The following is a 115,343-nucleotide window of genomic DNA, read 5'->3' as shown; positions in this document are numbered from 1 at the left end:
CGACGGTGTGCTGGCGCTGGGCGGCGGCGCGATCCTCGACCCGGACACGCGCGAGCTGCTCGCCGGAGTGCGCGTGGTCTACCTGTCGATGGACGTGGAGGAGGCCGTCAAGCGCACCGGGCTGAACGCGGCCCGCCCGCTGCTCGCGGTCAACCCGCGCAAGCAGTGGCGCGAGCTGATGGAGGCCCGTCGGCACCTGTACGAGGAGGTCGCCACGGCCGTGGTGGCCACCGACGGCCGTACGCCCGAGGAAGTCACGCAAGCCGTCCTGGACGCAGTGGAGTTGAAGCAGGCATGAGTGAGGCAGTCACCCGGATCCACATCGGCGGTACCGAGGGCACCGACCCCTACGACGTCCTGGTCGGACGTCAACTCCTGGGCGAACTGGCCGGTCTGATCGGCGAGAAGGCCAAGCGGGTCGCCGTGATCCACCCGGAGGCGCTCGCCGAGACCGGTGACGCGCTCCGCGCCGACCTGGCCGAGCAGGGCTTCGAGGCCGTCGCCATCCAGGTGCCCAACGCGGAGGAGGCCAAGACCGCCGAGGTCGCCGCCTACTGCTGGAAGGCGCTCGGCCAGTCCGGGTTCACCCGCTCCGACGTCATCGTGGGCGTCGGCGGCGGCGCCACCACGGACCTCGCGGGCTTCGTGGCCGCCACCTGGCTGCGCGGAGTGCGCTGGATCGCCATCCCGACCACCGTGCTCGCCATGGTCGACGCGGCCGTCGGCGGCAAGACCGGCATCAACACCGCCGAGGGCAAGAACCTCGTCGGTGCCTTCCACCCGCCCGCGGGCGTGCTGTGCGACCTGGCCGCGCTGGACTCCCTCCCGGTCAACGACTACGTGTCCGGCCTGGCCGAGGTCATCAAGGCCGGTTTCATCGCCGACCCGGTGATCCTGGACCTCGTCGAGTCCGACCCCGAGGCCGCCCGCACCCCGGCCGGCCCGCACACCGCCGAGCTGATCGAGCGCTCCATCCGGGTGAAGGCCGATGTCGTGTCGAGCGACCTGAAGGAATCGGGTCTGCGCGAGATCCTCAACTACGGCCACACGCTCGGACACGCCATCGAGAAGAACGAGCGGTACAAGTGGCGGCACGGCGCCGCGGTGTCGGTGGGCATGCACTTCGCCGCCGAACTCGGCCGTCTGGCGGGCCGGTTGGACGACGCGACGGCGGACCGTCACCGTACGGTCCTCGAATCCGTCGGCCTGCCCCTGCACTACCGCTACGACCAGTGGCCCAAGCTGCTGGAGACGATGAAGGTCGACAAGAAGTCGCGCGGCGACCTGCTGCGCTTCATCGTCCTCGACGGCCTCGCCAAGCCCACCGTCCTGGAGGGCCCGGACCCGGCCGTGCTGCTCGCCGCCTACGGCGAGGTGGGTCAGTAAGTCCCCCGAAGGGCGGTCCGTCCGATACGCCGTGCGCCGACGGGCACTTCGGGCCGTCCCCGGCCGTTCACCAAACGGCGGCCGGGGACGGTACCGTTCGGTAGGGAAGCGGGAACGGGCCCGCTGCCAGCGCCCATTGCCTTGTACGAGACGGAGTGGCACCGGATGCAGCACGCAGTGGGTTCGCCGCTGCCGCCGCCCCACCAGCCGGGGCACGGACCGGCCGCGGGCTGGCCGCCGGCCGCACAGCACCCCGGTGTGCACCACCCGGGCCCGCACCAGGGCTCGGCCCCCGTTCCCCCGCCGCCCCCGGCGCCGGGGCGTCCCGGAGCGCCGACGGCACCGCAGCCACCTGTTCCGCACGCGCCATCGGTGCAGGCCCCGCCGCCTCCACCGGACGCCACCGGCCACGTCCGGCTGCCGCCCGGCGGCCCGGTCGCCTTCCCGGCCGCACCGCCCGCCCACGCCGTGCCCGACCCGACCACCACCACCCTCGCGGTGCTGCTGATCGGACCCGCCGGCGCCGGCAAGACGAGCGTCGCCAAGCACTGGGCCGAGCACCGCCGGGTCCCCACCGCGCACATCAGCCTCGACGACGTCCGCGAATGGGTCCGCTCCGGCTTCGCCGACCCGCAGTCCGGGTGGAACGACAACTCCGAGGCGCAGTACCGCCTCGCCCGCCGGACCTGCGGCTTCGCCGCGCGCAACTTCCTCGCCAACGGCATCTCCTGCATCCTCGACGACGCCGTGTTCCCCGACCGCCCGGTCGTCGGCCTCGGTGGCTGGAAACGGCACGTGGGACCCGGCCTGCTCCCGGTCGTCCTGCTCCCCGGCCTGGATGTCGTCCTCGAGCGCAACGCCGAGCGCACCGGCAACCGCCGCCTCACCGACGAGGAGGTCGCCCGCATCCACGGCCGCATGGCCGGCTGGTACGGCTCCGGCCTCCCCATCATCGACAACTCCCAACTCGACGTCCCCACCACCGCCCACCTCCTGGACGAGGTCCTGGCCAGAGCCATAGCCAGCCCCCCGACCTGGTAAGAGAGCTGCGGTGGCTGCGGCAGCTCAGTGACAGAGCCGCGGGGAGTCGTGCGTCCCCCAGTGCTTGACGCCTGGGCGGTACCCCCGGGCGGCACGGGTGGGCGGTGGGGGCGCCCCCGCGCGAGCGCATTCGAGCGTGGGGGAGGCACCCCGGAAGCGAGGGCAGGCGCCCCCACCGCCAGCCGCACCGCCGGGAACCCTTCACGACGGGGGGCGTCTCGTCGATCATGCCGGTCACCGCGAGTCCGGCATGATCGACGAGACGCCCCCTAGGCCCACCGGCAAAGAATCCGCACCCACTGCCGGAGGCAAACCCACTCGGCCCCTCCCGAACGGCAATATCCGGCCACGACTCTTACGCTCGGTTCATGTCAGAGGTGTACGCGGCCCGCCGAACCCGGCTACGGGAGCGCTGCAACGCGGGCGGCAGCGCGGCGGCGCTGGTGACTCGACCCGCCAACGTGCGGTACCTCGCGGGCGCGGCCCCGCACGGTGCCGTCCTGCTCCTCGGAAAGCGCGAGGACCTCCTGGTGTGCCAGGACCCACCTGACGACCGGCCCCACGAAGGGCGTCCCGACGAGGCGCTGGGGGTGCAGGTCCTGCCCCAGCCCGGCGGCGACCCGGCCGTCGCCGCCGCCGACCTCGCCGAGTCCCAGGGCGCCGACTCGCTCGCCGTCGAGGAGCACCACCTCACCGTGGCCCGCCACCGGGCCCTCGCCTCGGTGGCCCCCCGGATCCGCCTCGCCGACCTGGGCAGCGCGGTGGAGCAGCTGAGAGTCGTCAAGGACGAGGAGGAGATCTCCTGTCTGAGAATCGGCGCCGAGATCGCCGACCAGGCCCTCGGTGAACTGCTGGAGTCCATCCTCGTGGGCCGCACGGAGCGGCATCTGGCGCTGGAGCTGGAGCGGCGGCTGGTCGACCACGGCGCCGACGGCCCCGCCTTCCCCACGTCCGTGGCCACCGGTCCGAACTCGGGCCGCCGCGGTCACCGCCCCACGGACCGCCGTGTCGAGGAGGGCGACTTCCTCTCGGTGTGCCTGGGCGCGGCCTACCGGGGCTACCGCTGCGAGATCGGCCGTACGTTCGTGATCGGCACCTCCCCGGCGGACTGGCAGATCCAGCTCTACGACCTGGTCTTCGCCGCTCAGCGGGCCGGCCGGGAGGCGCTGGCGCCCGGCGCCGCCTACCGGGACGTGGACCGGGCGGCACGTCAGGTCCTGGACTCCGCCGGGTACGCGGAGGGCCTGCAGCCGCTCACCGGGCACGGTGTCGGACTCGAAATCGACGAGGACCCGCAGTTGGCCCCCGCGGCCATGGGTAAACTGGACGCTTGCGTGCCGGTCACCGTCGAACCGGGGGTCCACCTTCCGGGCCGGGGCGGTGTCCGGATCGATGACACGCTCGTCGTACGCCCCGAGGCGGACGGCGGACCCGAGCTACTCACCATCACGACCAAGGAGCTGCTCGCGCTGTAGGTGCGTGCCCCGGGGTCGTCCACGTAAGTCCAGGAGATTGAAGCAACCGTGGCTTCCACGAACGACCTCAAGAACGGCATGGTGCTCAAGCTCGAAGGCGGCCAGCTGTGGTCCGTCGTCGAGTTCCAGCACGTCAAGCCCGGTAAGGGCCCGGCCTTCGTGCGCACCAAGCTCAAGAACGTGCTCTCCGGCAAGGTCGTCGACAAGACCTTCAACGCCGGCGTCAAGGTCGAGACGGCCACCGTCGACAAGCGCGACATGCAGTTCTCCTACATGGACGGCGAGTACTTCGTCTTCATGGACATGGAGACCTACGACCAGCTGCACATCGACCGCAAGGCCGTCGGTGACGCCGCCAACTTCCTGGTCGAGGGCTTCACCGCCACCGTCGCGCAGCACGAGGGCGAGGTGCTCTTCGTCGAGCTGCCGGCCGCCGTCGAGCTGACCATCGCCGAGACCGAGCCGGGCCTCCAGGGCGACCGCTCCACCGGCGGCACCAAGCCCGCCACGCTGGAGACCGGCCACCAGATCCAGGTCCCGCTCTTCATCACCACCGGTGAGAAGATCAAGGTCGACACGCGCTCGAGCGACTACCTTGGCCGGGTGACCAGCTAACCGTGGCTGCCCGCAACACGGCCCGCAAGCGTGCCTTCCAGATCCTCTTCGAGGGCGACCAGCGCGGCGCCGACGTCCTGACCGTCCTCGCGGACTGGATCCGGCACGCCCGCAGCGACACCCGGCAGCCGCCGGTGAGCGAGTACACGATGCAGCTCGTCGAGGGCTACGCCGGGCACGCGACCCGCATCGACGAGCTGATCGCGCAGTACGCGGTCGGCTGGACGCTGGACCGCATGCCGGTCGTCGACCGCAACATCCTGCGGCTCGGCGCCTACGAGCTGATCTGGGTCGACGAGACCCCGGACGCCGTCGTGCTGGACGAGATGGTGCAGCTGGCGAAGGAGTTCTCCACGGACGAGTCGCCCTCGTTCGTCAACGGCCTGCTCGGCCGGCTGAAGGACCTCAAGCCCTCGCTGCGCCGCGACGCGAGCAGCGAGGCGTAGCCGAGAACGCGCGCGACACACGCACACACGCCGGAGGGCCCGCAGCGACACCGCTGCGGGCCCTCCGGCGTGTGTGTGCCCCTCCAGTGCTCCTGGGCCCCTTCAGGCCCGCAGAACGGCGCCGGGGTGGCCGGAACGGTGTTGTTCCGGCCACCCCGGCGGCACGTTTCTGCAGAAGTCCCCGAGCCTGCCGAGACCGGCGGGGCTCAGCCCTCCTCGTGGGACGCGACCGCGCGGCGGGCGTCCGCGTCCAGCACACCCCAGCTGATCAGCTGTTCGGTGAGGACGGAGGGCGACTGGTCGTAGATGACGGCGAGTGTGCGCAGGTCGTCCTGGCGGATCGAGAGCACCTTGCCGTTGTAGTCACCGCGCTGCGACTGGATCGTGGCGGCGTACCGCTGGAGGGGGCCCGCCTTCTCGGCCGGCACCGTGGCCAGCCGCTCCAGGTCCAGGACCAGCTTCGGCGGGGGCTCGGCGGCACCTCCCGGGGTGGTGCCCGGCAGCAGCTCCTGCACGGGGACCCCGTAGAAATCCGCCAGCTCGGCGAGGCGCTGCACGGTCACGGCACGGTCGCCACGCTCGTACGAGCCGACCACGACCGCCTTCCAGCGTCCCTGGCTCTTCTCCTCGACACCGTGGAGGGAAAGGCCCTGCTGGGTGCGGATCGCCCGGAGCTTGGCCCCGAGCTGTTTGGCGTATTCGCTGGACATATGGCTCCCCGGACACTGTGTCGACGCGGCCGGCAGTGGTTCCGTCCGCGCGGCTGGTAACTCACTGTGAGGTTACGCAGCGTTACTCTGCCGCGTCAAGCCGAATGGTCCGCCCCGCCTCTTCCGTGGTAACGGCAACGGGTTACGTCGAAGGGGTGACAAACGGGTGACAAGAGGGACGGTGGGGTGCGACCGGAGCGGCCCGCGGCACCTGCTACCGTTGATGGCGCAAATCCGACGTCCTTTAAGGTCCGTCCCGTGAGGCGGAGAAGGAGGTCCGTTTCGTATGGACAAGCAGGACACGCACGCGAACCCGCAGGCGTCCGCCGCGCGGCCCGTGCTCGAAGGCCCCGACATCGCGCGGGTGCTGACCCGCATCGCCCACGAGATCGTCGAGCGCGCCAAGGGCGCCGACGACGTGGTGCTCCTCGGCATCCCCACCCGGGGCGTCTTCCTCGCCCAGCGGCTCGCCGCCAAGCTGGAGCAGATCACCGAGCGCAAGGTTCCCCGCGGCTCGCTCGACATCACCATGTACCGCGACGACCTGCGCATGCAGCCGCCGCGTGCGCTGGCCCGCACCGAGATCCCCGGTGACGGCATCGACGGCAAGCTGGTCGTCCTCGTCGACGACGTGCTCTTCTCCGGCCGCACCATCCGCGCCGCCCTCGACGCCCTGAACGACATCGGGCGCCCCCGCGCCGTGCAGCTCGCCGTCCTCGTCGACCGGGGCCACCGCGAACTGCCCATCCGTGCCGACTACGTCGGCAAGAACCTCCCCACGTCGCTGCGGGAGACGGTCAAGGTCCACCTCGCCGAGGAGGACGGCCGCGACACCGTGCTGCTCGGCGCCCAGCCGACCGCCCAGGGCCGTCAGCAGCACTAGCGCACGCGCGCGTACGGCCCGCCGTACGTCCCCGCGCGCAGGCTCGCCGCGCCCTCGCCTGCCCGGAATCTCCCTTTCCTGAACTGCCTTACGGAGCCTGACAGATGCAGCGTCATCTCATCTCGGCCGCCGACCTCACCCGCGACGACGCCGTCCTGATCCTCGACACCGCCGAGGAGATGGCCCGGGTCGCCGACCGGCCGATCAAGAAACTGCCCACCCTGCGCGGCCGCACCGTCGTCAACCTCTTCTTCGAGGACTCCACCCGCACCCGGATCTCCTTCGAGGCCGCCGAGAAGCGCCTGTCCGCGGACGTCATCAACTTCAGCGCCAAGGGATCGTCGGTGTCCAAGGGCGAGTCCCTGAAGGACACCGCCCAGACCCTGGAGGCCATGGGCGTCGACGCGGTGGTCATCCGGCACAGCGCCTCGGGGGCGCCGTACCGCCTGGCCACCTCCGGCTGGATCGACGCGGTCGTCATCAACGCCGGCGACGGCACCCACCAGCACCCCACCCAGGCGCTGCTCGACGCCTTCACCATGCGCCGCCGGCTGATCGGCCGGGACGCCGGCCTCGGCCAGGACCTGGACGGCAGGCGCATCACCGTCGTCGGCGACGTCCTGCACAGCCGGGTCGCCCGCTCCAACGTCGACCTGCTGCACACCCTCGGCGCCGAGGTCACCCTCGTCGCCCCGCCCACCCTGCTGCCGGTCGGCGTCGAGACCTGGCCCTGCGAGGTCTCCTACGACCTCGACGCCACCCTGCCCAAGTCGGACGCGGTGATGATGCTCCGCGTCCAGCGCGAGCGCATGAACGCCGCCTTCTTCCCGACCGAGCGCGAGTACTCCCGGCGCTACGGCCTCGACGCCGACCGCATGGCGAAGATGCCCGAGCACGCCATCGTGATGCACCCCGGACCCATGGTCCGCGGCATGGAGATCACCGCCGAGGTCGCCGACTCCGAGCGCTGCACCGTCGTCGAGCAGGTCGCCAACGGCGTGTCCATCCGGATGGCCGTCCTGTACCTGCTGCTCGGCGGCAACGAGCCCGCCGTCACCCACACCCGGACCACTGAGGAGAAGTAACCCGCATGAGCAAGATCCTGATCCGTGGTGCGAAGGTGCTCGGCGGCGAGCCGCAGGACGTGCTGATCGACGGCGAGACCATCGCCGAGGTGGGTACCGGCCTGAGCGCGGAGGGCGCTGAGGTCGTCGAGGCCGGCGGCAAGGTGCTCCTGCCGGGCCTGGTCGACCTCCACACCCATCTGCGCGAGCCGGGCCGCGAGGACTCCGAGACGGTCCTCACCGGCACCCGGGCCGCTGCCTCCGGCGGCTACACGGCCGTGTTCGCCATGGCCAACACCTTCCCCGTCGCCGACACCGCCGGCGTCGTCGAGCAGGTCTGGCGGCTCGGGCGGGAGCACGGCTACTGCGACGTGCAGCCCGTCGGCGCCGTCACCGTCGGCCTGGAGGGCAGGAAGCTCGCCGAACTCGGCGCCATGCACGAGTCGGCCGCCGGGGTCACCGTCTTCTCCGACGACGGCAAGTGCGTCGACGACGCCGTGATCATGCGCCGGGCGCTGGAGTACGTGAAGGCCTTCGGCGGCGTCGTCGCCCAGCACGCGCAGGAGCCGCGGCTGACCGAGGGCGCCCAGATGAACGAGGGCGTCGTCTCCGCCGAACTGGGCCTGGGCGGCTGGCCCGCCGTCGCCGAGGAGTCGATCATCGCCCGCGACGTCCTCCTCGCCGAGCACGTCGGCTCCCGCGTCCACATCTGCCACCTGTCGACCGCCGGCAGCGTGGAGATCGTGCGCTGGGCCAAGTCCCGCGGCATCGACGTCACCGCCGAGGTCACCCCGCACCACCTGCTCCTGACGGACGAGATGGTGCGCACCTACAACCCGGTCTACAAGGTCAACCCGCCGCTGCGCACCGAGCGCGACGTCATGGCCCTGCGCGAGGCGCTCGCCGACGGCACGATCGACATCGTCGCCACCGACCACGCCCCGCACCCGCACGAGGACAAGGACTGCGAGTGGGCCGCGGCCGCCATGGGCATGGTCGGCCTGGAGACCGCCCTGTCGGTGGTCCAGGAGACCATGGTCGACACCGGGCTGCTGGACTGGGCGGGCGTCGCCGACCGCATGTCCTTCACGCCGGCCCGGATCGGTCGGGCCGGCGGCCACGGCCGCCCCGTCTCGGCTGGTGAGCCCGCCAACCTCACCCTCGTCGACACGGCATACCGTGGGCAGGTGGACCCCGCGGGCTTCGCCTCGCGCAGCCGCAACACCCCCTACGAGGGACGTGAGCTGCCGGGCCGTGTCACCCACACGTGGCTCCGGGGCAAGGCCACGCTCGTCGACGGGAAGCTCACGTGACACCTGTAATCCTGCTGGCGGAGGCCCAGAAGTCGGCCGACGTCACCGACTGGCCGGCCCGCATCGGCTGGCTCGTCGGACTCCTGCTCTTCATCGCGCTCGTCTACTGGCTGATGCGCGAGGGCTGGAAGTGGCGCGGCACGCTGCAGAGCGACCTGCCCCCGCTGCCCGGCGTGCCCGAGGAGACCGGCGAGGCGAAACTGACGATGAGCGGCCGCTACCACGGCTCCACCACCGCCGGGCAGTGGCTGGACCGCATCGTGGCCCACGGCCTCGGCACGCGCAGCCGGGTCCAGCTCACCCTGACCGACGCGGGCCTGGACGTCGTACGCCCCGGGGCGGCCGACTTCTTCGTCCCCGCCGCCGCGCTGCGCGGCGCCCGGCTCGACAAGGGCATCGCCGGCAAGGTCCTCACCGAGGGCGGACTGCTGGTGGTGACCTGGGCGCACGGCGACAAGCTGATCGACTCCGGCTTCCGCTCCGACCACGCCGCCGAGCACACCGAGTGGGCCGACACCCTGAACCAGATGATCAACGACACGGAAGGCGCACGATGACGACCTCCACAAGGGGAAGCTCCTCACCGAGGAACAAGGCGCTTCCCGCCGTACTCGTCCTGGAGGACGGCCGCACCTTCCGCGGCCGCGCCTACGGGGCCGTGGGGGAGACCTTCGGTGAGGCCGTGTTCTCCACCGGCATGACCGGCTACCAGGAGACCCTCACCGACCCGTCGTACGACCGTCAGATCGTCGTCGCGACCGCCCCGCAGATCGGCAACACCGGCTGGAACGACGAGGACGACGAGTCGGCGCGGATCTGGGTCTCCGGCTACGTCGTGCGCGACCCCGCGCGCGTGCCGTCCAACTGGCGGGCCAAGCGCTCCCTGGACGACGAGCTGGAGCGGCAGGGTGTGGTCGGCATCTCCGGCATCGACACCCGCGCCCTCACCCGCCATCTGCGCGAGCGCGGCGCCATGCGCGCCGGCATCTTCTCCGGAGAGGCGATCGCCGCCGACTCCGAGCTCCTCGCGCGTGTGCAGGCCCAGCCGCACATGAAGGGCGCGAGCCTGTACGAGGAGGTCGCGACCCAGGAGGCGTACGTCGTCCCGGCGATCGGCGAGAAGCGCTTCACCGTCGCCGCCATCGACCTCGGCATCAAGGGCATGACCCCGAACCGCATGGCCGAGCGCGGCATCGAGGTGCACGTGCTGCCCGCGACCGCCACGGCCGACGAGGTCTACGCCGTCAACCCGGACGGAGTGTTCTTCTCCAACGGCCCCGGCGACCCGGCGACCGCCGACGGCCCGGTGGCGCTGATGAGCGCCGTCCTGGAGCGGAAGACGCCCCTGTTCGGCATCTGCTTCGGCAACCAGATCCTCGGCCGCGCGCTCGGCTTCGGCACCTACAAGCTGAAGTACGGCCACCGGGGCATCAACCAGCCGGTCCAGGACCGTACGACCGGCAAGGTCGAGGTCACCGCGCACAACCACGGCTTCGCCGTGGACGCGCCGCTCGACAAGGTCAGCGAGACCAAGTTCGGCCGCGCCGAGGTCTCGCACGTCTGCCTGAACGACGACGTCGTGGAGGGGCTGCAGCTGCTCGACCAGCCGGCCTTCTCCGTCCAGTACCACCCCGAAGCGGCAGCGGGCCCGCACGACGCCGCCTACCTGTTCGACCGCTTCGTCTCCCTGATGGAGGGCCAGCGTGCCTAAGCGCACCGATATCCAGTCCGTCCTGGTCATCGGCTCCGGCCCGATCGTCATCGGCCAGGCCGCCGAGTTCGACTACTCCGGCACCCAGGCGTGCCGCGTGCTCAAGGCCGAGGGCCTGCGCGTCGTCCTCGTCAACTCCAACCCGGCGACGATCATGACCGACCCGGAGATCGCCGACGCCACCTACGTCGAGCCGATCACCCCCGAGTTCGTCGAGAAGATCATCGCCAAGGAGCGCCCCGACGCGCTGCTGCCCACGCTGGGCGGCCAGACGGCCCTCAACACGGCCATCGCGCTGCACGAGAACGGCGTCCTGGACAAGTACGGCGTCGAACTGATCGGCGCCAACGTCGAGGCCATCCACAAGGGCGAGGACCGCGACCAGTTCAAGGAGGTCGTGGAGGCCGTCCGCCGGAAGATCGGCCACGGCGAGTCCGCCCGCTCGGTGATCTGCCACACCATGGACGAGGTCCTGGCCGGCGTCGACGAGCTCGGCGGCTACCCGGTCGTGGTCCGCCCGTCCTTCACCATGGGCGGCGCCGGCTCCGGCTTCGCCCACGACGAGGAGGAGCTGCGCCGCATCGCGGGCACCGGCCTCACGCTCTCCCCGACCACCGAGGTGCTCCTGGAGGAGTCCATCCTCGGCTGGAAGGAGTACGAGCTGGAGCTGATGCGCGACAAGCACGACAACGTCGTGGTCGTCTGCTCCATCGAGAACTTCGACCCGATGGGCGTGCACACCGGTGACTCGATCACCGTCGCCCCGGCGATGACGCTCACCGACCGCGAGTACCAGATCCTGCGCGACATCGGCATCGCCGTCATCCGCGAGGTCGGAGTCGACACCGGCGGCTGCAACATCCAGTTCGCGGTGAACCCCGAGGACGGTCGCGTGATCGTCATCGAGATGAACCCGCGTGTCTCCCGCTCCTCGGCCCTGGCCTCCAAGGCCACCGGCTTCCCGATCGCCAAGATCGCCGCCAAGCTCGCCGTCGGCTACACCCTCGACGAGATCCCCAACGACATCACCCAGGAGACCCCGGCCTCGTTCGAGCCGACCCTGGACTACGTCGTCGTCAAGGCCCCGCGGTTCGCCTTCGAGAAGTTCCCGCAGGCCGACTCCACGCTGACCACCACCATGAAGTCGGTCGGCGAAGCCATGGCCATCGGCCGCAACTTCACCGAGGCCTTCCAGAAGGCGCTGCGCTCCCTGGAGAAGAAGGGCAGCCAGTTCACGTTCGTCGGCGAGACGGGCGACAAGGACGCGCTGCTGCGCGAGGCCGTACGGCCCACCGACGGCCGGATCAACACGGTCATGCAGGCCATCCGCGCGGGCGCCACGCCCGAGGAGGTCTTCGAGGCCACGAAGATCGACCCGTGGTTCGTCGACCAGCTCTTCCTGATCAAGGAGATCGCCGACGAGCTGACCGAGGCCCCCGAGCTCACCCCCGACCTGCTGGCCGAGGCCAAGCGGCACGGCTTCTCCGACCAGCAGATCGCCGAGATCCGCGGCCTGCGCGAGGACGTCGTCCGCGAGGTGCGGCACGCCCTCGGCGTCCGCCCGGTCTACAAGACGGTCGACACCTGCGCCGCCGAGTTCGCCGCCCGGACGCCGTACTTCTACTCCTCCTACGACGAGGAGACCGAGGTCGCGGCCCGGACCAAGCCCGCGGTGATCATCCTGGGCTCCGGCCCCAACCGCATCGGCCAGGGGATCGAGTTCGACTACTCCTGCGTCCACGCCTCCTTCGCGCTCAGCGACGCCGGGTACGAGACCGTGATGGTCAACTGCAACCCGGAGACCGTCTCCACCGACTACGACACCTCCGACCGGCTGTACTTCGAGCCGCTCACCCTGGAGGACGTCCTGGAGATCGTCCACGCCGAGCGGCAGGCCGGTCCGGTCGCCGGTGTCGTCGTCCAGCTGGGCGGCCAGACCCCGCTGGGCCTCGCCCAGGCGCTGAAGGACAACGGCGTACCGATCGTCGGCACCTCCCCCGAGGCGATCCACGCCGCCGAGGACCGGGGCGCCTTCGGCCGGGTGCTCGCGGAGGCGGGCCTGCCCGCCCCCAAGCACGGCACCGCCACCACCTTCGCCCAGGCCAAGACGATCGCCGACGAGATCGGCTACCCGGTCCTCGTCCGGCCGTCGTACGTCCTCGGCGGGCGCGGCATGGAGATCGTCTACGACGAGGCGCGCCTTGAGGCGTACATCGCCGAGTCCACCGAGATCAGCCCCTCCCGGCCGGTCCTGGTCGACCGATTCCTAGACGACGCCATAGAGATCGACGTCGACGCCCTCTACGACGGCGAGGAGCTGTACCTCGGCGGCGTCATGGAGCACATCGAGGAGGCCGGCATCCACTCCGGCGACTCGGCGTGCGCCCTGCCGCCGATCACGCTGGGCGGCTTCGACATCAAGCGCCTGCGCGCCTCCACCGAGGCCATCGCGCGCGGTGTCGGGGTGCGCGGACTGATCAACATCCAGTTCGCGCTGGCCGGCGACATCCTCTACGTCCTGGAGGCCAACCCGCGCGCCTCCCGCACGGTCCCCTTCACCTCCAAGGCGACCGCGGTGCCGCTGGCCAAGGCCGCCGCCCGCATCTCGCTGGGCGCGACCGTCGCCGAGCTGCGCGCGGAGGGCCTGCTGCCGAAGAACGGCGACGGCGGCACGATGCCGCTGGACGCGCCGATCTCCGTCAAGGAGGCGGTCATGCCGTGGACGCGGTTCCGCGACATCCAGGGCCGCGGCGTCGACACCGTCCTCGGCCCGGAGATGCGCTCCACCGGCGAGGTCATGGGCATCGACTCCGTCTTCGGCACGGCGTACGCCAAGTCGCAGTCGGGCGCCTACGGGCCGCTGCCCACCAAGGGCCGCGCGTTCATCTCGGTCGCCAACCGGGACAAGCGCTCGATGATCTTCCCGGCCCGGGAGCTGGTCGCCCACGGCTTCGAACTGCTGGCCACCTCCGGCACCGCCGAGGTGCTCAAGCGCAACGGCATCAACGCCACCGTCGTGCGCAAGCAGTCCGAGGGCACCGGCCCGAACGGCGAGCGGACCATCGTCCAGCTCATCCACGACGGCGAGGTCGACCTCATCGTCAACACCCCGTACGGCACCGGCGGCCGCCTCGACGGCTACGACATCCGTACGGCGGCCGTGGCGCGGTCCGTGCCGTGCCTGACGACGGTCCAGGCGCTCGCCGCGGCGGTCCAGGGGATCGACGCGCTCAACCACGGCGACGTGGGCGTGCGCTCCTTGCAGGAACACGCCGAGTTCCTGACCGCGGCCCGCGACTAGCAGCCCCGAGGGGGACACCGGAAACGGTGTCCCCCTCTTCGTGAGGACACCAGGACACCATGTACAAGATCTTTTTCAATCTGGTCTTCCGGCGCATGGATCCCGAGCAGGCCCACCACCTGGCCTTCCGCTGGATCCGTCTCGCCGTCCGCATCCCCGTGCTGCGCACGTTCCTCGCGGCCGCCCTCGCCCCGCGCTTCAAGGAGCTGCGCACCGAGGCCCTGGGTCTGCGCATGCACGGCCCCTTCGGGCTCGCGGCCGGCTTCGACAAGAACGCCGTCGCGATCGACGGGATGTCGATGCTGGGCTTCGACCACGTCGAGATCGGCACCGTCACCGGCGAGCCGCAGCCCGGCAACCCGAAGAAGCGGCTGTTCCGGCTCGTCGCGGACCGCGCGCTCATCAACCGCATGGGCTTCAACAACGACGGCTCGCTGGCCGTCGCCGCGCGCCTGGCCTCGCGCGCACCCGTCTTCAGGACGGTCGTGGGCGTCAACATCGGCAAGACCAAGGTCGTCCCCGAGGAGGAGGCCGTCGGCGACTACGTGAAGTCGGCCGAGCACCTCGCCCCCTACGCCGACTACCTGGTCGTCAACGTCTCCTCGCCGAACACGCCCGGCCTGCGCAACCTCCAGGCCACCGAGGCGCTGCGCCCGCTGCTGAGCGCCGTGCGCGAGGCCGCCGACCGGGTCGTGCCGGGGCGCCGGGTGCCGCTGCTGGTGAAGATCGCTCCCGACCTCGCCGACGAGGACGTCGACGCCGTCGCCGACCTCGCCGTGGAACTCGGCCTGGACGGCATCATCGCCACGAACACCACCATCGCCCGCGAGGGACTCGGCCTGCGCTCGGACCCGGCCCTGGTCGGCGAGACCGGCGGGCTGTCCGGCGCCCCGCTCAAGGAGCGCTCCCTTCAGGTGCTGCGCCGCCTCTACGCGCGCGTGGGCGACCGCATCACCCTGGTCGGCGTGGGCGGCATCGAGAACGCCGAGGACGCCTGGCAGCGCATCCTGGCCGGCGCCACGCTGGTCCAGGGCTACAGCGCCTTCATCTACCAGGGACCCTTCTGGGGCCGCGCGATCCACAAGGGGCTCGCCGCGCGCCTGCGCACCAGCCCGTACGCCACCCTCGCCGACGCGGTCGGCGCCGATGTGAAGCAGGCCGACGTGACGGAGGCCGATGTGAGGAAGGCAGGGAAGACGGCATGAGCCCGATGGAACCCTTCGGCGCCCGGCTGCGCCACGCCATGGACGAGCGCGGCCCGCTGTGCGTCGGCATCGACCCGCACGCCTCCCTGCTCGCCGAGTGGGGCCTGAACGACGACGTGACCGGTCTGGAGCGGTTCAGCCGCACGGTCGTGGAGGCGGTGGCCGACCGGGTGGCCGTCCTGAAGCCGCAGAGCGCCTTCTTCGAGCGCTTCGGCTCCCGGGGCGTGGCCGTCCTGGAGAAGACGGTCCAGGAGGCGCGGGCGGCCGGGGCACTGGTCGTCATGGACGCCAAGCGCGGCGACATCGGCTCGACCATGGCCGCCTACGCCGAGTCCTTCCTGCACAAGGACGCGCCGCTGTTCTCGGACGCGCTGACCGTCTCGCCGTACCTCGGGTACGGCTCGCTCGGGCCGGCGGTCGAGCTGGCGCGGGAGAGCGGCGCGGGCCTGTTCGTGCTGGCGCTGACCTCCAACCCGGAGGGCGGCGAGGTGCAGCACGCCGTCCGGCCCGACGGCCGGAACGTGGGCGCGACGATGCTCGCCCACCTGGCGCGGGAGAACGCGGGGGAGAGCCCGATGGGCTCCTTCGGCGCGGTGGTGGGCGCCACGCTCGGCGACCTGTCGTCGTACGACCTGGACATCAACGGACCGCTGCTGGCGCCCGGGATCGGTGCCCAGGGGGCGACCCCGGCCGATCTCCCCGCCGTCTTCGGCCCCGCGGTGCGCACGGTGGTCCCGAACGTCAGCCGGGGTGTTCTTCGTCACGGTCCCGACGTCGTCGCGCTGCGTGACGCGGCGGAACGCTTCGCCGACGAGATCCGGGTCGCGGTGGCCGCCGGATGAGTCCTCGGGCGCGGTCCAAGGCCGCTTGAGGCTGGATACATTCTCAAATCCGAGGCAATATGTCCTAGATGTCCGTCCTCACTGAGGCTGACCAGGACTTTTCCGCTGTTCTCGCTGACTCTGGCGTCCTTGACCGCTAGTCTCCGTCGAGTGGGGCCACCTCCCACGCCCTCGAGGCAGTGGGGGAGAACGGGCAAGCGTGTTGCTCGTGGCTCCCCAGGTGTGGGGCGACTAGGTTCCTCACCGGTCCGTATCCGACAGTTCGACATCCGAGGTGACGTAGGCGTGGCTCTTCCGCCCCTTACCCCTGAACAGCGCGCAGCCGCGCTCGAAAAGGCCGCCGCGGCTCGCCGGGAGCGGGCCGAGGTCAAGAATCGACTCAAGCACTCCGGCGCCTCCCTGCACGAGGTCATCAAGCAGGGCCAGGAGAACGACGTCATCGGCAAGATGAAGGTGTCCGCCCTTCTTGAGTCCCTGCCGGGCGTGGGCAAGGTCCGCGCCAAGCAGATCATGGAGCGACTCGGCATCTCCGAGAGCCGTCGGGTCCGCGGCCTCGGCTCCAACCAGATCGCTTCCCTGGAGCGTGAGTTCGGCGGCACCGGCTCCTGAACCCCGCCCCGTGGGGAAGGGAGTCCCGGGCACTCCGGGATTGCTGGAATAATCGCTGCATGGCTGTAACACCCCGGGGGACGTCCCCCGTCCCCCCGGACGCACGTCCGCGGCTGACCGTGCTCTCCGGCCCCTCCGGGGTCGGCAAGAGCACGGTCGTCGCCCATATGCGCAAGGAACACCCCGAGGTATGGCTCTCGGTGTCGGCGACGACCCGCAAGCCCCGCCCCGGCGAGCAGCACGGAGTCCACTACTTCTTCGTCACCGACGACGAGATGGACAAGCTGATCGCCAACGGCGAGCTGCTGGAGTGGGCCGAGTTCGCCGGCAACCGCTACGGCACGCCGCGCGCCGCCGTGCTGGACCGCCTGGAGGCGGGCGAGCCGGTCCTGCTGGAGATCGACCTCCAGGGCGCCCGGCAGGTCCGTGAGTCCATGCCCGAGGCCCAGCTGGTGTTCCTCGCTCCGCCCTCCTGGGAGGAGCTGGTGCGCCGCCTCACCGGCCGGGGGACCGAGCCGCCCGAGGTGATCGAGCGCCGGCTGCGGGCGGCGAAGGTCGAGCTGGCGGCCGAGCCGGAGTTCGATACGACCCTGGTCAACACCTCCGTCGAGGACGTGGCGCGCGAGCTGCTAGCCTTGATGGACGTTGTGTGATCGTGACGGTCACCCTGGTGGTCGCACCGGGTGATCGCACACCACTGAATCTTTCCCATCCATCGGAAGGTAGAGCGTGTCCTCTTCCATCTCCGCGCCCGAGGGCATCATCAACCCGCCGATCGACGAGCTCCTCGAGGCCACCGACTCGAAGTACAGCCTCGTGATCTACGCGGCCAAGCGCGCCCGCCAGATCAACGCGTACTACTCGCAGCTCGGCGAGGGTCTTCTGGAGTACGTCGGTCCGCTCGTCGACACCCACGTCCACGAGAAGCCGCTCTCCATCGCCCTGCGCGAGATCAACGCGGGTCTGCTGACCTCCGAGGCCGTCGAGGGCCCGGGGCAGTAAGTGTTTTTCCCCACAGGCCCGGCAGCGCCGCTGCCGGGCCTGTGGTGTGCTCGGGGGTGCGGGCTTGTCCCGCGATGAGGCAGCGATGATGCAGCATGGACGCGTACGCCGATGAGCCGAGGCGTGCGTGTCGTGTGTGTGCCGAGTGCGGGAGGCCCGGTGAGCAAGCCCAAGGTCGTTCTGGGGGTCAGCGGCGGCATCGCCGCCTACAAGGCGTGCGAGCTGCTGCGCCGGCTGACGGAGTCCGGACACGACGTCCGTGTCGTCCCCACCGCCTCCGCGCTGCACTTCGTCGGTGCCGCCACCTGGTCCGCCCTGTCCGGCAACCCTGTCGCCACCGAGGTCTGGGACGACGTCCACGAGGTGCCGCACGTCCGCATCGGCCAGCACGCGGACCTCGTGGTGGTGGCCCCGGCCACGGCCGACATGCTCGCCAAGGCCGCTCACGGCCTCGCGGACGACCTGCTGACCAACACCCTGCTCACCGCCCGCTGCCCGGTGGTCTTCGCCCCGGCCATGCACACCGAGATGTGGGAGCACCCGGCCACGCAGGAGAACGTGGCGACGCTTCGCCGTCGCGGCGCCGTCGTCATCGAGCCGGCCGTCGGCCGGCTGACCGGCGTCGACACCGGCAAGGGCCGGCTCCCCGACCCGGTGGAGATCTTCGAGATCTGCCGTCGTGTCCTGGCCCGGGGCGTGACCGAGCCCGACCTGGCCGGCCGGCACGTCGTCATCAGCGCCGGCGGCACCCGGGAACCCCTGGACCCGGTCCGCTTCCTCGGCAACCGCTCCTCCGGCAAGCAGGGCTACGCCCTGGCCCGCACGGCGGCGGCCAGGGGCGCCCGGGTGACCCTCATCGCCGCCAACACCACCGGCCTGCCCGACCCGGCGGGCGTGGACGTCGTCCCGGTGGGGACGGCCGTGGAGCTGCGCGAGGCGGTGCTCAAGGCGACCAGGGACGCCGACGCGGTGGTCATGGCCGCCGCCGTCGCCGACTTCCGGCCCGCGACCTATGCGACCGGGAAGATCAAGAAGAAGGACGACCAGGAACCGGAGCCCGTCGCCCTGGTGCGCAATCCGGACGTCCTCGCGGAGATATCGGCCGACCGGGCGCGCCCCGGACAGGTGATCGTGGGCTTCGCCGCCGAGACCGACGACGTCCTCGCCAACGGCCGCAAGAAGCTGGCGCGCAAGGGGTGCGACCTCCTCGTGGTCAACGAGGTGGGGGAGCGCAAGACCTTCGGCGCGGAGGAGAACGAGGCCGTGGTGCTGGCCGCCGACGGCGGCGAGACCCCCGTGCCGCACGGGCCGAAGGAGGCCCTGGCCGACACCGTGTGGGACCTCGTGGCCGCCCGGCTGCGCTGAAACCCCACACCCGGCCGGTTCACCCGGACCCCGTACTCGGGCGGCGACACCCTGTTCAAGGTCGCCGGGCATTGGGCACAATGCCCGTGCCGCAGGTCACAGTGCTCCCGAGAGGCGAGACGGGTGGGCCGGTGGCCGAGCGCGACCGATAAACTGTTTTCCGGACGGCGCAGGGCGCAGCCCCCGTGCCGTCCACCAATGATCAGACAGCAGCCGCTGCAACCCCAGGGAGCGTTGTGTCCCGTCGCCTGTTCACCTCGGAGTCCGTGACCGAGGGTCACCCCGACAAGATCGCTGACCAGATCAGCGACACCATTCTCGACGCACTGCTGCGCGAGGACCCGACCTCCCGGGTCGCGGTGGAGACGTTGATCACCACCGGTCTGGTGCACGTGGCCGGTGAGGTCACGACCAAGGCCTACGCGGACATCGCGACCCTGGTCCGCAGCAAGATCCTGGAGATCGGCTACGACTCCTCGAAGAAGGGCTTCGACGGCGCCTCCTGCGGCGTGTCCGTGTCGATCGGCGCGCAGTCCCCGGACATCGCGCAGGGCGTCGACGCGGCGTACGAGACCCGGGTCGAGGGCGACGACGACGAGCTGGACCGGCAGGGCGCCGGCGACCAGGGCCTGATGTTCGGCTACGCCTCGGACGAGACGCCGACGCTGATGCCGCTGCCGATCTTCCTGGCCCACCGGCTGTCCAAGCGCCTGTCGGACGTGCGCAAGAACGGCACGATCCCCTACCTGCGCCCGGACGGCAAGACCCAGGTCACCATCGAGTACGACGGCGACAAGGCGGTCCGCCTGGACACGGTGGTCGTCTCGTCCCAGCACGCCTCGGACATCGACCTGGAGTCGCTGCTGGCCCCCGACATCCGCGAGTTCGTCGTCGAGCCCGAGCTGAAGGCGCTCCTGGACGACGGCATCAAGCTGGACACCGAGGGCTACCGCCTGCTGGTCAACCCCACCGGCCGGTTCGAGATCGGCGGCCCGATGGGTGACGCGGGCCTGACCGGCCGCAAGATCATCATCGACACCTACGGCGGCATGGCCCGCCACGGCGGCGGCGCGTTCTCCGGCAAGGACCCGTCCAAGGTCGACCGCTCCGCGGCGTACGCGATGCGCTGGGTGGCGAAGAACGTGGTGGCCGCGGGCCTGGCCTCCCGCTGCGAGGTCCAGGTCGCCTACGCGATCGGCAAGGCCGAGCCGGTCGGTCTGTTCGTCGAGACCTTCGGCACCCACAAGATCGACCCCGAGAAGATCGAGAAGGCCATCGACCAGGTCTTCGACCTGCGCCCGGCCGCGATCATCCGCGACCTCGACCTGCTCCGCCCGATCTACGCCCAGACCGCCGCCTACGGCCACTTCGGCCGCGAACTGCCGGACTTCACCTGGGAGCAGACCGACCGCGTGGACGCCCTGCGCCAGGCCGCGGGCCTGTAAGCAGCAGCGCTTCGGCCTGTGAGGCATTCTTTCGAGGCCCGGTTCCCAGTCGCGGGAGCCGGGCCTCGGCGCGTGCGTGTCGTGGCTCAGCCGGTACGGAATCGGCTGGCGGGCATGGCCGGGATCTTCCTGGACTGGGCCGTCGACGCCGCCCGGTGCGAAGGCCGCGGTTACTTCGTGGAGTGTGCCCCCGGAGGGCGCGCGGTGAAGCCGAATCCGTGCCGCAGCCGTCGAGGATCTCGGGCCGGCGTCGTTGTCAGTGCCGTTTGGTAAGAAGGCAAGCGTGAGCAGCGAGAACGGGCCGGGCGACGGTGGAGCCGAAGGGGCGCCGCCGGAGCAGCTCGCGCTCATTCGGGAGAGCGTGCGCAAGGCGAAGGAGCCCCGCGCCAAGCCCCGCACCTGGCGGGGAGCGGCGCTCGCCGAGCAGCTGCCCGTCGCGCGGGTGCTCGTCGACAAGGGTGTGCTCCACCTCGACCGGTACTTCGACTACGCCGTGCCCGCCGAGCTGGACGCCGATGCCCAGCCGGGCGTGCGGGTGCGGGTGCGGTTCGGTGCCGGACGGCACCGCGTGCGGGAGGGTCGGCGCGAGGGCGGCGGCCTCATCGACGGGTTCCTGATCGAGCGCCGGGCCGAGTCCGACTACTCCGGGCCCCTGGCCGCGCTCGCCCAGGTGGTGTCGCCCGAGCGCGTGCTGAGCGAGGAGCTCCTCGGGCTGGCCAGAGCCGTCGCCGATCGGTACGCCGGCAGCGTCGCCGACGTCCTGCAACTCGCCGTACCGCCGCGCAACGCCCGTGCCGAGCAGCAGCCGTCGCCTCCTCCGCTGCCCCCACCACCCGTCCCCGACGCCGGCCCCTGGGCCCGGTACGAGCACGGAGGCGCCTTCATCGCCGCACTGGCCTCCGGCGGCACCCCCAGGGCCGTCTGGAACACCCTGCCGGGGCCGCAGTGGAGCGAGGAACTGGCCCGCGCCGTCGCCGCGACGCTCGCCTCGGGGCGGGGCGCGCTCGTCGTCGTACCGGACGGACGGGCCGCCGCCCGGGTGGACGCCGCGCTGACCTCCCTCCTCGGCGAGGGACGGCACGCGCTGCTCACCGCCGACGCCGGCCCCGAGCAGCGGTACCGGCAGTGGCTCGCGGTCAGCAGGGGCTCCGTACGGGCCGTCGTCGGGACCCGCGCCGCCATGTTCGCGCCGGTGCGCGACCTCGGACTGGTCGCACTCTGGGACGACGGCGACGACAGCCTGAGCGAGCAGCACGCGCCCCAGCCCCACGCCCGGGAGGTGCTGCTGCTGCGCGCCGCGCTGGACAGGTGCGGCTTCCTGCTCGGCGGCTGGAGCTGCACCGTCGAGGCCGCCCAGCTCGTCGAGAGCGGCTGGGCGCGGCCCCTGGTCGCCGCGCGCGAACAGGTGCGGCGGGCGGCCCCGCTCGTGCGCACCGTGGGCGACGCGGACCTCGCGCGGGACGAGGCGGCCCGGGCCGCACGGCTGCCCACCCTCGCCTGGCAGGTCGCCCGTGAGGGCCTGAGGAACGGCCCGGTGCTGGTGCAGGTCCCCCGGCGGGGGTACGTCCCGCGGATGGCCTGCGCCCAGTGCCGCGCGCCCGCCCGCTGCCGGCACTGCGCCGGCCCCCTCCAGGGGCAGGACGCGGTCCTGCTCCGCTGCGGATGGTGCGGGCGCGAGGAGACCTCCTGGCACTGCCCGGAGTGCGGCTCGTTCCGGCTGCGGGCCCAGGTCGTCGGGGCCCGCCGGACCGCCGAGGAGCTCGGGCGGGCCTTCCCCGCCGTGCCGGTGCGCACCTCGGGACGCGAGCACGTGCTGGACACGGTCCCGCCGGCGCCCGCGCTGGTCGTGAGCACACCGGGCGCCGAGCCGGTCGCCGAGGGCGGGTACGCGGCGGCCCTGCTGCTGGACGGCTGGGCCATGCTGGGACGCCCCGATCTGCGCGCGGGCGAGGACGCGCTGCGCCGGTGGATCGGGGCCGCCGCGCTCGTGCGCCCGCAGGAGGCGGGCGGCACGGTGGTCGTGGTCGCCGAGCCGACGTTGCGGCCCGTGCAGGCCCTGGTGCGCTGGGATCCCGTCGGGCACGCGGTCCGGGAGCGCGCCGAGCGGGCCGAACTGGGGTTCCCCCCGGTCTCCCGGATGGCGGCCGTGTCGGGCCCGCCGGAGATGGTCGCGGACTTCCTCCGCGCGGTCGAACTGCCGCACGAGGCAGAGATCCTGGGCCCGGTGCCGCTTCCGGTCACCCCGCCCGGACGGCCCCGGCGGTCGGGCGCGCCACCGCCCGGCGAGCAGTGGGACCGGGCGCTGATCCGCGTCCCGCCCGGCAGCGGAGCGGCACTCGCCGCCGCCCTGAAGGCCGCACAGGCGGCGCGCACGGCCCGCGGGAGCGGTGAGCCGGTGTGGGTGCGGATCGACCCGCCGGACATCGGCTGAGGTGACGGATACCGGCTGAGCTGACGGATACCGGGTGAGGTGACGGGCAGCGGCTGAGGTGACGGATACCGGTGAGGTGACGGGCAGCGGGGGACAGGTCGTCACGGGTGGCCGGGGCGCGTCGCCCATGTGCGATGCCCTCCCGGGACCTCCCGGGAGGGCATCGGTGAGTGGTCGTCAGGCGAGTGCTGCCCGCCCGCCTCAGCCGTTGCGCGGTCCGGGGAACGCCGTGGGCCGCGCGTCCTCGCGCAGCGACGGGCTGCCCGCCGTCGGCTGGGTCGGCATGGAGCGGGCCGCGGGCACCGCCGGCATCGTGGTGAGACCGGTGCCGACGTCGACCGTGCGGGTGCCCGCGGGCTCCGCGCCCCGCTCGCTCTCCGCGGCCGCCTGCGCCGCGGCACGGCGCGCGCCGTAACGACGGTGGACCGCCTGCTTGGTGACGCCGAGCGCCGAACCCACGGCGTCCCACGAGAAGCCGAGTGAGCGGTCGAAGTCCACGGCGGCCGTGACCAGGGTCTCGACACTGTCCCGCAGCTCCTGCGCGAGGCGGACGGTCGGGGCGGGGGCGCGTCCGTAGACGACGAAGCCCGTGGAGGGACCGGAGCGGCGCGGACGGTAGACGTTGCCCAACTGGGCGGTGAGCGTGCGCAGCGCGTCCACCTGCCGACGGACCCGCTCGATGTCCCGCACCAGCAAGTGCAGGCTCGCCCGGGCCTGGGCGTCGTGGGTTGCGTGGTCGGCCATGAACAAGCCTCTCGAACCGGCGTTGAAAGGAATCGAGCCGCGCGAGCGCGGCCCCTGGTGGTCAACTCTGTCTTGACCAACGCGCTTTCGCTCCGCTGGTCACGGTGTGGGGGCGTAAGGGCATATGCGTACGCCCCCAGGGGCGGTCGCTGCGCCGCTCGTCCGCCGCGGCTGTCGGTGCATGGTCATAGACTGGTGCGCTGCCCGCCCAGCCCCGACCGAGAGGCCGCACCCGCCCATGAAGCTCGTCTTCGCCGGTACCCCCGAGGTCGCCGTTCCCGCCCTGGACGCTCTGCTCGCCTCCGGGCGGCACGAGGTCGCCGCCGTCGTCACACGCCCCGACGCACCGGCCGGACGCGGGCGCCGGCTGGTCGCGAGCCCGGTCGCCGAGCGGGCCGAGGAGGCCGGCATCGAGGTGCTCAAGCCGGAGCGGCCGCGTGACCCGGAGTTCCTGGAGCGGCTGACGCGGATCGCCCCGGACTGCTGCCCCGTCGTCGCCTACGGCGCCCTGCTGCCCCGGCCGGCGCTGGACATCCCCGCGCACGGCTGGGTCAACCTGCACTTCTCCCTGCTGCCCGCCTGGCGCGGTGCGGCGCCCGTGCAGCACAGCCTCATGGCGGGCGACGAGATCACCGGCGCCTCCACCTTCCTCATCGAGGAGGGCCTGGACTCCGGCCCGGTCTACGGCACCGTCACGGAGCGGATCCGGCCCACCGACACCAGCGGCGACCTGCTCACCCGGCTGGCGTTCGCCGGCTCCGGGCTGCTCGTCGCGACCATGGACGGCATCGAGGACGGGACCCTGAAGGCCGTACCGCAGCCGGCCGAGGGCGTCACCCTCGCGCCGAAGATCACCGTCGAGGACGCCAGGATCGACTGGAACGCCCCCGCCCTGCGCGTCGACCGGGTGGTGCGCGGCTGCACGCCGGCCCCGGGCGCCTGGACCACGTTCCGCGGCGAACGGCTCAAGCTGATCCAGGTCGCCCTCGCGCCGCAGCGGACCGACCTCGCCCCCGGCGCGCTCGCCGCCGGCAAGAACGACCTCCACGTCGGCACCGGCTCCCACGCCGTCGAGCTGCTGTGGGTGCAGGCCCAGGGAAAGAAGCCGATGCGAGCGGCGGACTGGGCACGCGGCGTGCGCATCACCGAGGGCGAGACCCTCGGGCACTGACGGCCGACAGCCTCGCCGACCGCGGCCCGGGCGGTCCCGTCGGCCGGCGCGTGGCGCCTCGGGCGCCGACCGGGCAGCCTCGTCGGCCATCGATCAGGCCCTCTTGTCGGTCGTCGAGTGGGCAGTTTCCTCGGACGCTGCCCGGGCCGGGGTCCTCGGCCGCCGCTCGAGCGGGCAGGCACATCGGCCGTCGACCAAGCATCTCGGCATCTCGTCGGCCGCCGAGCGGCCGGTTGCGTCGGACGCCGCCCGGGCGGGCTCCTCGGGCGCCGAGCGGACCGGCCTGTCGGCCGCCGAGCGGACCGGCCTGTCGGCCGCCGAGCGGGCCGCTTTCTCGGACGCCGTCCCGCGGACTCCTGGGCCCGCCACCTCGCGGACCGGGCACCGCCCCCGCGGACCCCTCGGCCACCGACCAGCGGTCGGCCGTGGGACGTAGCCTGGTCGGAGAGCACACCCGGGCCCGCGCACCCACGCCCAGCACGGCGCGCCCACGCCCGGCACATTCGTGCCCAGCACATTCGTGCGCAGCGCATCCGTGCGCGGCGCCCCAGACATCCGGAGCACCTTTTTCGTGAGCGACACCCCCCGTCGGCCCCGCAGGCCCGCCAAGCCCTACCGCAGGCCGCAGAAGGACCCCGTCCGCATTCTCGCCTTCGAGGCGCTGCGCGCCGTGGACGAGCGGGACGCCTACGCCAACCTCGTCCTGCCGCCCCTGCTGCGCAAGGCGCGCGAGAAGGAGGGACCCGAAAAGTTCGACGGGCGGGACGCCGCGCTCGCCACCGAGCTGGTGTACGGCACGCTGCGCCGGCAGGGGACCTACGACGCGATCATCGCCGCCTGCGTGGACCGGCCGCTCAGGGAGGTCGACCCGCCCGTCCTCGACGTGCTCAGCCTCGGCGTCCACCAGCTGCTCGGCACCCGTATCCCGAGCCACGCCGCCGTGTCCGCCACGGTCGAGCTGGCCCGGGTGGTGCTCGGCGACGGGCGGGCCAAGTTCGTCAACGCCGTGCTGCGCAAGGTCGCCCAGGACGACCTCGACGGATGGCTGGAGAAGGTCGCCCCGCCCTACGACGACGACCCAGAGGACCACCTCGCCGTCGTCCACTCCCACCCCCGCTGGGTCGTCTCCGCCCTCTGGGACTCCCTCGGCGGCCCCCGCGCCGGCATCGAGGACCTGCTCGAGGCGGACAACGAGCGGCCCGAGGTCACCCTGGTCGCCCGGCCCGGACGGGCCACCACCGAGGAGCTGCTGCGCGAGGAGGCCGCGGTGCCGGGCCGCTGGTCGCCGTACGCCGTGCGGCTCACCGAGGGCGGCGAACCGGGCGCCGTGGACGCCGTACGGGAAGGCCGCGCGGGCGTTCAGGACGAGGGCAGCCAGCTCGTGGCGCTCGCCCTGGCGAACGCGCCCCTCGACGGCCCCGACGCCCGATGGCTCGACGGCTGCGCCGGACCCGGCGGCAAGGCGGCCCTGCTCGCCGCCCTCGCCGCCGAGCGCGGGGCCGTGCTGCTCGCCTCCGAGAAGCAGCCCCACCGGGCCGGACTGGTCGCCAAGGCGCTCGCCGGGAACCCCGGCCCGTACCAGGTCATCGCCGCCGACGGAACACGCCCCGCCTGGCGTCCGGGCAGCTTCGACCGGGTCCTCGTCGACGTGCCGTGCACCGGCCTGGGCGCCCTGCGCCGCCGCCCCGAGGCGCGGTGGCGGCGCCGCCCGGAGGACCTGGACGGCTTCGCGCCGCTCCAGCGCGGTCTCCTGCGCACCGCTCTGGAGTCCGTGCGCGTCGGCGGCGTCGTCGGCTACGCCACCTGCTCGCCCCACCTCGCCGAGACCCGCGCGGTCGTCGCCGACGTGCTCAAGCAGTTCCCGGAGGCCGACCTGATCGACGCGCGCCCCCTCCTCCCGGACGTCCCGGCGCTCGGCGACGGCCCCGACGTTCAGCTGTGGCCCCACCTGCACGGCACCGACGCCATGTACCTGGCCCTGATCCGCAGGACCGGCTGAGGGCTGCCGGGCGCAGAACGTGACCGCCGTTACGGCCGAGCGCGGCGACATGGCAGGCTTGGGGCATGGCCGTGCAGATCAACCCCAGCATCCTGTCCGCCGACTTCGCACGCCTCGCCGAGGAGGCGAAGGCGGTCGAAGGGGCCGACTGGCTCCACGTCGACGTGATGGACAACCACTTCGTCCCGAACCTCACGCTCGGCGTTCCGGTCGTGGAATCCCTGGCGCGGGCGACGGACACCCCGCTGGACTGCCATCTGATGATCGAGGACGCCGACCGGTGGGCCCCGCAGTACGTCGAGGCGGGCGCCTCCTCGGTCACCTTCCACGTCGAGGCGGCCGGCGCCCCGGTGCGGCTGGCCCGCGAGATCCGCGCCAAGGGCGCCAGGGCCTCGATGGCACTCAAGCCCGCCACGCCCATCGAGCCGTACGAGGATCTGCTCCCCGAGCTCGACATGCTTCTGATCATGACGGTGGAGCCGGGCTTCGGCGGCCAGGCGTTCCTCGACATCATGCTGCCCAAGATCCGCCGTACCAGGGAGCTGATCAGCAAGCACGGCCTCCAGCTGTGGCTCCAGGTCGACGGCGGGGTGTCGGCCGCCACGATCGAGCGCTGCGCGGAGGCCGGTGCCGACGTCTTCGTCGCCGGCTCCGCCGTCTACGGGGCGCAGGACCCGGCCGAGGCGGTGCGCGCCCTGCGGGCCCAGGCGGAGGCGGCCACCTCCGGGGCGTCGTGGGCCTGTGGCCACTGAACCCACGGCCACCGGACACACGCGTGCCACCACCGAGGCCATCATGGAGTGGAACCACCGAGCATGTCGTGGGCGTGCAACCACTGGGCATCAGCTACGTGAACGGCTCTCATCAGGGCTGATCAAGAGCGCCGGATCTGCAAGGATGAACGGCGAATCCAGAGTGTGAACAGCAGTGAGGAGATCGCCGTGTCGGGTATGTCGGCGGGCCGGTCAGCAGTGCGGATGGGACCCGCTGAGCTGGTGCAGGCGGCGGCCATGGCCCGCCGTTTCTACCTCGAGGGCAAGTCCAAGATCCAAATCGCCGAGGAGTTCGGCGTCAGCCGGTTCAAGGTGGCCCGGGTCCTGGAGACCGCCCTCGAACGGGACCTCGTGCGCATCGAGATCCGCGTCCCGGCCGAACTGGACGCCGAGCGCTCCGACGCGCTCCGCGCCCGCTACGGCCTCAGGCACGCCGTCGTGGTCGAGTCCCCGGCCGACGCCGAGGAGACCCCCGACCCGGAGAACCTGGGCGAGGTCGCCGCGGACCTGCTCGGCGAGCTCGTCAACGAGGGCGATGTGCTGGGCCTGGCCTGGGGCCGGTCCACCATCCACATGGCGGCGGCCCTCGACCGGCTGCCCCCGTGCACGGTGGTGCAGCTGACCGGCGTGTACGACGCCGGGACCGCCGAACGCGGCTCGGTGGAGGCGGTCCGCCGCGCCGCCCAGGTCTCCGGCGGGGACGCCCACCCCATCTACGCGCCGATGCTGCTGCCCGACGCGGCCACCGCGGCGGCGCTGCGCAACCAGACCGGGATCGCCCGGGCCTTCGAGTACTTCGACAAGGTCACGGTCGCCTGCGTGTCCATCGGCTCCTGGGAGCCGGGCATCTCCACGGTGCACGACATGCTCAGCGACGAGGAGCGCGCGCACTACGCCTCGCTCGGCGTCGCCGCCGAGATGTCCGCGCACCTCTTCGACGCCCAGGGCCGCCGGATCGGCCGGGACCTGGGTGAGCGGTGCATCACCGTCAAGGCCGAGCAGCTGCGCCGTATCCCCGAGGTCGTCGCGATCGCGGGCGGGCAGCGCAAGGCGCCGGCGATCGACGCGGTGCTGCGTTCCGGCCTGGTCACCAGCCTGGTCACGGACACCTCGGCCGCCGACTACCTGATGACGGCCGGACCCACCCCGAAGCCCGCCCTGAACCGGGCGGACCCGGACGGGGGCTGACGCCGAGGTGAGCGATGACCTGGCGGGCCGGCTCCTGGTCACTCTGGACCTCGACGGCGTCACGGACAAGGCGGCTCTGATGGACCGCTCCGCCCGGGCCCTGGCGCTGCCCGACTGGTTCGGCCGCAACTGGGACGCGCTCGCCGACTCCCTCTCCGACCCCACCGTCTGGCCCCGGGCGGCCGCCCGCCAGGGGCTGCTGCTCGTCGTACGGGGCTGGCGGGCGTACGCCGAGGCGAACCCGGGCGAGTGGCGCACGGCGCAGGAGGTCTTCGCAGAGGCGGCCGATCGCACTCCCACGCTCACCGTCGCCCTTGCCCTCGGCGGATCGTCGGCCCTCGGCGGACATTCGGCCCTTGGAGGATCGTCCTAACGCCTCCGCGGCGGCCTGGGCGTTATGACAGGCCCTGACAACGCGCCCGTCATGGGACAATGAAGTACGTGCTCTTTCCCCCTGGCAGACCTGCCCGGGGGTCACCTCTGATCGACTGGGATGTGCAGCACGTGCGTTTCCTCAATGACATCCAGCCCGCGTACGACCTGACGTACGACGACGTGTTCATGGTGCCGAGCCGCTCCGCGGTCGGCTCGCGTCAGGGCGTGGACCTCAGCTCGCCGGACGGCACGGGCACCACCATCCCGCTCGTCGTCGCCAACATGACCGCCATCGCCGGCCGTCGCATGGCCGAGACGATGGCCAGGCGCGGCGGCCTGGTGGTCATCCCGCAGGACATCCCGATCGACGTGGTCACCGACGTCGTCTCCTGGGTGAAGAGCCGCCACCTGGTGCTGGACACCCCGATCGTGCTGGCCCCGCACCAGACCGTCGCCGACGCCCTCGCCCTGCTGCCCAAGCGGGCGCACAACGCCGGCGTGGTCGTCGACGAGGAGCAGCGGCCCGTCGGTGTCGTCACCGACGCCGACCTGACCGGCGTCGACCGCTTCACCCAGCTCGAAGTGGTCATGTCCAAGGACCTGCTCCTGCTGGACGCCGACATCGACCCGCGCGAGGCCTTCAACACCCTCGACGCGCACAACCGGCGCTACGCCCCCGCCGTCGACAAGGACGGCAAGCTCGCCGGCATCCTCACCCGCAAGGGCGCCCTGCGCGCCACGCTGTACACCCCGGCCGTCGACAAGAACGGCAAGCTGCGCGTCGCCGCGGCCGTCGGCATCAACGGCGATGTGGCCGGCAAGGCCAAGCAGCTGCTCGACGCGGGCGTGGACACGCTCGTGATCGACACCGCGCACGGCCACCAGGAGTCGATGATCACGGCGATCAAGCTGGTGCGCGCCCTCGACCCGCAGGTCCCGATCGTCGCGGGCAACATCGTCTCCGCCGAGGGCGTCAAGGACCTCATCGACGCGGGCGCGGACATCATCAAGGTCGGTGTGGGCCCCGGCGCCATGTGCACCACCCGCATGATGACCGGCGTGGGCCGGCCGCAGTTCTCCGCGGTCCTGGAGTGCGCCGCCGAGGCGAAGAAGTACGGCAAGCATGTGTGGGCCGACGGCGGTGTACGCCACCCGCGCGACGTGGCCATGGCCCTCGCGGCCGGCGCGTCCAACGTGATGGTCGGTTCCTGGTTCGCGGGCACGTACGAGTCTCCGGGCGACCTCCAGCACGACGCCAGCGGACGCGCCTACAAGGAGTCGTTCGGCATGGCCTCCGCGCGCGCGGTGCGCAACCGGACCTCGGAGGAGTCGGCGTACGACCGCGCCCGCAAGGGGCTGTTCGAGGAGGGCATCTCCACCTCCCGCATGTTCCTCGACCCGGCCCGCCCGGGCGTCGAGGACCTGATCGACTCGATCATCGCGGGCGTCCGCTCCTCGTGCACCTACGCCGGTGCCGGCTCCCTGGAGGAGTTCGCCGACAAGGCCATCGTCGGCATCCAGAGCGCGGCCGGCTACGCCGAGGGCAAGCCGCTGCACGCCAGCTGGACCTGAGCCGACCGCCGTTCCGCACGGCCTCCGCTCTCCCGTCTCCGCACGGCCCCTGCTCTCCCGTCGCCGGGACAGCGGGGGCCGTCGGCGTGTCCGACGACCCCGGACAGTCCCGCCCGTCTCGTGCGCAACGGACGAAAGCCCCCGCGCAACGAACACCCGCACAGCCCCCGCGAACGCAATGATCTTGCGGGGATGCGCAAGGTTGCTGCATTACAGGGGCAACGTCCCGGCTCGTAAGGTTCTGCGCTGTACGTGGCGTGGCAGGGACCCCGCTCGGTGGGTCCCCGTGGGACGGGGCCACCGGTCCCGGCCGCTCGAAGACCCGCAGCGACAAGGAGCCGCGCGTGCTCGACCAAGGCGCACCACCGCAGAACCGCAGAACCGTCCCCCTGTCCGTCGGTGCGCGCCTGATGCGACGCAAGCCCGTGGAACGCCTGGTCGCGGAGGGTGGCCACGGCGAAGGCGGCACGCTGCGGCGCTCGCTGGGCCTGTGGCAGCTCACCATGATCAGCATCGGTGCCACCCTGGGCACCGGCATCTTCGTGGTTCTCGGGGAGGCCGTCCCCAAGGCCGGCCCCGCCGTCACGCTCTCCTTCGTCATCGCCGGTCTCACGGCCCTCTTCTCGGCCCTGTCGTACGCCGAGCTGGCAGGCACGATCCCGGTCTCCGGCTCCTCCTACTCGTACGCATACGCAACGATGGGCGAGCTGATCGCCTGGGTGTGCGGCTGGTGCCTGGTCCTGGAGTACGGCGTGTCGGTGGCCGCCGTGGCCGTCGGCTGGGGCGAGTACCTCAACGAGCTGCTCAAGGGCACCCTCGGCGTCACCATCCCGGCGGCCCTGTCGGCGCCGCCCGGCGACGGCGGTGTCTTCAACCTGCCCGCGCTGATCGTCGTCCTGCTGGCGATGGTCTTCCTGATGGGCGGCGCCAAGGAGTCCGCGCGGGCCAACACGGTCATGGTCTGCGTGAAGATCGCCGCGCTGGTGCTGTTCTGCGCGATCGGCGTCCAGGGCTTCCGCTCCGGCAACTACTCCCACTTCATGCCGCTCGGCATGAGCGGCGTCAGCGCCGCGGGCGCGACGCTCTTCTTCTCCTACATCGGCTTCGACGCGGCGTCGACCGCCGGCGAGGAGGCGAAGAACGCCCAGCGAGACCTCCCCCGGGCGATCATGCTGTCCCTGGTCATCGTCACCGCCCTGTACGTCCTCGTGGCCGCCGTCGCCGTGGGCGCCAAGCCGTGGCAGAAGTTCAACGACTCCGAGGCGGCCCTCGCCCAGATCATGCGCGACGTCACCGGTCAGAGCTTCTGGGGCACCCTGTTGGCGTTCTGCGCGGTCATCGCCATCGCCAGCGTGGTCCTGACCGTGCTGTACGGCCAGACCCGCATCCTGTTCGCGATGTCCCGCGACGGCCTCGTGCCCAAGGTGTTCTCCCGGGTCCACCCGAAGTCGGGGGCGCCCCGTGCCAACACGGTGATCGTCTCCCTGTTCTGCGGCGTCCTGGCGGCGGCCATCCCGCTGGGCCAGCTCGCCGACGCCACCAGCATCGGCACCCTCTTCGCGTTCGCGCTGGTCAATGTGGCCGTGGTGGTGCTGCGCCGGACCCGTCCGACCATGCACCGCACCTTCCGGGTGCCGCTGTCGCCGCTGCTGCCCGCGGTGGGCTTCGCCTTCTGCATCTGGATGATGGGCAGCCTGTCCGCCGTCACCTGGGTGGTCTTCGGAGTCTGGATGGCGGTCGGGCTCGTGTTCTACTTCGGGTACGGCTACCGCCGTTCCCGTCTCGCGGCCGAGCCGAGCCTCGTGACGGCGGAGAAGTGACCGAGTGCCCGATCCCGAAGAAGTGACCCACACCCCGTGCTGAACGATCTCGACGAACGCATCGTGCACGCCCTCGCCGAGGACGCCCGCCGCTCCTACGCGGACATCGGGCAGCTCGTCGGCCTGTCCGCGCCCGCCGTGAAGCGGCGCGTGGACAGGCTGCGCGCCACCGGAGCCATCACCGGCTTCACCGTCCGCGTCGACCCGGCCGCCCTCGGCTGGGAGACCGAGGGCTACGTCGAGATCTACTGCCGGCGCAACACCTCGCCGGAGACGATCCAGCGCGGCCTGGAGCGCTACCAGGAGGTCGTGTCCGCGTCCACCGTCACCGGCGACGCGGACGCGATCGCCCAGGTCTTCGCCGCCGACATGCGTCACTTCGAGCGCGTCCTGGAACGCATCGCCGGCGAGCCGTTCGTGGAACGCACGAAGTCCGTCCTGGTCCTGTCCCCCCTGCTCCGCCGCTTCTCCTCGGGCTCCCCGACGTAACGTCCGAGCCCGGTGGGCGGGCCGACTTCTGCAGTGACCGAGTCGGGCGGGCGGGTGGGCAGAGCCCCAGCCCCCCGGCGGAGCCCCACGCAACGAATCGCCGCCCACCCCACCCCCCACGCAACGATCCGCCCACCGGCGCGCAACAGCTCCCGCTTGTCCGCCCGAGCCGGCCGACCGTACCGTCTAACCGACCCCCCGACACCCCCCTTGACCGGTGAGGATCCCGCATGCGCACCGCCCTGCTCCAGAGCTCCGGCCACCCCGGTGCCGTCGCCGAGAACCTGAAAGTTCTCGACGAGGCCGCGGGCCGCGCCGCCGCCGCGGGCGCCGCGCTGCTCCTCGCGCCGGAGATGTTCCTGACCGGGTACGCGATCGGCGAGGACATCGGCCGACTGGCCGAGCCCGCCGACGGCGACTCCGCCGACGCGATCGCGGAGCTGGCCGGCCGGCATGGTCTGGCGATCGCCTACGGCTACCCCGAGCGGGACGGCGAGGCCGTCTTCAACTCCGCCCAGCTGATCTCCGCCGACGGCACGCGCCTGGCCGACTACCGCAAGACCCATCTCTTCGGCGGCTTCGAGCGCGACCACTTCACCCCGGGCGAGCAGCCGGTCGTCCAGGCCCAGCTGGACGGCCTGACCGTCGGCCTGCTGATCTGCTACGACGTGGAGTTCCCGGAGAACACCCGCGGCCACGCCCTGGCCGGCACCGACCTCCTGCTCGTCCCGACGGCGCTGATGCACCCGTTCCAGTTCGTCGCCGAGTCCCTCGTGCCCGTACGCGCCTTCGAGAACCAGATGTACGTCGCGTACGCCAACCGGGTCGGCCACGAGGGCGAGTTCGAGTTCGCCGGGCTCTCCACCCTCGCCGGCCCCGACGGAGTCGCCCGTACCCGGGCCGGTCAGGCCGAGGAACTGGTCATCGCCGACGTGGACCCGGCCCTGCTCGCCGCCTCCCGCGAGGCGAACCCGTATCTCCGGGACCGCCGCCCCGCCCTCTACCGGGCCCTCTCCTGACCTCCCCGGCATCCGCCCTCCCGTTCTTCCCGCTCTTCCCCGCGCAAGGAGTCCGTACCCCATGACGTCCACGGTGCCCAACGCCGTCGAGCACGCAGACGAGCAGCAGCCGCCGATCACCATGTTCGGCCCGGACTTCCCGTACGCGTACGACGACTTCCTCGCCCACCCGGCGGGCCTCGGCCAGATACCCGCCACCGGGCACGGCACGGAGGTCGCGGTCATCGGCGGCGGCCTGTCCGGCATCGTGGCCGCCTACGAGCTGATGAAGATGGGTCTCAAGCCCGTCGTCTACGAGGCCGACCGGATCGGCGGCCGGCTGCGCACCGTCGGCTTCGACGGCTGCGACGAGTCCCTGACCGCCGAGATGGGCGCGATGCGCTTCCCGCCGTCCTCCACGGCCCTCCAGCACTACATCGACCTGGTCGGCCTGGAGACCAGGCCCTTCCCGAATCCGCTCGCGGAGGCGACCCCGTCGACCGTCGTCGACCTCAAGGGCGAGTCGCACTACGCCGAGACCATCGACGACCTGCCGCAGGTCTACCGGGACGTCGCCGACGCCTGGAACAGGTGCCTCGAAGAGGGCGCCGACTTCTCCGACGTGAACCGCGCCATGCGCGAGCGGGACGTCAAGCGCATCCGCGAGATCTGGTCCCAGCTCGTCGAGAAGCTCGACAACCAGACCTTCTACGGCTTCCTGTGCGACTCCGAGGCCTTCAAGTCCTTCCGGCACCGGGAGATCTTCGGCCAGGTCGGCTTCGGCACCGGCGGCTGGGACACCGACTTCCCCAACTCCATCCTGGAGATCCTGCGCGTCGTCTACACCGAGGCCGACGACCACCACCGCGGGATCGTCGGCGGCTCGCAGCAGCTGCCGCTCAGGCTCTGGGAACGCGAGCCGGAGAAGATCGTCCACTGGCCGTACGGCACCTCGCTGAAGTCCCTGCACGTGGACGGCGAGCCGCGCCCCGCCGTGACCCGGCTGCACCGCACCGCGGGCAACCAGATCACCGTCACCGACGCGAACGGCGACATCCGCACCTACCAGGCGGCGATCTTCACCGCCCAGTCCTGGATGCTGCTCTCCAAGATCCAGTGCGACGACGAGCTGTTCCCGATCGACCACTGGACCGCCATCGAGCGCACCCACTACATGGAGTCCTCCAAGCTCTTCGTCCCGGTCGACCGGCCGTTCTGGCTGGACAAGGACGAGGAGACCGGACGGGACGTCATGTCGATGACGCTCACCGACCGCATGACCCGCGGCACGTACCTCCTCGACGACGGCCCGGACAAGCCCGCCGTCATCTGCCTCTCCTACACCTGGTGCGACGACAGCCTGAAGTGGCTGCCGCTGTCCGCGAACGAGCGGATGGAGGTCATGCTGAAGTCGCTCGGCGAGATCTACCCGAAGGTCGACATCAGGAAGCACATCATCGGCAACCCGGTGACGGTCTCCTGGGAGAACGAGCCCTACTTCATGGGCGCGTTCAAGGCCAACCTGCCCGGCCACTACCGCTACCAGCGGCGCCTGTTCACGCACTTCATGCAGGACCGGCTGCCGGAGGACAAGCGCGGCATCTTCCTCGCCGGCGACGACATCTCCTGGACCGCCGGCTGGGCCGAGGGCGCCGTCCAGACCGCGCTGAACGCGGTCTGGGGCGTCATGCACCACCTCGGCGGGGCGACCGACGCGGCCAACCCCGGCCCCGGCGACGTCTACGACGAGATCGCGCCCGTGGAACTCCCCGAGGACTGAGGCGAGAAGCCCCTGCCCCGGCGGGCCCGGGCGGCCGGGATCACAGCCCGGCCGCCCGGGCCTTCTCGTACACCTCCGTGGCCACGTCCTTCAGCTCCTCGGCGTCCCGCACGCTGCTCTGCAGGTCGACGAGGATCTCCTCCAGGCCGATCTCCGCGTACGCGACAAGGTCCTCGACGATCTGGTCGGCGCTGCCGTGGAACGGGCGCCGGTCCGCGCCCTCGTGGGCCTTGGCCGAGTAGCGCGCGTTCACCCGGAGCACCGTCTGGATCGGCTGCTGCCGGCCGCGCTCGGCGGCCAGGTCCTGCACCGCGTGCCACTCGCCGGCGACCTGCTCGACACCCATGGCGGTCGGCAGCCAGCCGTCGGCGTGCTCGACCAGCCGCTCCCGCGCCTTGCGGGTGCTCGCGGCCAGCAGGATCGGGATCGGCCGGGCGGGCTTGGGGCCGACCGCGGCCGAGTCGATCTCCGTGATCCGGCCGTGGTGGCGCACCGGGTCGGGCCCCCACACCGCCCGGCACACGTCGATCACCTCGTCCAGCACCCGGCCGCGCTCCTTGATCGGCCGGATGCCCGTGGCCGCGTACTCGTCGAGGGACCAGCCGGTGCCGAAGCCGGCGATCACCCGGCCGCCACTGGCCGCGTCCAGCGAGGCGAGGGCCTTGGCGAGCTGGAACGGCGCGTGCAGCGGCGCGACCAGCACGCTGGTGCCCAGCCGGGCGCGCTCGGTGGCCGCCGCGGCCAGGGTGAGCGTGACCAGCGGGTCGGCCACATGGCGGTAGGAGTCGGGCCAGGGCATGCCCTCGATGCCGTACAGCCCCTGGGTGGCGGGCTCCGGGAACAGGGCCCGCTCGTACACCCAGAGGCTCTCGTAGCCGATGTGTTCCGCGGCGCGTGCCACATCGGGCACGTCCTTGCCGAGGTGGTACTGCCGGTTCTGCGGAAGGCCGAGTCCCAGACGGATCGCCATGGCGGTGTACTCCTTCGTGATCGTCCGTGTCCATCGATCAACGTACAGTGATCACGCGGGAGTTCCCCGGTCTTTGACTTACGCAGCTCTTCGGCCGTCGGATTTCCGTCGGGTCCGGTCTTGCCGTCGGGTCTCAGTCCGGCAGCGGGGTGAGCATCATGCGCCCGGCGAAGCCGACCGCCGCGTCCAGCCGCTGGGCGAACTCCTCGGCCACGTCGGGCAACCGGCGCAGCGCCCACAGCGCCCGCGCGGCCGACCAGGCGGCGTCCCGGGCCCGTTCCAGGCTCCACGCGCCGAGCAGATGGGTGAGCGGGTCGGCGATCTGCAGCAGGTCGGGACCGGGCATCAGATCCTCCCGGACCCGCTCCTCCAGTGCGACGAGCAGGTCGCCCACGCGGTCGAAGTCGCCCTCCAGGTCGGCCGGCTCGCACGCCAGCGTCTCGCACGCGTCCACGACGGCCAGCGCCAGGTCGTGGCCGATGTGCGCGTTGATGCCCGCGAGCGCGAACTGCAGTGGGCGCACACCGGGATGGCGGCGGAACTGCAGCAGCGGCCGCCAGCAGGCCGGCGCGCGCCGCCCATCCGTTCCTGCGTCCACGGCGGCCAGATACCGCTCGGCGAACCGTACGTCCAGCGTGGCCGCGGCCCGCGGGTCCGCGAACCGCCCGGCCGCCAGACGCCGGTCGACCGCCTCGGTGACGGCGAGATAGACCCGGTTGAAGACCGCGATCCCGTCCCGCTCCGGCAGCGCGGCGTCCAGGTCGCGCATCCGGGCGAGGGTCGCGTCCACTGTGTCCAGGCGACGGGTGAGTTGTGCCGATTGCCCCATGGGGGCAGCGTCCCAGGCCGGGCCCGTACCGGATGCCGACGGGCCCGGCGCTTCCCCAGAACGGGGGAACGCGCACGCGGTGCGCGCTGGGGACCGTGCCTACGACTGGGCGCGCTGGGTGCCGGCCCGCCCCGGCTCGTCGTACGACGACGTGCCCTCGTCCAGCAGCGGCTCCTGCTTCTTCAGGTGCGCGGGCGCGAAGGCGCGCAGCGCGTGGTAGCCGGTGATGACGACGACCGTGCCCAGCGCGATACCGCTGAGGGAGAAGGTGTCGGTGAACTTCATGCTGACGTTGCCGACGCCGATGATGATGCCCGCCGCGGCCGGCACCAGGTTCAGCGGGTTGCGCAGGTCGACCTTGGCGTTGATCCAGATCTGCGCGCCCAGCAGTCCGATCATGCCGTACAGGATGACGGTGATGCCGCCGAGCACACCGCCGGGGATCGCGGCCACGATGGCGCCGAACTTCGGGCAGATGCCGAACAGCAGCGCGAAACCGGCCGCGGCCCAGTAGGCGGCGGTGGAGTAGACGCGGGTGGCGGCCATCACGCCGATGTTCTCGGAGTACGTGGTGTTGGGCGGGCCGCCCACGGCCGTCGACAGCACGGAGGCCACGCCGTCCGCCGAGATGGCCGTGCCCAGCTTGTCGTCCAGCGGGTCGCCGGTCATCTCGCCGACGGCCTTGACGTGGCCGGCGTTCTCCGCGACCAGCGCGATGACGACCGGCAGCGCGACCAGGATCGCCGACCAGTGGAAGGCCGGGCCGTGGAAGGTCGGCAGCCCGATCCAGTCGGCCTTGCCGACACCGGAGAGGTCCAGGCGCCAGTGGTCGGTGAGCTTGCCGCTGCCGTCCACGGAGTGGATCTTGCCGAAGAGCTGGTCGAAGACCCACGAGACGGCGTAGCCGAAGACCAGGCCGAGGAAGATCGCGATCCGGGACCAGAAGCCGCGCAGACAGACGACGGCCAGCCCGGTGAACAGCATCACCAACAGCGCCGTCCACTGGTCCTGCGGCCAGTAGGTAGAGGCGGTCACCGGGGCGAGGTTGAAGCCGATCAGCATCACGACCGCGCCGGTGACGATCGGCGGCATCGCCGCGTGGATGATCCGCGCGCCGAAGCGCTGCACGGCGAGACCGACCAGGAACAGGGCGATGCCGACGACGAGGACCGCGCCCGTCACGGTCGCGCTCGTGCCGCCCTGCGCCCGGATGACCGCGGCGACGCCCACGAAGGACAGCGAGCAGCCCAGGTAGCTGGGCACGCGGCCGCGGGTGGCGAGCAGGAAGATCACGGTCGCGACGCCCGACATCATGATCGCGAGGTTGGGGTCGAGGCCCATGAGCACGGGCGCCACGAAGGAGGCGCCGAACATGGCCACGACATGCTGGGCGCCGAGTCCGACCGTGCGGGGCCAGGAGAGCCGTTCGTCGGGCCGGACCACCGCTCCTGGCGCGGGCGTGCGCCCGTCACCGTGCAGTTTCCAGCGCACGCCGAGGTCCATGGTGGGGTTTCGCTTTCTCTGAACGGGAAGATGTCCGAAACCTATTGTCAGGGGTCCGGGCAAGCGACCAGCACCTTCCCTGCCGACTCTCCTGAGCGTCCGCTTAGGATGAGAGGTCGTACCCCCTCCTCACCAGCACGTTCAGGAGCCCCGCCGTGACCGCCGAAGCACCCGTCGCCCCCGCCCTGTCGTACGGCCGGCTGATCCCCGTCGCCGTCCACTTCGACGACCTGGACGCGCTCGGGCTGCTGCACAACGCCCGCTACCCGCTGCTGGTGGAGCGGGCCTGGTCCGAGCTGTGGCAGGGACACGGCTTCCGCTTCGAGGGCGACTGGGCGGCCGCCGGGGACGCCTGCAACGCGGTCAAGGAGCTGCGGATCAGCTACGAGGCGCCGGTGACCCGGCCGGGTGCCTACGCCGTCCACCTGTGGCTGGAACGGTTGGGCAGGACCGGCCTGACGTACGGCTTCCGCTTCTGCTCGGCCGACGGCGCGATGACGTACGCCCAGGGCAGCCGCGTCCTGGTACGGCTGGATTCGGCCACCTTGCGTCCCGCGCCGTGGAGCGAGGAGTTCAGGGCCGCGGGTCGGGAACTGCTGCGGCCGGCCGGCTGATCTTCGGGCGGTCCCGGTCGCCCGCCCGCAGCACCCCCGCGAACGCGGCCAGGCCGCAGGCCAGCAGCGTCACCAGGCCGAACGACACCACCAGGCTGGTCGCCTGGGCGAGTCCGCCGATCGCGCTCGGCGCCACCAGGCCGGAGGTGTACGTGATTGTCGCCACACCCGCGATGGCCTGGCTGGGGTTCGGCCCGCTGCGGCCGGCCGCGGCGAAGCACAGCGGCACCACGACCGCGATGCCCAGGCCCATCAGCGCGAAGCCGGTCATCGCCACCGCCGGATGTCCCGCGACGACGACGAGCAGGCCGCCGAACACCGCCAGGACACCGCTCGCCCGCACCGTGCGCACGGAGCCGAACCGGTCGACCACCTTGTCGCCCGCGATCCGCGCGACGGCCATGGTGAGGGTGAATCCGGTGGTGCAGGCCGCCGCGAGCCCGGCCGAGGTGGCCAGCTGGTCGCGCAGGTACACCGCCGACCAGTCCAGGCTCGCGCCCTCCGCGAACACCGCGCAGAACCCGATCGCGCCGATCAGCAGCGCCGACTTCGGCGGCAGCGCGAACCGGGGCGGCGGCTCCTCGTCCTCGGCCGGCTGAAGGTCGAGCACCCAGGTACAGGCGATCAGACCCAGCACGGTCAGCACGCCGGCCGCCACGATGTGGTGCAGGCGTGCGTCCGAACCCAGGTGCGCGGCGATCGTGCCGGCCGCCGAGCCGGTCAGGGCGCCCGCGCTCCACATGCCGTGCAGGCCCGACATGATCGAGCGGCCGAGCCGGTTCTCGACCTCCACGCCGAGGGCGTTCATCGCGACGTCCGCCATGCCCGCCGAGGCGCCGTAGACGAAGAGGGCCAGGCAGAGGGTGAGGAGGTTCGGGGCGAGGGCGGGCAGGACCAGGGAGAGCGTCCACAGGGCGAGCAGACCGCGCAGGGCGGTACGGGCGCCGAAGCGGTGAGTGATGCCGCCCGCGAGCGGCATCGCCACGGAGGCGCCGAGCGCGGGAAAGGCCAGGGCGAGGCCGAGCTGTCCGGCGCTGACCGAGGCGTGGTCCTGGATCCACGGCACCCGGGTGGCGAACGAACCCGTGACGGCGCCGTGCACGGCGAAGACGGCCGCCACGGCGTACCGCGCGCGCCGCACCTCGCGCTGTTCGTCGACCACTGCACTCATTGTCCGGCCCCTCCCGTGTGTCCCGCCGCGGGCTCGTTGTCCCGCCGCGTGGCGTAAACTATCAGGGACCCTGCCTGATAGATAGGGGATATCCGGCGCCGCCCGCGTCGCGGCCCCGCAGATCTGGGAGGATTCCCGGCATGCCCGCATCCCCGAGCACCGCCCGGGCCATCAACGACCGGCTCGCCCTGCGGCTGTTGCAGCAGGAGGGACCGTTGACGGCAGGGCAGCTGAAGCAGCTCACCGGCCTGTCCCGGCCGACGGTCGCCGACCTTGTCGAACGCCTGACGGCCTCCGGCCTGATCACCGTCGTGGGGGAGGCGGGGGAGCAGCGGCGCGGCCCGAACGCACGGCTGTACGGCATCGTCGCCGACCGCGCCCACCTGGCCGCCCTCGACGTACGCACCGAGAGTGTCTCGGTGACCGTGACCGACCTGCTCGGGCGGGAACTGGCCGAGGCGTCCGTTCCGATCGGTGACGACACCGGGACCGGGCCCGCGGTCGAGCAGGCGGTCACGCTGGTGGAGCGGGTGGCGAAGGAGGCGGGGGCGGAGCAGCTGCACACCGTCGGCATCGGCGCGCCGGGCCTGATCGACCCGGACACGGGCGAGCTGCGCGACTCCACGGGTCTGCCCGCCTGGCACCGCCGGCTGGTGGCCGCGTTGCAGGAGCGGCTGCCGCGGGCCCGGGTCATCGTCGAGAACGAGACCAACCTCGCGGCGCTGGCCGAGCAGCGGGACGGAGCCGCCCGGGGTCGAGACACCTTCGTCCTGCTGTGGCTCGGTCACGGCACGGGTGCGGCGGTGGTCCTGGACGGGGCGCTGCGCCGCGGCGCCTCCGGAGGCACCGGCGAGATCGGCTTCCTGCCCGTGCCCGGTACCGGGGGCGTGCCGTCGGCGACGGACTGCAGTGGTGGCTTCCACTCGCTGGCCGGGGCGGCGGCGGTGACGGAACTGGCGGGGGCGTACGGGCTGTCGGGGGAGCAGGGGGGACGGGAGCCGGCGGCCGCGGAGCTGGTGCGCCGCGCGGCCGAGTCCCTGGCGGAAGCATCTCCGGGGGAGACCTCTTCGGGGACGGCCTCTTCGGGGGACGGTGCCCGGGCCGCGGACTTCCTGGACGCGCTCGCCGACCGGGTCGCCCTCGGGGTCGCCTCCGTCGTGGCCGTCCTGGATCCCGGGTGCGTGGTGCTGGGCGGGGAGATCGGGCAGGCCGGCGGGGAGGTGCTCGCCGGGCGCGTGGCCGAGCGGGTCGGGCGGATGTCGCCGCTGCGGACGGAGGTGCGTGCGAGTGCATTGGGGGGTGGGGCCGTGTTGCGGGGGGCGTTGCTGACGGCGCGGGAACGCGCGCAGGACGAGCTGTTCGCACCGGCGTGCCCACCCACCCACCCGCCTCGGTGACTCCAGAGACGCCCGCCCGGGCCTCCACCCCGAACCCCGGCGGGGGCTCCGCCCCTTGCGCCCCAGGCTCTGCCCACCCGTCAGGCCGACTCGGTGACTCCAGTCCCGTCTCCGCCGGGGCTTCGCCCCCTGCACCCCCGGGCTCCGTCCACCCGCCCGACTCGGTGACTCCAGCCTCTGGCCCCGCGGGGGCTCCGGCCCCTGCACCCCCGGGCTCCGTCCACCCGCCCGACTCGGTGACTCCAGCCTCTGGCCTCGCGGGGGCTCCGGCCCCTGCACCCCCAGGCTCCGCCCACCCGTCAGGCCGACTCGGTGACTCCACCCCCGGCCCCGCGGGAGAGCCCCCTGCACCTCGGGCTCAGCCCCCGCCCGCCCGACCCGGCGGCCCGGCGGCGGGTTCGCCCCCTGCGCCCCTGGCCCGGCGGCGGGTTCGCCTCCCGAGTTCCGGCTGCACCCCCACCGGCATCAGCCCCGGCGGCCGCCGCCCCGGAAATGCGTCGCGAGGAAGTCCTCGAAGGTTCGCTTGCCCACGGTCCGGGTGGGAGTGAGGTGGCCGCCCTCGCGGAAGCCCCGGTAGGCCCTGCCGGCCAGGGGGACGGTCAGGACCGGGCGGCGGCGGGCCGTGGCCTTCAGGTAGGCGCGGGCCAGGGAGTCGAAGGTGCGGACCTCCGGGCCGCCCATGTCCGGTACGCGGCCCGCCGGCGCGGAGGTCGCCAACTCGGCGAGCCTCGCGGCGACTTCGGCGACCTCGATCGGCTGGTCGCGCACGCCCGCCGGGAGCAGCATGACCGGTGGCTTGGATAGGGCCTGGAACACGGTGGCCAGCAGGTCGTGGAACTGGGTGGTCCGCAGCACCGTCCAGCCCAGGCCCGATTCCTCGATCAGTTTCTCCACGGCGTGCTTGGTCTCGTAGTAGCCGAGCGGGACCCGGTCGACCCCCACGATGGAGATGTAGACCAGGTGGCCCACATCCGCCCTGCGCGCCGCCGCGATCAGATGCGCGGCCGACTCTTCGTCGCCGCCCCTGGGCGAGCTCGCGCAGTGCACGACCGTGTCCACGCCCGCGACGGCCGCGTCCAGCGCGGAACCGCCCTCGCGCAGATCGACGGCGTACGGCTCGGTGTGCCGGCTGAGCACCCGCACCTCGTGTCCGTCCGTGCGCAGCCGCTCGACGACGAGCCGGCCCAGCGTTCCGGTGCCGCCGGTCACCAGGATCATGGTCATGCTGTTCAGTCCTTCCGGACGCTCCGAACACTCCGGCATCGGCGCTCCCAGGTGAACGCCCCGCGTCAGCCATTCCCACTTGTCCGGGATCATCATCACCCGCCACCCGCGCCACCGGATCGCCGCGCACATCGTGTGCACGACCCGGCATGCGTGGGCAGACGTGAAACAGGCCTGAACTCGCGCCCGGCGCGGAGATGTTGGCGGTTGACGCTTTGGTCTAGTCCTTTTAGTGTCTGACTCCTGCACAGGCCGGTCCGGCGGCGGTGACGACGGCCCTTGCCCGCCGCCGGGCCTTTCGATCGACCAGGCTTTCACGCGGCTGCGCCGCGTTCGCGTCGCGGTCGCGACCAGGGTCAGCGCCGCTGGAGCGGCGATGCACTCTGTGAGCGAACCCACACCGTTCGTCTGTATGGACGTCGGGCAGGCGTGGCAGACTGGCTTCGTACCAGTAGCAGCGCACTCCGGGGTCGGTGAAAGTCCGAACCGGCGGTTACAGTCCGCGACCCGGTCGCTTCCAGCGGCCGGTTGACCAGGTGAAATTCCTGGACCGACGGTTAAAGTCCGGATGGGAGGCAGTGCGCGGCGAGCGGGCACGTATGTGTGCGCGCCGCCGTCTACGGGCTCGCCCTCACGGCGAGTTGCCGTCCGGCGTCGCCGTACAGAGTGTTCTCGCTCGTGTCCTCTGTCGTCATCGACAGCCCCGGAGTCCGTGCCCGAAGAGGCAGGAGGACCCGGGAAGTGTTCACCGGAATCGTCGAAGAGCTGGGCGAGGTCACCGCCGTCGAGAACCTTGGCGACGCCGCTCGCTTCAGGCTCCGCGGACCCGTCGTGACCCAGGGCGCACAGCACGGCGACTCCATCGCCGTGAACGGGGTCTGTCTCACCGTCGTCGAACACGAGGGCGACGAGTTCACCGCCGACGTCATGGCGGAGACCCTCAAGCGCTCCAGCCTCGGCGTCCTCGCCGTCGGCTCGCGCGTCAACCTCGAACGCCCCACCGCCGTCGGCGCGCGTCTCGGCGGGCACATCGTGCAGGGACACGTCGACGGCACCGGCACGATCCTGGACCGCACCCCCTCCGAGCACTGGGAGATCGTGAAGATCTCGTTGCCGGCGGAACTCGCGCGCTACGTCGTAGAGAAGGGTTCCATCACGGTCGACGGCATCAGCCTCACCGTCGTCGACGCCGGCGCCGACCACTTCACCGTCAGCCTCATCCCCACCACCCTCGCCCTGACCACGCTTGGTCTGAAGCAGCCCGGCGACCCGGTCAACCTCGAGGTCGACGTCGTCGCCAAGTACGTCGAGCGGCTGCTCGGCGACCGTGCGCAGGGGGCCGGCAAGTGAACTGGCTCAACTCCGAGGCGTTCACCCTTCTGGGCCAGCACATCAAGTGGTCCGACATGATCGGCAACGTCATCGGCCTGCTCGGCCTGGCGTTCGGCTGGCGACGCTCCATATGGAGCTGGCCCACCCAGTTCCTGTCCGGTCTGATCCTCTTCGCCGCCTTCGCCACCGCCCATCTCTCCGGCAGCGCCGGCAAGCAGATCGTCGTGATGGTCGTCGCGGTCTACGGCTGGTGGCAGTGGAACCGCGGCAAGGACCAGGCGGCGGACGGCCACATCGCCGTACGGTTCGCCACCTGGCGCGAGCGGGCGGTCCTGCTCGGCGCCGCCGCCGTCGGCACGGTCGCGGTCGCCGCCGTGTTCAAGGCCTACCCGTCCCTGTCCTGGGACCCCTGGCCCGACGCCTACATCTTCGTCGGCACCATCGTCGCCATGTACGCCCAGGCGCGCGGCATGGTCGAGTTCTGGTTCGCCTGGCTGCTCGTCGACGTCGTCGGCGTCCCGCTCAACTTCGCCAACGGCTTCGCCTTCTCCGGCTTCGTCTACGTCATCTACGGCGCGCTCGTCCTGTGGGGCATGCGCGACTGGTGGCTGCGCTCCCGCCGAGCCGCGCAGCCCGTCCCGGAAGGAGCGCCCGCATGACCGCGGCACCCATCCTGTACAACACCGACGCCTACAACGCCGGCGCCTACGGCACCGACACCGTCGAGGACTTCACGCTCGACCCGGTCGAGCAGGCCGTCGCCGACATCGCGGCCGGCCGCCCCGTCGTGGTCGTCGACGACGAGGACCGCGAGAACGAGGGCGACCTCGTCATCGCCGCCGAGATGGCGACCCCCGAGATCGTCGCCTTCATGATGAGCGAGTGCCGCGGCCTGATCTGCGCCCCCATGGAGGGCGAGGAACTGGACCGGCTGAGGCTGCCGCAGATGGTGGAGGACAACACCGAGTCGATGAAGACCGCCTTCACGGTCTCCGTCGACGCCTCCGCCGCCCACGGCGTCACCACCGGCATCTCCGCCGCCGACCGCGCCACCACCCTCCAGCTGCTGGCGAGCGGCACGGCCGAGCCGACCGACCTGGTCCGCCCCGGCCATGTCTTCCCGCTGCGCGCCAGGCCCGGCGGTGTGCTGGTCCGCGACGGCCACACCGAGGCCGCCGTCGACCTGGCCCGGCTCGCGGGGCTGCGCCCGGCCGGTGCGATCGTCGAGATCGCCGGCGAGGACGGCCGGATGCTGCGCCTGCCCGAACTGATGGTCTTCGCCCGCAAGCACGGTCTGACGATCATCTCCATCGCGGACCTGATCGCCTACCGGCGCGGCAGCGAGTCCCCCGTCGGCGAGCCCACCGTCCGCCGCGAGGCCGAGGTCAACCTGCCCACCCGGCACGGTGTCTTCACGGCGTACGGCTACCGCTCCACCGCCGACGGCGTCGAGCACGTCGCCCTCGTCCACGGTGAGATCGGCGACGGCGAGGACGTCCTGGTCCGGGTCCACTCCGAGTGCCTGACCGGCGACGTCTTCGGCTCGCTGCGCTGCGACTGCGGCCCCCAGCTGGACGCCGCCCTGGAACGCATCCAGGCCGAGGGCAGGGGAGTGGTGGTCTATCTGCGCGGCCACGAGGGGCGCGGCATCGGCCTGATGTCCAAGCTGCGGGCCTACGAGCTCCAGGAGCGCGGCCGCGACACGCTGGACGCCAACCTCGAACTCGGCCTGCCCGCCGACGCCCGCGACTACGGCGCCGGCGCGCAGATCCTCGAGGACCTCGGGGTCACCGGCGTCCGCCTGATGACCAACAACCCCGACAAGACCGAGGCGCTGCTGCGCCACGGCATCAAGGTCACCGGACGGGAGCCCATGCCCGTCCAGGCGGGCGAGTACAACCTCCGCTACCTGCGCACCAAGCGGGACCGGATGGGGCACGACCTGCCCTGGCTGGACACCCCGGCCCCGGCTTCCGCCGAGGCCGAGGCGGCGCCGGCCTCCGTGGCCGCGACCGCGGCCACCTGCGGTAACCAGTAAGACCAGTAAGACCAGGAACTGAGGAGACACGTGAGCGGCAAGGGTGCACCGGAACTGTCCGTCCGGAACGTCGGGGACCTCAGGGTCGCCGTCATCGCGGCACAGTGGCACGAGAAGGTGATGGACGGACTGGTGGACGGCGCCCTGCGCGCCCTGCACGAGCTGGGGATCGACGAGCCGACCCTGCTCAGGGTCCCCGGCAGCTTCGAGCTCCCGGTGGTGGCGAAGGTGCTGGCGGGCCGCGGCTACGACGCGGTCGTGGCCCTCGGTGTCGTCATCCGCGGCGGCACCCCGCACTTCGACTACGTCTGCCAGGGCGTCACCAACGGTCTGACCCAGGTGTCGGTCGAGACCGGCGTGCCCGTCGGCTTCGGCGTGCTCACCTGCGACACCGAGGAACAGGCCCTGGACCGGGCCGGCCTGGCGGGTTCCAGCGAGGACAAGGGCCACGAGGCGGTGACCGCGGCGGTCGCGACGGCCGCCACGCTGCGTTCAGTATCCGAACCCTGGCGCTGAGGAGCGGCCCGGAGCGCGTAGGGTTAGCAGCACCATGTCCAAGAAGACGTTCGAGGATCTCTTCACGGAGCTCCAGCACAAGGCCGCCCACGGCGACCCCGCCACCTCCCGCACCGCCGAGCTGGTGGGCAAGGGGGTGCATGCCATCGGCAAGAAGGTCGTCGAGGAGGCCGCGGAGGTCTGGATGGCCGCCGAGTACGAGGGCAAGGAGGCGGCCGCCGAGGAGATCTCGCAGCTGCTCTACCACGTCCAGGTGATGATGGTCGCCCGCGGCATCTCCCTGGACGACGTCTACGCCCACCTGTAACCCGCCTGCTGTAAGAAGCCGTAGAAACCCCCTTCACGCAAAGGAAGCCGACCTCATGCTGCGCATCGCCGTCCCCAACAAGGGTTCACTCTCCGGCCCTGCGGCGGACATGCTGCATGAGGCCGGCTACCAGCAGCGCCGCGAGTCCAAGGAACTGCGGATCGTCGACCCGGAGAACGAGGTGGAGTTCTTCTACCTCCGCCCCCGCGACATCGCGATCTACGTCTCCTCCGGCCGCCTCGACATCGGCATCACCGGCCGCGACCTGCTCATCGACTCCGGCGCCAACGCCGAGGAGATCCTGCCTCTCGGCTTCGCCCGCTCCACCTTCCGCTACGCCACCAAGCCCGGCACCGCGAACGGCGTGGCGGACCTGAACGGCATGACGGTCGCGACCTCCTACGAGGGCATCGTCGCCAAGCACCTCGCCGACAACGGCATCGATGCCTCCGTCGTCCACCTCGACGGCGCCGTGGAGACCGCCATCGAGCTGGGCGTCGCCGAGGTCATCGCCGACGTCGTCGAGACCGGCACCTCGCTGCGCAACGCCGGCCTGGAGGTCATCGGCGAGCCGATCATGAAGTCCGAGGCGATCGTCGTCCGCCGCACCGGCGCGGACGCCGAGGAACCCAAGGTGCAGCAGTTCCTGCGCCGCCTCCAGGGCGTCCTGGTCGCCCGGACGTACGTGATGATGGACTACGACTGCCGGGTCGAGCAGCTGGAGAAGGCCGTCGCGCTGACCCCGGGCCTGGAGTCCCCGACCGTCTCCCCGCTGCACAACGAGGGCTGGGTCGCCGTCCGCGCCATGGTCCCGGCCAGGGAGGCTCAGCGGATCATGGACGACCTGTACGCCATCGGCGCCCGCGCCATCCTGACCACGGCCATCCACGCCTGCCGCCTCTGAGCGGCCGGACGGTCACGAGAGGCACGCAGAAGGTCAGAGAGGGTCCACGACGATGTCCGACCTGCCCGCACTCCCCGTCACGTTCCGGCCGGCGCAGACCCGCGCGGTGCTGCTCACGGCCGGGGTGGCGATCTTCGTGGTGATCACGGTCGTAGCGCTGCTGCTGGAGCAGCTCAGCCCCGGTGAACGCATCAGCTTCATCTTCACGGGCGCACTCCTGTTCGGGGTGCTGGTACTGCTCGCCCGGCCCAAGGTCGTCGTCGACGACTCCGGGGTCACCGTCGTCAACATCGCCGGCAGGCGCCATCTGGAGTGGCCGGAGATCCTGCAGGTGAACCTGCGCCCCGGCGACCCGTGGGTGTTCCTCAACCTCAGCGACGGCACCAGCATGCCCGCCCTCGGCATCCAGCCCGGCATCGCCAAACAGCGCGCGATCGCCGACGCACGCGCCCTGCGCGCCCTGGTCGAGGCCCGCTCCGTCCACGACCCCGAGCGGTCCGAGGGTGAACCTCAGGGCTGACTCGGGGACGTCCACCCTGACACACAGGGCCGGGTCTTGATTAATCTGTTGACGGAGGCGTTTTTCGCGGCGCCTCCGCCCCTGAGCTCCGACCGGCGCCAGGGGCTCCTGCTACCCGAGGAGTGACTCCCTCCGGCGATGGACGGATCGTCCTGTAGTACCTGCGCCGCCCCCTGCCGACATAGCGCGGACCCCGACACCGAGGTCCGCGCGCACGCGGAGGCGGCGGCATCATGACCATCCCCCTGCTGCTCCTGGGAGCGGCCTTCCTGCTCATCCTCGCCAACGGCTTCTTCGTCGCGGCCGAATTCGGCCTGGTGACGGTCGAGCGCCCGGACGCCGAGAAGGCGGCCGCCGACGGCGACAAGCGCGCCGGTACGGTCGTCGAGTCGCTGGGTGAGCTGTCCTTCCAGCTGTCCGGCACCCAGCTCGGCATCACCATCACCTCCCTGGTCGTCGGCATGCTCGCCGAACCGGCGCTGGCCGACCTGCTGAGCCGGCCCTTCACCGCGATCGGCGTCCCCGAGGGCGCCGTCTCCGGCGTCGCCGTGGTCGTGGGGATGCTGCTCGCCTCCGCGCTCCAGATGGTGATCGGCGAGCTCGTGCCCAAGAACTGGGCGGTGTCCAGGCCGCTGCAGGTCGCCCGGTTCGTCGCCGGCCCGCAGCACCTGTTCTCGCGCCTGTTCCGCCCGGTGATCGCCGCGCTCAACACCGTCGCCAACCGGCTGGTGCGGGCCCTCGGCGTCGAGCCGACGGAGGAGCTGGCCTCCGCGCGCACCCCCGGCGAGCTGGTCTCCCTGGCCCGCCACTCGGCCCAGGCCGGCGCGCTGGAGCAGGACACGGCCGACCTGTTCGTCCGCACGCTGTCCCTGGGCGAGCTGACCGCGCAGCACGTCATGACCCCGCGCGTGAAGGTCAGCGCCCTGCAGTCCTCGGCGACCGCCGAGGACGTCGTCAACCTGACCCGCGCCACCGGCCTGTCCCGCTTCCCCGTCTACCACGAGAAGATCGACGAGATCGTCGGCATGGTCCACCTCAAGGACGCCCTCGCGGTCCCGGTGCACGACAGGCTGCGCACCCCCGTCGGCCGTATCGCCCGCCCGGCCCTGCTGGTCCCCGAGACCCTGCCGGTGCAGCCGCTGCTCGCCCAGCTGCGCAGCGAGCAGCCCATCGCGGTCGTAGTCGACGAGTACGGCGGCACCGCGGGCGTCGTCACGCTCGAGGACATCGTCGAGGAACTCGTCGGCGAGGTCCGCGACGAGCACGACGCCAAGGACGTGCCCGAGCTCGCCCCCGCACCGCCGGAGGACGGCCGGCCCGCCTGGGACGTCGACGGCGGCTGCCGCGTCGACCTGCTCAAGCGCATCGGCCTCGACGCGCCCGAAGGCCCCTACGAGACCGTCGCCGGTCTGGTCGCCGATCTGCTGGGCCGGATCCCGGCCGCCGGCGACCGGGCGGAGCTGCCGGGCTGGCGGCTGTCCGTGCGCCAGGTCGGGCACTACCGCGCCGAGCGCGTCCGCCTGGTGCGGACCGCGCCCGTCACCGACGCCGTCGCGAGCATGGTGGAGGCCGCCCGATGAGCGTCCTCCAACTGTTCTTCGCCGCGCTGCTCGTCCTCGTCAACGGCTTCTTCGTCGGCGCCGAGTTCGCGCTCGTCTCCGTCCGCCGCAGCCAGATCGAACCGCTCGGCACGGCGCGGGCCCGCCAGGTGCTCTACGGCCTGGAGCGGCTGCCGCAGATGATGGCCGCCGCCCAGTTCGGCATCACCGTCTGCTCACTGACCCTGGGCGCGGTCGCCGAACCGACGGTGGCGCACCTGCTGGAGCCGGTGTTCGCCCGGATGCACCTGCCCGACGGCATGGTCCACCCGCTCGGCTACGTCATCGCGCTCGCGGCCGTGGTCTTCTTCCACCTGGTCATCGGCGAGATGGTGCCGAAGAACCTCGCCATGGCCGCGCCGGAGAAGGCCGCGCTGTGGCTCAGCCCCGGCCTGGTCGCCTTCGCCCGCGTCTGCAAGCCGGTCACCGTGGCGCTCGGCGCCTGTGCCAAGGGGATCCTGCGGCTCTTCCGCGTCGAACCCAAGGACGAGGTCGAGGCCGCCTTCACCAGCGAGCAGCTCAACCGCCTGGTGGAGGACTCCGGTCAGGCCGGGCTGCTGGACCCCGAGGAGCAGGAGCGGCTGGAGGACGCGCTGGAGCTGGGCTCCCGCCCGGTCCTGGACGTGCTCCTCGGCCGTGAGGCGCTGGTGACCGTCAGCCCGTCGGTCACCCCGGGCGAGGTCGTCGCGCTCACCGCCCGCACCGGGTACTCCCGCTTCCCGGTCGCCGCGGAGAACGGCCCGTTCATGGGCTATCTGCACGTCAAGGACGTCCTCGACCTGGAGGACTCCGACCGCGCCGTGCCGCAGCGGATATGGCGCCCGATGGCGACGCTCCGCTCCGAGCTGCCGCTGGACGACGCGCTGACCGTCATGCGCCGTGCGGCCACCCACCTGGCCCAGGTCGCCGACCCCTCCGGCAAGGTGCTGGGCGTGGTGGCCCTGGAGGACGTACTGGAACTCCTGGTGGGCGAGGTCCGCGACCCCGCCCACCGGGTGGCGACGGAAATCCGCCTCACGGAACCCCGCGGCAGCGGGGACCAGGAGGAGGTCCTGGCCACGTAGCCGACGCAGCCGCGGGCGGTGCCGCCCGCGTGGCTGCGGGCCGGCGGGAGCGGGCCGCGGGATCCGTCACAGCGCCGACGGATCCTGCGGCCCCCGCCCCGACAGCACCTCGCCGTACGCCTGCATCAGATCCGGCAGCCGCAGCGTCGCCAGATCGTCCCGCGACAGCGTGCCGGGATACGTGGACAACCGCAGATCCCGGTACGCGCAGCTCTTCTCGTACAGCGTCCGCAGAAACCGCCCGTTGCCGAGCTCGTCGATCCACCCCTGGTCCACCACGTGCCCGGCGATCGAGCGCAGCTCGTCGAGGGCCTCGTCGTCCCACACGTCACCGTTCTCCGCGGCGAGCACCTTGCCGATCTCGGTGAGTTCCCCGGGCCGGTACGACGGGAAGTCCACCCGGGTGGTGAAGCGGGACGACAGCCCGGGGTTGGCGGCGAGCAGCCGGTCCATCCCCTCGGGATAGCCGGCGAGGATCACCACGAGGTGGTCCCGGTTGTCCTCCGCCCGCTTCAGCAGAACCTGCAGCGCCTCGTCGCCGTAGGCGTCGCCCTTGCCGTACCCGGAGTTGGACAGCGAGTAGGCCTCGTCCACGAACAGCACCCCGCCGATCGCGGAGTCGATCAGCTCGTTGGCCTTGACGGCGGTCTGGCCCAGATACTCCCCGACCAGGTCGGCCCGCTGGGCCTCCACCAGATGGTCGCCGCCGAGCAGGCCGAGGGCGTAGAAGACGCGGCCGAGGATGCGGGCGACGGTGGTCTTGCCGGTGCCCGAGGGGCCGGAGAAGACGAAGTGGCGTTTCGGCGGCTGCACGGGCAGCCCCTGCCCGGCCCGCAACCGGGCCATGTTGAGCTGGGCGGAAAGGGCCTTGACCTGGCGTTTCACCGGTTCCAGACCCACCATGCGCTCGAGCTCGGCGAGCGCCTCCTCGAGTAACGCGGGGTCGGTGGGTCCGCTGGGCAGCGGTCCGGCCGCGACCGTGGCCCGTTCGCGCACCGCCGGGTCGGCGGCCGAGGGGAGGGGACCGGAGGCCGCGGGATCGGGCTGGTCGAGCTTCACGTCGCGGCCCTCGGTGCCGAACAGCGGATCCAGGACGTCCGAGCCGTCCACGGAGTCCTGCCCGAGACCGGTGAGGGTGATCGCCGCGAGATCGGCGGTGTCGTCGTATCCGTCGCCCTCGGCGATGGCCGCGAGCCGCGCAGAGGTGTCCATGAAGGCCGGGTCGACCCGGTGCACGGCCCTGTACAGCGGGAGGGCGGCGGCGCTGCGGCCGGTGCCCTCGTGGGCCCGGGCGAGCCAGTATCTGAGTTCCTTGCGCTGTGGCTGCTCGCTGCGGCAGCGCATCAGGGAGGCCGACAGCAGCGGCTCGGCCTGCCCGTACATCTCCAGCCGGACCCGGGCCATGCCGCCGAAGAGTCCGGCCTCGATGCCCAGCATCGGGTCGTCGACCAGTGGGTCGGTGTGCCGGACGAGCTGCTCCCAGTCCTTGACCAGATAGGCGCGGCAGGCGTGCAGGAAGCGGACGTGGGGGTCGGTGTCCACGGGCGGCAGTCCGGCGAGCGCCCGGTCCAGTTCGGGCACGTGCCGCCCGTCCAGCCAGTGCGAGGCGTGCGCGAGCAGCAGGTCGCGGGGGTTCTCCAGGACCGGCTGCACCCACCAGCCCAGCCAGTACCAGGAGTTGAGGGTGCGACGGTGCCGGGCGCGCTGTTCGCCGAAGCGGTCCCTGTGCCGGAACATCTTCAGCAGCGCGGTCGTCGTGTCGACGCGCAGCGCGTGCAGCCCGAGCCAGCCGTCGGCCATCCCGGGATCCATCCGCACCGCGACCCGGAACTCCTCCTCGGCCTGCGGATAGGCCCCCATGGTGTAGGCGTCCACGCCGCGCAGCCAGGCGAGGTCGGCCGGGGCCTCGGGGCCCTGCGTGCCGAAGTCCATCACGTCCCCCACAAACCGTGCCCCCGTACGCCGCCGGGCATCCACCCGGCGGCTGCCTCTGGCCGAACCGCTGTGCCGCGGACCGGAGTTGCAGGTGCGCGAAGCAGCCGTTCGAAGGTCGCACCGAGGGCATCGTACCCGTGGGGCCGCCGCCCGCCGAAGGGTGCGGGCAGGGTGCGTTCGGGGAGGTGGGAGCAGACGGAGCGCAGTGTGCGCCGGTGACCGAGGGTGAGCGAACGGCGTCACGCGGCGTCCGGAAAACAGGACGCGGGCAGAACGAAGCCCCCGATCACGGGGGAACAACCGGGGGCTTCGCGACTGCGGGCGGTCCGTCTCGACCGCACATTGAGAACGTAAGACCTGTATGGTGCCCCGGTCAAGCGGAGTTGAGGTACTCAGCCAAGTTCCTCCGCAAGGGTCTTCACAGGCTCACCACATCGCCGGTGGTCCGTCACGGTGAGTGACACTCTGGTCCGTATCAAGGGTCCCGGCGGGCGCCGTGAGCACCTCGTATCCCTGCGCCGACTGCCGCACCAGAAGATCCGCGAAGGGCCGCGACGGGTCCTCGGTGAAGTGCCGGCGCTCCGCCTCGACCCATCCGGCCCAGAACTCCCGCTGCTCCTCCCCGTCCCGGGCCCGCCCCCGCGCCCACGACTCCTCGCGAGGCACCTCCATCCACAGCAGGCGGGCCAGATGCGGGCGCAGCGCCCTGCGGCCGGCCCCCACGCCCTCGACGAGCACCACCGGTGCCGGCGGCAGCGCGCGGGCGGGGCCGAAGCGCCGGGCGCGCCAGTCGTAGGGGGAGTAGGAGGCCGTCGCGCCCCGGGTCAGCGGCTCGATCACCTCGGTCAGCAGCCGTCCGTCCCACGCGAACAGCTCCTCATGGCTGGCGATGTCGTCCAGGTGCAGCACGGGGGCGCCGCCCAGCGCCGCGGCCAGGTGGCCGGCGAACGTGGACTTCCCGGACCCCGCGTGCCCGTCGACGCCGACCAGGCGGACGGGGCCGCAGGACGGCGGGAGGTCCCGGAGGCGGGCGGCGAGGGTGTGAATGGCGATTCCCGGGCGAGGCGGTGGCATATGTGCGAGGTACATTCTAGTGGTCGCTCCCGCCTGCCCCGATAGGCGCCCCTCGAATAGTGCCGAATTGAACTACCGAGCGAACGCCCACCAAACCCGCCCTATTCCCGCCGGGAATCCATCGGTGGAGATATCGAAAACGGCGTTCCGGTTGTGCCCGGTGCTGAGTAAAGTGCCTGATGCGCAACTGCGAGGCGTCGTACGGGGACGGACGGGGTAGATGGCCGCTGGGTTATTCGAAGGGCAGTATGTCTGGCACCCGGCGGCGGACGACCGCGTCCTCGCCAGCACGTGCGTCGACGTCCGGGCCGGCCGCTGGGCGAGCGCACGGGCCGCCCTCGCCGAGACCCGCGACGACTTCGCCCTTCGGGCCCACCGCTCCCTGGTCGTGGCCTCCGAGGCGGCCGACTCCGACCTCGCCGAACACTGGCTGGCGGAGGAACCCGCACCCGAGGCCGCGCTGGTGTGGGCGCGGGTGGCCGTGCTCAGGGCGCTGCACGCCGCCGACACCCGCGACCCGCGGGCCGAACCGCTGGAGCGGATAGCGCTGTCCGCCTGCGAACGGGCCGCGGCCATGGCCCCCGCCGACCCCACCCCATGGGTCGCCAAGCTGGCCATGGCGCGGCTGCACCGGCTGCGCGATCCGGCGCCTCAGGGGCTGCTCACCGCCCCGCCCGGACCCTGGCGGCTGTTCGCCCACATCCTGTCCCTCGACCCCTGGCACCGCGAGGCCCACCACCGTTTCCTCGCCTGCTTCTTCACCCGGTACGGCGGCTCGGTCAACGCGGCCTGGGACGTCGCCGCCTTCCTCGGCCAGCGGGCACCGGCCGACTCCGTGCTGCGGCTGCTGCCGCTGGTCGCCCTGGTGGAGAGCCACGACCCGGCCCGACTGCTCGCCGGCCGCGTCTGGGAACAGCCGCAGTGGCGCTCCACCGCGCTCGCCATCTACCAGAACTGGCTGCCCACGGTGGCCGGTTACCGCTTCACGCCGGTGCTCGACCTGGCCTACCTCGCCCACGCCCTGGTCCAGGGCGGGCGTGAGTTCGAGGCCCGTGCGGTCCTCACCGCCATGGGCCCCTACGCCTCACGCATGCCGTGGTGCGTCTTCGGCGACCCCGTCGAGCAGCTCTCCCGGGCCCGGCGCGCCTGCGGCCTGCCCGTGCCCTCCATCCCCTGATCTCGCCACACCCCCCACCGAGAGAAAGGCCGACACATGCCGGAGCGGACGACGGTCGATGCCGAGGCCGACCCGAACGCCCTCGACGACGACGCCACCCTGCACGCGATGGGCTATCCCAGAAAACTCACCCGGCGTTTCAAGGCGTTCGACAACTTCGCCATATCCTTCACCATCATCAACATCATCTCGGGCATTTTCTCGTCGTTCGGCTTCGGGATGAACGCGGGCGGTCCGCGCATTCTCGTGTTCGGCTGGATCGGCGTGTCCGTCATGGTGCTCTTCATCGGCGCGGCCATGGCCGAAGTGGCCTCCGCCTATCCGACGAGCGGCGCGTTGTATTTCTCGGCCGGAAAACTCGCCAAACGGCACAAGGGGGCCTGGTCCTGGTTCACCGGCTGGCTGAACTTCGTCGGCCAGGTCGGCGGCACCGCGGCCACCGGCTATGCGGCGGCCACCTTCGTCCAGGCCTTCGTCGCCCTCCAGTGGCCCTCCTACCGGCCCACGGCGCACCAGACGGTGCTGATCACGGCGCTGATCATCGTGGTCCAGGGACTGGCCAACACCTACACGGTCCAGCTGGTCGCCGTCCTGAACCGGATCTCCGTATGGTGGCTGCTCGTCGGTCTCGTGGTGATCGTGACGGCTCTCGTGGCCGTCCCCGACCACCACCGTCCGGCGTCCTTCGTCACGCATTTCGCGAACAACACCGGTTTCACGAGCGGACTTTACGGAGGCATGCTCGGCCTGCTGGTCACCAGCTGGACCTTCACCGGCTTCGACGGCAGCTTCCACATGTCCGAGGAAACGGTCCGGGCGACCGTCAACGCACCCCGAGGCATTACCCGCGCCATCGGCTATTCCGCCGTCACCGGTCTGATCCTCATGCTCGCCCTGGTCCTCAGCATTCGCGACTACGGCCATGTGGCGGCCGCGGACGCACCGCCCGTCCAGATCCTCATCGACGCGCTCGGCCTCGGCACCGCCAAGGCCCTCCTGCTGATCGTGATCGGTGCCATGCTCTTCTGCGGCCTGGCCAACCTCACCAGCAACACCCGGCAGATCTTCGCCTTCTCCCGGGACGGCGCCATGCCCGGCTCCCGCTGGTGGCACTCGGTCTCCCCGCGCACCCGGACCCCCGTCAAGGCGGTCTGGCTGGCCGTCGCCTGCTCCCTGGCGCTGGTCCTGCCCGGCTGGTGGTCGCACACGGCCTTCACCGCCATCGTCAGCGTCAACGTCGTCGGGCTGTTCCTCGCCTACGCCGTGCCGATCCTGCTCCGTCTGCGCCTCGGCGACGAGTTCCAGCCGGGCCCCTGGCACCTGGGCCGCTGGGGCCGCCCGGTGGGGATCGTGGCCGTCACCTGGATCGCCCTGAGCAGCGTGCTGTTCATGCTGCCGCAGGCTTCCCCGATCACCGTCGGCTCCTTCAACTACGCCCCCGTCGCCCTGGCCGTGGTCCTGCTCGTGGCCACCCTGTGGTGGTTCGCCACGGCCCGCCGCCGCTTCCGGGGGCCGGTCAGCTACGGCCGGCCGGACGAGGTGGCGGCGATGGACCTGATCTGACGCACCCGGGCCCGCCTCCGGTGCCGGTGAGGGCGGGGGGCTGGCCCCGCTGCAAGGACCCCCAGGTCATGCCACTGGTAGAGACCAATATTGGTAGGCGTGGCGTCTGTCGAAGTGCTGGCAGGAGCCCGTCCCCGCGGCCATAGTGGGCCCATTGCCGTGCACGGACCCGCTCCCGCCCCGACTCGGACACCTGGGGGTCTCCCACCCATGAGCAGTGCCGAACACCTGTCCCGCAGATCCGTCCTGACCGCCGCGGTCGTCGCCGCCGTGGCCGGCGCCACCGCCCCGACGGCCGCCGCGACGGAGCGCACCGCCACCACCGCACACACCGCCGCAGACTCGACCCGCCCGGTCGACTACCGCGCCTGGACCACGTACATCGACTGGCGCTCGGGCACCTCCCGCGGCACCCGCCCCTTCGCGGGCCTGCGCCCCGGCCTCCAGATCGCCGCCCCCGTCGGCACCACCGACTACGCCGACCCGCACACCGGCACCACCGCCACCTGGGAGTACGCCACCTGGACCGGCCCGGTCCACCGCCTGTCGGTCCCTGCGACCGAGGCGATCGCCTCCTGGAACGCCCACACCCCGGCCGGCACCTGGCTGCAGGTGGAACTGCAGGGCACGTACTCCGACGGCACGGACACCCCCTGGTACGTCATGGGCCGCTGGGCGGCCGGCGACCAGGACATCAAGCGGACCTCCGTCGACGACCAGACCGACGGCAGAAGCACCATCTGGACGGACACCTTCTCCATCGACGACGCGGCCTCCGGACTGCGTCTGACGTCCTACCGGCTCCGGCTCACCCTGTACCGCAGGCCCGGCACCAGCCTCACCCCGACGGTGTGGCGCATCGGCGCCATGGGCTCCGACATCCCCGACCGCTTCACCGTCGCCGCCTCCACGCCCGCCGCGCCCGCCAGGGAACTGACCGTCCCGCGCTTCTCGCAGGAGATCCACGCGGGCCAGTACCCGCAGTACGACAACGGCGGCGAAGCCTGGTGCAGCCCCACCTCCTCGCAGATGATCATCGAGTACTGGGGCGGCCGGCTCACCCCCGAGCAGCTCTCCTGGGTCGACCCGTCCTACGCCGACCCCCAGGTCTGCCACGCGGCCCGGTCCACGTACGACTACCAGTACGCGGGCTGCGGCAACTGGCCCTTCAACGCGGCCTACGCGGCGACCTTCGACGGACTGCAGGGCGTCGTCACCCGCCTCGGCTCCCTCAACGACGTGGAGACGCTGGTCGCCGCCGGGATCCCGGCCATAACGTCCCAGTCCTTCCTCAAGACCGAGCTGACGGGCGCGGGCTACGGCACCTCCGGCCACCTGATGACGATCATCGGCTTCACCGCCGACGGCGACGTGATCGCCAACGACCCGGCCTCGCCGAGCGACGCGGCGGTGCGGCGCGTGTACCTGCGCCGGGAGTTCGAGAACATCTGGCTCAGGACCAAGCGGTACAACGCCTCCGGCAAGGTGGTCTCCGGCAGTGGCGGCGTCTGCTACCTGTACTTCCCGGCGCACCCCACCCCCCACCAGCGCATGGCGCTCGCGGCGGTGGGCGTGCGCTGACCGCGTGCGGAAGGCCCCGGGAGACCGGGGCCTTCCCCGCTGTGGGCTCTGTGAGCTGACTCATACCCGGACCTGCCATACTGCGGGCGTCGATGGCCAGTTGGAGACCGGGGCCGAAATTGAATACGAGTGAACACCGCGAGAGCGCCCACCCCCGGGCGCGCGGCACCGAGCGTTCCTCGGCACGTCGCGCCGAACTCATCACGATCGGGCGGCGGTTGTTCGCCGACACCTCCTACGACGCCCTGTCGATGGACGACATCGCCCGGCAGGCCCATGTGGCCAAGGGTCTGATCTACTACTACTTCCAGTCCAAGCGCGGCTACTACCTGGCCATCGTCGAGGACTCGGTCGCCGATCTCGTCACCTTCGCGGGAAGCGGCCGGGACCTTCCGGCCGTGGAGCGGGTGCACCGCACCGTCGACGGCTATCTCCGCTACGCCGAGCACAACCAGGCCGCCTACCGCACCATCGTCAGCGGCGGCGTCGGTTTCGACGCCGAAGTGCACGCCATCCGGGACGGGGTGCGCGAGGCGATCGTCGCGACCATCGCGGAGGGCGCCTACGGCCGCGCCGCCATCGCCCCGGTCGCCCGGATGGGCCTGCTCTCCTGGGTGTGCGGCGTCGAGGGTGCGACCCTGGACTGGATCGACCGCCCGGAACTCTCCCGCGACGCCATGCGCGAACTGCTGGTGAAGACGCTGGGCGGCGCCCTGCGGGCCGTGGAGGAACTGGACCCGGCGTATCCCGCCCCCGCCGCCGCCCGCCGGGACGGCTGAGAAGGACGGCCGGAACCGCCGCGACAGCCGCGGTCCGGTCGGGCGCAGCGGGAGACGGCCGGACCTTTCTTGAAGTAAGCGGTCGTTAACCGGTGACTCCGTGCCGCCGATCGGGCATACTCACAGCGCACAGCCGCTGGTCAGCCGCTTCCGTGACCCGGGAGCGCGAGCATCGGGCGGCTGAGGAAGACTCCGGCGGAGCCGCCCCACCCAAGGCGCACGTCCGCCGATGTGCCCGACAGGGAGGAGAGCGTCGCCATGCCCGACCGCGCCCCGCAGCCGGTGGACCGGCAACTGCCCACGGACGAGGCCCGGGACCTGATCTCGCTCGTCCGCGACATCGCGCAGCACGAGATCGCCCAGAAGGCGGCCGAGGAGGAGGACGCCGGGCGCTTCCCGCGCGAGGTCTTCACCCTGATGTCCCGATCGGGGCTCCTCGGCCTGCCCTACGACTCCGAGTACGGCGGCGGCGACCAGCCGTACGAGGTGTACCTCCAGGTCCTGGAGGAGCTGGCCGCGGCCCGGCTCACGGTCGGCCTGGGCCTGAGCGTGCACACCCTGGCCGCCTACGGGCTGGCCGCCTACGGCACCAAGGAGCAGCAGACCGAGCACCTGCCCGCCATGCTCGGCGGCGGCCTGCTCGGCGCCTACGCCCTCTCCGAGCCCGCCTCCGGCTCCGATGCCGCATCGCTGCGCACCAAGGCGGTCCGGGACGGCGACGACTGGGTGATCACGGGCACCAAGGCCTGGATCACCCACGGCGGGATCGCCGACTTCTACACGGTCATGGCCCGCACGGGCGCGGAGGGACCGCGCGGGATCACGGCCTTCCTGGTGCCCGGCGACGCCGAGGGGCTGAGCGCGGCGGCACCGGAGAAGAAGATGGGTCTGAAGGGCTCGCCGACCGCGCAGATCCACCTCGACGGGGTGCGGGTCTCCGACGATCGCCGGCTCGGGGAGGAGGGCCAGGGCTTCGCCATCGCGCTGTCCGCGCTGGACTCCGGGCGGCTCGGTATTGCCGCGTGCGCCGTCGGACTCGCCCAGGCGGCGCTCGACGAGGCGGTCGCCTACGCCACCGACCGGCAGCAGTTCGGGCGGCCGATCGCCGACTTCCAGGGGCTGCGCTTCATGCTCGCCGACATGGCGACGCAGATCGAGGCGGGCCGGGCGCTGTACCTGGCGGCGGCGCGGCTGCGGGACGCGGGTCGGCCGTTCGCGCGGCAGGCGGCCATGGCCAAGCTGTTCTGCACGGACACGGCGATGAAGGTCACCACAGACGCCGTTCAGGTGCTCGGCGGGTACGGCTACACCGCGGACTTCCCGGCCGAGCGCTACATGCGTGAGGCGAAGGTGCTGCAGATCGTCGAGGGCACCAACCAGATCCAGCGGATGGTCATCGCCCGTCACGTCGCGGGTCCCGAGACCCGCTGAACTGCCCCAGGCCGGGAAAGGGCGCGGCGAGCCGGACCCACTCCGGGTCGTGGCGCCCCGGCAGGGTGCGGCCCCGGTCGGCCCACGCGCGCACCATGTCGCGGTAGATCGGCGGGTCCGGGAGCTGCGGCGGCGCGGGCGGAACCGGTTCCGCGGGCGGTGGCACGAAGATCCTGCGCCGACGCCCGGTTGCCGACTGGATGAGGGTCATACCTGGGCAACGCGGTGCCGGGCGGACAGGTCACCGATCGCCGGAATCGAGAGTGAGTTCACCGGCGTCCGGCCCGCGTCGCGGCGCACTGATCCTGCACCAGGGCGGTCCGTGCGCCGTGGTGCAGGGCAGGTGCCGGAGGTGGGGGCGCCCGGTTCAGGCCGCGTGGCGGCGCATCTCCGGCACGCGCATGGGGCGCGAGCCCGGGCCGCCGACGTGCGAGAAGGGCTGCGTCCGCCAGTCGAGCCCCTGGGGGAGCGTCAACAACAGGGCGGTCTGCTGCTCCTGCGGCTCGACGGACTCGTCCGCCGGCCGGGCGTCCGAGGCCTTGCGGCCGGTGCCGGCGCAGACCGTGAGACCGAACGGGTTCCACGGCGAGGCGCACAGCGCGTGCTCCGGCAGGACCTCCTCGTCCGCCAGCAGGGCGATGGGCTGCGCGCACTCCGGGCAGACCACCCGGTACATCTCGAAGGTGTCGTAGGCGTCGATCTCCTCGCCGTCGAAGTCGTCGGGTTCGACGCCCTCCGGCTGAGGCTCGATGACCGACTGCTGCCGCTTGGGCATGGAACGACCAGGGCGCTTAAGACTCTGCATGGGATTCTCCCCCTAAGGCTGGGCCGTGAAGGCGCTGCGGCCTCGACCACAGCAAGCATTTCCCGTCCGGTCTCGGCGGTAATCACGAGAACATCACGGAGAGCGCCTGGGGGCTGTGGCGTTCGTCACATGCCGCGCGCAGGTGCTCGCCGCGAGGGATCCGCCCCCCGGCGAACGGGGCATGACCTGGGCTGCCGAGGTATCCGAGGAGATCAGCCGCACTGTAGGTTCTTGCGCCATGGAGGAGCTGGACCGACAGATCGTGCAGCTGCTCGTCAAGGACGGGCGGATGAGCTACACAGACCTGGGCAAGGCCACGGGCCTGTCCACGTCGGCCGTGCACCAGCGGGTGCGGCGGCTGGAGCAGCGTGGCGTCATCCGCGGCTACGCCGCGGTCGTCGACGCGGAGGCGGTGGGACTGCCCATGACCGCCTTCATCTCGGTCAAACCCTTCGACCCCAGCGCCCCCGACGACATCGCGGACCGCCTGGCCGGCGTCCCGGAGATCGAGGCCTGCCACAGCGTGGCCGGCGACGAGAACTACATCCTCAAGGTGCGCGTGGCCACCCCGCACGAACTGGAAGAACTCCTGGCCCGCGTCCGCAGCCTGGCCGGCGTCTCGACCCGCACGACAGTGGTGCTCTCCACCCCGTACGAGTCACGCCCACCCCGCATCTGACCCGATCGCGGTCCGGGAGGGCGGTTGTGTCCCGCTGTGCGGCCGCCCTGCGTGCGGGTTCGCTTCGGGGAGGCGGGAGACTGGTGCTCATGAGTGAGCGCAGCGCCGAACCACAGACCGTTCTCCTACGCCGCGGGGAGGTCCACAGCCCCGCCGACCCGTTCGCGACCGCGATGGTGGTCGAGGCGGGGCACGTCGCCTGGGTCGGCTCGGAGGGAGCGGCCGACGCGTTCGCCGACGGCGTGGACGAGGTGATCGACCTGGACGGTGCCCTCGTCACCCCGGCGTTCACCGACGCCCACGTACACACCACCGCCACCGGTCTCGCGCTCACCGGCCTCGACCTGTCCGACGCGCCCTCCCTGGAGGCGGCCCTGGTACGGGTGCGGGACTTCGCCGCCTCCCGCCCGGACGACAAGGTCCTGCTCGGCCACGGCTGGGACGCGGCCCGCTGGCCCGGCGGCCGCCCCCCGACGCGCGCGGAACTCGACGAGGCCACCGGCGGACGCCCCCTCTACCTCAGCCGGATCGACGTCCACTCCGCCGTCGTCACCACCGCCCTGCTCGACCTGGTGGGCGGCGACCTGGGGTCCGTGGACGGCCCGCTCACCGCCGACGCCCACCACGCGGTGCGCGCCGCGGCGTTCGGCGCGGTCACCCCCGCCCAGCGCACCGAGGCACAGCGCGCCGCGCTCGCCCACGCGGCCGCCCTGGGCATCGGCTCGCTGCACGAGTGCGGCGGCCCGGACATCTCCTCCGAGGACGACTTCACGAGCCTGCTCAGGCTCGCCGCCGAGGAACCCGGCCCCCGTGTCGTCGGCTACTGGGCGGAGGAGGACGTCGACAAGGCACGGGAGCTGGGCGCGCTCGGCGCGGCCGGCGATCTGTTCGTCGACGGCTCCATCGGCTCGCACACCGCCTGCCTGCACACGCCGTACTCGGACGCCGGCCACACCGGCACCGCCTACCTGGACGCCCGGGCCGTCGCCGCCCACGTCATCGCCTGCACCGAGGCGGGCCTCCAGGCCGGCTTCCACGCCATCGGCGACGCCGCCGTCACCACCGTCGTCGAGGGCGTGCGCGCCGCCGCCGAGAAGGTGGGCCTGGCGCGCGTGCGCGCCGCGCGGCACCGCGTCGAGCACGCCGAGATGCTCACCCCGGAGACCGTCGCGGCCTTCGCCGACCTCGGGCTGACCGCGTCCGTGCAGCCCGCGTTCGACGCGCTGTGGGGCGGCGAGGACGGCATGTACGCCCAGCGCCTGGGCGCCGAGCGGGCCCGTACGCTCAACCCGTTCGCGACCCTGCTGCGCACCGGCGTCCCGCTCGCCTTCGGCTCCGACAGCCCGGTCACACCGCTGGACCCGTGGGGCACGGTCCGGGCGGCCGCCTTCCACCGCACCCCCGAGCACCGTGTCTCCGTGCGTGCCGCCTTCACCGCGCACACGCGCGGCGGCTGGCGGGCGGTCGGAAGGGACGACGCGGGCATGCTGGTGCCCGGCGCCCCGGCGGACTACGCCGTCTGGCGCACGGACGAACTCGTCGTCCAGGCCCCCGACGACCGGGTGGCGCGCTGGTCGACCGATCCCCGCTCCGGCACCCCCGGCCTGCCCGACCTCCACCCGGGCCGTGACCTGCCCCTCTGTCTGCGGACCGTGGTCGGCGGACGGACGGTTTTCGTACGGCCGGGCGAGTGATCTCCAGGGTCGGCGCGGTGGCGATCCGGGCGCGCGTGCCCGTCGCGCGACCTGGGAATCCTCCGTGCCAACCCGCTCGGGGCGCGCGACGTGGCCCGTCATGTGGCTGTTTGACAGCCGACGGCAGGGGGCCGGTAGGTTCTGCCGGGTCCACCACCGGACGCCCGACCTGGGAACTTCCGTACCCGTGTCGCAGTGCCGCTGGGTCAGGGACGGTGTGCCGCACCGGGTCACCGTCACGGGAGCCAGGCGCAGCGTCCGCGTCGGCGGGGGAACGTTCCGGACGGTCGGCAGGGTGTGACTCGGGTGGGGCCCGGCCGCTCAGTAGACAACGGCTCTCGGACGATCCGCAGCCAGCGGGTCCCAGGTCGGCCCGAAGGGCGCCGGGCCCCCCTCCGCAGCACCGCGACTCCCGCGGCACATACCGTCCGTCCGGCCCGTCCGGCACACTCGGAAACACATCCCGAAAAGAGCGTCCCTACCCCGCTCTTGCCGAATCGACACCCACGTACGCACGTGGTGTCGCATCCCCGCAGGCCGTGGCCACTATGGTGGTGCCCTGCGTATGGACATGAAGGGGCAGCAGTGAACGACGGCGACGGCACCCGCGCGGCTCGGGGCCAGGAGAGGCGGTTCGGCCCGCTCGGCACGGCCTTGGTGATCATTCCGACCTACAACGAGGCGGAGAACATCAAGACGATCGTGGGCCGGGTGCGCAAGGCCGTCCCCGAGGCGCACGTCCTCGTGGCCGACGACAACAGCCCCGACGGCACCGGCAAGCTCGCCGACGAACTCGCCACCGAGGACGCGCAGGTCCACGTGCTGCACCGCACGGGCAAGGAAGGCCTCGGCGCCGCCTACCTCGCGGGCTTCCGCTGGGGCCTGGAGCGCGACTACGGCGTGCTGGTCGAGATGGACGCCGACGGCTCCCACCAGCCCGAGGAACTGCCCCGCCTGCTGACCGCCCTCAAGGGCGCGGACCTGGTGCTCGGCTCCCGCTGGGTGCCGGGCGGGCGCGTGGTGAACTGGCCCAGGAGCCGCGAGTTCATCTCCCGGGGCGGCAGCCTGTACTCGCGTCTCGCCCTGGATCTGCCGCTGCGGGACATCACCGGCGGCTACCGCGCCTTCCGCCGGGAGACCCTTCAGGGCCTGGGCCTGGACGAGGTCGCCTCGCAGGGCTACTGCTTCCAGGTCGACCTGGCCCGCCGCGCCGTGAAGGCCGGCTACCACGTCGTCGAGGTCCCCATCACCTTCGTCGAGCGCGAACTCGGCGACTCCAAGATGAGCCGCGACATCCTCGTGGAGGCGCTGTGGCGGGTGACCGCCTGGGGCGTGGGGGAGCGGGTGACCAGGATCACCGGCCGGGGTGACAAGTCCCCGGGATAGCACTTATCCGGCGCTGAGCCGACGCCAGGCACACTGGGGGTATGACGACAGGCGCTCCGACCTCTCCGTACCCCACCCGGCCCCGGCGCTCCCGGCCGCGCAGGCTGCTGCCGCTGGGCATCGCGGTGTGGCTGGTGCTGGAGATCTGGCTGCTGACCGTGGTCGCGGGCGCGGCCGGCGGGTTCACGGTCTTCCTGCTGCTGCTCGCCGCCTTCGTGTTCGGCGCCGTGGTGATCAAGCGGGCGGGCCGCCGCGCCTTCCAGAACCTCAACGAGGCACTGCAGCGGGGCGGCGCCCCCTCCTCGCGCCGCGGCGGCAACGGCCTGATGATGCTGGGCGGCCTGCTCCTGATGATCCCCGGCATGATCTCGGACGCGGTGGGCCTGCTCCTGCTGATCCCGCCGGTCCAGCGCGCCGTCGGCCGCTACACGGAGCGCACGGTCGACCGCAGACTCCGCGAGGCCGCCCCCGGCACCCTGGGCGACGCCTTCCGGCAGGCCCGCATCCGCCGCCCCGACGGCAAGGTCGTCCAGGGCGAGGTGATCAGGGACGAGCCGACCGAGCCCCCGAGTGAGCAGCGCCCACCTCTGACGCGGTGAGTGCTACCAGCCCTTCCGGCGTTCGAGGACGAGGCCGTCAAAACCGAAGAGGGGTCTGGGGGCGCAGCCCCCAGGAACAGAACCCCCACATACCAGCAGGAAAACGAAAACCGTATCCCACAGCAAAAAACCGCGGGCGCCGTACGTCACCATGACGTACGGCGCCCGCGATAACTCAGTGCACTGGAAACCGGCCGCCCGAGCCCCGCAGGGACTACGCGCTCTTGCGGCTGTCCCGGGGATGGACGGCGATGTTCATCGCACCGGAGCGCAGAACGGCGAGACGCTCCTCGAGGACCTCTTCGAGCTCCTCACGGGTGCGCCGCTCCATCAGCATGTCCCAGTGCGTACGCGCAGGCTTCGCCTTCTTCTCCTCAGGACCGTCGCCGTCCACGAGAAGTGCCTGGGCCCCACAGACCTTGCACTCCCACTCCGGCGGGATCTCCGCCTCGACCGAGAAGGGCATCTCGAAACGGTGCCCCTTCTCGCATGCGTACTCCACGGCCTGGCGCGGAGCCAGGTCGATACCGCGGTCGGTCTCGTAGCTGGTCACCACGAGGCGCGTGCCGCGAAGAGCTCGCTCACTCATGAATCGTGCCTCCCGGGCTTGTCGCCCACAGGACAGGTGTCGCTGTCGTCGTCATCCGGTCAACGTCCGGTCGGCGGTAAAGATTCCCGTTCCGATGTCCCGTTCCGGGTCATGCGTCGCCGTCGTAGCCGCAGCCTTGTCAACCAGTGCAGTACCCACCGGCGCCCGGTTTGTCACATCTGCAAGGAGATGTCACCCAGCGTTTCGGCATCTTTGACGCGCAGTAACGGTACGCCTGGCAGGCCAAACGCGTACACTACCGCCCTTTCGCCCGGAGTGCTAAATCCGATCAGGAACCGGATTGCCCGCGTCGTGGATCGCCTGCCGCACCGGAACCCGGGCGAGCAGGACGAACCCGATCGCGAAGAACGCCACCAAAGAGATGATCGCGTCCCTATAGCTCCCGGTCAGCTGGTACGTGACCCCGAACAGCAGCGGCCCCAGCCAGCTCATGCCGCGGTCGCTCATCTCGTACGCGGAGAAGTACTCGGCCTCCTTTCCGGGCGGGACCAGGTGTGAGAAAAGCGACCGGGACAGCGCCTGGCTGCCGCCGAGGACCAGCCCGATCCCGGCCGCCAGCACGAAGAACCACACTGGTGCCCCGGCCGGCAGGAAGTACCCGGCCCCCAGGGTGACCGCCCAGGCGACCAGCGACCCGAGGATCGTGCGCTGCGCTCCGTACCTCCGCGCCAGCCGCCCCATCCCCAGGGCGCCCGCCACCGCGAGCACCTGCACCATCAGTACCGCGGTGATCAGGGTGGACTGGCTCAGTCCCAGTTCCTCCGAGCCGTACACCGATGCCTGGGAGATCACGGTCTGGATGCCGTCGTTGTAGACGAGGTACGCCAGCAGAAAGGCCAGGGTGAGCGGTTTGCCCCGCATGTCCCGGATCGTGGCCGCCAGTTGGCGCCAGCCGTGCACCGGCACCGCGGTCGGGGCCGTGCGCCGGTCGCGCAGCCGCCGCAGCGGAATCAGGGTGAAGACGCCCCACCACAGTCCCGCCGAGGCGAGGCAGATGCGCACCGCCGTCGCCTCGGAGACGCCGAAGGAGTCATGGGCGGTGAACAGCACCAGGTTTGCCACCAGTACCAGGGAACCTGCCGCGTAGCCGAAGGCCCAGCCGCGTGAGGAGACCGCGTCCCGCTCGTCCGGCGGCGCGATCAGCGGCAGGTAGGAGTTGTAGAGGACCATCGAGACGGCCACCGAGGCATTGGCGACGATCAGCAGCACGCCGCCCAGCAGATAGCGGTGGCCGTCCAGGAAGAACAGGCCCGTCGTCGCGGTGGCGCCCGTGTACGCGGCGGCCGCCAGCAGCGGTTTGCGGCGGCCGGTGCGGTCGGCCGCCGCACCCGCGACGGGCATCACCAGGATCGCCAGGATCACCGAGGCCGAGACGCAGTAGGCGAAGAACGACCCGGCACGCACCGGGATCCCCAGCGGATGCACGAACCCGTCCGCGTCCGCCGCCGACCGGGCGACCGAGGTGAGGTACGGGCCGAGGAACACGGTGAGCACGCTGGTCGAGTAGACGGAGCACGCCCAGTCGTAGAAGTACCAGCCGCGCTGCTCGCGCCGCCGGTCGGCGGCCTCGTCGCCCGCCTGTGTCCGCACGGTACCGGTGCCCACCCGTGCCCTCGCTTCCCCGCCGCAGATGCCGCGCACGATCCATGGACCGGGCCGGAGCCCGGACCCGGTTCCGAGACGGCGCCGGGGCTCAGACCCAGACGCCCCGCTCCTCCATGACCTTGCGCAGCGTGTCGATGTGATCGGTCATGATGCCATCGACACCGAGGTCCAGGAGCCGGTGCATCCGCTCCGGTTCGTTGATCGTCCACACGTGCACCTGCAGCCCGCGCGCGTGGGCCGTGCGGAGGAACAGCGGGTCGACCACCGGCACGCCCGCATGGGAGAGCGGCACCTGCGCGGCCACGGCGGACCGGCGCAGCCTGGCCGGCACACCCCAGGACCGCAGCCGCAGCGCCAGTACCCCGCGCGTCCCGTACGACGTCGCCAGGCGCGGCCCGGCCAACCTCTGGGCCCGGACCAGGCGTGCCTCGGAGAACGAGCCCACGCAGACCCGCTCCCAGGCGTCCGTCCGCGCGATCAGATCCAGCAGGGGCGCCAGCGCGGGCTCCGCCTTGACGTCGACGTTCCAGCGCACCTCGGGAAAGGTCTCCAGCAGCTCCTCGAAGAGGGGTACCGGCTCCCTGCCCGCCACGCGCGCGTGCCGCACGTCCTCCCACGGCTGATCCGCTATCAGTCCCGCGCCGTCGGTCACCCGGTCCAGGGTCGCGTCGTGGAAGGCGACCAGCCGGCCGTCGGCAGTGGCGTGTACATCGGTCTCGATGTACCGGTAACCGAGTTCGACCGCCCGCCGGAACTGCGCCACGGTGTTCTCCAGCCCTTCGGCGGCCCCGCCGCGGTGGGCGAAGGCGAGAGGCCCCGGGTGGTCGAGGAACGGGTGGCGTACGAGCGTGGTCACGGACGCAGTATCGCTCCTTCGGGTGACGCCGCGGCAACGGCCGTGCTGCCGCCGGTGGCCGTCGGCACGGCGAACAGACGCAGGAAGAGCTGGGCCAGCGGGCCGATCGAGACGGCGTACAGCAGAGTGCCGACCCCGACGGTGCCGCCGAGGACGAACCCGGTGACGACGACCACGACCTCCACCACCGTCCGCGTCAGCCGGATCGAGCGGCCGGTGCGCCGGTGCAGCCCCGTCATCAGCCCGTCCCTGGGCCCGGGCCCGAAACGGGCGGATATGTACAGGCCGGTGGCGACACCGTTGAGCACGATGGCCGCCAGGAGCAGCGGAATCCGCACGGCCAGGGCGTGGACGCCGGGCAGCGCGGCGAGCGTGCCGTCCATGGCAAGACCGATGACGACGACGTTGGAGACCGTGCCCAGGCCGGGCCGCTGGCGCAGGGGGATCCACAGCAGCAGCACCGCCGCGCCCACGACGATCGACACCACACCGATGGTCAGGCCGCTGAGCTCGGCCAGCCCCTGGTGCAGCACACCCCACGGCTCCAGGCCGAGGCCCGCCTCGACGAGGAGCCCGGAGCTGACGCCGTACAGGACGAGACCGGCGTAGAGCTGAAGGAGTCGCCGCCCGAGGCGGCCCTGCGTGGACAAAATGTCCCCCCTGGTGGTGGAAGTGGCCTGACTCGTGACACTCTGTGGCGGGGGAACACAACTCATCCATGGCCAATTCGGGGAAGGTGGACTGGTCGTCATGGCGCAGTGGACTTCGGCGGTGGGTGCCACACAGCTCGCCCGGCTGCTCGTCTCCCAGCAGAAGCGCCCGGCCGGCCCCGGCACCCGCCGCCCGCCCGCCTACCGTGCCCTCGCCGACGGCATCCGGCTGCTGGTCCTGGAGGGCCGCGTGCCGGTGGCCGCCCGGCTGCCCGCCGAACGCGAGCTGGCGCTGGCCCTGTCCGTCAGCCGCACCACCGTCGCCGCCGCCTACGAGGCGCTGCGCACCGAGGGCTTCCTGGAGTCCCGGCGCGGCGCGGGCAGCTGGACGGCCGTCCCGGCCGGCAACCCGCTGCCCGCGCGGGGGCTCGAACCCCTGCCCCCGGAGGCGCTGGGCTCGATGATCGACCTGGGCACCGCGGCCCTCCAGGCCCCCGAACCCTGGCTCACCCGCGCCGTGCAGGGTGCCCTCGAGGAACTGCCGCCGTACGCCCACACGCACGGCGACTACCCGGCCGGCCTGCCCGCGCTGCGCTCGATGATCGCCGAGCGGTACACCGCGCGCGGGATCCCGACCATGCCGGAGCAGATCATGGTCACGACGGGCGCCATGGGTGCCATCGACGCCATCTGCCACCTCTTCGGCGGGCGCGGCGAGCGCATCGCCGTGGAGTCGCCGTCCTACGCCAACATCCTCCAGCTGATGCGGGAGGCGGGCGCCCGGCTGGTTCCGGTGGCCATGGCCGAGGGGCTCACCGGATGGGACCTGGACCGCTGGCGTCAGGTGCTGCGGGAGGCCGCGCCCCGGATCGCCTACGTCGTCGCCGACTTCCACAACCCCACCGGCGCCCTCGCCGACGAGGACCAGCGGCGCCGCCTGGTGGAGGCGGCACGCTCCGCGGGGACCGTGCTCGTCGTCGACGAGACGATGAGCGAGCTGTACCTGGACCCGGACCTGAAGATGCCCCGGCGGGTGTGCGCCTTCGACCCGGCCGGCTCCACGGTGATCACCGTCGGGTCGGCGAGCAAGGCCTTCTGGGCCGGGATGCGCATCGGCTGGGTGCGGGCGGCCCCCGACGTGATCCGCAGCCTGGTCGCCGCGCGCGCCTACGCCGACCTGGGTACCCCGGTGCTCGAACAGCTGGCAGTGAACTGGCTGTTCAGCACCGGCGGCTGGGAGCAGGCCGTGGAGGTCCGGCGCGGGCAGGCCCGCGACAACCGTGACGCCCTGGTCGCGGCGGTCCGGCGCGAGCTGCCCGACTGGGAGTTCGAGGTCCCGCGGGGCGGCCTGACCCTGTGGGTGCGCACCGGCGGCCTGTCCGGGTCCCGCCTGGCCGAGGCGGGCGAGCGCGTGGGCGTACGGGTCCCCTCCGGCCCGCGCTTCGGCGTCGACGGCGCCTTCGAGGGCTACGTCCGCCTGCCCTTCACCGTCTCAGGAGCGGTGGCGGAGGAAGCGGCGACGCGGCTGGCGGCAGCGGCCCACCTGGTGGAAACAGGAGCGTCGGGCAACGGCGAGTCCCCGAGGACATTCGTGGCGTAGGCACAGCCGCACAGCCGCGGCCTCAGGACGGCTCGGCCACAGCAGCCTCGGCCACGGCGTCCCCGGGTTCCGGCACCGTCTCCCCGTCCGCCGGCATCGTCTTCGCCGGCAACAACTCCAGCACCGCCTCCCGCAGCCCCTCGCTCACCGAGTCGTCGTACGGATCGGGCGTCGCCGGAACCTGGAGCCGGTGCACGGCCCCCGTGCCCAGCCGCGCATAGCCACGCCCGGGCGGGAAGACGGGTGGGGCGGTCGTGTGCGGCGGCGCTCCCAGCACCGCCTTGACCTGCTCCGCCGTCGCCGGCCCCAGCACGACCCGCGCGCGGGTGTGCTGCCGCAGCGGATCACCGAGCGCCTCCGCGCTGTCGAACTGCTCGGCCACGACGACCGTGACGTTGACCGCACGGCCGTGCCGCAGCGGCACCTGGAGCAGCGCCTGGGGATCCTTGCGGCCGTTGGCGGCGGCCAGGTGCGTGAAGGCGGTCGGCCGGTCGAGCAGCAGCCACAGCGGGCGCCTGGTGTCGTCCGGGGGCGGGTGGCCCGCCTGCCGCGCGCGGTTGACGGCGATCAGCCGCCGCTCGGTCTCGGTGGCGGCCCACTCCAGGCTCGCCAGCACCCCGGCCAGCCCGCACTCGACGGCCAGGACGCCGTCGCGGCCGGTCAGGCAGGCGTACTCGCCGGTGCCGCCGCCGTCCACCACGAGCACGTCGCCGTGCTGGAGGGCCTGGAGCGCGATCGAGCGCAGAAGTGTGGAGGTGCCGCTGCCCGGCTGGCCCATGGCCAGCAGGTGCGGCTCGGTGGACCGCTGGCCCGTGCGCCAGACGACCGGCGGCACATCGTGCTGTTCCTCGCCGAAGGCGAGGGGGAGGGTGCGCTGGACCTCGCTCGGATCGGTGAATCCCAGCACGGTCTCCCCGGGCGTGGTGACGAACCGCTGGGCCGGAATGCCGGTGGGCAGCGGGGTGAGCGCGGTGACCGAGAGCTCGTTGCCCTCCTCGTCCCAGGCGAAGAGGTACTCACGGCCGCGGCCGGCCTTGGCGGAGAGCAGGTGCTCGATCCGGGCCCGTGACTCGGGCTCGCCGTCGGTGAAGTACGCCGGGTAGCGGATCAGCAGGTGGGCGACGCGGCCGGAGTCGTCGAACGTGTACGAGGGGAAGGCCTGCTGCCACTCACCGCCGTGCGCGTACATGGGCGCCGGGTCCTCCGCGGCCGAGAAGTACGGCACCAGCGCCTCGTACAGCAACGACAGACGGCGGACGTGCGACTCGTCGGGGCCCTCGGGCTCGGCCGGGGTGCGGTCGCGGCCGAGCCAGGCCGCCGCCGCCGTCACCACGACGGCAGCGAGCAGCGGGCCGTACGGCACCATCATCAGGACCAGGATCACCGAGGCCACCAGGAACAGCAGCGGCCCGCGCCGGTCCTTGGGGGTGTCCGCCCATCTGCGCCGGCCGGCCGCGGCGAGCCGGCACAGACCACGGGCGATGGTGATCAGCGGGTGGAGGATGTCCGTGGCGTTGTCCGCCGCCGTCCGGGCCAGCTCCCGGCTCCGGGCGACCTGCGCGCTGCCTGTGCTCAGAATGCGGGGGAGGGGGCGCCGGGCCACTGCTGCCTCCTGTCGTACGTACGGGCGAGGGGTCCCCAGGGTGGGTGGCGTCAGAACCTCATGCCGCCGATCAGGCTCGCCAGGGACTCGCCGCCGGCTCTGATGCTCGGGGCGATGGCGGTGCTCGCGAGGTAGAAACCGAACAGGACCGACACACATGCGTGTGACGGCTTCAGCCCGTCCTTGCGGAAGAAGATGAAGCCGATGGTGCCGAACAGGACGACGCCTGAGATGGAGAGGATCATGAGAGATCTCCTGGTGTCGAGGGGGACAGTCACCCTGAGTCCTTCCAGCATCACAGGATGTATCCATATGACAAAAGGTGCAACTGGGTGAATTTCGTTCGATTTCCCTCGGTCGGCGGAGCCGGTGGGCGGGGTCGCTGACCAGCCCGGTCCTCTGTGGCCCCGTCCTGTGCGCCGGGCTCGTGGTGATCTTTGCCTCGGGTGCCCCGGGCCATGTGCCGCGCGAGCCAGTACCCTGGCGATTCACCCGTACGGCCGAGTCCCGCTCGCGGTCGTACGCTTCTGCCCGCAGGTCCGCGAAGCGGCACCCGCACGCACTCCCCGGCAGTACCAGCAGTACCAGTCCCCAGCAGTACCAGCAGCACCCAGCAGTACCAGTCCCCACGCGGTACCCGCAGTCCCCAACGCTCGAAGTGAGAGGCGGTCCGGCCATGAGTGAAGCCCCCGACCCCGAGGTCGTGGAGCTGGCGACCAAGATCTTCGATCTGGCCCGGCAGGGGCGGACCGAGGCGCTCGTGGCGTACGTCGACGCGGGCGTCCCGGCCGAGCTCACCAACGACCGCGGCGACTCCCTGGTGATGCTCGCCGCCTACCACGGCCACGCCGATGCCGTCCGCGCGCTGCTGGCCCGCGGCGCCGATGCCGACCGCGTCAACGACCGGGGCCAGACACCCCTCGCCGGAGCGGTCTTCAAGGGTGAGCAGGACGTGATCAAGGCCCTGCTGGAGGGCGGCGCGGACCCCTCCGCGGGCACGCCGTCCGCCCTGGACACGGCCCGGATGTTCGGCCGGACCGAGCTGCTGCGGCTGTTCGGCGAGCAGCCGACCGAGCAGTGAACCCCAGCGCCGCGGACTGCTGAAACACCGTTCTGACCAGTAGAGACACCGAAAACGGGGGAGGCGGTACGGGGCCGCCGGAAATTTCGGTCGCGGCGGCACGGACGCCGGGTCATCATGACGTCGTGATTCACGGACGCGATGGCTGGGCAGGTGTTGCCGCACCGCGCGGGCCGTGATCGGTCCGCATGGGCCACCGACGAGAGGCAGAGGAAGATGGTCTACAGCAAGCAAGAGACGGCGGGCGCCCCGACGTGTTGTCACGCGGCCAGGTAGTGCGTGTTCCCCGGTTGCGTCGACGCTTGATGTGAGGCTGTTTCCCATGTTCGATCCGGTCATAGCGCCCAGCGGTACGCTGCTCGGCCTGCTCCAGCGGGGCCGCGGCGACGGCACACTGCACGCGCTCACCGCACCGCGCGCCGAAGCGCTCGCGGCTCTCAACCACTGCGTGCTGCGCGACCCCCGCCACGACTGGCAGGTGGAGAACCGCTCCCTGTACTACGCCCGGCTCTACCTCGACCTGAACGGCGAGCTGGACGCCATCGAGGCGCATCTCTTCGACCCCGAGGACGCCCTCGACACCGACGAGTCCCGCACCGGGCTCGCCCTCGCCGTCCTCGGGCACCTCGCCTCCTACGGCAGGCGGGACGCGCTCGTCCTGCTGCGCAGGTACGCCGCCACCGGCGCCAACTGGGCCTGGGCCCTGGACGAACTGGCGCTGCGCGACGACGACGCCGGGCTGCGCGCGCTGGCCGCCCCCGTGCTCGCGCGCTTCTCCACCGACGCCGAGGGCGAGGCCGAGCTGGCCGCCGCCGTACGCGATGCTTTCGAGCCACGGCCGTGGCGGCTGTGGGCGGAGGATCCGCGCGCATCGATCGCCACGCGCGTGCGTGCCGCCCACGAGGCCGGCTGCTTCGACCGCTGGCAGCGGCAGATGCGGCCCACCGGGCCACGCCCGGGCTGGAGCGTGCAGGCCGTGTTCGAGTGGGCCCAGCAGGGCATCGACCGCGGCGCCGCCCTCCACGTCCCGGCCGCCCGCTGCCTGGCCGCCGTGGCCGGTCCCGAGGACCGGCCCGAGATCCTCCGGGCCGCCCGGCAGGGCATGGACGGCGCCCGCTGCACCGCCCTGCGCTACCTCGCCGACGGCAACGATCCCGACGCCCTCGACCTGATCGAGTCCGCCGTGTCCGACGGCTCGGCCACCGTGGTGGAGGCCGCCGTGGACGCCTTCGAACGCATGCGCAGCGTGGCCGCCGTGGACCGGGCCCGCGGCTGGGCCCGCCGCCCCGATCCGCTGGGCGCCGCCGCCGGCCGGATGCTCGCCTGCCGGGGCGGAGCCCGGGACCGCGACCTCGTCCTCGCCGCCCTCCGGGAGGCCGTCCGGGGCGAAGGCCCCGACGCACCCACCCTGTGCGCCCTCGTCGACGGCACCGGACGCCTCGGTATCGCCTGCGCCGCACCCGTCCTGCGGCACGTCTACCGCGAGACCGCCTCCTCCCATCTGCGCGGCCGCGCCGCCCGCGCGCTGGCCGCCACCGACCCGTCCTTCCCCGCGGGCTTCGCCGTCGAGTGCCTGTGGGACTGCGAGGAGACCACCCGCGAGCTCGCCGCCCGGTACGCCGAGACCGGCGACACCCGGGTCGTCGAGCAGTTGCGGCGGCTCGCCGCCGACCCCGCCGAGGAGGCCGAGGTCCAGACGGCCGTACGCAGCCGGATCAACCCCGACCTGCCGGCCGCGTGAACGTCTCGGAACGACCCTGGTCCGCCCGTCGGGTGAACGTCCGGTGGCCCGCGAGGCAGGGGCGCATGGACACGGGCTGACCCGCCCGGGTGGGGCGCCCAACGCTCATGGGACGTTCCTCGGCCGGAAAGATCGACGTTGACGCGTTCACGTCCGGCGCGGCGACAACACCGGTATGCGTGTCGTCATCGTGACCGAATCCTTTCCCCCCGATGTGAACGGCGTCGCCCACTGCGCGCTCCAGACCGCCCGCCACCTCGCCGACCGCGGCCACGCGCCGCTCGTGGTCGCTCCGGCCACCGCCGCCCCGTCCGAGAGCGGCTCCGAGCCGCCGTACGCCGACGCCCCCGCCGTGCCCGTCGTCCGGGTGCCCTCCCTTCCGCTCCCGGGCTATCCCCAGGTCCGCGTCGCCCTGCCCAGCAGGCGGGTCGCCGCCGCACTGAGCGAGCACCGTGCCGACCTCGTCCACCTGGCCAGCCCGTTCGTCCTCGGCGTGCGGGGCATGGCGGCGGCCACCCGGCTCGGCATCCCGGCCGTGGCCGTCTACCAGACCGATCTGGCCGGTTACGCCCGCACCTACATGGGCGCGGGGGAGGCCGCCGCCTGGCGCCGCATCCGCTCAGTCCACGGCGCCGCCGACCGCACCCTGGCCCCATCCGGTGCGGCCCTGCGCGACCTGGAGGCGCACGGCGTGCCCCGGGTCAGGCTGTGGCCGCGCGGTGTCGACACCGCCCGCTTCCACCCGCACCACCGGGACGAGGCGCTGCGCCGCGCACTCGCCCCGAACGGCGAGGTGATCGTCGGCTACGTCGGCCGGCTCGCCCCCGAGAAGCAGGTCGAACTCCTCGCCGGGACCTGCGGACTCCCGGGCGTGCAGGTCGTGGTCGTGGGCGACGGTCCCTCCCGGGCACGCCTGACCGAGGCCCTGCCGGGCACCCACTTCCTCGGGCGCCGCACCGGTGCCGAACTCGCCCGGATCTTCGCCTCGCTGGACGTCTTCGTGCACACCGGCCCGTTCGAGACCTTCTGCCAGACCGTGCAGGAGGCCATGGCCTGCGGTGTGCCCGTCGTCGCGCCCGCCGCCGGCGGCCCGCTCGACCTGGTCGCCCACGGCCGCACCGGGCTGCTCGTCCCGCCGAACGACCCGGCCGCCGTACGGGAGGCGGTGCGGTCGCTGGCCGCCGACCCCGCGCTCAGGACGGCGTACGGGACGGCCGGCCGGACCACCGTCGAGGGCCGCACCTGGGCGGCCGTCGGCGACCAGCTCCTCGGTCACTACGACGAGGTGCTGGCCGGGCGACGGACGGCGGTGGCGGCATGACCGGCGGACCGCTCAGGATCGTCCGGCTCGCGAACTTCGTCACCCCCGCCTCCGGCGGTCTGCGCACCGCCCTGCGCGAGCTCGGCAAGGGGTACCGGGCGGCCGGCCACGAACCGGTGCTGATCGTCCCCGGCGAGCGGCACACCGACCGGGAGACCGAGCAGGGCCGTGTGATCACCCTGCCCGGCCCGCCCCTGCCCGGCACCGGCGGCTACCGCGTCCTGACCGACCGGCGGCGCGTGGCCGCCCTGCTGGAGCGGCTGGCCCCCGACCGCCTGGAGGTCTGCGACCGCACGACGCTGCGCTGGACCGGCCGCTGGGCCCGGCGTGCCCGGATACCCGCCGTGATGGTGTCGCACGAGTCCGCCGACGGTGTGCTGCGCACCTGGGGCCTGCCGGACCACCTGTCCCGGCGCGCCGCCGACGCCCTCAACACCCGCACCGCGCACACCTACGCGCGCGTGGTGTGCACCACCGAGTACGCCGAGCGGGAGTTCGTGCGGATCGGCGCCCGCAATGTCGTACGCGCTCCCCTCGGCGTCGACCTGACGGAGCGGCATCCGGCGCTGCGCGACCCGCGGGTGCGCGCCCGGCACGCGCGCGTGGACGACGCGCTGCTGCTGATGTGCTCCCGGCTGTCGGTGGAGAAGCGGCCGGGCACCGCGCTGGACACTCTGGAGACACTGCTGCGGCGTGGGCGGCGCGCGGTGCTCGTGGTGGCGGGGGACGGTCCGCTGCGGCCCCGGCTGGAACAGCGGGCGCGGGAACGCGCGCTGCCGGTCGCCTTCCTAGGGCACGTCTCCGACCGCGCGCTGCTCGGCGCGCTCCAGGCCTGCGCCGACGTCTGCCTGGCTCCCGGGCCGGCCGAGACGTTCGGGCTGGCCGCCCTGGAGGCCATGGCCTGCGGTACGCCCGTGGTCGCGAGCGCCTCCTCCGCGCTGCCGGAGGTGATCGGCTCGGCCGGCGCCACGGCCGGGGACGGCGGCGAGGCCTTCGCGGACGCCGTGGCGGCGCTCCTGACACGACCCGAGCCCGAACGGAGGCAGGCGGCACGCGCGCGTGCGGAGTGCTTCGGCTGGGACACCTCCGTGACGGCGTTCCTCGCCGCCCACGACGCGCCGGTGCTCTCCCGCCGGCTCGCCCCGGAAGCGGCGCCATGAGCCCCGTTCGTTTCGTCGCCCTCGGTGACTCGCTGACCGAGGGGGTGGGCGCCCCCGTCGGCAGCGGCCGGCGCGGCTGGGCCGCACTGCTGGCGGACGGGCTCGCCGAGGAGCCCGTGGAGTTCACCAACCTCGCGGTCAGCGGCGCGCAGACCCGGGACGTGCTGGAACGGCAGACCCCGGCCGCCCTGGCGCTGCGGCCCGACCTCGTGTCCGTCGTCGTCGGCGTCAACGACACGCTGCGACACACCTTCGACATCCGCGCCGTGGCCGCCCGGCTCGACCGGGTGTACGGGACCTGCACCGGCCAGGGCGCCGTTCTGCTCACGGCATGCCTGCCCGATCCGGGTGCCGTGCTGGGCCTGCCGAGCGCGCTGGCCCGCCCGCTGGCCCGTAGGCAGGGCGCGGTCAACACCGTCGTACACGCGCTGTCCGACCGGTACGGGGCCGTCCACCTGCACGCCGACGAGGGGGAGTGGCTCACCGACCGGACGATGTGGAGCGCGGACCGGCTGCACCCCTCGGAGCGCGGGCACCGGCAGTTCGCCCTCCGCTTCCACGCGCTGCTCGCCGAGGCGGGCCTGGCGTCAGGCCCCGCGCCGTCGCCTGAGCCGGAGTTCCCGGTTCCGACCCGGTGGGCGAGTCTGTGGTGGCTGGCCACTGCGGGCAGCGCATGGGTGGCCCGCCGCTGCGCGGACCTGCTGCCGCAGCTGCTGACCCTGGCCGCCGACGACCTGCGCCACCACGCCCGCGGCACCCGCTTCCAACTCGACCTGCGCGCATCGGCCGCGGTGTCGGCGGCCCTGGCCGCACTGCCGTGGGCGGAGCCATCAGGAGCGGAGGTGGCGTGAGACCCGGGCCGCGCGTGAGCACCACCCCCGGCACCATGCCCTGCCGAACCCCTCGCGGAGGTCGGCGTGCGGATCTGTCGGGTGCGGATCGGTCAAGGAGGGCGCCGAGGCGGAGGTCGTGGATCCACGGCGTCTCCTCAGGCCACGCGGTACTGCTCGTCGCGGGCGTCGGTCAGGAACATCTGCCCCGGTGCGTGAGTGATGGCGAACGGCGGCCGGGAGGCCATCACCGCCGCCTGCGGAGTCACCCCGCAGGCCCAGAACACCGGAATGTCGTCCGGCTCGGTCGCCACCGGGTCGCCGAAGTCGGGACGGGCGAGGTCCGCGATGCCCAGCGCGGACGGATCGCCGCAGTGAACCGGGCTGCCGTGCACCGCCGGGAGCAGTCCGCTCTCCCGGATGGCCGCCGGCAGGTGGCGCGGCGGCACCGGACGCATGGACACCACCATGGGGCCGTGCAGCCGCCCGGCCGACCTGCACTGACGGCTCGTCACATACATGGGGACGTTGCGTCCCTGCTCGATGTGGCGGATCGGGACGCCCGCGGACGAAAGCGCCCACTCGAAGGTGAAGCTGCACCCGATCAGGAACGTCACCAGGTCGCCCCGCCAGTGCCCGCGCACGTCCGTCGGCTCCTCCACCAGTTCGCCCTCCCGCCACACCCGGTAGCGCGGCAGGTCGGTGCGCAGGTCGGCGCCGTCGGCGAGGACGGTCCGGAAGGAACCGGCGTCGGTGACGTCCAGGACCGGACACGGCTTCGGGTTGCGCTGGCAGAAGAGCAGCGTCTCGTACGCCCAGTCCGCGGGGACCGAGATCAGGTTCACCTGGGTGTGCCCCGCGGCGACCCCGGCCGTCGGGCCCGCCAGCCCGTCGCGGAAGCGTTCCCGGGCCGTGTGCGGGCTCCACGCGCGCGCGTGCTCGTCGACGAGGACCACAGGACGGTCCTGCGCCCCGGCCGGACGGCGGGACTCCACGACGTGCACGCCCGGCGTGGTCCCGGTGGTGTCCGTGCGGCTCACGCCAGCTCCTTCCCGCGCGTCTCGGGCAGCCCCAGCAGCGCCAGCGCCGCCAGGCCGTAGCCGACCGCGCCGAAGACCAGCGCCCCGCCCACGCCCCAGCTGTCCGCCAGGAAGCCCACCAGGGTGGGGAAGACGGCGCCGACGGCCCGGCCCGTGTTGTACGTGAAGCCCTGACCGGTGCCGCGCACCGCCGTCGGGTACAGCTCGCTCAGGTAGGAGCCGAAACCGCTGAAGATCGCCGACATGCAGAAGCCCAGCGGGAAACCCAGTATCAGCAGCAGGGTGTTCGCACCGCTCGGGATGTTCGCGTAGACCACGACGCACAGGGCCGACAGCAGCGCGAACAGCCAGATGTTGCGCCGCCGGCCCAGCCGGTCGGTGAGGTGACCGCCGGTCAGATAGCCGGCGAAGGCCCCCGAGATCAGGAACGTGAGGTACGAGCCGGTCCCGACGACCGACAGGCCCCGTTCCGTCTTCAGGTACGTCGGCACCCACGTGGCCAGCGTGTAGTAGCCGCCCTGGACGCCCGTGGAGAGCAGGCCCGCGAAGACCGTGGTGCGCAGCAGCCCCGGGGAGTCGGCCGTGCCCGGCGTGAAGATGGCCGCGAACGAGCCTCTCCGCGCGCTCTGTTCGCGCACCGCCATCGCCTGCGGCGCGTCGTGCACCCGGCGGCGCAGCCACACCACCAGCAGCGCGGGCAGCGCCCCCGTCCAGAACATCACGCGCCAGGCCAGGTCGTCGCCGGCGAAGGAGAACACCAGCGTGTAGACGACCGCGGCCAGCGCCCAGCCGACCGCCCAGGAGCTCTGCACCGCGCCGAGCGTGCGGCCCCGGTGCTTCGCGCTCGCGTACTCGGCGACCAGGATCGCGCCGACCGCCCACTCGCCGCCGAAACCGAGACCCTGCAGGGCGCGGAAGACCAGCAGCGTCTCGTAGGTGGGCGCGAAACCGCAGGCGACGGTGAACACGGCGTAGGTGATCACCGTGATCATCAGCGCCCGGACCCGGCCGACCCGGTCGGCGACCACGCCGGCGACGGCGCCGCCGATCGCGGACACGACCAGGGTGACGGTGGTGAACAGGCCCGTCTGGCCGCTGTCCAGGCCGAAGTACGAGGCCAGCGCCACCATGCTCAGCGGCAGCGTGAAGTAGTCGTACGAGTCCAGCGCATAGCCGCCGAACGCGCCGGCGAAGGCGCGTCGGCCCCGTGGATCCAGGGCGCGCAGCCAGCCCAACGCGCCGTCGCCGGAGTCGCGTTCACCGCGTCGGGGGCGTTTGCCCGAGGTCAGGGCCTGCGGTGGAGGGGTCATGCTCATGGGCACCTCGCAGTTGAGGGACGGAGGGTGCTGGGGAGTGAGCAGTGCCGTGCGGAAGCGGCGGCACCGGTGCCCGGGCGGGCGGGGACGGGACGGTGCCGTGCCCAGCAAGGTAGGGGATCGTTGAACGATCCTTCAATACCCCCGTTGTCTCGTTCTCGGATCTGCGGTTGAATTCCGGGCATGGCAGAGCAGCTGAAGGGACTGGCCGACGACCGCGCCCTGCTGGGCCGCACCAGCACCGCCGAGCGCGTCTCGGACATCCTCAGAAGCCGCATCGCCGACGGCTACTTCCCGCCGGGCACCCGGCTGTCGGAGGACAGCATCGGCGGCGCGCTCGGGGTCTCCCGCAACACGCTGCGCGAGGCGTTCCGGCTGCTGACGCACGAGCGGCTGCTCGTCCACGAGTTGAACCGCGGTGTCTTCGTACGGGTGCTGACCGTCGAGGACGTCGAGGACATCTACCGCACCCGCCGCCTCGTGGAGTGCGCCGTCGTACGGGGGCTCGGACCGGCGCCGTACGCGGTGGACGGGCTGGCCGAGGCCGTCGCCGAGGGACGGCGGGCCACCCGCGAAAGCGACTGGAAAGAGCTGGGCACGGCCAACATCCACTTCCACACCGAGCTGGTGGCGCTCGCGGGCAGTGAGCGCACCGACGAACTGATGCGCAGCGTCTTCGCGGAACTGCGCCTCGCCTTCCACGTCGTGGACGAGCCGCGGCGGCTGCACGAGCCGTACCTCACCCGCAACCAGCAGATCCTCCAGGCCCTCCAGGCCGGCGACCGGGACGGGGCGGAGAAGATGCTCGCGGTCTACCTCGACGACTCGCTGGAGAAGGTCGTGGAGGTGTACCGGCGGCGCGTCGGTGAGGACGCGTAGGCGGGAGCGGGAAGCCGGGGTCGTAGGTCGCGGGTCGAAGCCGGGCGTCGGAGTCGGGGGGCGCGGGTCGAAGCCGGGCGTCGGAGCTGGGGGTCGGGGATCGCGGGTCGGGAACCGCGCCGGGGGTCCCGCGCACCGGGTGCGACCGCGGTGGCCCCGAGGGTGCGTCTGCGCCGTTTGGGTCGATGTCAGACCGAGGACCTAGTCTGTGCACCGTGACTTCGCCTGCATCGACGGACCGTGTTCCGCCCCAGCTCAGCGCGGGGCCGCGCCCTGCCCCGGGGCCGGCCGCCGACGAGGGGCTGGCGCGGAGGCTGCGCGCGCTCGCCTGCACCGCGCCGCTGCACGACCTCGACACGCGCAAGGCGAACCTCGCGGGCGAGTACTCGGTGTACGGCATGGCCGAGGTCGCGCTCGCCGCCATCGACCTCGTCACGCTCAACATGGACTTCGACACCGGCGCCGACCACGAGCAGATCGTGGCCCGGCTGCTGCCGCGCGTCGCCGCCCAGGCCCCGCAGCGGCCGGCCGCCGAGCACGAGCGGGTGGCCCGCTGGGTCCTGGAGAACCTGATCAACGTCGGCAGCGTCGACCGGGGCTTCCGCGCGGTCTACGGCACGTTCGCGCCGGACGGTACGTACGTGCGCCGGGACTACGACTTCAAGCTGATCGAGGAGGTGCCCGGCCCCGGCGGCAGCGTCTACCTGCGCACCACGGACGAGGCGGTCAACGTCCTCGTGGGCGCCCTCGACACCGACGTCACCAGCGCGCAGATCGCCGCCGAGGTCAAGCTGGAGGTGCTCATCAGCCGCGGCCGCCTCGCCGACGCCCAGCTCGCCGCCGAGCAGGCCCGCTACCGCACCGTGCAGTACTCGGAGAGCCTGCGCCGAGCCCTGGACGCCACCCGGCGCAACGTCCGTGCGGTGGACTGGCTGCGCGCCGTACCGGACATGATCACCGAGGCCCTGGACCACGTCGCCGACCGCTACCGGCACGAGAACGCGATCCTGACCAACATCCGCAAGGCGCGCGACGAGTCCGAGGAGCCCGAGCACAAGCGGCGCGCCGCCGAGCTCGTCGACATCGTCAAGGACTGCATCCGCCGGCACACCCAGCTGCAGACCCGGCTGCTGGAGGCCGGCCCCCTCTTCCGCGCCGAGCAGGACCGTCAGGCCTTCGCCACCCCCCTGACCACCTCCGGGACGGACCTCTACGGCCACCTGCTCGCGCCGACCCTGCCGCTGCCCCTGGAGCAGGCGATCCGCGTCACGGACGCCTTCTTCGCGCGCGGCACCGGGCTGCGCACACCGGTGTCCGTCCGGGTCGGCGACCTCGTGGACCTGTTGCTCACCCCGCCCGTGGAGCGGGAGCACCTGGGCGCGGAGATGCCCGAGCCCGACCTGATCGCCACCCCCGACGACAGCCGGTTCAGCGAGGAGCAGCTGGCGGCGGCGACGGAACTGCTCGACCTCCCGGCGGACGCGCCGCGCAGGCTGTCCGGACTGCTGGCCGAGGCCCGGCGCACCGGGGACCCCGATCTCGCCTACCTGGTCGCCCTGCTGGCGGTCCACGCGGCCAGCCCGGCCGTCGGCACCGCCTACCGGCAGGGCGAGGAGAAGCTGCTGTTCGCCGTGGACGACGGCACCGAGCTGGACGACCCCGAGTTCGGCGGCGCCGATCTGATCGTCGGAACCGCGTTGCTGGACGCGGCCGGCATGGCGGCCGACCGGACGGAAGCAGCATGAGTGACCAAGAGCGTGACAAGGAGCCCAACCCGTGAGCGAGCACGTCGAGTGGAGTGAGGCGGAGACCCCCGCCCCGTCGGCGACCAGCGCCGTCACCCCCGCCGACGCCGCCGACGCGGCCCGGCTCGTCGCCTTCGGCCTGCAGCCCAAACTGCAGCCCGCGCGCGACCAGGAGTACGCCGAGCTGCTGCGCCGCCACCGCGAGGACCCGGCGTTCGCACGCCTCGCGGACGCCGTGGCCGCCGGCCTCGGACTGGTCGTGCTGGAGGTGTCCCCACGCGCGGGCATGGCGGTGACCGCCGCCGAGGACTCGGTGTTCGCCGTCCGCATGGGCGACTACGCGCGTCGTACCGCCGCCGACTCCGGGGACCGCTTCCTGCACGGACTCGCCCACCTGGCCGTGGCCGCCCTGGCCTTCCCGCGCCCCGAAGACCTGGCCGACGACGGCTACATCGGGCGCGTCACGGTCAACGGAGTCGACGCCTTCGTCCGCCAGGCCTGCCGCCGCCTGGAGGAGCGCGCCGAGGAACAGGGCGAGAACACCGACCCGGCCACCGACGCGCCCGGACTGGAGGCGGCCTGGCGCATCTGGGCCAGACGCAGCGCGACCGGCGCCACCAAGGACGCCCGCCGCCCCGCCGCCTCCACGACCGGCATCGTCGCCAAGGCCCTGGCTTTCCTCACCGACTCCGGGTTCCTGCAGCGCACCGGAGACGAGAGCGGCGGCACCTACCGCACCACGGCCCGCTACCAGCTCCAGGTGCGCGACATGGCGGGCAGCGCCGCCCTGGCCGAACTCCTCGACCTGGGCGTCGTCCCGGTGACCGACGGCACCCCGAGCCTGCTGCCCGCCGAGGACACCGACGACCTGGACCTGGTGGCCGACGCCGGACTGCCGTTCCACGCCCCGTCCCACTCCTGAACCCCCCCGATCTGCCGGAAGACTGACGAGAGTCCGCCATGTACGAGCTGTCCCGGGTCCGCCTCTACTCCATCGGTCCTGCCGGTGCGCGCTACGCCGACACCGTGCTTGACCTGCGGGGCGTGGGCGAGCCGGTGCCCGACCCCGCGCCCATCCAGGCGGAGTTCTTCGAGGAGGAGCCGGTCGGTCCGCCGCGCCGCCCCGCGCCCGCCGGCGTGCTCTTCCTGGAGAACGGCGGCGGAAAGTCGGTCCTCCTCAAGCTGATCTTCTCGGTGATGCTGCCCGGCCACCGCAACACCCTCGGCGGCGCCAGCTCCGGCGTGCTGCGCAAGTTCCTGCTCGCCGACGACTGCGGGCACGTGGCACTGGAGTGGCAGCACGTGCAGACCGGCGAGTGCGTGGTCGTCGGCAAGGTGAGCGAGTGGCGCGGACGCCAGGTCTCCAACGACCCGCGCAAGTTCGCCGAGGCCTGGTACTCCTTCCGGCCCGGCCCCGGACTCACCCTGGACAACCTCCCCGTCGCCGAGGCCACCTCCGTGCGGCCGCCCGCCGAGGGCACCTCCGGCGCACAGGGCCGCCGCCGCACCATGAAGGGCTTCCGCGACGCGATCACCGAGGCCGGCAAGGCCTACCCGCACCTGGAGGTGCACTGGGAGGAGATCCACGAGCGCTGGACCGAGCACCTGGGCGACCTCGGCCTCGACCCGGAACTCTTCCGCTACCAGCGGGAGATGAACGCCGACGAGGGCGAGGCGGCCGGTCTGTTCGCGGTGAAGAAGGACTCCGACTTCACGGACCTGCTGCTGCGCGCGGTCACCGACACCCGCGACACCGACGGACTCGCCGACCTCGTCAGCGGATTCGGCAACAAGCTGGGCCGACGCGCCGAACTCATCGCCGAACGGGACTTCACCGCGGGCTCGGTCGACCTGCTCGGCCGGATCGTCGAGGCCGCCGAGGCCCGCACCCGCGCGCGCGACATCCACACCTCAGCCGAGCGGCGCACGCGCACGCTTGCGCGGCGGCTGTCCGCCCGGGCCGTGCAGGAACGCGTACGCGCGGCCGACCTCGCCCAGCGCGTCACCGCGGCCGCCTACGCCGTCACGCACTCCGAGGGCGCCCGGGAGCGCAGCGCGCTGATCGCCGCCGAACTCGCCTACCGGCACGCCTCGCTGGCCCTGGCCGCCGCCGAGAAGTCCGCCGCCGCGCAGAAGCGGGAACTGGCCGACGCCCGCACCCTGCACTCCGCGTGGCAGGCCGCCGAGGCCGTACTGCGCCACCGGGCCGCCTCCGACCGCGTGGCCCGCGTCTCCGCAGCCATCCAGGAGGCCGAGCGCGACGCGGCTCCGGCGCTCGCCGCGCGCGCCAAGGCCGCCGTGGACCTCGTACGGGCCCTGCACGCGGCCGCGGAGAGCGCCGAAGCCCTCGCCAACGAGGGCGACGAGCGGTCCGCGCACCTCCAGGAGGCGGGGGAGACGGCCCACCGCGACGCGACCGCCGCCGCCACCGAGGCGCAGCGGGCCCGCAGTGAGGCCGGCCACCTGCGCCAGCGGTTGAGCGAGGTCGAGCAGGAGACCGCCGAGGCCGTCCGCGCCGGCTGGCTCGACGACAGTGCCCCCGACGCCGATCCGGCGCGCGCCGCGCTGGCCGCCAGCGACGCCGAGAAGACGGCCGTCGCCGCCTGGGACCAGGCCCGCGAGGCCGCCCGGAAGGCCACGGAGCACGCGCGCGAGGCGGCCTCCGCCGAGACCCGCGCCGAGCTCACCGCGGCCCGCGCGGCCGACGCCACCGCGGCGGCGGACCGGGCCTACGAGGCCGAGCGGCGCATCGCCGAGGCGCTGGCGGCCGAGGAGCGGCTCGCCGAACTGCTCAGCCTGCCCGGCACGGTCACCGCCGGGCGGGCCGCGGTACCCGCTCCCCGGACGGGACCGGACGGCGCGTCGGCCGGCACCCCGGTCGACGAAACGGCGGGGAAGGCGGCGGACGAGGCACGCTCCGACGCCGACGGAACCGGGTGGCACCGCACCGGAGCCACGGGCCCGGCGGGCGCCCCGGCCGAGGGCACGCCACGCCCGCCCGCCGAAGGCCCTCTCACCCCCGAGGACCTGGACCGCTTCGCCGACGAGCTGCGCGAACTCCTCGACGACGCCGTCTCCTCCGCCGAGCGGCACCTGTTCGAACTGCGGACGGCGGCCGCCGACGACGCCCGGATCCTGGGCGCGCTCGGCGACGGCGGCCTGCTCCCGCCCGGCCCCGACGTGCTCGCCACCGTCGAGTTCCTCGGCGAGCACGGCATCCCCGCCCTGCCCGGCTGGCGCTACCTCGCCCAGGCCGTCGACCCTGCCGACCACGCGCGCGTGCTGGCCGCCCGGCCCGAACTGGTCGACGGCGTGATCATCACCGACCCGGACACCCACGCCCGGGCCCGCGGGGCACTCGCCGACGCCGCCCTGCTGCCCCGGTCCGCCGTGGCCGTCGGCACCGCGGCCGCCCTGCTCGCTCCCACCCCGGCAGCGGACTCGGCGAACGCCGACGTCTTCCTGGTGCCGCCGAACCCGGCCATGCACGACGAGCACGCCGCCGACGAGGAGCGGCAGGCGCTGCGGGCTCGGGCGACCGAGCGGGACGAGGAGATCCGCCGCATGGCCACCCGGCTCGGCAAGGACCGCGAGCTCGCCGCCCGGCTCGCCTCCTGGCGCACCGGCTGCCCGGCCGGGCGGCTGGCCGAACTGGCCGAGACCGCCCACAACGCCCGCGCGTTCGCCGAGGAGGCCGAGGCAGAGCTCGCCGAGGCACGCACGGCGCGGGCGGAGGCCGAGGAGGCCGCCGCCGAGGCCACGCAGGTGCGCGACGAACGCCAGGAGGCCGCCCAGAAGGCCCGGCGCGCCGCCGACGCCCTCGCCGGGCTCGCCTTCCGGCTGCGTGAGCGCGCCGGCTGGCAGGCCAGACTGCGCGAACTCGCCGACGAGGCCGCCGAGTCGGAGGCGCGCGCCCAGACCTGCCTGGAACGCGCCCGCGCCGCCGACGAGGACCGGCGCGCCGCCCAGCGCGCCGCCGACGACGCCCGCCGTACCGCCCGCGCGCTGCGTGCCGAGCGCTCGGAGATCGCCGGCGCCCCCGACGACCTGCCCGAGACCGACGGGGACGCGCCGAAGGCGTCCCTGCCTGCCCTCCGCGAGGCCTACCGCGCGGCCTCCCAGGTGTACGAGAAGGTCGGCGTCGGCGCCGATCTGCGCGCCGAACAGGCCCGCGCGGAGAGCGACGAGAGCGCGGCCCGCGCCGAGCTGGACCGGCTGAGCAACAAGGTCCGCACCCGCGCCGAGCAGCTCCTGGAGTCACCCGACGGGTCCGACGGTCCGTCCCGGCAGGCCGCCGCCGCCCGCGCCGAGGAACTGGTGCAACTGCTGGAGACCCGTATGTCGTCCGCGAGCGAACAGCTCGGCCGGCTGCGCGGCGAGGCCGAGCGGCTGGCACCCGAGGACGGCGAGGCGCACACCGAGCTGCCCGAGGAACTGCTCCCGCGCGACGCCGAGCACGCCCAGGCCCTGCTGCGCACGGCCACCGCCGAACTCGCCTCCCGCGCCGAGGCGTTGGCCCAGGCCCGCGAGGCGCACGCGGAACTGCTCGACGCCCACCGCGCCGCCGAGGACGCGGCAGGCGGCTTCGACGAGATCGCCGCCATGCTCCGCGACCTGCTGCGCGAGCACAGCGTCGACGAGGAGCAGGAGGAGCCGGAACCGTACCCGGGCAGCCCGGAGGCGGCCCGGCAGGCCGCCGCCGAGGCCCGCCGGTCGCTGCGCGGCTGCGCCGCCGACCTGTCCGCCGCCGAGGCCGCCGTGCGCGAGGCCGGCGACGTCCTCGTCCGGCACGCCAACTCCACCCGCTACGAGCAGGTGCGCACCCCCGCCCGGCAGCAGATCCGCGAGCTGCCCGCCGCCGCCCTGCCCGAGCACGCCCAGAAGTGGGCCGAGGCCTTCGCACCCCGGCTTCGCGTCCTCACCGACGAGCTGGCGCAGCTGGAACGCAACCGCGACTCGATCGTCGACCGGCTGCGCGGCCTCGTGGAGTCGGCGCTCGCCACGCTCCGCTCCGCCCAACGCCTGTCCCGCCTTCCCGAGGGTCTCGGCGAGTGGTCGGGGCAGGAGTTCCTGCGCATCCGCTTCGAGGAACCCGACCAGGCCACGCTCACCGAGCGGCTGGGCGAGGTCATCGACGAGGCGACCCGGGCCGCCGTGAGGAAGAACTCCGACCTGCGGCGCGACGGCATGTCCCTGCTGCTGCGCGGAGTGGCCGCCGCGCTCCAGCCCAAGGGCGTCGCCGTGGAGATCCTCAAGCCCGACGCCGTGCTGCGCGCCGAGCGTGTACCCGTCGGCCAGATGGGCGACGTGTTCTCGGGCGGTCAGCTGCTCACCGCCGCCATCGCCCTGTACTGCACGATGGCCGCGCTGCGCTCCAACGACCGCGGCCGTGACAAGCACCGGCACGCGGGCACACTGTTCCTGGACAATCCCATCGGCCGCGCCAACGCCACGTACCTGCTGGAGCTCCAGCGGGCCGTCTCCGACGCGCTCGGCGTCCAACTCCTGTACACCACCGGCCTGTTCGACACGACGGCGCTGGCGGAGTTCCCGCTGGTCATCCGCCTCCGCAACGACGCCGACCTGAGGGCCGGACTGAAGTACATCAGCGTGGAGGAACACCTGCGCCCGGGCCTGCCCCAGCCGACCCCCGCCGGAGAGTCGGTCCACAGCGAGATCACGGCGACACGGATGTACAAGCGTCCCGCCTAGCCGCACCCGACCTCGGTACCTGGCCGGGTCCGGTGAAGCGACCTGGCCGGGTACCGCCGTCACACCCCCTAGGAGTGAGAGAGCCGGCCCGTGCCGCCCCGTCGGCGTATTCGCTCCTGGGCGCGCTCGGCCGCCCGCTCCTCCCGCCGGGCTCTGCGGCGCTCGCGCCGCAGAGCCCGCGCCGTGCTGCTGGGGGCGGAGACCACGCCGTAGCGCTGGTTCCACACCTGGCGGGTCACCCAGACGTCGAGCGCCGCCCAGGTGGCGACCACCGTGCCGGCCACGCCGCCGAGGACCATCGGGAAGGCCAGCCAGGACCCGGCCAGGGTGAACAGGAAGGCCACCACGGCCTGAACGAGCGTCACGGCGATGATCAGTACCGCGCGCACGGCCGCCTCGCGCACGGGATCCGGCAGCCTGCGCCGCCGCGCGGGCTCCTCGATCCACAACGGCTTGTAGTAGGGCTGTTCGACGGGCGCGCTCGCACCCGCCCCGGCAGGCCGGCCGTATGTTTCTTCCCGTGCGCTCCCCACCGTCGGAATGTCGCGATCAGGTACCTCGGGCGCCTGCCGTGCCACCGTCCGCGGCTTCCCACCGCTGTCGGCGGCCCGCTCTCGCTGCTCCACCGTGCCCATCAACGTGTCACTCCCCACCGCCGGCAGGCCGCTCGCCCCGTGTCCGAAGAACCGGCTCCCCACTGACTGCCCGGCTTGCGTCGCTTTACGCCGCCGAGGTGCGGGATGCGGCTCCAGTGGCCCATTCCGCCCCGATGTCCCATGGATAAGGACGAACGAAGCACCACGAAGATTCCCGGCGGGCGAAAAATATCGGCCAACCGACCGGACCGGCCGACGCGTTCCGGCAGGCCCGCCATCTCCGTGTCCAGGGGCGCCATCTCCCGCAATGCCCGGACAACTCGCCATCTCGCGCCGTCGGAACGGAAGTTCATCTTCCGGTCGCGTCTTCGAGTTACCTGTGCGTCGGTAGTAGGCTCGCGCCGTTTGTTGACGCACATGTGTACCCCCGGCCGGCCGGGGGCCGAGCTGGGGGAGGCCATGCGCTTTCGCGGGAAGTCCATCCGCCGGAAGATCGTGGCGCTGCTTCTCGTGCCGCTGCTGTCCCTGGCCGCCATCTGGGCCTTCGCGACGGTGATCACGGGACGCCAGGCGACCCAGCTGTTCAACGCCTCGTCCGTGGTGGAGAAGATCGCCTACCCCACCGAGGACACCGTCCGCGTCCTGCAGCAGGAGCGCCGCCAGACCCTCGTCCACCTCGCCGACCCCCGTGCCTCCGACGGCGTCGCCGCGCTGCAGCGCAGCCGGGCCGCCACCGACAAGGCCGTGGCCGAGCTCCGCCGGAACGCCGAGAACGCCGACGTCCGCGACGCACTGGGCCCCGGCAGCTCCGGACGGCTGACCGCCGCGCTGGACGCCTTCGACAGCCTCGACTCCCTGCGCCGCGGCGTCGAGGACCGCAGCGTCGGACGCGCCCAGGCGCTCGACCTCTACAACCGCCTGGTCGACCCCTGCTACGTCCTGCTTGCCGACCTCCACGTCGTCGACGACGTCAACCTGGACAAGCAGTACCGCGCCCTGGTCAACCTGGCCCGGGCCCGCGAACTCCTCTCCCGCGAGGACGCGTTGCTCGGCTCCTCCCTGGTGGTCGGCACCCTCACCCGCGACGAGAGCCGCGACATCTCCGAACTCGTGGCCCAGCGCTCCCTGCTCTACGACGTCAGCCTGCCGCTGCTGCCGGCCTCCGAACGCGGCCGCTACCAGCGCTTCTGGGCGAACGCCGCCTCCGCCCCGCTGCGGACGGCCGAGCAGGCCGCCGCCTCGACCACCTCCGGCACGCCGCGGGGCGTGAGCGCGAAGAGCTGGGACACCGCCGCCGCCGATGCGCTCGACGACCTCGGCACCCTCGACGACCAGGCCAACGACCGCTTCCAGGACCGGGTCCACCCGGTCGCCATGAACGTCATCCTGCAGGCGGCAGTGGCCGGTGTCCTCGGTCTGATCGCCCTGCTCTTCTCCCTCTTCCTGTCCATACGCATCGGCCGCGGCCTCATCCGCGACCTCCGGCAACTGCGCCTGGACGCCCACGAGGCGTCCGGTGTCCGCCTGCCCAGCGTGATGCGCCGCCTGTCGGCCGGCGAACAGGTCGACGTGGAGACCGAGGTACCCCGCCTCGAATACGACAAGAACGAGATCGGCGAGGTCGGCCAGGCCCTGAACACGCTGCAACGGGCCGCCGTCGAAGCCGCCGTGAAGCAGGCCGAACTGCGGGCCGGTGTCTCCGAGGTCTTCGTCAACCTCGCCCGCCGCAGCCAGGTACTGCTCCACAAGCAGCTCACCCTCCTCGACGCCATGGAGCGCCGGACCGAGGACACCGACGAACTGGCCGATCTGTTCCGCCTGGACCACCTGACCACCCGTATGCGCCGGCACGCCGAGGGCCTGGTGATCCTCTCCGGCGCCGCCCCCTCCCGGCAGTGGCGCAAACCCGTGCAGCTGATGGACGTCGTACGCGCCGCCGTCGCCGAGGTCGAGGACTATGAACGCATCGAGGTCCGCCGGCTGCCCCGGGTCGCCCTGACCGGTCCCGCCGTCGCCGACCTCACCCATCTCGTCGCCGAACTCCTGGAGAACGCCACGGTGTTCTCCCCGCCGCACACGGCCGTGCAGGTCCTCGGCGAACGCGTCGCCAACGGCTTCACCCTGGAGATCCACGACCGGGGTCTGGGCATGGCCGCCGAGACACTGCTGGACGCCAACCTCCGGCTGGCCGAGACCCCGGAGTTCGAACTCTCCGACACCGACCGGCTCGGCCTGTTCGTCATCAGCCGGCTCGCCCAGCGGCAGAACGTCCGCGTCTCGCTCCAGCCCTCCCCGTACGGCGGCACCACCGCCGTCGTCTTCATTCCCGACGCGCTGCTCACGGACGACGTCCCCGACACCAACGGCATCGGCTTCCGGCTCGACCGGGACCCATCCGCCGGGAAGACCGAGCGGGAGGAGAACCGAAGAGCCGCCCTCTCCCCGGCCCCCGTACAGCTTCCGGGACTGCCGGTCTCGCTCCTGGACGGACCGGTGGAACTGGAGGCGCCTGTCGACCTGGATGCCATCGAGGACTTCCCGGGCGCCCTCGACGACGAGGACAGCGAACGCGGCGGACTGTTCCGCCCCCGCCAGCCCGGCCGGCCCCGGCAGGGAACCGGCCTGCGCGGCACACCGGAGCGCATCCCCGAGGACGAGGACGACAGCCTTCCGATACAGCTGCCCCGGCGCCGGACCCCCAAGCTGGTCAGCTCCCACGGGCGCCCGGTCACCGAGCAGCGGCACCGCCGCGAGCGAGCCGACGACAAGCCGCTCACGAGCGGCGGCCAGAGCGAATCGGACCCCGCCGCCCCGCTGCCTGCCCGCCGCCGCGGCGAGACACCGCTGAGGCCGGCCGGGCGGGCGGCGGACGGCCCCGGCGGACAGGGCACAGCCGAGACCCCGGCCGCCGGCGAGACGCCCCTGGCCGCCGACGAGACGCACGGGGAGCTGCCCGCCCTTCCGCAGCGCGCCCGACGGCCCGCTCTCCCGACGGACCGGCCCGACGACACCGGCGGCGAGGCCGCCACAGCCTCCGGCGAGCCCGCGCCCGACGCGGGGCAGCTGCCCCGGCGGGTGCGGCAGGCGAACCTCGCCCCGCAACTCAAGCAGACGTCCGAGCGGCACACCGAGGACCGGGCCGACCCCGTCGACCGGGACGCCGACGAGGTACGCAGCCGTATGGCCTCGCTCCAGCGCGGCTGGCAGCGCGGCCGTGAGGAGAACGCCGCGGCCGACGACGCCCGCGGCGGCAGCACCGCACCAGGAACGACTAAGGGGGACGGTCGATGACCGCACCGAAGGCGACCGGCCAGACCGCGACTGACAAACGGGAGCTGAACTGGCTCCTCGACGACCTCGTGGACCGGGTCGCCAGCATCCGCAAGGCCATCGTGCTCTCCGGGGACGGCCTGCCGACGGGGGTGTCCAAGGACCTGACCCGGGAGGACAGCGAGCACCTGGCCGCCGTCGCCTCCGGCTTCCACAGCCTCGCCAAGGGCGTGGGCCGGCACTTCGACGCCGGCGGTGTCCGGCAGACCGTCGTCGAGCTGGACGACGCCTTCCTGTTCGTGACCGCCGCCGGCGACGGCAGCTGCCTCGCCGTCCTGTCGGACGCCGACTCCGACGTCGGCCAGGTCGCCTACGAGATGACGCTCCTCGTCAAACGGGTCGGCGTACATCTGGGGGCCGCTCCGCGCACCGATCTGCCCTCCGGCGGGTAGTGGGATGACATGAGCGGAGACGGTCAGGCAACAAGCCACTGGTTCGACGACGAAGCCGGACCGGTGGTCCGCCCGTACGCCATGACACGGGGCCGCACCAGCCATGCGGCCCAGCACCGCCTCGACCTGATCGCGGTGGTCGTCACGGAACCCCATGTCGACGACGCGGAGGCGGACCACGCGCTGTCCCCGGAACACGTGGACATCGTCGAGCTGTGCCGCGACACCCCACAGTCGGTCGCCGAACTCGCCGCGGAACTCGACCTGCCCATCGGTGTGGTGCGCGTCCTCATCGGTGACCTCGTGGACGAGGAGTACGTCCACGTGAGCCGCCCGGTGCCGCCCGCCGAACTGCCGGACGAGAGTATTCTCCGCGACGTGATCAACGGCCTGCGGGCGCTGTGAGCGGCGCGGAAGCGGGGTGACGACATGGCAGCCTGGCAGTTCTGGGTCGACCGGGGCGGCACCTTCACCGACATCGTCGCGCGGCGCCCCGACGGCCGCCTGGTCACCCACAAGCTGTTGTCCGACAACCCGGCGCGGTACGCCGACGCGGCCGTCGCCGGGGTCCGCGCACTCCTCGCCGACTCCCCGGAGCCCGTCGAGTCCGTCCGCATGGGCACCACCGTGGCCACCAACGCCCTGCTGGAACGCAAGGGCGAGCGGACCGTCCTCGTCGTCACCCGCGGCTTCCGCGACGCCCTGCGCATCGCCTACCAGAACCGCCCGCACATCTTCGCCCGCCGCATCGACCTGCCCGAACTGCTCCACGAACGGGTCCTCGAGGTCGACGAACGCATCGCGGCGGACGGCACCGTACTGCGCGCGCCCGACCTGGACGCCCTCGCCGGCCCCCTCCGGCAGGCGTACGACGACGGGATCCGCGCCGTCGCCGTGGTCTGCCTGCACAGCCATCTGCACCCCGCCCACGAGCGGGCCGTCGGCGAGCTGGCCGCGCAGATCGGCTTCCCGCAGATCTCGCTGTCCAGCGAGGTCAGCCCGCTGATGAGACTCGTCCCGCGCGGGGACACCGCCGTCGTCGACGCCTACCTGTCGCCCGGCCTGCGCCGCTACGTCCAGCACGTCGCCGAGGAGCTGCGGCACGTCCGGCTGATGTTCATGCAGTCCAACGGCGGCCTCGCCGAGGCCGGGCAGTTCCGGGGCAAGGACGCCGTCCTGTCCGGTCCCGCGGGGGGCATCGTCGGCATGGCCCGCATGTCCCGGCTCGCCGGCTTCGACCGGGTCATCGGCTTCGACATGGGCGGCACCTCCACCGACGTCTCCCACTACGCGGGCGTGTACGAACGGGTCTTCACCACGCAGATCGCGGGCGTCCGGCTGCGGGCCCCCATGCTGGACATCCACACCGTGGCCGCCGGCGGCGGCTCCGTACTCCACTTCGACGGCTCCCGCTACCGGGTGGGCCCGGACTCGGCCGGGGCCGACCCGGGGCCCGCCTGCTACCGCGGCGGCGGCCCGCTCGCCGTCACCGACGCCAACGTCATGCTCGGCCGCATCCAGCCGGAGCACTTCCCCAAGGTCTTCGGACCCGACGGCGACCAGCCCCTCGACCGGGAGCTCGTCCGCGACCGCTTCACCGCCCTCACCCACGATATCCGCGAGCAGACCGGCGACGACCGCACCCCGGAGCAGGTCGCCGAGGGCTACCTGCAGATCGCCGTCGCCAACATCGCCAACGCGGTCAAGCGGATCTCCGTGCAGAAGGGGCACGACGTCACCCGGTACGCCCTCACCACCTTCGGTGGTGCGGGCGGGCAGCACGCCTGCATGGTCGCCGACTCGCTCGGCATCCGCACCGTCCTCGTGCCGCCCATGGCGGGCGTCCTGTCCGCGCTCGGCATGGGCCTCGCCGACACCACCGCCATGCGCGAACAGTCGGTCGAGACACACCTGGAGCCCGCCGCGATGCCGGGCGTCCTGAAGACCGCCGACGACCTGGAGGGCGCGGCCCGCGCCGAACTGCTGGCCGAGGACATCCCCGAGGAGAACATCCACGTCACCCGGCGCGCCCAGCTGCGCTACGACGGCACCGACACCACCCTCACCGTCGAGCTCACCGAGCCCGACACCATGAGGCACGCCTTCGAAGAACGTCATCGCGCCACGTACTCCTTCACGCTCGACCGCCCGATCGTCGTCGAAGCCCTCTCCGTGGAAGCCACCGGCATCACCGAACCCCCCGATCTGTCCGCCCTCGCCCCGTACCGATCCGCCCGCACCGACCGTTCCGCGGCCGCGGAGACCGTCCGTCTCCACACCGGCGGCGCCTGGCGCGACGTACCCCTGCACCGCCGGGAGGACCTGGCCCCCGGCGTCACCGTCACCGGCCCGGCGATCATCACCGAGGCCAGCGCGACGACCGTCGTCGACGACGGCTGGCAGGCAGTGGCCACCGACGACGGACATCTGGTCATGGAACGCACGGCGGTTACGCAGAGTTCCGATCTCGGCACGGAAGCCGACCCGGTCATGCTCGAGGTCTTCAACAACCTCTTCATGTCCATCGCCGAACAGATGGGCGCCCGGCTCCAGTCCACGGCCCAGTCGGTCAACATCAAGGAGCGCCTCGACTTCTCCTGCGCCCTGTTCGACCCGGACGGAAACCTGGTGGCCAACGCCCCGCACATCCCCGTCCACCTGGGCTCGATGGGCACCAGCGTCAAGGAGGTCATCCACCGCCGCGGCTCCCGGATGCGGCCGGGGGACACCTACGCGGTCAACGACCCCTACCACGGCGGCACCCACCTGCCGGACGTCACCGTCATCACCCCGGTCTTCGACACCTCGGACACGCACGGTGACCGGATCCTCTTCTACGTCGCCTCCCGCGGCCACCACGCCGAGATCGGCGGCATCGCACCGGGCTCCATGCCCGCGAACAGCCGCACCATCGACGAGGAGGGCGTGCTCTTCGACAACTGGCTGCTCGCGGAGGGTGGCCGGCTGCGCGAGGAGGAGACCCACCGGCTGCTGACCGCGGGGCCGTACCCCTCCCGCAATCCGGACACCAACCTCGCCGACCTGCGTGCCCAGATCGCGGCCAACCAGAAGGGCGTCGACGAAGTCGCCCGCATGATCGAGGAGTTCGGGCTCGACGTCGTCCAGGCCTACATGCGGCACGTCCAGGACAACGCGGAGGAAGCCGTCCGCCGGGTCATCGACGCCCTCGACGACGGCGAGTACGCCTACGAGACCGACTCGGGCGCGGTCATCCGGGTCCGCGTCCGCGTGGACCGCGCGCACCGGTCGGCGACGATCGACTTCACCGGCACCTCACCGCGACTGGACACCAACTTCAACGCGCCGCTCTCCGTCGTCGACGCGGCCGTCCTGTACGTCTTCCGCACCCTGGTCGCCGACGACATCCCGCTCAACGACGGCTGTCTGCGGCCCCTGAAGATCGTCGTACCGCCCGGCTCGATGCTCAGCCCCGAACCGCCGGCCGCCGTCGTGGCGGGCAACGTGGAGACCTCCCAGGCCATCACCGGAGCGCTGTACGCCGCGCTCGGCGTCCAGGCGGAGGGCTCCGGGACCATGAACAACGTCACCTTCGGCAACGAACGCCACCAGTACTACGAGACCGTCGCCTCGGGCTCCGGCGCGGGCGACGGCTTCCCCGGCGCGAGTGTCGTCCAGACCCACATGACCAACTCCCGGCTCACCGATCCCGAAGTCCTCGAATGGCGGCTGCCGGTGCGCCTGGAGGAGTTCTCGGTCCGGCGCGGCAGCGGCGGCGCCGGACGGTGGCGTGGCGGGGACGGCGCGGTGCGCCGCATCCGGTTCCTCGAGGCCATGACCGTCTCCACGCTGTCCCAGCACCGCAGGATCCCGCCGTACGGCATGGCGGGCGGCGAGCCCGGCGCACAGGGCACGGGCCGGGTGGAGCGCGCGGACGGCACCGTCGTCGAACTCGGCGGCAGTGACTCGGCGGACGTCGCCCCCGGCGACGTGCTCGTCGTCGAAACCCCCGGCGGCGGGGGCTACGGCCCGCCGCCCGAACCCCGTCAAGCAGGAGAAGAAGTCGATGATCTTCGGGCGTTCTGAGCGCGGCAAGCCCCCGGTCGAGCCCGTCACGCTCAAGATCCTGGTGGCCGGCGGTTTCGGCGTGGGCAAGACGACCCTCGTCGGCGCGGTCAGCGAGATCAGGCCGCTGCGCACCGAGGAACTGCTCACCGAGGCGGGTCGCCCGGTCGACGACGTCAGCGGTGTGGAGGCGAAGCACACCACCACCGTGGCCATGGACTTCGGCCGGATCACGCTCCGCGAGGACCTGGTGCTCTACCTCTTCGGGACGCCCGGGCAGGAACGCTTCTGGTTCATGTGGGACGAGATGTCCGAGGGCGCGCTCGGCGCGGTGGTGCTGGCCGACACCCGCCGCCTGGAGGACTGCTTCGCCGCCGTCGACTACTTCGAACGGCGCTCCATCCCCTTCCTGGTCGGCGTCAACTGCTTCGACGGAGCCCCCCGCTACCCGGTCGAGGCCGTCCGTGGGGCGCTCGACCTCGACGACGACGTCCCGGTGCTGCTGTGTGACGCCCGCGACCGGGAGTCGGTCAAGGAGGTCCTCATCGGGGTCGTCCGGCACGCGATGGCACTTGCCGCGGAGCGCCGCCAGGCTGTCACCACCTGACGCCGCCACCTGACGCCGCCACCGGGTGGACGCCGCACGGCCCGTACCCCCGCCGACCGGGGTACGGGCCGCGATCCATGGGCACGCGCGCGTGCGGCGTCACGGCGCGCATGCGTCACGGCGGTTCACCCGCAGGTCAGCCCTCGCCGTCCTCGAGCCATCCGAAGCTCTTCTCCACCGCCTTGCGCCAGTTGTGGTACTCGCGGTCGCGGACCGCGGCCTCCATGGACGGAGTCCACTCGGCGTCCATCTGCCAGTGGGACTTGAGTTCGTCAAGGTCGTTCCACACGCCCGTCGCGAGCCCGGCCGCGTAGGCGGCGCCCAGACAGGTGGTCTCCGAGACCCTGGGCCGGATCACCGGGACGCCGAGTACGTCCGCCTGGTGCTGCATCAGCAGGTTGTTCTTGGTCATGCCGCCGTCGACCTTCAAGGTGGTGAGCTTCACCCCGGAGTCCTGGTACATGGCGTCCACGACCTCGCGTGTCTGCCAGCTGGTCGCCTCGAGTACCGCCCGCGCGAGGTGCGCCTTGGTGACGTACCGGGTCAGGCCGGTGACCACCCCGCGCGCGTCCGAACGCCAGTACGGCGCGAACAGGCCGGAGAACGCGGGCACGATGTACGCCCCGCCGTTGTCCGCCACGCTCGCCGCGAGGGGCTCGATCTCGTCCGCGGTGCGGATGATGCCGAGCTGGTCGCGGAACCACTGCACCAGCGCGCCGGTGATCGCGATGGCCCCCTCAAGGCAGTAGACCGGCGGCTCGTCGCCGATCTTGTAGCCCATGGTGGTGAGCAGACCGCTCTTCGACGGCACAGGCCGGTTCCCGGTGTTCAGCAGCAGGAAGCTGCCGGTGCCGTAGGTGTTCTTGGCGTCCCCCACGTCGTAGCAGGCCTGGCCGAACACGGCTGCCTGCTGGTCACCCAGGGCCGATGCCACCGGTACGCCCCCCAGCTGGCCGACGGCGGTCCCGTACACCTCGGAGGAGGACCTGATCTCGGGCAGGATCGCCTCGGGCACGTTCATGGCGGACAGGATGGACTCGTCCCACTGGAGGGTCTCCAGGTTCATGAGCATGGTGCGGCCGGCGTTGGTGACGTCGGTGACGTGCCGGCCGCCGTCCGTGCCGCCGGTGAGGTTCCAGATGAGCCAGGAGTCGATGGTGCCGAAGGCGAGTTCGCCGCGCTCGGCCCGGTCGCGCAGACCGGCCACGTTGTCGAGCAGCCAGGCCGCCTTCGGCCCCGAGAAGTAGCTGGCGAGCGGCAGCCCGGTCTGCTCGCGGAATCGGTCCTGCCCGATGGAGCCGCCGAGCTGATTGCACAGGGCCGCGGTGCGGGTGTCCTGCCAGACGATCGCGTTGTGCACGGGCTTGCCGGTGGCGCGGTCCCACAGGACGGTCGTCTCGCGCTGATTGGTGATGCCCAGCGCGCTGAGCTGGTCGGCGCGCAGCCCGGCCTTGGCGACCGCGCCCGCGACCACCGCCTGAACCTTCGACCAGATCTCGGTGGCGTCGTGCTCCACCCAGCCCGGCTTGGGGAAGATCTGGCGGTGTTCGCGCTGGTCGACGGCCACGATGGACCCGCTGTGGTCGAAGATGATGCAGCGGCTGGAGGTGGTGCCCTGGTCGATTGCGGCCACGTACTTCTCGGCGTTGTCCGTCATGACTACCCCTTGGTGGCGAGGGTCGGAAGACTGCGGTGTGGTCGACGCCCGCGGGCGTACCTCCGATCGGCGGAAACGGTGCGCGGAGGCGGGAGATCGGAGAGGTTTCAACCTTTCCGCCCTCGCTCGTATCAGTTTGTCCCACGAGTGCGGGGGGCTGCGCGAGATGGCCGACAGGCGCGTGACGTGTATGCCGTGGCAGCCGAATCGCCCGTGGGGGAGGAGGCCGGGGCATGCGGGCCGCGCATCGGGAACCGACCAGGACGCGCCGGAGACGCGCGGGGATGACGACTGGCACGGAAAGTGTTCACCCGTGCACAAGGAGCGTCAAGGCGCCTGACGGCGACAGTGACAGCGGGGCGCCCGGGGCGCCGCCGGGCCACGCGGCACCCCACCTCGGGAACGCGCACTCGGCGATCGCGGACCCCTCCCGGGCCCCGTCTGTGCGCCTCAGCCCGCCCGAGTGGCCGCGACCGTCGATCCGCGGCGGACCTCGTGGCCGGGCCGGCCCGCCCGGCCCAGGACCCAACTCGGCCCCTGGAGTGCCTTGGCGGCCTTCTTCAACGGCGCCAGGCAGGCCGCCGCCTGCCGGTGGTCGGCCACGCTGCCCGCCGCACAGACGACCGTGGCCAGCGACAAGGTGACCGGAAAACCGGCCGCCGACCAGGGGACGTCCAGCACGGAGGCGAACAGGGAATCGAGTCCCTCCGGTTCCGCCAGCACCAGGAAGTCGTCCCCGCCGATGTGCCCCACGCGCGCGTGCCCGCTCGATGCACCCAGCAGCGCCCGCCCCACCGACCGGATCAGCTCGTCGCCCGCCGCGAACCCGGCACCGTCGTTGACCTGCTTGAAGTGGTCGATGTCCAGCCAGCTCAGCGCGAACGGCCGCCCTCCGGAAATCCGCCGGTCCACCTCACCGGTGATCGCGTCCGAGCCGGGCAGCCGGGTCAGCGGATTGAGCCCCGCCGCCTCCTCCACCCGGGACTCGGCCAGCGCCCGGACCAGATCCGCCAGCCGTACGACGCCCACGCACCGCCCGCGTCGGTCGACGACCGCCACATCGTCCGACGTGCGGTCCCGGCCGCCGACCGCGACGACGTCCAGCACCTCCCAGGCGGTGGCGTCGACGCCGACCGTACGCGGCGGGTCGCCCAGTTTGGCGGCCGGCCGGTCGGCGTACAGGGCGTGGCCGTAGCGCCCCGACATCATCAGCAGGAAGCGGGACCGGTGCACCGACCGCAGCGGCGTTCCGTGCGCGTCCACGAGGAGCACGCCGGACACGTCGGGCGACCCGGTCAGCAGCGCCTGGACCTGGCCCGCGGACGCGTCGGCCGGCAGCATCGCGGCGGGCCGCAGGAACTCCCGCACCGAGGGCCCGGAGCGCGGAGCCGGCAGGATCTCGGGGGAGCGCGGCGGAACGTAGACGTCCGCGACGGGCAGGCGGGCCGGCGGCGCGAACAGCTCGCCCTGCGCCAGTTGGGCGCCGGCCGACAGCGCGAGCGCGCACTGGCGTTCGGTCTCCACGCCCTCCACGGCCAGCAGTGCCCCGAGCTGCTCGCACAACGTCCGCATCGCCCGAACCGCCGCGGGCCGCGCCAGCAGTGAGGCGTCGAGCTTCACCAGGTCCGGGGCGACGTCCGTGAGCAGCCGCAGGGGCACGTCCCCGTCGCCGACGCCGTCCGCGGCGATCCGGAAACCCTCGGCGCGCAGCACTGCGATCGCCTCCAGCAGCGCTTGCTGCGGTACGTGCGTGTACGGCGGCACGACGTCGATCGTGATCTCCCACGGCAGCCGCCCCGCCCCGCGCACGGCGTCGTGCAGGGGGCCGAGGCCGCCGAGGTCGGCGAGGGTGCCGGCGAACACGTTGAGGTGGAGGGGGAGCAGCGTCTCCGTACGGGCCGCCGCGCGGAGCGCCGACACCGCCAGACGGCCGTCGAGCTCGGGGTCGCGACGGGCGTCGGCCAGGACGTCGCCGCTCTCCGGCCGGGCCAGGACCTCCAGAGCCGTGACCCCGCCGGTGGCCAGATTGACCACGGGCTGGAAGGCGAAGCGGAGAGTATCCGTCCAGGAATGCACGGGAGCATGATGGCGCCGCCCGCGCACCCCCAGGCCGAGTTCATGAGACGTTAACGCAGGATTCCGGAGCGGTCACAGTGGGTATGCGAAAGGGCTTTCGGTCCCTTGCGGAGCGCGCACCTCCGCACCCAACCGCACTGGCGCCCCGCCCGAACGGTGCGCAACCGCTTCCCACGGCGGACCTGCTCCCGATAGATGTAGGAGACATGACACGTCTGTCCCGTGCCCTCCGCGGTGTGATCACCGCAGTGGCCGCCCTGCTGACCTTGACCGCCGCCTCCGCCACCGCCCGGGCCACCCCGGCCGATCCCAAGGCGCCGAAGGACTTCGTGGCCCTGAGCGCCGTGGATCCCACGATCATCCAGGAGATGCGCAACTTCACGCCCCACAACTTCGTCGGCGAGCGCGTCGACGGCTACGAGCAGCCCATGTGCATCCTCACCCGGCCCGCCGCCGAGGCCCTGCACAAGGCCCAGAAGGAACTGCTGCGCAAGGGCTACAGCCTGAAGGTCTACGACTGCTATCGGCCGCAACGCGCGGTGGACCACTTCGTCCGCTGGGCCAAGGACCTCGACGACCAGGCCATGAAGGCGGAGTTCTACCCGCGCGTCGACAAGACCCGGCTGTTCGACGACGGCTACATCGCGGCGAAATCCGGTCACAGCCGCGGCTCCACGATGGATCTCACCGTCGTCAGGCTCCCGGCCCGGCCGACCCACCCCTACGTCCCCGGCCAGCCCCTCGTGCCCTGCTACGCGCCCAAGGACCAGCGCTTTCCGGACAACTCCCTCGACATGGGGACCGGATTCGACTGCTTCGACACCCTCGCGCACACGCTCGACCCCAGGATCCAGGGACAACAGCGTGCCAACCGGCTGCTGCTCAAGAGCACCCTGGAGAACCTCGGATTCGTGAACCTCGCCGAGGAATGGTGGCACTACACCTATCAGCCCGAGCCCTACCCGGACACCTACTTCGATTTCCCGGTCTCGCGGAAGTCCCTCACTCCGGGGCGCTGAGCGACTGCCCGAACATCTGACAGGAGACGCCCCTCCTCTGATCGGATACAGTCCGCGCGTGTCCGAAAATCAGCACCTGACTGTCAACTCCGTACCGGACTCCCACTGTTCGAGCTGCGGAGCGCCCTATGGGGAGGGCATCTCCGGCTGGCCCCGCACCTGCCGGGCCTGCGGGACCGTCGCCTACCGCAACCCGCTGCCGGTCGCGGTGGCCATCCAGCCCGTGTACGACACCAAGGGCACCGCCCTGGTGGTGATCACCCGCACGGTGTCCCCCGCGCGCGGGGGCACGGCTCTGCCCGGTGGCTACATCGACGACCGAGAGGACTGGCGGCACGCCGTCGTCCGCGAGCTCAAGGAGGAGACGGGCATCGACGCGGCCGCCCGCGACGTGCGGCTCGCCGATGCCATGAGCTCGCCCGACGGCCATCTGCTCCTCTTCGGGCTGCTCCCGGAACGCCCGGCCGAGGGCCTGCCGCAGTCCGCCGCCACCGAGGAGACGGAGGGGTGGCACCTGCTGCGCAGGCCCGAGGAGCTGGCCTTCCCGCTGCACACGCTGGCCGTACGCGCCTGGTTCGAGGGCCGGTACGTCTGAGCCGTGCCCTCAGGGCTCGTCGAGCCCCCGGACGCGGAGCGGGTGGGACGGGGCACTCATCCCCTCCTCCCGCTCGCGTTCCACGACCACCCGCCGGCCGTGCCGGCGGACGACGTAGCGCTCGATCTCCGGCTCGTCCCACCCGTCGCCCGCGTCCGGCACCACCAGCCCGCCCCCGGTCCGGCCAGGGGCGGGCGCCCACACCTCCAGCTCCAGCCCGCCGTGCTCCCCCCGCACGGGTATCACGGATCCCGCGCGCGCGAGCACGGGAATCCGCTCCAAGGGGGCGTCGACCAGCACCTGCCCCGGCCCCTCGTACGCCCGCCCCGTCGCCGTGTCGTACCAGCGGCCCGGCGGCAGCCGCACCGCCCGCCGCTCCGTGCCCGGCCGGAGCACCGGTGCCACCAGCAGGCTGTCGCCGAGCAGGAAGGCGTCCTCGCAGTCGCGCAGGGCGCGGTCCTCCGGCGCGCCCCACCACACCGGGCGGACATAGGGCGCCCCGGTGCGCCGTGCCAGATGCGCCAGCGTCACGAAGTACGGCAGCAGTCGCCTGCGCTCGACGAGCGCCACGCGCGCGTGCTCGAGCACCTCCGGCCCGAACTCCCACGGCTCCCGCCGGCCCGCCCGCAGGCTCGCGTGTGTCCGGAACAGCGGCAGACAGGCGCCCAGCTGGAACCAGCGCAGATACAGTTCGGGCGAGGGACTGCCGTCGAACCCGCCCACGTCCGGCCCCGAGTAGGGCACCCCGCACAGCCCGAGGCCCAGAACCAGCGACAACGACGCCTTCAGCCCCGGCCAGCTCGTGGCCACGTCCCCCGACCAGGTGCCGCCGTAGCGCTGCAGGCCGGCCCACCCCGAGCGGGAGAAGACGAACGGCCGCTCGCCGGGCACCAGTTCGCGCAGCCCCTCGTACCCGGCCCGGGCCATGCAGAGGCCGTACACGTTGTGCGCCTCGCGGTGGTCGCCGCCCCGGCCCTCCAGGGCGTGCCGGGCCGACCGGGGCAGCGTCGTCTCACCGAAGGCGGCGAAGGAGGTCGGCTCGTTCATGTCGTGCCAGAAGCCCGAGAACCCCTCGCCCAGCCGCTCCTCGTACAGCCGGCCCCACCACCGCCGCACGCGCGCGTGCGTGAAGTCCGGGAAGACCGTCTCCCCGGGCCACACCACGCCCCGTACGACCTCGCCCGAGGCGTCCCGTACGAAGGCGTCCTCGGCCGTGCCCGCGTCGTACACGGCGTTGCCCGGCGTGGCCCGCACGCCAGGGTCGACGATCGACACCAGCCGGATTCCGTCCCGGCGCAGTTCCTCCGCGAGCACCGGCAGCTTCGGGAAGCGGTCCTGGTCGACGGTGAACACCTGGTGCGCGTCGTAGTGGTCGATGTCCAGGTGCACGGCGTCCAGGGGCAGACCGTGCTCGTGGTACCCCGAGACGATCCGCCGCACCTCCTCCTCGGTGCCGAAACCCCACCGGGCGTGATGGTGGCCCAGGGCCCATGCGGGCGGCAGCGCCGCCGCCCCCGTGAGCGACGCCCAGGCGTGCACCACGCGCGCGGGAGTACCGACGATCACCCAGCAGCGCAGCGGGCCGCCGTCCATCCGCAGTTCGCTCACCCCGGCCCGGTCGTGGCCCGAGCCGGCGCCCTCCTCACCCTCCCGCAGGACGACCGTGCCGTCCCAGGTGTTGTCGTGGAACGCCAGATGCGTGCCCGCGTCGGCCACCACCCACTGGACCGGCATGGTGATGTACAGCGGGTCGTCGCCGGGTTCGAACGAGTGACCGGGATCGGTGTTCCACAGCCGATAGGTGCCGTCGCGCAACCGAGGTCCGGACGCCCGCCCGCCCAGGCCGAAGAACCGTGCGTCGGCCGCCACCTCCGAGCGCTGCAGCCAGCGCGCCGGACCCCCGCCGACCGGTTCCCACCACCGGGGCGGCAGATCCCGCCGCAGGGGCACGCCACCGGGAGTGCGCACCTCGATCGCGCCCTGTCGCGAGACGGCGACGGTGACCCGCTCGGCCACCACCCGCCAGCCGCCCTCCTTGTCCGGCTCCAGCACCGCGCGGGGGTCCGGCTCGGGGCAGCGACCGGCCAGCGCGTACGACGGCTCCGGATCGGCCCCGTCCCAGCCCCAGAAGACGGCACCGTTCACCGCGACCACGATGCGCAGCTCCGACCGGCTGAACCGCACGGTTCCGCCCCCGGGCCCGGGGGCCGCGTCCCGCACCACGCCGGGCGTCCGTGCGCGCTCGGGCCCCCGTGTCGGCAGGGCCCTGGCGTCGGCACGCCGCCTGCGCCAGGCGGCCCGTACGGTGCGCAGCCCCTGGGCCCCGCCCACAGAGCCGACCGCTTTCACCGAACGCACCAGGTCACGACCGTCCATGCTGCTCACCCTGCCATCGACAGCGCTCCGCGCGCGTGTCGTTCAACTGCCGTTCACCCAGGCCCGGACCACATCCTCACGACACGGACTATGTGGGGCGCACCCTGGTGCAGAAGTCGATCACATGGCATCGTCCGTGTCAGCCGCGTCACGCGCACACCCCAGCACGTGCGCGGACCGACGCACACGACGCGCACAGTCCGGGAGCCGCCCCATGTCGACCGCGAACCCCCTGCCGCTCTGGCAGCCCGATCCGCAGCGCATCGCCCAGGCGCGGATCACGAAGTTCCAGGCTTGGGCGGCCGAGCACCACGGAGCGCCCGCCGAGGGCGGCTACGCGGCCCTGCACCGCTGGTCCGTCGACGACCTGGACACCTTCTGGAAGGCCCTCACGGAGTGGTTCGACGTACGCTTCTCCACCCCCTACGCGCGCGTGCTGGGCGACCGCACCATGCCCGGGGCGCAATGGTTCCCCGGAGCCACCCTGAACTACGCCGAGCACGCCCTGCGCGCCGCTGACACCCGCGCGCACGAGCCGGCCCTCCTGTACGTCGACGAGACCCACGAACCGAGCCCGGTGACCTGGTCCGAGCTGCGCCGCCAGGTGGGCTCCCTGGCCGGCGAACTGCGCGCCCTCGGCGTACGCCCCGGAGACCGTGTCAGCGGCTACCTGCCGAACATCCCCCAGGCGGTCGTCGCCCTCCTCGCCACGGCCGCCGTGGGCGCCGTGTGGACCTCCTGCGCCCCCGACTTCGGCGCCCGCAGCGTCCTGGACCGCTTCCAGCAGGTCGAACCGGTCGTGCTGTTCACCGTCGACGGCTATCGCTACGGCGGCAAGGAGCACGACCGCCGCGACGTCGTCGCCGAACTGCGCCGCGAACTGCCCACCCTGCGCGCCGTCGTCCACATCCCCCTGCTCGGCACCGCGGCCCCCGAGGGCGCCCTGGAGTGGTCGGCCCTGACCTCCGCCCACACCGAGCCCGTCTTCGAACAGGTGCCCTTCGACCATCCGCTGTGGGTGCTGTACTCGTCCGGCACCACCGGTCTGCCCAAGGCCATCGTGCAGTCCCAGGGCGGCATCCTCGTCGAACACCTCAAGCAGCTCGGCCTGCACTGCGACCTCGGTCCCGAGGACCGCTTCTTCTGGTACACGTCGACCGGCTGGATGATGTGGAACTTCCTCGTCTCCGGCCTGCTGACCGGCACGACGATCGTCCTGTACGACGGCAGCCCCGGCTATCCCGACACCGGCGCCCAGTGGCGGGTCGCCGAGCGCACCGGAGCCACCCTGTTCGGTACCTCCGCCGCGTACGTGATGGCCTGCCGCAAGGCACAGATCCATCCCGCCCGCGACCACGACCTGTCCAAGGTCCAGTGCGTGGCCACCACCGGCTCCCCGCTGCCGCCCGACGGCTTCCGCTGGCTGCACGACGAGTTCGCGGAGAGCGGGGCCGACCTGTGGATCGCCTCCGTCAGCGGAGGCACCGACGTGTGCTCCTGCTTCGCGGGAGCGGTCCCGACCCTCCCGGTCCACATCGGCGAGCTCCAGGCCCCCTGTCTGGGCACCGACCTGCAGTCCTGGGACCCGAGTGGCGCACCCCTGGTCGACGAGGTCGGCGAGCTCGTCGTCACCAACCCCATGCCGTCGATGCCGATCCACTTCTGGAACGACCCCGACGGCAGCCGCTACCACGACAGCTACTTCGCCATGTACCCCGGCGTATGGCGCCACGGCGACTGGATCACGCTCACCTCCCGCGGCTCGGTGATCATCCACGGTCGCTCCGACTCCACGCTCAACCGCCAGGGCGTACGCATGGGATCCGCCGACATCTACGAGGCCGTCGAACGGCTGCCCGAGATCAAGGAATCCCTCGTCATCGGCGTCGAACAGCCCGACGGCGGCTACTGGATGCCCCTGTTCGTGCATCTGGTGCCCGGAGCCGTCCTCGACGACGCGCTCCTGAACCGGATCAAGCAGACCATCCGCGAACAGCTCTCCCCGCGTCATATCCCCGACGAGGTCGTCGAGGTGCCCGGCATCCCGCACACCCTCACCGGCAAGCGCATCGAGGTACCGGTCAAGCGCCTCCTCCAGGGCACCCCGCTGGACAAGGCGGTCAACCCCGGGTCCATCGACGACATCGAGTTGCTGCGCTTCTACGAGGACCTGGCCCGCAAGCGGGCCTGAGCGCCCGGTCAGCCCCCGTAGGTGGCCTCGGACTCGCCGAGCACGGCGGCGAAGTCCGAGGCCAGCCGCGCCGCGTCGGCCGGTTCCAGCTCGGCGACGGAGATCCGCACCCCGGGTCCCGAGGACAGCCGGAACCGCGCGCCCGCGGCGACCCACCAGCCGTAGGACCGCAACCCGTTCACCACGGCGGACTCGTCCGCCACCGGCACCCACACGTTCATGCCGCTCGCCCCGTGCGCCGGAATCCCCCTGAACGCCAGCTCCCCGAGGAGAGCGTCACGGCGCGCCGTGTACGCCGCGCGTGCCCGGGACACCAGCGCGCGCGTGCCTTCGTCCGTCATCAGCCCGTGGACCGTCTCCTGGAGCAGATGGCTGACCCAGCCGGACGTCAGCAGCAGCCGCCCGTCGTGACGGGCCAGGGTGGTGGCGTCGCAGGCCGCGGCGGCCCAGCGCAGATCGGCGCCCAGGAACTTGCTCACGGTGCGCACATGCACCCAGCGCGCCGGACCGTCGGCGGTGAGCGTCCGCAGGGGCGCGTCGGTGACCGCCGAAGCGTGGTCGTTCTCGACGACCAGTACGTCCGGGGCCTCGCGCAGTACGTCGACCAGCGCCTCACGACGCTCCGGCGAGAAGCATCCGCCGTACGGGTTCTGGCCCCGCGGACTGCACACCACGGCCCACGCGCCCGCCCGCAGCGCCCGCCGCAGGGCATCGGGACGCATCCCCTCGTCGTCCACCGCCACCGGGACGCTGCGCAGCCCCAGCGCCGTGACCAGGTCCAGCAGATGGTGGTAGCCGGGATCCTCCATCGCCACCGCGTCACCGGGCCGCAGCTCCACGGACAGCAGCCGTCCGACGAGATCCAGCGCACCGTGGGCGAACGTCACGTGCTCCACCGGCACCCCGTCGGGCCGCAGCCAGTCGCGCACGACCTCCTCCAGCCGCGCCAGCCGGGGCGTCGAGCGGTGCGACCGGGCCCCCGGAGCCAGCCGCGACGGCGGCACCAGACCAGGGAGAAACGCGGGATCCGGATGCCCGCCGGCCAGATCCCGCAACCCCGGGGGCACCTTCGGCGGGCGACGCGAGGCCACCGCCGGGGCCGGCGCCACGACGGTCCCGCCGCGGCCCCGGGTGACGACGATGCCGCGCCCCCGCAGCTCCTTGTACGCGGTGGCGACCGTCCCGGGACTCACCCCCAGATCGTCGGCCAGTCGCCGCACGGGTGGCAGCGCCGTACCCGGAGCCAGGGCGCCCTCCGCCACGCCCCGCTCCACGGACGCGGCAATTCCCTTGGCCGTCGTACCACTGATCGCATATTGTGCTGCCACATCGATGATTATGTATCAGTACATAATTTCATGGCAAGGGGGAGCAGTGGGGATCACCCGCCGCACAGGACGCGCAGGAGCAGGACAAGCACGCATCCCCGGAGGACGGGACGGCCGCAGAATGCTCGCCGTCGCCCTCGTCGACCGCACCGGCAGCGGACTGTGGGCATCCGTCTCCGTCCTGTACTTCACCTACGTCTCCGGCCTCTCCGTCGCCCAGGTCGGCACCCTCGCCGCCCTCGCCGGAGCCGTCGGCATCGCCGGCGCCCCCCTCGGCGGCCACCTCGCCGACCGGCTCCCCCTCACCCGCGTCCTCATCGCCCTGCAACTCCTGCGCGCGCTCGCCTCCCTCGCGCTCCTCACCAGCGACAACTACGCCCTGCTGGTCACCTTCTCCGCCGTGGGCAGCCTCGGCGACCGCGCCGCGAGCGTCCTCACCAAGCTCTACGCCACCCGCGTCGCCGGCCCCGACCGCGTCCGCTACCAGGCCCTCAACCGCACCCTGGCCAACGTCGGCTGGGCACTCGGCGGCCTCGGCGCCGCAGCCGCCCTCACCCTCGGCACCACCGCCGCCTACCGGTGGCTGCTCATCGGCGACGCGCTCTCCTTCGCCGCCGCCGCCCTCCTCACCGTGCGCTGCGCGGAACCCCCTTCCCCCTCCAGGACCGTCGCCGGCTCACACACCCCCGAGCCGGCCACCAAGCCCACCAGCCCCTGGCGCGACCGCACCTACCTCCGCTACGTCGCCACCGAAACCGTCCTCTTCCTCGACGACGCCGTCTTCAAGGTCGGCCTGCCCCTGTGGATCGCGCACACCGGCAGCACACCCCACGGCCTCGCACCCCTGCTCATGGTCCTCAACAACGTGATGGTGGTCGTCCTCCAGGTCCCCCTGGCCCGCTTCGGCGCCACCACGGCCGCCGCCCGCGGCCTCCTGATCCCACTCTCGGCGGCCTACGCCGCAGGCGGCACCGCCATGGCGCTGTCCGCGACCGCCGGCACCGTCGGCGCCACCCTGCTCCTGACCGCCGCGGCGGCCGCCTTCACCACGGCGGAGATGCTCCATGCCACCATCTCCTGGGAACTGTCCGTGGCCCTCGCCCCCGCCCAGGCCCAGGGCACCTACCTGGGCGTGCACGGACTCGCACAGTCCGCACAGCGCAGCATCGGACCGCTCGCCGTCACCGCGGCCATCGCCGCGGGCCCCGCCGGATGGACACTCTTCGGCGCCACCATCGCCCTGACCTGCGTCATCCAGCACCGCACGGTCCGTGACCGACTCGCCCGCCCCTCGTTGTCAGTGCCGCCGGTTACTGTGAGTGAGCAGTGATCGACCGTGCACACAGGGGGAGAACATGGCGCACACCGACCACCAGAGCATGCGACGCGTCCTGCGCCGCGAAATCGCCGGCACCATCGGCCTGCTCACCGACGAACACGACTTCCGCGCCATGCGGCGCTACCGCAGCTTCACCTTCGACGACCACACCTCCTACCTCCGGCAGGTCGAGGCACTCCTGAAGACCCGCGCCGCCCAGGGCAGCCACACCGCAGTGGCCCTCTTCGACCCCGAGGAATACGCCGAATACTGCGCAGGCACCGGCCTCGACCCTGATGCCTCGGCCAGCCGCGCCCGCTTCACCGCCGAGATCGCCACCACCGGCCCGACCGTCCCCTACGACGGACGGCCCCTCACCGAACTGGTGCCCGCCCTCGTCGACGAGGCCATCCGCCAGGCCACTTGGGAATACGCCTCCACCCTCCTCGCCCGGCTCGGCCCGTGCACCACCTGCGGCGAGGACATCGGCCGCGCCGCCTTCGACCGAGCCGCCGGCCTCCTCGCCCGCATCCTCGACACGGCATCACCAGGAGACCACCACCTGGTGTGCAGCGTCACCGCCCCACCCGAAACCCTCGTCGCCGCCCTCCACGCCGACACCGACGACAGCGGCGCCACCCGGCTCGACGAGGCCGAGGCACTCGAGTTCACCACGGTCCTCGCCCTCGGCATGGCCACCCGCAGCCCCGGCGGACTCGTCATGCGCACCACCCAGCCCGGCGCCCGCGACCGCGTCTACGGCTGGCGCCTGCGCGGCGACGGCCTGGCCCCCCTCACCGAGGGCGAGGTCTTCGACGCCTACTGCACCGACGCCGAATCCGGCGACCTGATCGGACCGGAATCCGGCGTCGACTACTGCGTACCACCCGACCTCGGAGACAAGGGCCCCGGAAAGAAGGGACACGACCCCCGGCACCGCCACTGAACACGCGAAGGGGCGCCCCACCCATGTGGAGCGCCCCTCGACAGCCGACCCGGTACGGGCCGGCCCGTCACTCGCCGGACAGCACCGCCTGCGCCGCGCTACGCGCCTCGTCGGCGCTGTCCGCGGCACGCGCGGCCGCCGCCGCACGCTCGCACTGGGCCAGCGTGTGCTTGGCCAGCGACGCCCGGACGTACGGAATCGACGCCGCACCCATGGACAGGGAGGTGACACCCAGACCCGTCAGCACACACGCGAGCAGCGGATCCGACGCGGCCTCGCCACAGACACCACAGCTCTTGCCCTCGGCCTTCGCCGCCTCGGCGGCCAGCGCCACCAGGTCCAGCAGCGCGGGCTGCCACGGGTCCTGCAGCCGCGACACCGCGCCCACCTGACGGTCCGCGGCGAAGGTGTACTGAGCGAGGTCGTTGGTCCCCAGCGACAGGAACTCGACCTCCTGGAGCACCGAGCGGGCCCGCAGCGCCGCCGACGGGATCTCGACCATCGCACCGAACTTCGCCCGCAGCCCCGCCGCACGGCACGCGTCCGCGAACGCCTTCGCATCGGCCCGGTCCGCGACCATGGGAGCCATGACCTCGAGATAGACCGGCAGCCCCTCGGCCGCCTTGGCCAGCGCCGTCAGCTGCGTGCGCAGCACCTCCGGGTGATCGAGCAGCGTCCGCAGACCCCGCACGCCCAGAGCGGGGTTCGGCTCGTCGGCCGGGGTCAGGAAGTCCAGCGGCTTGTCCGCGCCCGCGTCCAGCACCCGCACGACTACACGGCCCTCGGGGAAGGCCTCCAGCACCTGCCGGTAGGCCTCGATCTGCTTCTCCTCGGACGGCGCCTTCTTGTTGTCGTCCAGGAACAGGAACTCGGTCCGGAACAGGCCGACGCCCTCCGCACCGGCCTCGACCGCCGCAGGCACGTCCGCGGGACCGCCGATGTTGGCGAGCAGCGGCACCTTGTGACCGTCGGACGTGGCACCAGGGCCCACCGAGGCCGCCAGCGCGGCCTTGCGCTCCGCGGCCGCCGCCTCCAGCCGGGCCTTCTTCTCGTCACTGGGGTTCACGAAGATCTCGCCGGTGCTGCCGTCCACCGCGATCACCGTGCCCTCGGACAGCTCCCCGGCGCCGGGCAGCGCCACGACCGCGGGCACCCCGAGCGCACGCGCCAGAATCGCGCTGTGGCTCGTCGGCCCGCCCTCCTCGGTGACGAAGCCGAGCACCAGGCCCGGGTCCAGCAGCGCGGTGTCGGCGGGCGCCAGGTCACGGGCGACCAGGACGTACGGCTCGTCGCTGTCCGGAACACCCGGCATGGGAACGCCGAGCAGGCGCGCGACGATACGGTTCCGCACGTCGTCGAGGTCGGCCACGCGGCCCGCCAGGTACTCGCCCGCACCGGCCAGCAGGTCCCGGTAGGCGGCGAACGCGTCGTACACCGCGCGCTCCGCCGTACTGCCGACGGCGATGCGCCGGTCCACGTCCGCGATCAGCTCGGGGTCCTGCGCCATCATGGCCTGCGCCTCCAGCACAGCCTGCGCCTCGCCCCCGGCCAGGTTGCCGCGCGCCATCAGATCGGCGGCCACCGCCTCCACGGCCTGGCGGGCGCGCCCCTGTTCGCGCTCCGCCTCCTCCGCCGGTATCTGCTTGGCAGGCGGCTCCAGCACCGCCGTCCCCATGTGCCGTACCTCGCCGATCGCCACTCCGTGGCTCACACCGACGCCTCGCAGCGTTGTGTCCATCTCACCGGTCTCCGGTTAGTGCGGCGGCTCCCGCCGCGGTGGTCGTTCTGTTCGCCGTCCTCGTCCTCAAGGACGGCAGGGGTGTCACTTCCAGGCGAAGAGGCTGTCGCCGGCCTTCACATCGCCGTTGTCGCGAAGATCGGAGAGGGAGTCGGCGGTGGCCTCCAGGGCCACGACCGGGCAGACGGGCGACTTGCCGGCGGCCTCGACGGCGGCGGGGTCCCAGCGCACCACGGCCTGGCCGCGCGTCACGGTGTCGCCCTTGTTCGCGAGCAGCTCGAAGCCCTCGCCGTTGAGCTGCACGGTGTCGATGCCGAGGTGGACGAGCACGCCGTGTCCCTGCTCGTCGACGACGACGAACGCGTGCGGGTGGAGCGAGACGATGACACCGTCCACCGGAGCCACCGCCTCGGAGGGCTCACGCACGGGGTCGATGGCGGTGCCCGGGCCGACCATGGCGCCGGAGAAGACCGGGTCCGGCACTGCGGCCAGTCCGATGGCGCGTCCGGCGAGCGGGGACGTCACGGTGGTCATGGGAAGCCTCCCAGGGGTGGAGATCGTATGTGCCGTCACTGCCTGTCCCGGACGGCGCACTGTGCAGCAGGGTATGTCACGGTAAGTACCGGATCCGGGCGAGAGCTTACGACAGCTCACGTTGGTGGTCTAGACCACCAATCACGTTGATTTGCACCGGCTCCGCGGACCGATGTAGAGTCGTACCCCTGTCCGGGGGAGAGTGACGCGGACCAAGCGTCCTTGCTCGGGCAGCACCCAACTTGTCAGATCCTATCTCTGGATCGCCTTCGGCATGTCCGCGGGGCGGTGGTCAGAGAGACCGGAAAAGCCTGATAGAGTTTGGATCACCGAAGGGAAGCGCCCGGAGGAAAGCCCGAGAGGGTGAGTACGAAGGAAGCGTCCGTTCCTTGAGAACTCAACAG

The 115,343-nt window shown here is 72.4% G+C and carries 96 protein-coding genes and 1 riboswitch (1 of these 97 running past the window's edge); of the genes, 70 read left to right on the top strand and 26 right to left on the bottom strand.

The genetic code is table 11. The annotated features are described in order from the left end of the window. The 6 genes from IE318_RS07685 to nusB all read left to right on the top strand — a co-directional run. A protein-coding gene (locus tag IE318_RS07685) for a shikimate kinase (RefSeq protein ID WP_189897945.1) crosses the window boundary here: on the top strand, nucleotides 1-298 show its 3' portion. The gene continues 221 nt to the left of window position 1, outside the view; only the last 298 of its 519 coding nucleotides appear in the window; the start codon falls outside the window, past its left edge; the stop codon is at nucleotides 296-298. Continuing rightward, nucleotides 295-1,386: a 3-dehydroquinate synthase gene (gene aroB, locus IE318_RS07680; RefSeq protein WP_189897942.1), complete on the top strand. Its 1,092-nt coding sequence runs from the start codon at nucleotides 295-297 to the stop codon at nucleotides 1,384-1,386. Before IE318_RS07685 ends, aroB begins: the two co-directional genes overlap by 4 nt. 165 nt (nucleotides 1,387-1,551) lie before the next feature. Further along, nucleotides 1,552-2,427: a Pro-rich N-terminal domain-containing protein gene (locus IE318_RS07675; protein WP_189897939.1), complete on the top strand. Its 876-nt coding sequence runs from the start codon at nucleotides 1,552-1,554 to the stop codon at nucleotides 2,425-2,427. A 368-nt stretch (nucleotides 2,428-2,795) separates the two neighbouring features. Next, the gene (locus IE318_RS07670) at nucleotides 2,796-3,902 is read left to right on the top strand and encodes an aminopeptidase P family protein (protein WP_030166500.1); all 1,107 of its coding nucleotides are present in this window, start codon (nucleotides 2,796-2,798) and stop codon (nucleotides 3,900-3,902) included. 48 nt (nucleotides 3,903-3,950) lie between these two features. After that, entirely contained in the window at nucleotides 3,951-4,517 is a 567-nt protein-coding gene (gene efp / locus IE318_RS07665) for an elongation factor P (RefSeq protein ID WP_030166504.1), read from the top strand. 2 nt (nucleotides 4,518-4,519) lie between these two features. Further along, nucleotides 4,520-4,963 carry a transcription antitermination factor NusB gene (gene nusB, locus IE318_RS07660; RefSeq protein WP_030166509.1) on the top strand — a complete coding sequence of 148 codons (444 nt, stop codon included), beginning with the start codon at nucleotides 4,520-4,522 and terminating at the stop codon, nucleotides 4,961-4,963. Between the two features lie 206 nt (nucleotides 4,964-5,169). On the opposite strand, the gene bldD is transcribed toward nusB, so the two are convergent. Next, entirely contained in the window at nucleotides 5,170-5,673 is a 504-nt protein-coding gene (gene bldD, locus IE318_RS07655; RefSeq protein ID WP_030166512.1) for a transcriptional regulator BldD, read from the bottom strand. 286 nt (nucleotides 5,674-5,959) lie between these two features. On the opposite strand from bldD, the gene pyrR reads away from it, so the two are divergent. From pyrR to IE318_RS07585, 14 genes are all read left to right on the top strand, one after another. Continuing rightward, nucleotides 5,960-6,556: a bifunctional pyr operon transcriptional regulator/uracil phosphoribosyltransferase PyrR gene (gene pyrR, locus IE318_RS07650; protein ID WP_030166515.1), complete on the top strand. Its 597-nt coding sequence runs from the start codon at nucleotides 5,960-5,962 to the stop codon at nucleotides 6,554-6,556. 104 nt (nucleotides 6,557-6,660) lie between these two features. Continuing rightward, the gene (locus tag IE318_RS07645) at nucleotides 6,661-7,641 is read left to right on the top strand and encodes an aspartate carbamoyltransferase catalytic subunit (protein WP_030166518.1); all 981 of its coding nucleotides are present in this window, start codon (nucleotides 6,661-6,663) and stop codon (nucleotides 7,639-7,641) included. Between the two features lie 5 nt (nucleotides 7,642-7,646). Then, nucleotides 7,647-8,933, top strand: a complete 1,287-nt coding sequence (locus tag IE318_RS07640) for a dihydroorotase (protein WP_030166521.1) — start codon at nucleotides 7,647-7,649, stop codon at nucleotides 8,931-8,933. Next, a complete protein-coding gene (locus tag IE318_RS07635) occupies nucleotides 8,930-9,490 on the top strand; it encodes a PH-like domain-containing protein (protein WP_030166524.1) in 561 nt (186 codons plus the stop codon). Before IE318_RS07640 ends, IE318_RS07635 begins: the two co-directional genes overlap by 4 nt. Next, nucleotides 9,487-10,644 carry a glutamine-hydrolyzing carbamoyl-phosphate synthase small subunit gene (gene carA / locus IE318_RS07630; RefSeq protein ID WP_189897937.1) on the top strand — a complete coding sequence of 386 codons (1,158 nt, stop codon included), beginning with the start codon at nucleotides 9,487-9,489 and terminating at the stop codon, nucleotides 10,642-10,644. The genes IE318_RS07635 and carA overlap by 4 nt, the downstream gene beginning before the upstream one ends. After that, nucleotides 10,637-13,945 carry a carbamoyl-phosphate synthase large subunit gene (gene carB, locus IE318_RS07625; protein ID WP_189897934.1) on the top strand — a complete coding sequence of 1,103 codons (3,309 nt, stop codon included), beginning with the start codon at nucleotides 10,637-10,639 and terminating at the stop codon, nucleotides 13,943-13,945. The genes carA and carB overlap by 8 nt, the downstream gene beginning before the upstream one ends. A 59-nt stretch (nucleotides 13,946-14,004) precedes the next feature. After that, a complete protein-coding gene (locus IE318_RS07620) occupies nucleotides 14,005-15,150 on the top strand; it encodes a quinone-dependent dihydroorotate dehydrogenase (RefSeq protein WP_189897931.1) in 1,146 nt (381 codons plus the stop codon). Then, a complete protein-coding gene (gene pyrF / locus IE318_RS07615) occupies nucleotides 15,147-15,992 on the top strand; it encodes an orotidine-5'-phosphate decarboxylase (RefSeq protein ID WP_189897929.1) in 846 nt (281 codons plus the stop codon). The genes IE318_RS07620 and pyrF overlap by 4 nt, the downstream gene beginning before the upstream one ends. Nucleotides 15,993-16,277: 285 nt before the next feature. Further along, nucleotides 16,278-16,601 carry an integration host factor gene (locus tag IE318_RS07610; protein ID WP_125496088.1) on the top strand — a complete coding sequence of 108 codons (324 nt, stop codon included), beginning with the start codon at nucleotides 16,278-16,280 and terminating at the stop codon, nucleotides 16,599-16,601. 59 nt (nucleotides 16,602-16,660) lie between these two features. Continuing rightward, entirely contained in the window at nucleotides 16,661-17,254 is a 594-nt protein-coding gene (gmk, locus tag IE318_RS07605; protein WP_030166546.1) for a guanylate kinase, read from the top strand. 76 nt (nucleotides 17,255-17,330) lie between these two features. After that, entirely contained in the window at nucleotides 17,331-17,603 is a 273-nt protein-coding gene (rpoZ, locus tag IE318_RS07600) for a DNA-directed RNA polymerase subunit omega (protein ID WP_004933985.1), read from the top strand. A gap of 159 nt (nucleotides 17,604-17,762) precedes the next feature. After that, the gene (coaBC, locus tag IE318_RS07595; protein WP_189897927.1) at nucleotides 17,763-18,968 is read left to right on the top strand and encodes a bifunctional phosphopantothenoylcysteine decarboxylase/phosphopantothenate--cysteine ligase CoaBC; all 1,206 of its coding nucleotides are present in this window, start codon (nucleotides 17,763-17,765) and stop codon (nucleotides 18,966-18,968) included. A 236-nt stretch (nucleotides 18,969-19,204) separates the two neighbouring features. Then, the gene (gene metK, locus IE318_RS07590; protein ID WP_030166557.1) at nucleotides 19,205-20,413 is read left to right on the top strand and encodes a methionine adenosyltransferase; all 1,209 of its coding nucleotides are present in this window, start codon (nucleotides 19,205-19,207) and stop codon (nucleotides 20,411-20,413) included. A 283-nt stretch (nucleotides 20,414-20,696) separates the two neighbouring features. Then, nucleotides 20,697-22,844, top strand: coding sequence for a primosomal protein N' (locus IE318_RS07585; RefSeq protein WP_189897924.1), 2,148 nt, complete (start codon nucleotides 20,697-20,699; stop codon nucleotides 22,842-22,844). Between the two features lie 201 nt (nucleotides 22,845-23,045). Here the strand turns inward: IE318_RS07585 and IE318_RS07580 are convergent, their stop codons facing one another. Then, entirely contained in the window at nucleotides 23,046-23,588 is a 543-nt protein-coding gene (locus IE318_RS07580; protein ID WP_189897921.1) for a hypothetical protein, read from the bottom strand. 238 nt (nucleotides 23,589-23,826) lie between these two features. Here IE318_RS07580 and fmt point away from each other — a divergent pair, with 238 nt between their 5' ends. The 10 genes from fmt to IE318_RS07530 all read left to right on the top strand — a co-directional run bounded on the left by fmt (nucleotide 23,827) and on the right by IE318_RS07530 (nucleotide 35,753). Continuing rightward, nucleotides 23,827-24,759 carry a methionyl-tRNA formyltransferase gene (fmt, locus tag IE318_RS07575; RefSeq protein WP_189897920.1) on the top strand — a complete coding sequence of 311 codons (933 nt, stop codon included), beginning with the start codon at nucleotides 23,827-23,829 and terminating at the stop codon, nucleotides 24,757-24,759. Nucleotides 24,760-25,330: 571 nt separating this feature from the next. Further along, nucleotides 25,331-26,758, top strand: a complete 1,428-nt coding sequence (locus IE318_RS07570) for an RsmB/NOP family class I SAM-dependent RNA methyltransferase (RefSeq protein WP_189897918.1) — start codon at nucleotides 25,331-25,333, stop codon at nucleotides 26,756-26,758. Between the two features lie 65 nt (nucleotides 26,759-26,823). Beyond that, nucleotides 26,824-27,510 carry a ribulose-phosphate 3-epimerase gene (rpe, locus tag IE318_RS07565; RefSeq protein WP_030166573.1) on the top strand — a complete coding sequence of 229 codons (687 nt, stop codon included), beginning with the start codon at nucleotides 26,824-26,826 and terminating at the stop codon, nucleotides 27,508-27,510. A gap of 165 nt (nucleotides 27,511-27,675) precedes the next feature. Further along, the gene (locus IE318_RS07560; protein ID WP_030166576.1) at nucleotides 27,676-28,719 is read left to right on the top strand and encodes a sugar-binding transcriptional regulator; all 1,044 of its coding nucleotides are present in this window, start codon (nucleotides 27,676-27,678) and stop codon (nucleotides 28,717-28,719) included. A gap of 7 nt (nucleotides 28,720-28,726) precedes the next feature. Continuing rightward, complete coding sequence (locus IE318_RS07555; RefSeq protein WP_189897916.1) at nucleotides 28,727-29,092, top strand: barstar family protein; 366 nt, start codon at nucleotides 28,727-28,729, stop codon at nucleotides 29,090-29,092. Nucleotides 29,093-29,223: 131 nt separating this feature from the next. After that, entirely contained in the window at nucleotides 29,224-30,666 is a 1,443-nt protein-coding gene (locus IE318_RS07550; RefSeq protein WP_189897914.1) for a GuaB1 family IMP dehydrogenase-related protein, read from the top strand. A gap of 344 nt (nucleotides 30,667-31,010) precedes the next feature. Continuing rightward, nucleotides 31,011-32,486, top strand: coding sequence for an amino acid permease (locus tag IE318_RS07545; protein WP_189897911.1), 1,476 nt, complete (start codon nucleotides 31,011-31,013; stop codon nucleotides 32,484-32,486). Between the two features lie 36 nt (nucleotides 32,487-32,522). Then, complete coding sequence (locus tag IE318_RS07540; RefSeq protein ID WP_030166598.1) at nucleotides 32,523-32,975, top strand: Lrp/AsnC family transcriptional regulator; 453 nt, start codon at nucleotides 32,523-32,525, stop codon at nucleotides 32,973-32,975. A gap of 230 nt (nucleotides 32,976-33,205) precedes the next feature. Beyond that, nucleotides 33,206-33,994: a carbon-nitrogen hydrolase family protein gene (locus IE318_RS07535; protein ID WP_189897909.1), complete on the top strand. Its 789-nt coding sequence runs from the start codon at nucleotides 33,206-33,208 to the stop codon at nucleotides 33,992-33,994. A gap of 61 nt (nucleotides 33,995-34,055) precedes the next feature. Beyond that, nucleotides 34,056-35,753 (top strand): flavin monoamine oxidase family protein, encoded by a 1,698-nt coding sequence (locus IE318_RS07530; RefSeq protein ID WP_189897907.1) that lies wholly within the window; start codon nucleotides 34,056-34,058, stop codon nucleotides 35,751-35,753. Between the two features lie 40 nt (nucleotides 35,754-35,793). Here IE318_RS07530 and IE318_RS07525 read toward each other — a convergent pair whose 3' ends face one another. From IE318_RS07525 to IE318_RS07515, 3 genes are all read right to left on the bottom strand, one after another. Further along, nucleotides 35,794-36,723, bottom strand: a complete 930-nt coding sequence (locus tag IE318_RS07525; RefSeq protein WP_189897905.1) for an LLM class F420-dependent oxidoreductase — start codon at nucleotides 36,721-36,723, stop codon at nucleotides 35,794-35,796. A 133-nt stretch (nucleotides 36,724-36,856) separates the two neighbouring features. Next, entirely contained in the window at nucleotides 36,857-37,552 is a 696-nt protein-coding gene (locus IE318_RS07520) for a DUF5995 family protein (RefSeq protein ID WP_189897903.1), read from the bottom strand. Between the two features lie 99 nt (nucleotides 37,553-37,651). Continuing rightward, a complete protein-coding gene (locus IE318_RS07515) occupies nucleotides 37,652-39,055 on the bottom strand; it encodes a uracil-xanthine permease family protein (RefSeq protein WP_189897901.1) in 1,404 nt (467 codons plus the stop codon). Between the two features lie 155 nt (nucleotides 39,056-39,210). Between IE318_RS07515 and IE318_RS07510 the strand changes: the two genes are divergently transcribed. Next, nucleotides 39,211-39,669 (top strand): acyl-CoA thioesterase, encoded by a 459-nt coding sequence (locus IE318_RS07510; protein ID WP_189897899.1) that lies wholly within the window; start codon nucleotides 39,211-39,213, stop codon nucleotides 39,667-39,669. Here the strand turns inward: IE318_RS07510 and IE318_RS07505 are convergent. Further along, on the bottom strand, nucleotides 39,629-40,840 hold the full coding sequence (locus tag IE318_RS07505) for an MFS transporter (RefSeq protein WP_189897897.1): 1,212 nt from the start codon (nucleotides 40,838-40,840) through the stop codon (nucleotides 39,629-39,631). The two genes, IE318_RS07510 and IE318_RS07505, sit on opposite strands and share 41 nt — an antisense overlap. Nucleotides 40,841-40,980: 140 nt before the next feature. Between IE318_RS07505 and IE318_RS07500 the strand changes: the two genes are divergently transcribed. Further along, nucleotides 40,981-42,237 carry an ROK family transcriptional regulator gene (locus IE318_RS07500; protein WP_189897895.1) on the top strand — a complete coding sequence of 419 codons (1,257 nt, stop codon included), beginning with the start codon at nucleotides 40,981-40,983 and terminating at the stop codon, nucleotides 42,235-42,237. Between the two features lie 465 nt (nucleotides 42,238-42,702). Here IE318_RS07500 and IE318_RS07495 read toward each other — a convergent pair whose 3' ends face one another. Beyond that, a complete protein-coding gene (locus IE318_RS07495) occupies nucleotides 42,703-43,461 on the bottom strand; it encodes an SDR family oxidoreductase (RefSeq protein WP_189897893.1) in 759 nt (252 codons plus the stop codon). A gap of 455 nt (nucleotides 43,462-43,916) precedes the next feature. Continuing rightward, nucleotides 43,917-44,047: riboswitch (FMN riboswitch) on the top strand. A gap of 155 nt (nucleotides 44,048-44,202) precedes the next feature. Between IE318_RS07495 and IE318_RS07490 the strand changes: the two genes are divergently transcribed. The 9 genes from IE318_RS07490 to IE318_RS07450 all read left to right on the top strand — a co-directional run bounded on the left by IE318_RS07490 (nucleotide 44,203) and on the right by IE318_RS07450 (nucleotide 51,740). Further along, nucleotides 44,203-44,811 carry a riboflavin synthase gene (locus IE318_RS07490; RefSeq protein WP_030175620.1) on the top strand — a complete coding sequence of 203 codons (609 nt, stop codon included), beginning with the start codon at nucleotides 44,203-44,205 and terminating at the stop codon, nucleotides 44,809-44,811. Beyond that, nucleotides 44,808-45,452, top strand: coding sequence for a nicotinamide riboside transporter PnuC (gene pnuC, locus IE318_RS07485; RefSeq protein ID WP_189897891.1), 645 nt, complete (start codon nucleotides 44,808-44,810; stop codon nucleotides 45,450-45,452). Before IE318_RS07490 ends, pnuC begins: the two co-directional genes overlap by 4 nt. Further along, a complete protein-coding gene (locus IE318_RS07480; RefSeq protein WP_030175626.1) occupies nucleotides 45,449-46,831 on the top strand; it encodes a bifunctional 3,4-dihydroxy-2-butanone-4-phosphate synthase/GTP cyclohydrolase II in 1,383 nt (460 codons plus the stop codon). The genes pnuC and IE318_RS07480 overlap by 4 nt, the downstream gene beginning before the upstream one ends. A gap of 30 nt (nucleotides 46,832-46,861) precedes the next feature. Continuing rightward, nucleotides 46,862-47,347 (top strand): 6,7-dimethyl-8-ribityllumazine synthase, encoded by a 486-nt coding sequence (gene ribH / locus IE318_RS07475; RefSeq protein ID WP_030175629.1) that lies wholly within the window; start codon nucleotides 46,862-46,864, stop codon nucleotides 47,345-47,347. 34 nt (nucleotides 47,348-47,381) lie between these two features. Continuing rightward, nucleotides 47,382-47,654 (top strand): phosphoribosyl-ATP diphosphatase, encoded by a 273-nt coding sequence (locus IE318_RS07470; RefSeq protein WP_030175632.1) that lies wholly within the window; start codon nucleotides 47,382-47,384, stop codon nucleotides 47,652-47,654. A gap of 55 nt (nucleotides 47,655-47,709) precedes the next feature. Then, on the top strand, nucleotides 47,710-48,558 hold the full coding sequence (gene hisG / locus IE318_RS07465; RefSeq protein WP_030175635.1) for an ATP phosphoribosyltransferase: 849 nt from the start codon (nucleotides 47,710-47,712) through the stop codon (nucleotides 48,556-48,558). A gap of 52 nt (nucleotides 48,559-48,610) precedes the next feature. Beyond that, nucleotides 48,611-49,078, top strand: coding sequence for a PH domain-containing protein (locus IE318_RS07460; RefSeq protein WP_189897889.1), 468 nt, complete (start codon nucleotides 48,611-48,613; stop codon nucleotides 49,076-49,078). A 233-nt stretch (nucleotides 49,079-49,311) separates the two neighbouring features. Next, nucleotides 49,312-50,658: a hemolysin family protein gene (locus tag IE318_RS07455; protein ID WP_189897886.1), complete on the top strand. Its 1,347-nt coding sequence runs from the start codon at nucleotides 49,312-49,314 to the stop codon at nucleotides 50,656-50,658. Next, a complete protein-coding gene (locus tag IE318_RS07450) occupies nucleotides 50,655-51,740 on the top strand; it encodes a hemolysin family protein (protein WP_189897884.1) in 1,086 nt (361 codons plus the stop codon). The genes IE318_RS07455 and IE318_RS07450 overlap by 4 nt, the downstream gene beginning before the upstream one ends. 66 nt (nucleotides 51,741-51,806) lie before the next feature. Here the strand turns inward: IE318_RS07450 and IE318_RS07445 are convergent, their stop codons facing one another. Continuing rightward, on the bottom strand, nucleotides 51,807-53,672 hold the full coding sequence (locus IE318_RS07445) for an AAA family ATPase (RefSeq protein ID WP_030175649.1): 1,866 nt from the start codon (nucleotides 53,670-53,672) through the stop codon (nucleotides 51,807-51,809). A 429-nt stretch (nucleotides 53,673-54,101) separates the two neighbouring features. Beyond that, complete coding sequence (locus IE318_RS07440) at nucleotides 54,102-54,749, bottom strand: uridine kinase family protein (protein ID WP_189897882.1); 648 nt, start codon at nucleotides 54,747-54,749, stop codon at nucleotides 54,102-54,104. Nucleotides 54,750-54,969: 220 nt separating this feature from the next. Here IE318_RS07440 and IE318_RS07435 point away from each other — a divergent pair, with 220 nt between their 5' ends. The 5 genes from IE318_RS07435 to IE318_RS07415 all read left to right on the top strand — a co-directional run bounded on the left by IE318_RS07435 (nucleotide 54,970) and on the right by IE318_RS07415 (nucleotide 61,280). Continuing rightward, nucleotides 54,970-55,926: a hypothetical protein gene (locus IE318_RS07435; protein WP_189897880.1), complete on the top strand. Its 957-nt coding sequence runs from the start codon at nucleotides 54,970-54,972 to the stop codon at nucleotides 55,924-55,926. A gap of 36 nt (nucleotides 55,927-55,962) precedes the next feature. Next, nucleotides 55,963-57,489 carry an amino acid permease gene (locus IE318_RS07430; RefSeq protein WP_189897878.1) on the top strand — a complete coding sequence of 509 codons (1,527 nt, stop codon included), beginning with the start codon at nucleotides 55,963-55,965 and terminating at the stop codon, nucleotides 57,487-57,489. A 210-nt stretch (nucleotides 57,490-57,699) separates the two neighbouring features. Next, nucleotides 57,700-59,070: a C39 family peptidase gene (locus IE318_RS07425; protein WP_189897876.1), complete on the top strand. Its 1,371-nt coding sequence runs from the start codon at nucleotides 57,700-57,702 to the stop codon at nucleotides 59,068-59,070. 92 nt (nucleotides 59,071-59,162) lie between these two features. Then, nucleotides 59,163-59,849, top strand: a complete 687-nt coding sequence (locus IE318_RS07420) for a TetR/AcrR family transcriptional regulator (RefSeq protein WP_189897873.1) — start codon at nucleotides 59,163-59,165, stop codon at nucleotides 59,847-59,849. Nucleotides 59,850-60,107: 258 nt separating this feature from the next. After that, on the top strand, nucleotides 60,108-61,280 hold the full coding sequence (locus IE318_RS07415) for an acyl-CoA dehydrogenase (RefSeq protein WP_189897871.1): 1,173 nt from the start codon (nucleotides 60,108-60,110) through the stop codon (nucleotides 61,278-61,280). Here IE318_RS07415 and IE318_RS46490 read toward each other — a convergent pair. Together IE318_RS46490 and IE318_RS07410 are read right to left on the bottom strand one after the other, a co-directional pair. Continuing rightward, nucleotides 61,243-61,491: a hypothetical protein gene (locus IE318_RS46490; RefSeq protein ID WP_078917231.1), complete on the bottom strand. Its 249-nt coding sequence runs from the start codon at nucleotides 61,489-61,491 to the stop codon at nucleotides 61,243-61,245. The two genes, IE318_RS07415 and IE318_RS46490, sit on opposite strands and share 38 nt — an antisense overlap. Before the next feature lie 156 nt (nucleotides 61,492-61,647). Beyond that, nucleotides 61,648-62,085, bottom strand: a complete 438-nt coding sequence (locus IE318_RS07410; RefSeq protein WP_189897869.1) for a hypothetical protein — start codon at nucleotides 62,083-62,085, stop codon at nucleotides 61,648-61,650. A gap of 238 nt (nucleotides 62,086-62,323) precedes the next feature. Here IE318_RS07410 and IE318_RS07405 point away from each other — a divergent pair, with 238 nt between their 5' ends. The 4 genes from IE318_RS07405 (at nucleotide 62,324) to fxsA (ending at nucleotide 66,443) form a co-directional block, all read left to right on the top strand. Next, on the top strand, nucleotides 62,324-62,764 hold the full coding sequence (locus tag IE318_RS07405) for an Lrp/AsnC family transcriptional regulator (protein ID WP_189897867.1): 441 nt from the start codon (nucleotides 62,324-62,326) through the stop codon (nucleotides 62,762-62,764). Nucleotides 62,765-62,853: 89 nt separating this feature from the next. Next, nucleotides 62,854-64,458 carry an amidohydrolase gene (locus tag IE318_RS07400; protein WP_189897865.1) on the top strand — a complete coding sequence of 535 codons (1,605 nt, stop codon included), beginning with the start codon at nucleotides 62,854-62,856 and terminating at the stop codon, nucleotides 64,456-64,458. A gap of 585 nt (nucleotides 64,459-65,043) precedes the next feature. Continuing rightward, complete coding sequence (locus tag IE318_RS07395) at nucleotides 65,044-65,844, top strand: polyprenol monophosphomannose synthase (protein WP_189897863.1); 801 nt, start codon at nucleotides 65,044-65,046, stop codon at nucleotides 65,842-65,844. 41 nt (nucleotides 65,845-65,885) lie between these two features. After that, nucleotides 65,886-66,443: an FxsA family membrane protein gene (gene fxsA / locus IE318_RS07390; protein ID WP_189897861.1), complete on the top strand. Its 558-nt coding sequence runs from the start codon at nucleotides 65,886-65,888 to the stop codon at nucleotides 66,441-66,443. A gap of 214 nt (nucleotides 66,444-66,657) precedes the next feature. Here the strand turns inward: fxsA and IE318_RS07385 are convergent, their stop codons facing one another. The 4 genes from IE318_RS07385 to yczE all read right to left on the bottom strand — a co-directional run bounded on the left by IE318_RS07385 (nucleotide 66,658) and on the right by yczE (nucleotide 70,164). Next, nucleotides 66,658-67,032, bottom strand: coding sequence for an RNA polymerase-binding protein RbpA (locus IE318_RS07385; RefSeq protein WP_003977404.1), 375 nt, complete (start codon nucleotides 67,030-67,032; stop codon nucleotides 66,658-66,660). A 279-nt stretch (nucleotides 67,033-67,311) separates the two neighbouring features. Continuing rightward, entirely contained in the window at nucleotides 67,312-68,658 is a 1,347-nt protein-coding gene (locus IE318_RS07380; RefSeq protein WP_189897858.1) for an MFS transporter, read from the bottom strand. A gap of 88 nt (nucleotides 68,659-68,746) precedes the next feature. Then, complete coding sequence (locus IE318_RS07375; protein ID WP_189897855.1) at nucleotides 68,747-69,514, bottom strand: glycerophosphodiester phosphodiesterase family protein; 768 nt, start codon at nucleotides 69,512-69,514, stop codon at nucleotides 68,747-68,749. Next, nucleotides 69,511-70,164: a membrane protein YczE gene (gene yczE / locus IE318_RS07370; RefSeq protein ID WP_189897853.1), complete on the bottom strand. Its 654-nt coding sequence runs from the start codon at nucleotides 70,162-70,164 to the stop codon at nucleotides 69,511-69,513. Before yczE ends, IE318_RS07375 begins: the two co-directional genes overlap by 4 nt. Before the next feature lie 100 nt (nucleotides 70,165-70,264). Between yczE and IE318_RS07365 the strand changes: the two genes are divergently transcribed. After that, nucleotides 70,265-71,764 (top strand): SCO1417 family PLP biosynthesis transcription factor, encoded by a 1,500-nt coding sequence (locus IE318_RS07365; RefSeq protein WP_189897851.1) that lies wholly within the window; start codon nucleotides 70,265-70,267, stop codon nucleotides 71,762-71,764. Between the two features lie 22 nt (nucleotides 71,765-71,786). Here IE318_RS07365 and IE318_RS07360 read toward each other — a convergent pair whose 3' ends face one another. Beyond that, nucleotides 71,787-73,367 carry a P-loop NTPase family protein gene (locus IE318_RS07360; RefSeq protein WP_189897849.1) on the bottom strand — a complete coding sequence of 527 codons (1,581 nt, stop codon included), beginning with the start codon at nucleotides 73,365-73,367 and terminating at the stop codon, nucleotides 71,787-71,789. Nucleotides 73,368-73,417: 50 nt separating this feature from the next. Further along, entirely contained in the window at nucleotides 73,418-73,612 is a 195-nt protein-coding gene (locus tag IE318_RS07355; RefSeq protein ID WP_030175692.1) for a hypothetical protein, read from the bottom strand. 431 nt (nucleotides 73,613-74,043) lie between these two features. Between IE318_RS07355 and IE318_RS07350 the strand changes: the two genes are divergently transcribed. The 5 genes from IE318_RS07350 to IE318_RS07330 all read left to right on the top strand — a co-directional run bounded on the left by IE318_RS07350 (nucleotide 74,044) and on the right by IE318_RS07330 (nucleotide 79,521). Further along, nucleotides 74,044-74,448, top strand: a complete 405-nt coding sequence (locus IE318_RS07350) for an ankyrin repeat domain-containing protein (RefSeq protein WP_030175694.1) — start codon at nucleotides 74,044-74,046, stop codon at nucleotides 74,446-74,448. 322 nt (nucleotides 74,449-74,770) lie between these two features. Then, complete coding sequence (locus IE318_RS07345) at nucleotides 74,771-76,189, top strand: HEAT repeat domain-containing protein (RefSeq protein WP_189897847.1); 1,419 nt, start codon at nucleotides 74,771-74,773, stop codon at nucleotides 76,187-76,189. Nucleotides 76,190-76,364: 175 nt separating this feature from the next. Next, entirely contained in the window at nucleotides 76,365-77,510 is a 1,146-nt protein-coding gene (locus tag IE318_RS07340; RefSeq protein WP_189897845.1) for a glycosyltransferase family 4 protein, read from the top strand. Then, nucleotides 77,507-78,670: a glycosyltransferase gene (locus IE318_RS07335; RefSeq protein ID WP_189897843.1), complete on the top strand. Its 1,164-nt coding sequence runs from the start codon at nucleotides 77,507-77,509 to the stop codon at nucleotides 78,668-78,670. The genes IE318_RS07340 and IE318_RS07335 overlap by 4 nt, the downstream gene beginning before the upstream one ends. Next, complete coding sequence (locus IE318_RS07330) at nucleotides 78,667-79,521, top strand: SGNH/GDSL hydrolase family protein (RefSeq protein ID WP_189897840.1); 855 nt, start codon at nucleotides 78,667-78,669, stop codon at nucleotides 79,519-79,521. Before IE318_RS07335 ends, IE318_RS07330 begins: the two co-directional genes overlap by 4 nt. Before the next feature lie 137 nt (nucleotides 79,522-79,658). On the opposite strand, the gene IE318_RS07325 is transcribed toward IE318_RS07330, so the two are convergent. Together IE318_RS07325 and IE318_RS07320 are read right to left on the bottom strand one after the other, a co-directional pair. Continuing rightward, nucleotides 79,659-80,495 carry a putative hydro-lyase gene (locus IE318_RS07325; RefSeq protein WP_189898170.1) on the bottom strand — a complete coding sequence of 279 codons (837 nt, stop codon included), beginning with the start codon at nucleotides 80,493-80,495 and terminating at the stop codon, nucleotides 79,659-79,661. Nucleotides 80,496-80,536: 41 nt separating this feature from the next. Next, on the bottom strand, nucleotides 80,537-81,856 hold the full coding sequence (locus IE318_RS07320) for an MFS transporter (protein ID WP_189897837.1): 1,320 nt from the start codon (nucleotides 81,854-81,856) through the stop codon (nucleotides 80,537-80,539). Nucleotides 81,857-82,039: 183 nt separating this feature from the next. Between IE318_RS07320 and IE318_RS07315 the strand changes: the two genes are divergently transcribed. The 4 genes from IE318_RS07315 (at nucleotide 82,040) to IE318_RS07300 (ending at nucleotide 90,192) form a co-directional block, all read left to right on the top strand. After that, nucleotides 82,040-82,735, top strand: a complete 696-nt coding sequence (locus IE318_RS07315; RefSeq protein ID WP_189897835.1) for a GntR family transcriptional regulator — start codon at nucleotides 82,040-82,042, stop codon at nucleotides 82,733-82,735. Nucleotides 82,736-82,950: 215 nt separating this feature from the next. Then, entirely contained in the window at nucleotides 82,951-84,480 is a 1,530-nt protein-coding gene (locus IE318_RS07310) for a hypothetical protein (RefSeq protein ID WP_189897831.1), read from the top strand. Nucleotides 84,481-84,511: 31 nt separating this feature from the next. Continuing rightward, nucleotides 84,512-85,402 (top strand): hypothetical protein, encoded by an 891-nt coding sequence (locus IE318_RS07305; RefSeq protein WP_189897829.1) that lies wholly within the window; start codon nucleotides 84,512-84,514, stop codon nucleotides 85,400-85,402. Nucleotides 85,403-85,440: 38 nt separating this feature from the next. Then, nucleotides 85,441-90,192 (top strand): hypothetical protein, encoded by a 4,752-nt coding sequence (locus tag IE318_RS07300; protein ID WP_189897827.1) that lies wholly within the window; start codon nucleotides 85,441-85,443, stop codon nucleotides 90,190-90,192. 68 nt (nucleotides 90,193-90,260) lie between these two features. Here IE318_RS07300 and IE318_RS07295 read toward each other — a convergent pair whose 3' ends face one another. Further along, a complete protein-coding gene (locus IE318_RS07295) occupies nucleotides 90,261-90,827 on the bottom strand; it encodes a hypothetical protein (RefSeq protein ID WP_189897825.1) in 567 nt (188 codons plus the stop codon). Nucleotides 90,828-91,247: 420 nt separating this feature from the next. Between IE318_RS07295 and IE318_RS07290 the strand changes: the two genes are divergently transcribed. The 5 genes from IE318_RS07290 to IE318_RS07270 are packed head-to-tail and all read left to right on the top strand — an operon-like array spanning nucleotide 91,248 to nucleotide 99,161. Next, nucleotides 91,248-94,079, top strand: a complete 2,832-nt coding sequence (locus IE318_RS07290) for a nitrate- and nitrite sensing domain-containing protein (protein WP_189897823.1) — start codon at nucleotides 91,248-91,250, stop codon at nucleotides 94,077-94,079. Then, the gene (locus tag IE318_RS07285) at nucleotides 94,076-94,510 is read left to right on the top strand and encodes a roadblock/LC7 domain-containing protein (protein ID WP_030175723.1); all 435 of its coding nucleotides are present in this window, start codon (nucleotides 94,076-94,078) and stop codon (nucleotides 94,508-94,510) included. Before IE318_RS07290 ends, IE318_RS07285 begins: the two co-directional genes overlap by 4 nt. Nucleotides 94,511-94,519: 9 nt before the next feature. Continuing rightward, complete coding sequence (locus tag IE318_RS07280) at nucleotides 94,520-94,915, top strand: DUF742 domain-containing protein (protein WP_189897821.1); 396 nt, start codon at nucleotides 94,520-94,522, stop codon at nucleotides 94,913-94,915. 24 nt (nucleotides 94,916-94,939) lie between these two features. Next, nucleotides 94,940-98,575 carry a hydantoinase B/oxoprolinase family protein gene (locus tag IE318_RS07275; protein WP_189897819.1) on the top strand — a complete coding sequence of 1,212 codons (3,636 nt, stop codon included), beginning with the start codon at nucleotides 94,940-94,942 and terminating at the stop codon, nucleotides 98,573-98,575. Next, nucleotides 98,556-99,161: a GTP-binding protein gene (locus tag IE318_RS07270; protein ID WP_030175726.1), complete on the top strand. Its 606-nt coding sequence runs from the start codon at nucleotides 98,556-98,558 to the stop codon at nucleotides 99,159-99,161. The genes IE318_RS07275 and IE318_RS07270 overlap by 20 nt, the downstream gene beginning before the upstream one ends. Nucleotides 99,162-99,297: 136 nt before the next feature. Here IE318_RS07270 and glpK read toward each other — a convergent pair whose 3' ends face one another. Further along, nucleotides 99,298-100,818, bottom strand: a complete 1,521-nt coding sequence (gene glpK, locus IE318_RS07265) for a glycerol kinase GlpK (RefSeq protein ID WP_189897817.1) — start codon at nucleotides 100,816-100,818, stop codon at nucleotides 99,298-99,300. A 450-nt stretch (nucleotides 100,819-101,268) separates the two neighbouring features. Then, the gene (locus IE318_RS07260) at nucleotides 101,269-102,894 is read right to left on the bottom strand and encodes a GGDEF domain-containing protein (protein WP_189897814.1); all 1,626 of its coding nucleotides are present in this window, start codon (nucleotides 102,892-102,894) and stop codon (nucleotides 101,269-101,271) included. 206 nt (nucleotides 102,895-103,100) lie between these two features. Between IE318_RS07260 and IE318_RS07255 the strand changes: the two genes are divergently transcribed. Both IE318_RS07255 and IE318_RS07250 read left to right on the top strand, forming a co-directional pair. After that, nucleotides 103,101-103,913 (top strand): M15 family metallopeptidase, encoded by an 813-nt coding sequence (locus tag IE318_RS07255; protein WP_189897812.1) that lies wholly within the window; start codon nucleotides 103,101-103,103, stop codon nucleotides 103,911-103,913. Nucleotides 103,914-103,971: 58 nt separating this feature from the next. Then, nucleotides 103,972-104,508 carry an NUDIX domain-containing protein gene (locus tag IE318_RS07250; RefSeq protein ID WP_189897810.1) on the top strand — a complete coding sequence of 179 codons (537 nt, stop codon included), beginning with the start codon at nucleotides 103,972-103,974 and terminating at the stop codon, nucleotides 104,506-104,508. A 9-nt stretch (nucleotides 104,509-104,517) separates the two neighbouring features. Here IE318_RS07250 and IE318_RS07245 read toward each other — a convergent pair whose 3' ends face one another. Further along, complete coding sequence (locus tag IE318_RS07245; RefSeq protein ID WP_189897808.1) at nucleotides 104,518-106,884, bottom strand: glycoside hydrolase family 31 protein; 2,367 nt, start codon at nucleotides 106,882-106,884, stop codon at nucleotides 104,518-104,520. Nucleotides 106,885-107,098: 214 nt separating this feature from the next. On the opposite strand from IE318_RS07245, the gene IE318_RS07240 reads away from it, so the two are divergent. Next, nucleotides 107,099-109,075, top strand: a complete 1,977-nt coding sequence (locus IE318_RS07240) for an acetoacetate--CoA ligase (RefSeq protein WP_189897806.1) — start codon at nucleotides 107,099-107,101, stop codon at nucleotides 109,073-109,075. Nucleotides 109,076-109,083: 8 nt separating this feature from the next. Here IE318_RS07240 and IE318_RS07235 read toward each other — a convergent pair whose 3' ends face one another. Further along, on the bottom strand, nucleotides 109,084-110,403 hold the full coding sequence (locus tag IE318_RS07235) for an aminotransferase class I/II-fold pyridoxal phosphate-dependent enzyme (RefSeq protein ID WP_189897804.1): 1,320 nt from the start codon (nucleotides 110,401-110,403) through the stop codon (nucleotides 109,084-109,086). A gap of 121 nt (nucleotides 110,404-110,524) precedes the next feature. On the opposite strand from IE318_RS07235, the gene IE318_RS07230 reads away from it, so the two are divergent. Together IE318_RS07230 and IE318_RS07225 are read left to right on the top strand one after the other, a co-directional pair. Next, the gene (locus IE318_RS07230) at nucleotides 110,525-111,733 is read left to right on the top strand and encodes an MFS transporter (protein WP_189897801.1); all 1,209 of its coding nucleotides are present in this window, start codon (nucleotides 110,525-110,527) and stop codon (nucleotides 111,731-111,733) included. 25 nt (nucleotides 111,734-111,758) lie between these two features. After that, nucleotides 111,759-112,667, top strand: a complete 909-nt coding sequence (locus IE318_RS07225) for a DUF8829 domain-containing protein (protein WP_189897799.1) — start codon at nucleotides 111,759-111,761, stop codon at nucleotides 112,665-112,667. A 67-nt stretch (nucleotides 112,668-112,734) separates the two neighbouring features. Here IE318_RS07225 and ptsP read toward each other — a convergent pair whose 3' ends face one another. Then, entirely contained in the window at nucleotides 112,735-114,405 is a 1,671-nt protein-coding gene (gene ptsP, locus IE318_RS07220; protein ID WP_189897797.1) for a phosphoenolpyruvate--protein phosphotransferase, read from the bottom strand. Between the two features lie 84 nt (nucleotides 114,406-114,489). Next, nucleotides 114,490-114,939: a PTS sugar transporter subunit IIA gene (locus IE318_RS07215; RefSeq protein ID WP_030175753.1), complete on the bottom strand. Its 450-nt coding sequence runs from the start codon at nucleotides 114,937-114,939 to the stop codon at nucleotides 114,490-114,492. Between the last annotated feature and the right edge of the window lie 404 nt (nucleotides 114,940-115,343).

It is taken from the genome of Streptomyces spiralis (assembly GCF_014654675.1).
Taxonomy (GTDB): Bacteria; Actinomycetota; Actinomycetes; order Streptomycetales; family Streptomycetaceae; genus Streptomyces; species Streptomyces spiralis.
The sequence above is the reverse complement of the archived record's forward strand: the minus strand, read 5'-3'. Positions and strand labels throughout refer to the sequence as shown.

What these genes read in the sequence shown, in the direction of transcription:
- IE318_RS07225 (WP_189897799.1), top strand. Translation starts at nt 111,759, where the DNA reads ATGGCGCACACCGACCACCAGAGCATGCGACGCGTCCTGCGCCGCGAA.
- IE318_RS07425 (WP_189897876.1), top strand. Translation starts at nt 57,700, where the DNA reads ATGAGCAGTGCCGAACACCTGTCCCGCAGATCCGTCCTGACCGCCGCG.
- IE318_RS07670 (WP_030166500.1), top strand. Translation starts at nt 2,796, where the DNA reads ATGTCAGAGGTGTACGCGGCCCGCCGAACCCGGCTACGGGAGCGCTGC.
- IE318_RS07280 (WP_189897821.1), top strand. Translation starts at nt 94,520, where the DNA reads ATGAGCGGAGACGGTCAGGCAACAAGCCACTGGTTCGACGACGAAGCC.
- IE318_RS07230 (WP_189897801.1), top strand. Translation starts at nt 110,525, where the DNA reads ATGCTCGCCGTCGCCCTCGTCGACCGCACCGGCAGCGGACTGTGGGCA.
- IE318_RS07415 (WP_189897871.1), top strand. Translation starts at nt 60,108, where the DNA reads ATGCCCGACCGCGCCCCGCAGCCGGTGGACCGGCAACTGCCCACGGAC.
- ptsP (WP_189897797.1), bottom strand. Translation starts at nt 114,405, where the DNA reads ATGGACACAACGCTGCGAGGCGTCGGTGTGAGCCACGGAGTGGCGATC.
- IE318_RS07500 (WP_189897895.1), top strand. Translation starts at nt 40,981, where the DNA reads ATGCCCGCATCCCCGAGCACCGCCCGGGCCATCAACGACCGGCTCGCC.
- IE318_RS07355 (WP_030175692.1), bottom strand. Translation starts at nt 73,612, where the DNA reads ATGATCCTCTCCATCTCAGGCGTCGTCCTGTTCGGCACCATCGGCTTC.
- IE318_RS07675 (WP_189897939.1), top strand. Translation starts at nt 1,552, where the DNA reads ATGCAGCACGCAGTGGGTTCGCCGCTGCCGCCGCCCCACCAGCCGGGG.
- bldD (WP_030166512.1), bottom strand. Translation starts at nt 5,673, where the DNA reads ATGTCCAGCGAATACGCCAAACAGCTCGGGGCCAAGCTCCGGGCGATC.
- IE318_RS07290 (WP_189897823.1), top strand. Translation starts at nt 91,248, where the DNA reads ATGCGCTTTCGCGGGAAGTCCATCCGCCGGAAGATCGTGGCGCTGCTT.
- IE318_RS07340 (WP_189897845.1), top strand. Translation starts at nt 76,365, where the DNA reads ATGCGTGTCGTCATCGTGACCGAATCCTTTCCCCCCGATGTGAACGGC.
- IE318_RS07215 (WP_030175753.1), bottom strand. Translation starts at nt 114,939, where the DNA reads ATGACCACCGTGACGTCCCCGCTCGCCGGACGCGCCATCGGACTGGCC.
- IE318_RS07505 (WP_189897897.1), bottom strand. Translation starts at nt 40,840, where the DNA reads ATGAGTGCAGTGGTCGACGAACAGCGCGAGGTGCGGCGCGCGCGGTAC.
- gmk (WP_030166546.1), top strand. Translation starts at nt 16,661, where the DNA reads ATGGCTGTAACACCCCGGGGGACGTCCCCCGTCCCCCCGGACGCACGT.
- fxsA (WP_189897861.1), top strand. Translation starts at nt 65,886, where the DNA reads ATGACGACAGGCGCTCCGACCTCTCCGTACCCCACCCGGCCCCGGCGC.
- IE318_RS07350 (WP_030175694.1), top strand. Translation starts at nt 74,044, where the DNA reads ATGAGTGAAGCCCCCGACCCCGAGGTCGTGGAGCTGGCGACCAAGATC.
- IE318_RS07645 (WP_030166518.1), top strand. Translation starts at nt 6,661, where the DNA reads ATGCAGCGTCATCTCATCTCGGCCGCCGACCTCACCCGCGACGACGCC.
- IE318_RS07430 (WP_189897878.1), top strand. Translation starts at nt 55,963, where the DNA reads ATGCCGGAGCGGACGACGGTCGATGCCGAGGCCGACCCGAACGCCCTC.
- IE318_RS07405 (WP_189897867.1), top strand. Translation starts at nt 62,324, where the DNA reads ATGGAGGAGCTGGACCGACAGATCGTGCAGCTGCTCGTCAAGGACGGG.
- IE318_RS07245 (WP_189897808.1), bottom strand. Translation starts at nt 106,884, where the DNA reads ATGGACGGTCGTGACCTGGTGCGTTCGGTGAAAGCGGTCGGCTCTGTG.
- IE318_RS07315 (WP_189897835.1), top strand. Translation starts at nt 82,040, where the DNA reads ATGGCAGAGCAGCTGAAGGGACTGGCCGACGACCGCGCCCTGCTGGGC.
- IE318_RS07640 (WP_030166521.1), top strand. Translation starts at nt 7,647, where the DNA reads ATGAGCAAGATCCTGATCCGTGGTGCGAAGGTGCTCGGCGGCGAGCCG.
- IE318_RS07320 (WP_189897837.1), bottom strand. Translation starts at nt 81,856, where the DNA reads ATGAGCATGACCCCTCCACCGCAGGCCCTGACCTCGGGCAAACGCCCC.
- IE318_RS07275 (WP_189897819.1), top strand. Translation starts at nt 94,940, where the DNA reads ATGGCAGCCTGGCAGTTCTGGGTCGACCGGGGCGGCACCTTCACCGAC.
- glpK (WP_189897817.1), bottom strand. Translation starts at nt 100,818, where the DNA reads ATGACGGACAACGCCGAGAAGTACGTGGCCGCAATCGACCAGGGCACC.
- IE318_RS07530 (WP_189897907.1), top strand. Translation starts at nt 34,056, where the DNA reads ATGACGTCCACGGTGCCCAACGCCGTCGAGCACGCAGACGAGCAGCAG.
- IE318_RS07345 (WP_189897847.1), top strand. Translation starts at nt 74,771, where the DNA reads ATGTTCGATCCGGTCATAGCGCCCAGCGGTACGCTGCTCGGCCTGCTC.
- IE318_RS07335 (WP_189897843.1), top strand. Translation starts at nt 77,507, where the DNA reads ATGACCGGCGGACCGCTCAGGATCGTCCGGCTCGCGAACTTCGTCACC.
- IE318_RS07520 (WP_189897903.1), bottom strand. Translation starts at nt 37,552, where the DNA reads ATGGGGCAATCGGCACAACTCACCCGTCGCCTGGACACAGTGGACGCG.
- pyrR (WP_030166515.1), top strand. Translation starts at nt 5,960, where the DNA reads ATGGACAAGCAGGACACGCACGCGAACCCGCAGGCGTCCGCCGCGCGG.
- carA (WP_189897937.1), top strand. Translation starts at nt 9,487, where the DNA reads ATGACGACCTCCACAAGGGGAAGCTCCTCACCGAGGAACAAGGCGCTT.
- IE318_RS07495 (WP_189897893.1), bottom strand. Translation starts at nt 43,461, where the DNA reads ATGACCATGATCCTGGTGACCGGCGGCACCGGAACGCTGGGCCGGCTC.
- IE318_RS07480 (WP_030175626.1), top strand. Translation starts at nt 45,449, where the DNA reads ATGACCGCGGCACCCATCCTGTACAACACCGACGCCTACAACGCCGGC.
- rpe (WP_030166573.1), top strand. Translation starts at nt 26,824, where the DNA reads ATGGCCGTGCAGATCAACCCCAGCATCCTGTCCGCCGACTTCGCACGC.
- IE318_RS07620 (WP_189897931.1), top strand. Translation starts at nt 14,005, where the DNA reads ATGTACAAGATCTTTTTCAATCTGGTCTTCCGGCGCATGGATCCCGAG.
- IE318_RS07420 (WP_189897873.1), top strand. Translation starts at nt 59,163, where the DNA reads ATGGCCAGTTGGAGACCGGGGCCGAAATTGAATACGAGTGAACACCGC.
- IE318_RS07450 (WP_189897884.1), top strand. Translation starts at nt 50,655, where the DNA reads ATGAGCGTCCTCCAACTGTTCTTCGCCGCGCTGCTCGTCCTCGTCAAC.
- IE318_RS07435 (WP_189897880.1), top strand. Translation starts at nt 54,970, where the DNA reads ATGGCCGCTGGGTTATTCGAAGGGCAGTATGTCTGGCACCCGGCGGCG.
- IE318_RS07445 (WP_030175649.1), bottom strand. Translation starts at nt 53,672, where the DNA reads ATGGACTTCGGCACGCAGGGCCCCGAGGCCCCGGCCGACCTCGCCTGG.
- fmt (WP_189897920.1), top strand. Translation starts at nt 23,827, where the DNA reads ATGAAGCTCGTCTTCGCCGGTACCCCCGAGGTCGCCGTTCCCGCCCTG.
- IE318_RS07330 (WP_189897840.1), top strand. Translation starts at nt 78,667, where the DNA reads ATGAGCCCCGTTCGTTTCGTCGCCCTCGGTGACTCGCTGACCGAGGGG.
- IE318_RS07365 (WP_189897851.1), top strand. Translation starts at nt 70,265, where the DNA reads ATGGCGCAGTGGACTTCGGCGGTGGGTGCCACACAGCTCGCCCGGCTG.
- IE318_RS07525 (WP_189897905.1), bottom strand. Translation starts at nt 36,723, where the DNA reads ATGGCGATCCGTCTGGGACTCGGCCTTCCGCAGAACCGGCAGTACCAC.
- IE318_RS07470 (WP_030175632.1), top strand. Translation starts at nt 47,382, where the DNA reads ATGTCCAAGAAGACGTTCGAGGATCTCTTCACGGAGCTCCAGCACAAG.
- aroB (WP_189897942.1), top strand. Translation starts at nt 295, where the DNA reads ATGAGTGAGGCAGTCACCCGGATCCACATCGGCGGTACCGAGGGCACC.
- IE318_RS07385 (WP_003977404.1), bottom strand. Translation starts at nt 67,032, where the DNA reads ATGAGTGAGCGAGCTCTTCGCGGCACGCGCCTCGTGGTGACCAGCTAC.
- IE318_RS07440 (WP_189897882.1), bottom strand. Translation starts at nt 54,749, where the DNA reads ATGCCACCGCCTCGCCCGGGAATCGCCATTCACACCCTCGCCGCCCGC.
- IE318_RS07400 (WP_189897865.1), top strand. Translation starts at nt 62,854, where the DNA reads ATGAGTGAGCGCAGCGCCGAACCACAGACCGTTCTCCTACGCCGCGGG.
- IE318_RS07460 (WP_189897889.1), top strand. Translation starts at nt 48,611, where the DNA reads ATGTCCGACCTGCCCGCACTCCCCGTCACGTTCCGGCCGGCGCAGACC.
- IE318_RS07515 (WP_189897901.1), bottom strand. Translation starts at nt 39,055, where the DNA reads ATGGACCTCGGCGTGCGCTGGAAACTGCACGGTGACGGGCGCACGCCC.
- IE318_RS07240 (WP_189897806.1), top strand. Translation starts at nt 107,099, where the DNA reads ATGTCGACCGCGAACCCCCTGCCGCTCTGGCAGCCCGATCCGCAGCGC.
- pyrF (WP_189897929.1), top strand. Translation starts at nt 15,147, where the DNA reads ATGAGCCCGATGGAACCCTTCGGCGCCCGGCTGCGCCACGCCATGGAC.
- IE318_RS07455 (WP_189897886.1), top strand. Translation starts at nt 49,312, where the DNA reads ATGACCATCCCCCTGCTGCTCCTGGGAGCGGCCTTCCTGCTCATCCTC.
- IE318_RS07295 (WP_189897825.1), bottom strand. Translation starts at nt 90,827, where the DNA reads ATGGGCACGGTGGAGCAGCGAGAGCGGGCCGCCGACAGCGGTGGGAAG.
- IE318_RS07535 (WP_189897909.1), top strand. Translation starts at nt 33,206, where the DNA reads ATGCGCACCGCCCTGCTCCAGAGCTCCGGCCACCCCGGTGCCGTCGCC.
- IE318_RS07285 (WP_030175723.1), top strand. Translation starts at nt 94,076, where the DNA reads ATGACCGCACCGAAGGCGACCGGCCAGACCGCGACTGACAAACGGGAG.
- IE318_RS07270 (WP_030175726.1), top strand. Translation starts at nt 98,556, where the DNA reads ATGATCTTCGGGCGTTCTGAGCGCGGCAAGCCCCCGGTCGAGCCCGTC.
- IE318_RS07580 (WP_189897921.1), bottom strand. Translation starts at nt 23,588, where the DNA reads ATGGCCGACCACGCAACCCACGACGCCCAGGCCCGGGCGAGCCTGCAC.
- IE318_RS07255 (WP_189897812.1), top strand. Translation starts at nt 103,101, where the DNA reads ATGACACGTCTGTCCCGTGCCCTCCGCGGTGTGATCACCGCAGTGGCC.
- IE318_RS46490 (WP_078917231.1), bottom strand. Translation starts at nt 61,491, where the DNA reads ATGACCCTCATCCAGTCGGCAACCGGGCGTCGGCGCAGGATCTTCGTG.
- IE318_RS07410 (WP_189897869.1), bottom strand. Translation starts at nt 62,085, where the DNA reads ATGCAGAGTCTTAAGCGCCCTGGTCGTTCCATGCCCAAGCGGCAGCAG.
- IE318_RS07300 (WP_189897827.1), top strand. Translation starts at nt 85,441, where the DNA reads ATGTACGAGCTGTCCCGGGTCCGCCTCTACTCCATCGGTCCTGCCGGT.
- hisG (WP_030175635.1), top strand. Translation starts at nt 47,710, where the DNA reads ATGCTGCGCATCGCCGTCCCCAACAAGGGTTCACTCTCCGGCCCTGCG.